The sequence below is a fragment of the Variovorax multivorans genome (genome assembly GCF_051216835.1).
Lineage (GTDB): Bacteria > Pseudomonadota > Gammaproteobacteria > Burkholderiales > Burkholderiaceae_C > Variovorax.
In genome coordinates this window covers 56,049-168,173 of sequence record NZ_JBPJZL010000009.1, presented here as the reverse complement: position 1 = coordinate 168,173, position 112,125 = coordinate 56,049, and the positions used below count along the sequence as shown (strand labels likewise).

At 65.8% G+C, this 112,125-nt stretch carries 101 protein-coding genes and 1 pseudogene (2 of these 102 running past the window's edge); 60 read left to right on the top strand and 42 right to left on the bottom strand.

Annotated features, from left to right (window positions below; genetic code table 11):
- A protein-coding gene (locus tag ACSFCA_RS23995) for an efflux RND transporter permease subunit (RefSeq protein WP_097200106.1) crosses the window boundary here: on the top strand, positions 1–497 show its 3' portion. It extends 2,668 nt beyond the left edge of the window; only the last 497 of its 3,165 coding nucleotides appear in the window; its start codon lies beyond the left edge, outside the window; it ends in the stop codon at positions 495–497.
- Between the two features lie 235 nt (positions 498–732).
- On the opposite strand, the gene ACSFCA_RS23990 is transcribed toward ACSFCA_RS23995, so the two are convergent.
- The 5 genes from ACSFCA_RS23990 to ACSFCA_RS23970 all read right to left on the bottom strand — a co-directional run bounded on the left by ACSFCA_RS23990 (position 733) and on the right by ACSFCA_RS23970 (position 4,724).
- Positions 733–1,425 (bottom strand): Crp/Fnr family transcriptional regulator, encoded by a 693-nt coding sequence (locus tag ACSFCA_RS23990; RefSeq protein ID WP_258351187.1) that lies wholly within the window; start codon positions 1,423–1,425, stop codon positions 733–735.
- Between the two features lie 53 nt (positions 1,426–1,478).
- Positions 1,479–2,123 carry a histidine phosphatase family protein gene (locus ACSFCA_RS23985; RefSeq protein ID WP_097200105.1) on the bottom strand — a complete coding sequence of 215 codons (645 nt, stop codon included), beginning with the start codon at positions 2,121–2,123 and terminating at the stop codon, positions 1,479–1,481.
- A gap of 19 nt (positions 2,124–2,142) precedes the next feature.
- Entirely contained in the window at positions 2,143–2,760 is a 618-nt protein-coding gene (locus tag ACSFCA_RS23980) for a DUF4136 domain-containing protein (RefSeq protein WP_435461024.1), read from the bottom strand.
- Positions 2,761–2,805: 45 nt separating this feature from the next.
- A complete protein-coding gene (gene ttcA / locus ACSFCA_RS23975) occupies positions 2,806–3,738 on the bottom strand; it encodes a tRNA 2-thiocytidine(32) synthetase TtcA (protein WP_435461023.1) in 933 nt (310 codons plus the stop codon).
- Between the two features lie 62 nt (positions 3,739–3,800).
- On the bottom strand, positions 3,801–4,724 hold the full coding sequence (locus ACSFCA_RS23970; protein WP_435461022.1) for a LysR family transcriptional regulator: 924 nt from the start codon (positions 4,722–4,724) through the stop codon (positions 3,801–3,803).
- 100 nt (positions 4,725–4,824) lie between these two features.
- On the opposite strand from ACSFCA_RS23970, the gene ACSFCA_RS23965 reads away from it, so the two are divergent.
- Positions 4,825–6,048: an MFS transporter gene (locus ACSFCA_RS23965; protein WP_435461021.1), complete on the top strand. Its 1,224-nt coding sequence runs from the start codon at positions 4,825–4,827 to the stop codon at positions 6,046–6,048.
- 11 nt (positions 6,049–6,059) lie between these two features.
- Here ACSFCA_RS23965 and ACSFCA_RS23960 read toward each other — a convergent pair whose 3' ends face one another.
- Positions 6,060–6,434: a dihydroneopterin aldolase gene (locus ACSFCA_RS23960; protein WP_093056387.1), complete on the bottom strand. Its 375-nt coding sequence runs from the start codon at positions 6,432–6,434 to the stop codon at positions 6,060–6,062.
- Positions 6,435–6,445: 11 nt separating this feature from the next.
- Positions 6,446–7,225 carry an SDR family oxidoreductase gene (locus ACSFCA_RS23955; RefSeq protein ID WP_435461020.1) on the bottom strand — a complete coding sequence of 260 codons (780 nt, stop codon included), beginning with the start codon at positions 7,223–7,225 and terminating at the stop codon, positions 6,446–6,448.
- Positions 7,226–7,248: 23 nt separating this feature from the next.
- Between ACSFCA_RS23955 and ACSFCA_RS23950 the strand changes: the two genes are divergently transcribed.
- The 5 genes from ACSFCA_RS23950 to ACSFCA_RS23930 all read left to right on the top strand — a co-directional run bounded on the left by ACSFCA_RS23950 (position 7,249) and on the right by ACSFCA_RS23930 (position 12,718).
- Positions 7,249–8,364, top strand: coding sequence for a class I SAM-dependent methyltransferase (locus ACSFCA_RS23950; protein WP_435461019.1), 1,116 nt, complete (start codon positions 7,249–7,251; stop codon positions 8,362–8,364).
- A gap of 643 nt (positions 8,365–9,007) precedes the next feature.
- Positions 9,008–9,901, top strand: a complete 894-nt coding sequence (locus ACSFCA_RS23945) for a TauD/TfdA dioxygenase family protein (protein ID WP_435461018.1) — start codon at positions 9,008–9,010, stop codon at positions 9,899–9,901.
- A 22-nt stretch (positions 9,902–9,923) separates the two neighbouring features.
- The gene (locus ACSFCA_RS23940; protein ID WP_258351178.1) at positions 9,924–10,934 is read left to right on the top strand and encodes an ABC transporter substrate-binding protein; all 1,011 of its coding nucleotides are present in this window, start codon (positions 9,924–9,926) and stop codon (positions 10,932–10,934) included.
- Between the two features lie 3 nt (positions 10,935–10,937).
- Positions 10,938–11,852, top strand: coding sequence for an ABC transporter ATP-binding protein (locus tag ACSFCA_RS23935; protein WP_375338415.1), 915 nt, complete (start codon positions 10,938–10,940; stop codon positions 11,850–11,852).
- A complete protein-coding gene (locus ACSFCA_RS23930; protein WP_093078655.1) occupies positions 11,849–12,718 on the top strand; it encodes an ABC transporter permease in 870 nt (289 codons plus the stop codon). The genes ACSFCA_RS23935 and ACSFCA_RS23930 overlap by 4 nt, the downstream gene beginning before the upstream one ends.
- On the opposite strand, the gene ACSFCA_RS23925 is transcribed toward ACSFCA_RS23930, so the two are convergent.
- Positions 12,719–13,111: a DUF5329 family protein gene (locus ACSFCA_RS23925; RefSeq protein ID WP_435461017.1), complete on the bottom strand. Its 393-nt coding sequence runs from the start codon at positions 13,109–13,111 to the stop codon at positions 12,719–12,721.
- Between the two features lie 114 nt (positions 13,112–13,225).
- On the opposite strand from ACSFCA_RS23925, the gene hisN reads away from it, so the two are divergent.
- Genes hisN through ACSFCA_RS23900 form a run of 5 tightly spaced genes read left to right on the top strand, consistent with a single transcriptional unit; the run spans position 13,226 to position 17,149 of the window.
- The gene (hisN, locus tag ACSFCA_RS23920) at positions 13,226–14,002 is read left to right on the top strand and encodes a histidinol-phosphatase (RefSeq protein WP_435461016.1); all 777 of its coding nucleotides are present in this window, start codon (positions 13,226–13,228) and stop codon (positions 14,000–14,002) included.
- 10 nt (positions 14,003–14,012) lie between these two features.
- Positions 14,013–14,207: a DUF2905 domain-containing protein gene (locus ACSFCA_RS23915; protein ID WP_056509065.1), complete on the top strand. Its 195-nt coding sequence runs from the start codon at positions 14,013–14,015 to the stop codon at positions 14,205–14,207.
- A gap of 17 nt (positions 14,208–14,224) precedes the next feature.
- A complete protein-coding gene (locus ACSFCA_RS23910; RefSeq protein WP_435461015.1) occupies positions 14,225–15,151 on the top strand; it encodes an ROK family protein in 927 nt (308 codons plus the stop codon).
- Positions 15,152–15,179: 28 nt separating this feature from the next.
- Positions 15,180–16,706: a tetratricopeptide repeat protein gene (locus ACSFCA_RS23905; protein WP_435461014.1), complete on the top strand. Its 1,527-nt coding sequence runs from the start codon at positions 15,180–15,182 to the stop codon at positions 16,704–16,706.
- Complete coding sequence (locus ACSFCA_RS23900) at positions 16,703–17,149, top strand: YfbM family protein (protein ID WP_258351173.1); 447 nt, start codon at positions 16,703–16,705, stop codon at positions 17,147–17,149. Before ACSFCA_RS23905 ends, ACSFCA_RS23900 begins: the two co-directional genes overlap by 4 nt.
- A 15-nt stretch (positions 17,150–17,164) precedes the next feature.
- Here the strand turns inward: ACSFCA_RS23900 and ACSFCA_RS23895 are convergent, their stop codons facing one another.
- Positions 17,165–18,610, bottom strand: coding sequence for an aminotransferase-like domain-containing protein (locus ACSFCA_RS23895; RefSeq protein ID WP_435461013.1), 1,446 nt, complete (start codon positions 18,608–18,610; stop codon positions 17,165–17,167).
- A 172-nt stretch (positions 18,611–18,782) separates the two neighbouring features.
- Here ACSFCA_RS23895 and ACSFCA_RS23890 point away from each other — a divergent pair, with 172 nt between their 5' ends.
- On the top strand, positions 18,783–19,112 hold the full coding sequence (locus tag ACSFCA_RS23890; protein ID WP_435461012.1) for a hypothetical protein: 330 nt from the start codon (positions 18,783–18,785) through the stop codon (positions 19,110–19,112).
- A 146-nt stretch (positions 19,113–19,258) separates the two neighbouring features.
- On the opposite strand, the gene otsA is transcribed toward ACSFCA_RS23890, so the two are convergent.
- The 5 genes from otsA to ACSFCA_RS23865 form a co-directional block, all read right to left on the bottom strand.
- Positions 19,259–20,644, bottom strand: a complete 1,386-nt coding sequence (gene otsA, locus ACSFCA_RS23885; RefSeq protein ID WP_093056131.1) for an alpha,alpha-trehalose-phosphate synthase (UDP-forming) — start codon at positions 20,642–20,644, stop codon at positions 19,259–19,261.
- On the bottom strand, positions 20,641–22,563 hold the full coding sequence (locus tag ACSFCA_RS23880) for a glycoside hydrolase family 15 protein (RefSeq protein ID WP_093056129.1): 1,923 nt from the start codon (positions 22,561–22,563) through the stop codon (positions 20,641–20,643). Before ACSFCA_RS23880 ends, otsA begins: the two co-directional genes overlap by 4 nt.
- Positions 22,560–23,354, bottom strand: coding sequence for a trehalose-phosphatase (otsB, locus tag ACSFCA_RS23875; protein ID WP_435461011.1), 795 nt, complete (start codon positions 23,352–23,354; stop codon positions 22,560–22,562). Before otsB ends, ACSFCA_RS23880 begins: the two co-directional genes overlap by 4 nt.
- Before the next feature lie 77 nt (positions 23,355–23,431).
- Entirely contained in the window at positions 23,432–25,258 is a 1,827-nt protein-coding gene (locus tag ACSFCA_RS23870) for an ATP-binding response regulator (RefSeq protein ID WP_435461010.1), read from the bottom strand.
- 45 nt (positions 25,259–25,303) lie between these two features.
- Positions 25,304–26,470 carry a tRNA nucleotidyltransferase/poly(A) polymerase-related protein gene (locus ACSFCA_RS23865; RefSeq protein WP_435461009.1) on the bottom strand — a complete coding sequence of 389 codons (1,167 nt, stop codon included), beginning with the start codon at positions 26,468–26,470 and terminating at the stop codon, positions 25,304–25,306.
- A gap of 166 nt (positions 26,471–26,636) precedes the next feature.
- Between ACSFCA_RS23865 and ACSFCA_RS23860 the strand changes: the two genes are divergently transcribed.
- Positions 26,637–27,362, top strand: coding sequence for an OmpW/AlkL family protein (locus tag ACSFCA_RS23860; protein WP_258351167.1), 726 nt, complete (start codon positions 26,637–26,639; stop codon positions 27,360–27,362).
- A gap of 24 nt (positions 27,363–27,386) precedes the next feature.
- Here the strand turns inward: ACSFCA_RS23860 and ACSFCA_RS23855 are convergent, their stop codons facing one another.
- The 3 genes from ACSFCA_RS23855 to ACSFCA_RS23845 all read right to left on the bottom strand — a co-directional run bounded on the left by ACSFCA_RS23855 (position 27,387) and on the right by ACSFCA_RS23845 (position 30,750).
- Positions 27,387–28,073, bottom strand: coding sequence for a glutathione S-transferase family protein (locus tag ACSFCA_RS23855; RefSeq protein WP_435461008.1), 687 nt, complete (start codon positions 28,071–28,073; stop codon positions 27,387–27,389).
- A gap of 111 nt (positions 28,074–28,184) precedes the next feature.
- Complete coding sequence (locus tag ACSFCA_RS23850) at positions 28,185–28,706, bottom strand: MgtC/SapB family protein (RefSeq protein ID WP_093056116.1); 522 nt, start codon at positions 28,704–28,706, stop codon at positions 28,185–28,187.
- A 1-nt stretch (position 28,707) separates the two neighbouring features.
- The gene (locus ACSFCA_RS23845) at positions 28,708–30,750 is read right to left on the bottom strand and encodes a lytic transglycosylase domain-containing protein (RefSeq protein ID WP_435461007.1); all 2,043 of its coding nucleotides are present in this window, start codon (positions 30,748–30,750) and stop codon (positions 28,708–28,710) included.
- A gap of 9 nt (positions 30,751–30,759) precedes the next feature.
- Between ACSFCA_RS23845 and ACSFCA_RS23840 the strand changes: the two genes are divergently transcribed.
- The gene (locus tag ACSFCA_RS23840) at positions 30,760–31,377 is read left to right on the top strand and encodes a 5-formyltetrahydrofolate cyclo-ligase (RefSeq protein WP_093056112.1); all 618 of its coding nucleotides are present in this window, start codon (positions 30,760–30,762) and stop codon (positions 31,375–31,377) included.
- 10 nt (positions 31,378–31,387) lie between these two features.
- Here ACSFCA_RS23840 and ACSFCA_RS23835 read toward each other — a convergent pair whose 3' ends face one another.
- Positions 31,388–32,371: a LysR substrate-binding domain-containing protein gene (locus ACSFCA_RS23835; protein WP_258351163.1), complete on the bottom strand. Its 984-nt coding sequence runs from the start codon at positions 32,369–32,371 to the stop codon at positions 31,388–31,390.
- A 172-nt stretch (positions 32,372–32,543) separates the two neighbouring features.
- Between ACSFCA_RS23835 and ACSFCA_RS23830 the strand changes: the two genes are divergently transcribed.
- Positions 32,544–32,861 (top strand): DUF2917 domain-containing protein, encoded by a 318-nt coding sequence (locus ACSFCA_RS23830; RefSeq protein WP_093056107.1) that lies wholly within the window; start codon positions 32,544–32,546, stop codon positions 32,859–32,861.
- A gap of 55 nt (positions 32,862–32,916) precedes the next feature.
- Here ACSFCA_RS23830 and ACSFCA_RS23825 read toward each other — a convergent pair whose 3' ends face one another.
- A complete protein-coding gene (locus ACSFCA_RS23825; RefSeq protein ID WP_258351162.1) occupies positions 32,917–33,327 on the bottom strand; it encodes a BLUF domain-containing protein in 411 nt (136 codons plus the stop codon).
- A 91-nt stretch (positions 33,328–33,418) separates the two neighbouring features.
- On the opposite strand from ACSFCA_RS23825, the gene ACSFCA_RS23820 reads away from it, so the two are divergent.
- Positions 33,419–34,189: a Crp/Fnr family transcriptional regulator gene (locus ACSFCA_RS23820; protein WP_435461006.1), complete on the top strand. Its 771-nt coding sequence runs from the start codon at positions 33,419–33,421 to the stop codon at positions 34,187–34,189.
- A 15-nt stretch (positions 34,190–34,204) separates the two neighbouring features.
- Here the strand turns inward: ACSFCA_RS23820 and ACSFCA_RS23815 are convergent, their stop codons facing one another.
- Positions 34,205–35,092 carry a DUF6279 family lipoprotein gene (locus tag ACSFCA_RS23815; RefSeq protein WP_435461005.1) on the bottom strand — a complete coding sequence of 296 codons (888 nt, stop codon included), beginning with the start codon at positions 35,090–35,092 and terminating at the stop codon, positions 34,205–34,207.
- Here ACSFCA_RS23815 and glmU point away from each other — a divergent pair.
- Positions 35,091–36,518 carry a bifunctional UDP-N-acetylglucosamine diphosphorylase/glucosamine-1-phosphate N-acetyltransferase GlmU gene (gene glmU, locus ACSFCA_RS23810; RefSeq protein WP_435461004.1) on the top strand — a complete coding sequence of 476 codons (1,428 nt, stop codon included), beginning with the start codon at positions 35,091–35,093 and terminating at the stop codon, positions 36,516–36,518. The two genes, ACSFCA_RS23815 and glmU, sit on opposite strands and share 2 nt — an antisense overlap.
- Positions 36,519–36,524: 6 nt before the next feature.
- On the opposite strand, the gene ACSFCA_RS23805 is transcribed toward glmU, so the two are convergent.
- Positions 36,525–37,016, bottom strand: a complete 492-nt coding sequence (locus ACSFCA_RS23805) for an Lrp/AsnC family transcriptional regulator (RefSeq protein ID WP_258351158.1) — start codon at positions 37,014–37,016, stop codon at positions 36,525–36,527.
- A 138-nt stretch (positions 37,017–37,154) separates the two neighbouring features.
- Here ACSFCA_RS23805 and glmS point away from each other — a divergent pair, with 138 nt between their 5' ends.
- Positions 37,155–39,035, top strand: a complete 1,881-nt coding sequence (glmS, locus tag ACSFCA_RS23800) for a glutamine--fructose-6-phosphate transaminase (isomerizing) (protein WP_435461003.1) — start codon at positions 37,155–37,157, stop codon at positions 39,033–39,035.
- Between the two features lie 232 nt (positions 39,036–39,267).
- Positions 39,268–39,525 (top strand): annotated as a pseudogene (locus tag ACSFCA_RS23795) (helix-turn-helix domain-containing protein); the annotation flags it as partial.
- A 111-nt stretch (positions 39,526–39,636) separates the two neighbouring features.
- On the opposite strand, the gene ACSFCA_RS23790 reads toward ACSFCA_RS23795, so the two are convergent.
- Positions 39,637–39,855, bottom strand: coding sequence for a hypothetical protein (locus tag ACSFCA_RS23790; RefSeq protein WP_435461002.1), 219 nt, complete (start codon positions 39,853–39,855; stop codon positions 39,637–39,639).
- A 369-nt stretch (positions 39,856–40,224) separates the two neighbouring features.
- Here ACSFCA_RS23790 and ACSFCA_RS23785 point away from each other — a divergent pair, with 369 nt between their 5' ends.
- Positions 40,225–41,997 carry a hypothetical protein gene (locus ACSFCA_RS23785; protein WP_435461001.1) on the top strand — a complete coding sequence of 591 codons (1,773 nt, stop codon included), beginning with the start codon at positions 40,225–40,227 and terminating at the stop codon, positions 41,995–41,997.
- Between the two features lie 34 nt (positions 41,998–42,031).
- On the opposite strand, the gene ACSFCA_RS23780 is transcribed toward ACSFCA_RS23785, so the two are convergent.
- Positions 42,032–42,862 (bottom strand): hypothetical protein, encoded by an 831-nt coding sequence (locus tag ACSFCA_RS23780; protein WP_435461000.1) that lies wholly within the window; start codon positions 42,860–42,862, stop codon positions 42,032–42,034.
- 389 nt (positions 42,863–43,251) lie between these two features.
- Here ACSFCA_RS23780 and ACSFCA_RS23775 point away from each other — a divergent pair, with 389 nt between their 5' ends.
- Together ACSFCA_RS23775 and ACSFCA_RS23770 are read left to right on the top strand one after the other, a co-directional pair.
- The gene (locus ACSFCA_RS23775) at positions 43,252–44,109 is read left to right on the top strand and encodes an AraC family transcriptional regulator (RefSeq protein ID WP_435460999.1); all 858 of its coding nucleotides are present in this window, start codon (positions 43,252–43,254) and stop codon (positions 44,107–44,109) included.
- A gap of 40 nt (positions 44,110–44,149) precedes the next feature.
- Positions 44,150–45,199 carry a threonine aldolase family protein gene (locus ACSFCA_RS23770; RefSeq protein ID WP_435460998.1) on the top strand — a complete coding sequence of 350 codons (1,050 nt, stop codon included), beginning with the start codon at positions 44,150–44,152 and terminating at the stop codon, positions 45,197–45,199.
- 84 nt (positions 45,200–45,283) lie between these two features.
- Here ACSFCA_RS23770 and ACSFCA_RS23765 read toward each other — a convergent pair whose 3' ends face one another.
- Both ACSFCA_RS23765 and ACSFCA_RS23760 read right to left on the bottom strand, forming a co-directional pair.
- Positions 45,284–45,862, bottom strand: a complete 579-nt coding sequence (locus ACSFCA_RS23765) for a dihydrofolate reductase family protein (protein WP_258351153.1) — start codon at positions 45,860–45,862, stop codon at positions 45,284–45,286.
- Positions 45,859–46,443 (bottom strand): DUF308 domain-containing protein, encoded by a 585-nt coding sequence (locus ACSFCA_RS23760; protein ID WP_258351152.1) that lies wholly within the window; start codon positions 46,441–46,443, stop codon positions 45,859–45,861. The genes ACSFCA_RS23765 and ACSFCA_RS23760 overlap by 4 nt, the downstream gene beginning before the upstream one ends.
- A 173-nt stretch (positions 46,444–46,616) precedes the next feature.
- Here ACSFCA_RS23760 and ACSFCA_RS23755 point away from each other — a divergent pair, with 173 nt between their 5' ends.
- Positions 46,617–48,104, top strand: a complete 1,488-nt coding sequence (locus tag ACSFCA_RS23755; protein ID WP_435460997.1) for an HD domain-containing phosphohydrolase — start codon at positions 46,617–46,619, stop codon at positions 48,102–48,104.
- On the opposite strand, the gene ACSFCA_RS23750 is transcribed toward ACSFCA_RS23755, so the two are convergent.
- The gene (locus ACSFCA_RS23750) at positions 48,097–49,497 is read right to left on the bottom strand and encodes an MFS transporter (RefSeq protein ID WP_435460996.1); all 1,401 of its coding nucleotides are present in this window, start codon (positions 49,495–49,497) and stop codon (positions 48,097–48,099) included. The genes ACSFCA_RS23755 and ACSFCA_RS23750 overlap by 8 nt on opposite strands.
- A 207-nt stretch (positions 49,498–49,704) precedes the next feature.
- Between ACSFCA_RS23750 and ACSFCA_RS23745 the strand changes: the two genes are divergently transcribed.
- On the top strand, positions 49,705–50,631 hold the full coding sequence (locus ACSFCA_RS23745) for a LysR family transcriptional regulator (RefSeq protein ID WP_435460995.1): 927 nt from the start codon (positions 49,705–49,707) through the stop codon (positions 50,629–50,631).
- Between the two features lie 6 nt (positions 50,632–50,637).
- Here the strand turns inward: ACSFCA_RS23745 and ACSFCA_RS23740 are convergent, their stop codons facing one another.
- Positions 50,638–50,991 carry a nuclear transport factor 2 family protein gene (locus ACSFCA_RS23740; protein ID WP_258351148.1) on the bottom strand — a complete coding sequence of 118 codons (354 nt, stop codon included), beginning with the start codon at positions 50,989–50,991 and terminating at the stop codon, positions 50,638–50,640.
- A 150-nt stretch (positions 50,992–51,141) separates the two neighbouring features.
- Here ACSFCA_RS23740 and ACSFCA_RS23735 point away from each other — a divergent pair, with 150 nt between their 5' ends.
- From ACSFCA_RS23735 to ACSFCA_RS23660, 16 genes are all read left to right on the top strand, one after another.
- Positions 51,142–51,687 (top strand): DUF2867 domain-containing protein, encoded by a 546-nt coding sequence (locus ACSFCA_RS23735; protein ID WP_258351147.1) that lies wholly within the window; start codon positions 51,142–51,144, stop codon positions 51,685–51,687.
- 194 nt (positions 51,688–51,881) lie between these two features.
- Complete coding sequence (locus ACSFCA_RS23730; protein ID WP_435460994.1) at positions 51,882–52,688, top strand: (R)-mandelonitrile lyase; 807 nt, start codon at positions 51,882–51,884, stop codon at positions 52,686–52,688.
- Between the two features lie 14 nt (positions 52,689–52,702).
- Positions 52,703–53,554: an aldo/keto reductase gene (locus ACSFCA_RS23725; protein ID WP_435461135.1), complete on the top strand. Its 852-nt coding sequence runs from the start codon at positions 52,703–52,705 to the stop codon at positions 53,552–53,554.
- A gap of 1 nt (position 53,555) precedes the next feature.
- Positions 53,556–54,644 (top strand): alpha/beta hydrolase, encoded by a 1,089-nt coding sequence (locus ACSFCA_RS23720; RefSeq protein ID WP_435460993.1) that lies wholly within the window; start codon positions 53,556–53,558, stop codon positions 54,642–54,644.
- 47 nt (positions 54,645–54,691) lie between these two features.
- A complete protein-coding gene (locus tag ACSFCA_RS23715; protein WP_258351144.1) occupies positions 54,692–55,135 on the top strand; it encodes a hypothetical protein in 444 nt (147 codons plus the stop codon).
- Positions 55,136–55,443: 308 nt separating this feature from the next.
- The gene (locus ACSFCA_RS23710) at positions 55,444–57,435 is read left to right on the top strand and encodes a type VI secretion system Vgr family protein (protein WP_435460992.1); all 1,992 of its coding nucleotides are present in this window, start codon (positions 55,444–55,446) and stop codon (positions 57,433–57,435) included.
- A 28-nt stretch (positions 57,436–57,463) separates the two neighbouring features.
- Positions 57,464–59,170 (top strand): DUF4150 domain-containing protein, encoded by a 1,707-nt coding sequence (locus ACSFCA_RS23705; RefSeq protein WP_093172702.1) that lies wholly within the window; start codon positions 57,464–57,466, stop codon positions 59,168–59,170.
- Between the two features lie 18 nt (positions 59,171–59,188).
- Complete coding sequence (locus ACSFCA_RS23700; RefSeq protein WP_435460991.1) at positions 59,189–60,172, top strand: hypothetical protein; 984 nt, start codon at positions 59,189–59,191, stop codon at positions 60,170–60,172.
- A gap of 63 nt (positions 60,173–60,235) precedes the next feature.
- Positions 60,236–61,231, top strand: a complete 996-nt coding sequence (locus tag ACSFCA_RS23695; protein ID WP_435460990.1) for a hypothetical protein — start codon at positions 60,236–60,238, stop codon at positions 61,229–61,231.
- A gap of 31 nt (positions 61,232–61,262) precedes the next feature.
- A complete protein-coding gene (locus ACSFCA_RS23690; RefSeq protein WP_435460989.1) occupies positions 61,263–62,246 on the top strand; it encodes a beta propeller repeat protein in 984 nt (327 codons plus the stop codon).
- A 27-nt stretch (positions 62,247–62,273) separates the two neighbouring features.
- Positions 62,274–62,768 (top strand): hypothetical protein, encoded by a 495-nt coding sequence (locus ACSFCA_RS23685; RefSeq protein ID WP_258351139.1) that lies wholly within the window; start codon positions 62,274–62,276, stop codon positions 62,766–62,768.
- Positions 62,765–63,064 carry a sulfurtransferase TusA family protein gene (locus ACSFCA_RS23680; protein ID WP_435460988.1) on the top strand — a complete coding sequence of 100 codons (300 nt, stop codon included), beginning with the start codon at positions 62,765–62,767 and terminating at the stop codon, positions 63,062–63,064. Before ACSFCA_RS23685 ends, ACSFCA_RS23680 begins: the two co-directional genes overlap by 4 nt.
- Positions 63,065–63,101: 37 nt before the next feature.
- The gene (locus ACSFCA_RS23675; RefSeq protein WP_435460987.1) at positions 63,102–64,235 is read left to right on the top strand and encodes a DUF2169 family type VI secretion system accessory protein; all 1,134 of its coding nucleotides are present in this window, start codon (positions 63,102–63,104) and stop codon (positions 64,233–64,235) included.
- A 123-nt stretch (positions 64,236–64,358) separates the two neighbouring features.
- Positions 64,359–66,560: a catalase/peroxidase HPI gene (gene katG, locus ACSFCA_RS23670; protein ID WP_258351136.1), complete on the top strand. Its 2,202-nt coding sequence runs from the start codon at positions 64,359–64,361 to the stop codon at positions 66,558–66,560.
- A gap of 131 nt (positions 66,561–66,691) precedes the next feature.
- Positions 66,692–67,120 (top strand): hypothetical protein, encoded by a 429-nt coding sequence (locus tag ACSFCA_RS23665; RefSeq protein ID WP_093048129.1) that lies wholly within the window; start codon positions 66,692–66,694, stop codon positions 67,118–67,120.
- A 67-nt stretch (positions 67,121–67,187) separates the two neighbouring features.
- Positions 67,188–67,580, top strand: a complete 393-nt coding sequence (locus tag ACSFCA_RS23660; protein ID WP_258351134.1) for a carboxymuconolactone decarboxylase family protein — start codon at positions 67,188–67,190, stop codon at positions 67,578–67,580.
- A 12-nt stretch (positions 67,581–67,592) separates the two neighbouring features.
- Here ACSFCA_RS23660 and putA read toward each other — a convergent pair whose 3' ends face one another.
- Positions 67,593–71,321 carry a trifunctional transcriptional regulator/proline dehydrogenase/L-glutamate gamma-semialdehyde dehydrogenase gene (gene putA, locus ACSFCA_RS23655; protein WP_435460986.1) on the bottom strand — a complete coding sequence of 1,243 codons (3,729 nt, stop codon included), beginning with the start codon at positions 71,319–71,321 and terminating at the stop codon, positions 67,593–67,595.
- 157 nt (positions 71,322–71,478) lie between these two features.
- On the opposite strand from putA, the gene ACSFCA_RS23650 reads away from it, so the two are divergent.
- From ACSFCA_RS23650 to ACSFCA_RS23635, 4 genes are all read left to right on the top strand, one after another.
- The gene (locus ACSFCA_RS23650) at positions 71,479–72,516 is read left to right on the top strand and encodes a hypothetical protein (RefSeq protein ID WP_435460985.1); all 1,038 of its coding nucleotides are present in this window, start codon (positions 71,479–71,481) and stop codon (positions 72,514–72,516) included.
- A gap of 118 nt (positions 72,517–72,634) precedes the next feature.
- A complete protein-coding gene (locus tag ACSFCA_RS23645) occupies positions 72,635–73,231 on the top strand; it encodes a helix-turn-helix domain-containing protein (RefSeq protein ID WP_093048141.1) in 597 nt (198 codons plus the stop codon).
- Positions 73,232–73,236: 5 nt separating this feature from the next.
- The gene (locus tag ACSFCA_RS23640; protein ID WP_375338412.1) at positions 73,237–73,791 is read left to right on the top strand and encodes a GNAT family N-acetyltransferase; all 555 of its coding nucleotides are present in this window, start codon (positions 73,237–73,239) and stop codon (positions 73,789–73,791) included.
- Positions 73,792–73,889: 98 nt separating this feature from the next.
- On the top strand, positions 73,890–74,423 hold the full coding sequence (locus ACSFCA_RS23635) for a DUF2147 domain-containing protein (RefSeq protein WP_435460984.1): 534 nt from the start codon (positions 73,890–73,892) through the stop codon (positions 74,421–74,423).
- Between the two features lie 31 nt (positions 74,424–74,454).
- On the opposite strand, the gene ACSFCA_RS23630 is transcribed toward ACSFCA_RS23635, so the two are convergent.
- The 7 genes from ACSFCA_RS23630 to ACSFCA_RS23600 form a co-directional block, all read right to left on the bottom strand.
- Positions 74,455–75,903, bottom strand: coding sequence for an N-acyl-D-amino-acid deacylase family protein (locus ACSFCA_RS23630; protein WP_435460983.1), 1,449 nt, complete (start codon positions 75,901–75,903; stop codon positions 74,455–74,457).
- Between the two features lie 11 nt (positions 75,904–75,914).
- On the bottom strand, positions 75,915–76,916 hold the full coding sequence (locus ACSFCA_RS23625; RefSeq protein ID WP_258351128.1) for a Bug family tripartite tricarboxylate transporter substrate binding protein: 1,002 nt from the start codon (positions 76,914–76,916) through the stop codon (positions 75,915–75,917).
- A gap of 112 nt (positions 76,917–77,028) precedes the next feature.
- Positions 77,029–78,063 carry a threonine ammonia-lyase gene (locus ACSFCA_RS23620; protein ID WP_435460982.1) on the bottom strand — a complete coding sequence of 345 codons (1,035 nt, stop codon included), beginning with the start codon at positions 78,061–78,063 and terminating at the stop codon, positions 77,029–77,031.
- 14 nt (positions 78,064–78,077) lie between these two features.
- Positions 78,078–79,064: an N-carbamoyl-D-amino-acid hydrolase gene (locus ACSFCA_RS23615; RefSeq protein WP_435460981.1), complete on the bottom strand. Its 987-nt coding sequence runs from the start codon at positions 79,062–79,064 to the stop codon at positions 78,078–78,080.
- Positions 79,065–79,313: 249 nt separating this feature from the next.
- Positions 79,314–80,312: a LysR substrate-binding domain-containing protein gene (locus tag ACSFCA_RS23610; RefSeq protein WP_435460980.1), complete on the bottom strand. Its 999-nt coding sequence runs from the start codon at positions 80,310–80,312 to the stop codon at positions 79,314–79,316.
- A gap of 50 nt (positions 80,313–80,362) precedes the next feature.
- The gene (locus tag ACSFCA_RS23605; RefSeq protein WP_435460979.1) at positions 80,363–81,490 is read right to left on the bottom strand and encodes an NADH:flavin oxidoreductase/NADH oxidase; all 1,128 of its coding nucleotides are present in this window, start codon (positions 81,488–81,490) and stop codon (positions 80,363–80,365) included.
- The gene (locus ACSFCA_RS23600) at positions 81,487–82,470 is read right to left on the bottom strand and encodes a DMT family transporter (protein WP_435460978.1); all 984 of its coding nucleotides are present in this window, start codon (positions 82,468–82,470) and stop codon (positions 81,487–81,489) included. The genes ACSFCA_RS23605 and ACSFCA_RS23600 overlap by 4 nt, the downstream gene beginning before the upstream one ends.
- A 137-nt stretch (positions 82,471–82,607) precedes the next feature.
- On the opposite strand from ACSFCA_RS23600, the gene ACSFCA_RS23595 reads away from it, so the two are divergent.
- The 5 genes from ACSFCA_RS23595 to ACSFCA_RS23575 all read left to right on the top strand — a co-directional run bounded on the left by ACSFCA_RS23595 (position 82,608) and on the right by ACSFCA_RS23575 (position 91,867).
- Positions 82,608–83,486, top strand: coding sequence for a LysR family transcriptional regulator (locus tag ACSFCA_RS23595; protein WP_435460977.1), 879 nt, complete (start codon positions 82,608–82,610; stop codon positions 83,484–83,486).
- 441 nt (positions 83,487–83,927) lie between these two features.
- Positions 83,928–84,968 carry an OmpA family protein gene (locus tag ACSFCA_RS23590; RefSeq protein ID WP_435460976.1) on the top strand — a complete coding sequence of 347 codons (1,041 nt, stop codon included), beginning with the start codon at positions 83,928–83,930 and terminating at the stop codon, positions 84,966–84,968.
- Between the two features lie 117 nt (positions 84,969–85,085).
- Positions 85,086–89,831 carry a CapA family protein gene (locus tag ACSFCA_RS23585; protein ID WP_435460975.1) on the top strand — a complete coding sequence of 1,582 codons (4,746 nt, stop codon included), beginning with the start codon at positions 85,086–85,088 and terminating at the stop codon, positions 89,829–89,831.
- Positions 89,828–90,772, top strand: a complete 945-nt coding sequence (locus ACSFCA_RS23580) for an alpha/beta hydrolase family protein (protein ID WP_258351119.1) — start codon at positions 89,828–89,830, stop codon at positions 90,770–90,772. Before ACSFCA_RS23585 ends, ACSFCA_RS23580 begins: the two co-directional genes overlap by 4 nt.
- A 24-nt stretch (positions 90,773–90,796) precedes the next feature.
- A complete protein-coding gene (locus tag ACSFCA_RS23575; RefSeq protein ID WP_435460974.1) occupies positions 90,797–91,867 on the top strand; it encodes an aldose epimerase family protein in 1,071 nt (356 codons plus the stop codon).
- 25 nt (positions 91,868–91,892) lie between these two features.
- Here ACSFCA_RS23575 and ACSFCA_RS23570 read toward each other — a convergent pair whose 3' ends face one another.
- The 6 genes from ACSFCA_RS23570 to ACSFCA_RS23545 all read right to left on the bottom strand — a co-directional run bounded on the left by ACSFCA_RS23570 (position 91,893) and on the right by ACSFCA_RS23545 (position 99,882).
- Complete coding sequence (locus ACSFCA_RS23570) at positions 91,893–92,126, bottom strand: hypothetical protein (protein ID WP_143047712.1); 234 nt, start codon at positions 92,124–92,126, stop codon at positions 91,893–91,895.
- Positions 92,127–92,149: 23 nt separating this feature from the next.
- Positions 92,150–93,112: a T6SS immunity protein Tli4 family protein gene (locus ACSFCA_RS23565; protein WP_435460973.1), complete on the bottom strand. Its 963-nt coding sequence runs from the start codon at positions 93,110–93,112 to the stop codon at positions 92,150–92,152.
- A 210-nt stretch (positions 93,113–93,322) separates the two neighbouring features.
- Entirely contained in the window at positions 93,323–94,285 is a 963-nt protein-coding gene (locus ACSFCA_RS23560; RefSeq protein WP_435460972.1) for a T6SS immunity protein Tli4 family protein, read from the bottom strand.
- Positions 94,286–94,322: 37 nt separating this feature from the next.
- Positions 94,323–96,158 (bottom strand): esterase/lipase family protein, encoded by a 1,836-nt coding sequence (locus ACSFCA_RS23555; protein ID WP_435460971.1) that lies wholly within the window; start codon positions 96,156–96,158, stop codon positions 94,323–94,325.
- Positions 96,158–98,743 carry a type VI secretion system Vgr family protein gene (locus ACSFCA_RS23550; protein ID WP_435460970.1) on the bottom strand — a complete coding sequence of 862 codons (2,586 nt, stop codon included), beginning with the start codon at positions 98,741–98,743 and terminating at the stop codon, positions 96,158–96,160. Before ACSFCA_RS23550 ends, ACSFCA_RS23555 begins: the two co-directional genes overlap by 1 nt.
- Before the next feature lie 200 nt (positions 98,744–98,943).
- A complete protein-coding gene (locus ACSFCA_RS23545; protein ID WP_435460969.1) occupies positions 98,944–99,882 on the bottom strand; it encodes an SMP-30/gluconolactonase/LRE family protein in 939 nt (312 codons plus the stop codon).
- 133 nt (positions 99,883–100,015) lie between these two features.
- Here ACSFCA_RS23545 and ACSFCA_RS23540 point away from each other — a divergent pair, with 133 nt between their 5' ends.
- Positions 100,016–100,789: an SDR family NAD(P)-dependent oxidoreductase gene (locus tag ACSFCA_RS23540; protein ID WP_435460968.1), complete on the top strand. Its 774-nt coding sequence runs from the start codon at positions 100,016–100,018 to the stop codon at positions 100,787–100,789.
- Between the two features lie 114 nt (positions 100,790–100,903).
- Here ACSFCA_RS23540 and ACSFCA_RS23535 read toward each other — a convergent pair whose 3' ends face one another.
- Positions 100,904–101,863, bottom strand: a complete 960-nt coding sequence (locus tag ACSFCA_RS23535; RefSeq protein ID WP_258351111.1) for a LysR family transcriptional regulator — start codon at positions 101,861–101,863, stop codon at positions 100,904–100,906.
- Between the two features lie 143 nt (positions 101,864–102,006).
- Here ACSFCA_RS23535 and ACSFCA_RS23530 point away from each other — a divergent pair, with 143 nt between their 5' ends.
- The 9 genes from ACSFCA_RS23530 to ACSFCA_RS23490 form a co-directional block, all read left to right on the top strand.
- Positions 102,007–103,461 carry an aldehyde dehydrogenase family protein gene (locus ACSFCA_RS23530; protein ID WP_354339136.1) on the top strand — a complete coding sequence of 485 codons (1,455 nt, stop codon included), beginning with the start codon at positions 102,007–102,009 and terminating at the stop codon, positions 103,459–103,461.
- 53 nt (positions 103,462–103,514) lie between these two features.
- Positions 103,515–104,480: an ABC transporter substrate-binding protein gene (locus ACSFCA_RS23525; protein ID WP_258351109.1), complete on the top strand. Its 966-nt coding sequence runs from the start codon at positions 103,515–103,517 to the stop codon at positions 104,478–104,480.
- A 12-nt stretch (positions 104,481–104,492) separates the two neighbouring features.
- A complete protein-coding gene (gene chvE / locus ACSFCA_RS23520; RefSeq protein ID WP_093048199.1) occupies positions 104,493–105,563 on the top strand; it encodes a multiple monosaccharide ABC transporter substrate-binding protein in 1,071 nt (356 codons plus the stop codon).
- 41 nt (positions 105,564–105,604) lie between these two features.
- The gene (mmsA, locus tag ACSFCA_RS23515; RefSeq protein WP_258355355.1) at positions 105,605–107,131 is read left to right on the top strand and encodes a multiple monosaccharide ABC transporter ATP-binding protein; all 1,527 of its coding nucleotides are present in this window, start codon (positions 105,605–105,607) and stop codon (positions 107,129–107,131) included.
- Positions 107,118–108,329: a multiple monosaccharide ABC transporter permease gene (gene mmsB, locus ACSFCA_RS23510; protein ID WP_258351108.1), complete on the top strand. Its 1,212-nt coding sequence runs from the start codon at positions 107,118–107,120 to the stop codon at positions 108,327–108,329. The genes mmsA and mmsB overlap by 14 nt, the downstream gene beginning before the upstream one ends.
- Before the next feature lie 9 nt (positions 108,330–108,338).
- Entirely contained in the window at positions 108,339–109,862 is a 1,524-nt protein-coding gene (locus ACSFCA_RS23505) for a sugar ABC transporter ATP-binding protein (protein WP_435460967.1), read from the top strand.
- Between the two features lie 166 nt (positions 109,863–110,028).
- Entirely contained in the window at positions 110,029–111,078 is a 1,050-nt protein-coding gene (locus ACSFCA_RS23500) for an ABC transporter permease (RefSeq protein ID WP_435460966.1), read from the top strand.
- Positions 111,075–112,103: a galactofuranose ABC transporter, permease protein YjfF gene (gene yjfF / locus ACSFCA_RS23495; RefSeq protein ID WP_258351105.1), complete on the top strand. Its 1,029-nt coding sequence runs from the start codon at positions 111,075–111,077 to the stop codon at positions 112,101–112,103. Before ACSFCA_RS23500 ends, yjfF begins: the two co-directional genes overlap by 4 nt.
- A gap of 8 nt (positions 112,104–112,111) precedes the next feature.
- A protein-coding gene (locus tag ACSFCA_RS23490; protein ID WP_258351104.1) for an IlvD/Edd family dehydratase crosses the window boundary here: on the top strand, positions 112,112–112,125 show its 5' portion. The gene runs 1,723 nt beyond the window's last position; the window shows 14 of its 1,737 coding nt (coding positions 1–14); its start codon is at positions 112,112–112,114; the stop codon falls past the right edge of the window.

Here is a 112,125-nt window from a genome sequence, read left to right as displayed (position 1 = left end):
ACATCCACCCGCTGACGATTCTGGCGGGGCTGCCCTCGGCGGCGGTGGGGGCGCTGATCTCGCTGAAGCTCTTCGGCTTCGACCTGACACTGATCGCGACCATCGGCATCCTGCTGCTGATCGGCATCGTGAAGAAGAACGCGATCATGATGATCGACTTCGCGCTCGACGCGCAGCGCACCGAGGGCATGCAGCCGGTGGACGCGATCCGCGAGGCCTGCCGCCTGCGTTTCCGCCCCATTCTGATGACCACGCTGGCCGCGCTGATGGGCGCGCTGCCGCTGGCATTGGGCCTGGGCGCCGGCGCCGAGTTGCGTCAGCCGCTGGGCGTGGCCGTGGTGGGCGGGCTGATCTTCTCGCAGGTGATCACGCTGTACATCACGCCGGCCATCTACCTGGCGCTGGACCGCTACAGTGGCACGGGGCCGATGGTCGATCTGCCGGGAGAGGCCAAGGCCGAAGCTGCAGCGGGCGGTCACGCCGCCTCGCACGCCTGACGGCGATCCAAAAGATGCCGGATGGTCATGAGCGTGAGCCACCCGGCCAGAAAGGACTTTGGCAGTCCTGCGAAACGTCACACCTGGGCCGTTGCCAATTGAAGGCGGGCCTCTTCTTCAACGGCTCTTCCCGTTCCCTCCTCCGCTCTTCCCATCCATGTGTGTGACGGGGTGAATGATGGCGATGGGGGAAGGTCTCGACGGTATCCAGCGATACAGGAAGTGGGCTTTTTTCTTATGGTGACGCATCGCGGAAACGCCGCAAGGCCGGCGCATTCGGGATGCTGACCTGCCGGGCCCGCGTTTCAATGAGCCCGTGTCCCGCCAGCGCATTCAACGTGCGGGTGACGGTGACGCGACTCAATGCCGTCATGGCGCCAATCTGCTCATGCGTCAGATCGACGGTGAGTTGTTTCGATGCCTGCGCCGATGGCAGGCGTGCCACACGCAGCAGTAAATCGATGACCCGCTCCTTGGGCGCCGCCGAGGCCACCCCGGCAAGCTTGGCGACGATCATGTGATTCTTGAAGCCGAGCAGCTGGATCAACGAGGTCGCGAGCTCGGGAAGCTCCGAAAATTGCTCCGCGACATCCGCCGGGCGATAGCGGCTGAGAATGGCCGGCGCGACCGCCCGGGTCGTCGTGGGCCGAGGACTGTCGGCAAACGCCGGGCCTTCGCCAAAAATCGCACCCGGTCCGAAGATCTCGAGCAGGAACTCCGAGCCGTTGCTTCGCTGGATCGTGGAGTGAACGAACCCCGATCGCAAAAGATAGAAGTAGTCGTGCCGTTCGCCTTCGCGCGCAATGGTGTCGCCGGCCTCCAGGGTGACGAAGCTTCCCAGATGCGTGGCGTCGGTCCACGGCGCAGACAGCGTCTGGGATGCATCCCAACTGGCGTACGCCGAGGGGGGCGAATTTGTTCTTTTCATGGGAGCGTCTTGCCCGGGTCGGAGAAAGGCAAGCGGCCCATCGTGCCGTCGCGCTAGGTCGTGGGCTCATCGAGCGGCGTGTCCGCCGCCAGGTGGGCGGTATCGCTCCAGCCCACCAGGCTGAAACCTTCCGGCGTCCACAGCATGCGGTTGATGGCTGCATTGCCCAGCTGCCAGGTGCGCGGCGCCTGCAGTGCCTGCCGGGTGGCGGCGCGGTACAGCACGTCCATCACGCCGCCGTGTGCAACCAGCACGACCAGCTCGCCCGGATGTCGTGCCGCCAGCTCGGAGGCCACGCCTGTCACGCGGTCGCGGAACACCAGCAGGCTCTCGCCGCCGTCGGGTTCGAACTCGGGGTCGCGCTCGCGCCAGAGCTTGGCCTGCACCGGCAGCGTGGCTTCGATCTCGGCGAAGCTCAGGCCCTCGAAATGCCCGAAGGCGCGCTCGCGCAGGCGCGGCTCGGGTTGCACGGCCAGGCCATGGGGCTTGGCGATTTCTTCTGCGGTCTGCCAGGCGCGAGAGAGGTCGCTGGCGTAGACGACACCAATCGGCTCGTCGGCCAGCGCACCGCCGGCGCGCCGTGCCTGCCAGAGCCCGGTCTCGTTGAGCCCGATGTCGAGCTGGCCCTGGATGCGGGTGTCGACGTTCCAGGCGGTTTCGCCGTGGCGAACGGCGATCAGGCGGGTGGCTTCTTCCATTCGCGGGATTCTAGAAGCGCTACTTTTGGGCCGCGGGCAGCTCGATGTTGACCCGGCGCTCGCCCTGCGGCGGGTTCGGAAAGTCCTGCAGCGCTGCCTGGAACATCACCGGCAGGATCGCCGCGCTCGAAGTGTAGGGGCCGTCGTTGCGGGCGCGGGTCTCGTAGACCACGCGGTTGGAGCCCACCTCGCGAAGCACCACGCTCACTTCGCGCTCGTACCAGGGGTTGGCTGGCGGCGCGAACGCCGGGCCGCCATACCAGCCGCCGCCGTACCAGCGCCGGCCGTAGTAGCCATAGCCGCCGTAGCCATAACCCCAGGGGCCGTTGTAGAGCCACGGATCGGCCCAGGGCGAGAGGCCGGCCGTCACGCGTGCGCCGATCTGCGCGGTGTACTGGGGCTTGGCGTCGTCGCGGCGCAGGCCGGCCTTGTCGAGCGCCGCGGCGGCCATGGCTTCGAGCGATTCCTGCCGCGCGCCGTCGGCCTGCTGCGAGGGCAGGCGGTCGAAGCGGTAGGTGGCTCCGGGCGCCACGGTGCCGGGGGAGGCAAAGCTCTTGACGTCGCTGTCGACCACCCAGGAGGTGGCGCAACCCGTCAGGCTTGCTGCAAGAAGAAGAGCAGAGAACGCAAGTTTCATGAGGGTCTCCGGGCGCAAAGCCCAAAATTCCCCTGGGTTGCCCGGTCAGCCCTGGACGATGCGCAGGGCGGCAGGTGCCTGGGAGAGCATATCGAAGGAGGGGGTGTCGAAGGCCTTGTCGCCATCGTCATCCGCCACGCCCGTCGCCTTCAGACCCTTGAAGTCGTGCCGTGTTCCGTCGAGCAGGTGCGAAGGCACCACGTTCTGCAGCGCAGTGAACATGTTCTCCACGCGGCCGGGGTACTTCTTGTCCCACTCGCGCAGCATTTCTCCGACCTGCTTGCGCTGCAGGTTTTCCTGGCTGCCGCACAGCGTGCACGGAATGATCGGGAACTCGCGGTGCTGGGCCCAGCGCACCGTGTCTTTTTCGGCCACGTAGGCCAGCGGGCGGATCACGATGTGCTTGCCATCGTCGCTCACCAGCTTGGGCGGCATGCTCTTGAGCTTGCCGGCGAAGAACATGTTGAGGAAGAAGGTCTGCAGCATGTCGTCGCGGTGGTGGCCCAGCGCGACCTTGGTGGCGCCCAGCTCGTCGGCCACGCGATACAGGATGCCGCGGCGCAGCCGGCTGCACAGGCCGCAGGTGGTCTTGCCTTCGGGAATCACGCGCTTGACGATGCTGTAGGTGTCCTGGTTCTCGATGTGGAAGTCCACGCCCAGGTCGCTCAGGTACTTGGGCAGCACCTCTTCGGGAAAGCCGGGCTGCTTCTGGTCGAGGTTGACTGCGACGATGTCGAAGTGAATCGGCGCGCGCGCCTTCAGCTTGAGCAGGATGTCGAGCAGCGCGTAGCTGTCTTTGCCGCCCGAGACGCACACCATGACCTTGTCGCCCTCTTCGATCATGTTGTAGTCGACGATGGCCTGCCCGACCTGGCGGCACAGGCGCTTTTCGAGCTTGTGCGTTTCGCGCTCGATCTTCAGGGAATTGGCAGTGGCGTCGGCGGCGGCGGGCGCCTCGTCGATCCAGACGGCGTTCATGGGCAGGCTACTTCGGGGAGTCGGGGGAAGGGGGTGATTGTCCCCGATCCCCATTCCGCACGCTACGCGGTGGGAAAGGCGGTGCGCATCGCCTCGACGAAGAGCCGCAGCTTCGCCGGATAGAAGCGCGCGTACGGGTACGCGAGGTACACCGGCGCGGGCGTCCCGCGCCACTGCGGCACCAAGTGCAGCAGCCGGCCCGCGGCGATCTCCTCGGTCAGCATCCATGTCGACGACACGCCCGCGCCCAGGCCCAGTACGGCGGCGCTGCGCAGGGCGTAGAGGCTGTCGGTAGTCATGCGCGGGCGGATCGGCACGCGGTACACCTCGCCGGTGGCCTCATGCGTCAGCACGACCTCGGTGCGGTAGAAGTTGCGCGCGGCCAGCCAGGGCAGGGCTTCCAGTTCGCGGGGGTGGGTGGGCACCGCGGCCGCGCCCTCGAAAAGAGAAGGCGCAGCAATCGCGATGCGTGGCACCTCGGACAGGCGGATCGCCACCACGGCCGGGTCAGTCACTTCGCCGACGCGAATCGCACAGTCAACGCCCTCGGCGATGAAGTCGGGCGTCTGGTCGTGCGGGCTGTCGTGCAGCAGCCATTCGACCGTCACCTGCGGATGGCGCTGCAGGTACCCGGCTAGCGGGCCGACCAGCAACTGCTGCCCGAAGGCATGCGGCGCCACCACGCGCAGCCGGCCCTCGGGCTGGTCGCCGACGCCGCGCAGCTCGGCCTCGAAGGCGCCCCAGCTCTGGATCAGCTCCTTGGCGCGATCGAAGCAGCGCTCTCCGTCCTCCGTGAGCTTCATCGCATGCGTGGAGCGCTGCAGCAGCCGCACGCCCAGCGAGCGCTCGAGCGCCTGCAGGCGGCGGCTCACGGTGGGCTGGGTGGTGCCCATCTGCGTGGCCGCGGCTGACAGGCTGCCGGCCTCGACGATGCGCACGAAGGTCTGCATCAGCTCGATGCGGTCGGCGGGAGCGGGCTTTTCCATACGCCAAGCGTATATCAATTGTTCGACCCGGGAGGCTACCTTTGGCTGCTGCAGCCCTGCAAACTCCAGCCCTTGTTTCCTGGTTATTAGGGTTAATACTATGTCTTCCATTCAATCAACGCATGAGCGACTGCCCGGCTCGCTGATCCTGCTGCTGGCCGCCAGCGCCGGCTTCGGTGTCGCAGCGCTTTATTACAGCCAGCCAATGCTGGGCGTGCTCGGGCCCGACATCGGTGCCTCGGCCCGCTCCGTGGGTTTCGTCCCCACGCTCACGCAGCTGGGCTACGCGCTCGGCATCCTGCTGCTCGCGCCGCTGGGCGACCGCTTCGACCGCCGCCGCATCATCCTCGTCAAGGCCTCGGTGCTGGTGCTGGCGTTGCTCGGCGCGGCTTTTTCGCCCTCGGTCGGCCCGCTGCTGGCGGCCAGCCTCGTCATCGGCCTTGCCGCCACCATGGCGCAGGACGTGGTGCCGGCGGCCGCCACGCTGGCGCCCGAGGCGCACCGCGGCAAGATCGTCGGCACGGTGATGACGGGGCTGCTGCTGGGCATCCTGCTGTCGCGCGTGCTCAGCGGCTTCGTGGCCGAGCACTTCGGCTGGCGCACGATGTTCGTGGTCGCGGCGGCCAGCATCGCGTTCATCGGCGTTGCCGCCGCGCGCGGCCTGCCGCGCCTGCGCCCGACCACGCACCTTGGCTACGGCGCGCTGCTGGGCTCGCTGGCGGATCTGTGGAAACGCCATAGCGCGCTGCGCCGCGCCGCCTTTGCGCAGGCCCTGCTGTCGGTGGGTTTCAGCGCCTTCTGGTCGACGCTGGCCGTGATGCTGCACGGCGCACCCTTCCATCTTGGCAGCGCGGCTGCCGGCGCCTTCGGCCTGGCCGGCGCAGCGGGTGCGCTGGCCGCGCCGCTGGCCGGTCGCCTGGCGGACCGCCGCGGCCCCGAGCTGGTGATCCGCATGGGCGCCGTGCTTGTCGTGGTGTCGTTCGCAGCCATGCTGTTTGCGCCGCTGATGGCGCTTGCCGCTCGGCTGGGGTTGATCGTGGCCAGTGCCATCGGCTTCGACTTCGGGCTGCAGGCCGCGCTGATTGCGCACCAGACCGTGGTCTACGGCATCGACCCCGGTGCGCGCAGCCGGCTCAATGCGGTGTTCTTCACCGGCGTGTTCATCGGCATGGCCACGGGTTCCGCGCTCGGCGCCCTGGTGCTGGCGCAGTGGGGCTGGTCGGCCGTGGCCTTGCTGGGGGCGGTGTCGGGGCTGGGTGCGCTTGCCGTGCGGATGTGGCCCGTGGCCGTCAAGCCCGCCGTGGCCTGTGGTTCAGCGGCCTGAGGAGCCGTTGCTCACCACTCGCCGGCTTCCATGCGGATCGCCACTTCGCAGTCGTCGAAGATTTCGAGCTTGGCGATCTTCACGCGCACGCCCACCACGCCGGGCAGCTGCAGCAGGCGCTGCACCAGCTTGCCGATCAGGCTTTCGAGCAGGTTGACGTGCTCGGCCGTGCACTCTTCGATGATGATGCGGCGCACCTTGCGGTAGTCGAGCACGTGGAAGATGTCGTCGTCCTGCGGCAGCAGCGGCTGCGGGCCGAGGTTGAGTTCGGCATCGACCAGGATCGGCTGCGGCGCTGTCTTCTCCTGTTCGAGGATGCCCAGGTTGGCGTCGAAGCGCAGGCCCTGGAGGGTGAGTGTCTGGTGGCCTTGCGAGGGAGTGGACATGGTGGTGGTGCTCACATGAGCGAGAAATCGCGCTCGAATTTCATCAGGTGCTGGCCGCCGTCCACCAGCAGGGTGGTGCCGGTGATCGAGCGGTTCTCCAGTGCGAACTTCACCGTGGCGACCACGTCGTCTGGCGTGGAGGAGCGGCCCAGCGGCGACAGCTTGTGCAATTGCGCGAACTTGTCGTCGTCCAGCATGTGGCTCGCCAGCGTGAGGCCGGGCGCCACACCCACCACGCGCACGCGCGGCGCGAGGGCCAGGGCCAGCATCGGCGTGGCGGCTTCGAGCGCGGCCTTCGACAGCGTGTAGCTCAGGAAGTCGGGGTTCGGGTTCCAGAGCTTCTGGTCGAGCAGATGGACGACCGCACCTTGCGCGTCGCGCGCCGCCAGGTGTTCGTGCAGCGCCTGCGCCAAGAGGATGGCCGCGCCGGTGTTGCTGCGCGCATGGCGTTCCATGAGCGCGTAGCCGAAGGTGGCGGCTTCGTCGTGCTCGAACAGAGCGGCGCTGTGGACCACGGCATCGACGCTGCGAAAGCGCGCGACCACGCGAGGCAGCAGGGAGCGCGTGGCCTGTTCGTCTTCGAGGTCGGCGGCGAACAGGGCCGAGTCGCCCGAGAGCGCGGCGCAGTCGGCCACTGTCTGCTCGGCTTCCGCCAGCGAAGTCCGGTAGTGCACCGCCACTTGCCAGCCGCCTGCGGCAAGCCCCAGCGCGATCTCGCGGCCCAGCCTGCGGCCTGCGCCCGTGACGAGAACGGTGCGGCGGGAGGCAGGGGCTTGGGAAACGGGGCTCATGCGGGGAGAGGGAGAATGGCGCTGTGACGACAAAGACGACCCCCAGCAGTTTACCCACCGCCCTCGACCACCTCATCGCGCGTTCCGTCGAGCGCGCGGGTGGATGGATCGGGTTTGACCGCTTCATGGCGCTCGCGTTGTATGCGCCCGGCCTGGGCTACTACGCCAACACTTCGGCCAAGTTCGGGCACATGCCTTCTTCGGGCAGCGACTTCGTGACGGCGCCGGAACTCACGCCGATGTTCGGGCAGACCCTGGCAGCGCAGGTGGCCGAGGCGCTGGAGAAGACGGGGACCGACACGGTGTGGGAATTCGGTGCTGGCTCTGGTGCATTGGCGGTTCAGCTGCTGCATGCGCTCGACGAGATGGGGCGCACCGATGTGCGCTATCGCATCGTCGATCTCTCCGGCACGTTGCGGGAGCGGCAGCAGCAGGCGCTGGTGCGGTATGCGGATCGTGTCGAGTGGCTGAACGAGCTGCCTGAGTCGATGGAAGGCGTGGTGGTTGGAAACGAAGTGCTCGATGCGATGCCGGTGCAATTGCTGGCGCGGGTGGGTGGGCAGTGGTTTGAGCGTGGGGTGGTGCGCAATGCGCAGGGCGACGGTTGGACCTGGGCGGACCGCCCTACCGAACTTCGCCCGCCGCTCGATGTGGCTGGCGAGCATGACTATCTGACGGAGGTTCATCCGCAGGCTCGGGCTTTTATCGCGACGCTGGCGGACCGGCTTCGGAAGGGGGCGGCTTTTCTCATCGACTACGGATTTCCCGAGGCCGAGTACTACCACCCGCAGCGGCACATGGGTACGGTGATGTGCCACCGGGCGCATCAGGCTGATGGTGATCCGCTGTCCGACGTGGGCTACAAGGACATCACTGCGCATGTCGACTTCACTGGGATCGCGTTGGCCGGGCAGGACGCGGGGCTCGTGGTGCTGGGCTATACGAGTCAGGCGCGGTTTCTGCTGAATTGCGGGTTGTTGGCTCGGATGGAAGCCGGGTCTGTCGCCGAGCGGGCGATGGCTGCGCGGTTGATCCATGAGCATGAGATGGGGGAACTGTTCAAGGTTGTCGGGTTTGCTGTTGGGGAGCCTTGGGATGCGATGGGGTTTGTTGAGGGGGATCGCAGTCATACGCTTTGAGTGTTGTGGCTGTTTGTTTTCCCGGGGCCGGGACTCGCCCCGGCGGGCGACCTACTTTTCTTTGCTTCGCCAAAGAAAAGTAGGCAAAAGAAAGGCGACCCCACTGTCTGCGACCCCTTCGCTGTGCGAAGGGGCAACCTGCGGTGCTCGCGTTTCGCGGGGTCTCGCCCAAACTCGCTTCGCTCAGACAAGGGCGAGCCCTGATCCGCGAAACGCTGCGCTCCTCGGCGCAGCCAGAGGGGGTTGGAGACAACTCGGGCCTTTGCTTCGCTCGGCTTGGTATTGGCTGTTGGAAGTTCGAAGGCCGAGCGCAGCGATGGCCTGCTGGGCTCCCCAATCCCTTCTGGCTGCGCCGAGGAGCGCAGACGTAGGAGGGATCAGGGCCGCAGCTGTCTGAGCGCAACGCAGTGGAGCGAGTTCTGCGGACCCCCTCCGGAGTCGAGCACCGCAGGTTGCCCGAAGCGAAGCGTAGGGACGCAGACAGTAGGGTCGCCTTTTCTTTGGCTACTTTCTTTTGGCGAAGCAAAAGAAAGTAGCTCGCCCGCCGGGGCGAGACCCGGCCCCGGAACCCAAACATCCAAAGTCATAAGCTATCAACGAAGAGTTCGTTGGAGAAGCCCCCCTCGACCCCTACATTCCCGGCATGACAGCCGTTCTTTCCAGCAGCAGGCCCGAGCCCGCCGCACAGCACTTCGAAGTGCGCCCCTTCGACGCCCCCGTAGGCGCCGAAATCATCGGCCTCGACATCTCGAAGCCAATCAGCGCCGAAGACTTCGCCCGAATCCACAAAGCCCACCTCGACCACCACGTCCTGGTCTTCCGCAACCAGCAGATCACCCCGCAAGAGCACATCGACTTCAGCCGCCGCTTCGGCCCGCTCGAAATCCACGTCTTGCACCAGTTCCAGCTGAAGAACCACCCCGAGATCCTCATCGTCTCCAACATCAAGGAGAACGGCGAGCCCATCGGCCTCGGCGATGCGGGCGTCTACTGGCACTCCGACATTTCGTACAAGCCCAATCCCAGCCTGGGCTCCCTGCTGCATGCACAGGAGCTGCCGAGCGAGGGCGGCGACACGCTGTTCGCCGACCAGCACCTCGCCTGGGAATCGCTGAGCCCCGAGCTGCAGCAGCGCATCCTGCCGCTGAAGGCCGAGCACAGCTACCTCGCCAAATACGAAGAGTTGCGCGCGAAGAACCCGTGGCGCCCCAAGCTCTCGCAAGCGCAGATCGACCAGGTCGCGCCCGCCGTCCAGCCTGTCGTGCGCACGCACCCGGAGACGGGCCGCAAGGCGCTGTTCGTCAGCGAACATTTCACGACGCGCATCGTCGGCCTGCCGCAGGACGAAAGCGATGCACTGCTCGCTGAGCTGTTCGCACACAGCGTGAAGCCCGAGTTCGTGTACCGACACCAGTGGGCACCGCACGACCTTGTGTTCTGGGACAACCGCTCGCTGATGCACCTCGCAGCGGGTACGCCAGACCACCTGCGCCGCCGCCTCAACCGCACCACCATCGTCGGCGACACGCCTTTCTGATCTTTCTTCCGGACCCCCGTCAATGAACCGCTTCACCCGCAAAGCCGCCGCGCTCGTCACCGGCCTCGGCCTTCTCGCTGGCAGCCTCGCTGCACACGCCGAAGGCCAGATCCGCATCGCCGAGCAGTTCGGCATCGTCTATCTGCTGCTCAACGTTGCGCAAGACCAGAAGCTCATCGAGAAGCACGCCAAGGCCGCGGGCGTCGACGCCAAGGTCGAATGGGTCAAGCTCTCGGGCGGCTCGGCCGTCAACGACGCGCTGCTGTCCGGCAACATCGAGATCGCGGGCGCCGGCGTGGGCCCGCTGCTCACGCTGTGGGATCGCACCAAGGGCAAGCAGAACGTAAAGGGAGTGGCCTCGCTGGGCAACTTTCCGTACTACCTGGTGAGCAACAACCCGAACGTGAAGACGATTGCCGACTTCACCGACAAGGACCGCATCGCGTTGCCCGCCGTGGGCGTGTCGGTGCAGTCGCGGGTGCTGCAGTTCGCCTCGGCCAAGCTGTGGGGCGACAAGGAGTTCAACCGGCTCGACAAGATCAGCGTGGCGCTGCCGCACCCCGATGCGGCTGCGGCCATCATCAAGGGCGGCACGGAGATCACGGGGCACTTCGGCAATCCGCCGTTCCAGGAGCAGGAGCTCGCGGGCAATCCGAATGCGCACATCGTGCTCAACTCGTACCAGGTGCTGGGCGGTCCGTCGTCGGCGACGGTGCTCTATGCGACGGAAAAATTCCGCAGCGAGAACCCGAAGACGTACAAGGCCTTTGTCGATGCGCTCGACGAGGCGGCGAAGTTCGTCACGGCCAACCCCGAGAAGGCTGCCGACATCTACCTGAAGGTGAGCAACGCGAAGCTCGACCGCGATCTGCTGCTGAAGATCATCAAGAACCCCGAGGTGCAGTTCAAGACCACGCCGCAGAACACGTACCCGCTGGCGGAGTTCATGCACCGTGTGGGCGCGATCAAGAACAAGCCGGCTTCGGTGAAGGATTACTTCTTCGACGATGCGCAGAATTCGTCGGGGAATTGATCGATGAGCACGGCAGCGGCTTTGCCTTCCCGGGGTGAATCCCTCTCCCATCGGGAGAGGGCGGGGGTGAGGGGGGAGCCTCTGGCATCGCCACCCGCCCTCACCCCAACCCTCTCCCGCGAGCGGGAGAGGGGGCAAGAAAGCGCACCGCTGCTGCAGGTGGACGGTGTCAGCCTCGAATACCGCACCCCCGAGCGAGTCGTCCGCGCCACGCACCGCGTGAGCTTCGACGTCCACGCCGCCGACCGCTTCGTGCTGCTCGGCCCCTCGGGCTGCGGCAAGTCCACGCTGCTGAAGGCCGTGGCGGGCTTCATCCCGCCGGTCGAAGGCGAGATCCGCCTCGAAGGCCGACGCGTGACGCAGCCCGGCCCCGACCGCATCGTCGTGTTCCAGGAGTTCGACCAGTTGCCGCCGTGGAAGACCGTGAAGCAGAACGTGATGTTCCCGCTGCTGGCCTCGCGCACGCTCGGCAAGAAGGAAGCCGCCGAACGCGCGCTGCACTACCTCGACAAGGTCGGCCTTGCAAAGTTTGCCGACGTGCATCCGCACCAGCTCTCGGGCGGCATGAAGCAGCGCGTGGCCATTGCCCGTGCGCTTGCGATGCAGCCGCGCGTGCTGCTGATGGACGAGCCCTTCGCCGCACTCGACGCGCTCACGCGCCGCAAGATGCAGCAGGAACTGCTCGAGCTGTGGGACGAGGTGCGCTTCACGCTGCTGTTCGTCACGCACTCGATCGAAGAAGCGCTGGTGGTGGGCAACCGCATCGCGCTGCTTTCGCCGCACCCGGGGCGCATGCGCGCCGAGATCAACAGCCACGGCTTTTCGCTTGCCAGCTTGGGCGGTGCGGAATTCCAGGGCACGGCGCAGCGTATCCATGACATGCTTTTCGAGGAAGAGCACGAGGAGGCTGCGGCATGAGCGCCATCGTTCCTCCCATCCGCCCCGAGTACGAACGCACGCTCGAGCCCTTCACCGAACTACCGGTCGAACGCACGCTGCCCCTGGGTGCACGCATTTGGTCGCAGGCCTGGCTGCGCAAGGGGCTGATCCTCGCCGTCATCGCTGTGCTGTGGGAGCTCGCGGCCCGCTGGCAGAACAACGACCTGCTGCTGCCCACCTTCACCGCCACGGCGAGCGCGCTGTTCGAAGGGCTTGCCAGCGGCGAGCTGATCGAGAAGGTGCGCATTTCGCTGGCCGTGCTGCTGCAGGGCTACCTCGCGGGCGTGCTGCTGGCCTTTGCGCTCACCACGCTCGCGGTGTCGACACAGATCGGCCGTGACCTGCTGGACACGCTCACGTCCATGTTCAATCCGCTGCCCGCCATCGCACTGCTGCCGCTGGCGCTGCTGTGGTTCGGGCTGGGGCGCGGCAGCCTCGTGTTCGTGCTGATCCATTCGGTGCTGTGGCCGCTGGCGCTCAACACCTATGCGGGCTTCCAGGGTGTACCCGAGACGCTCCGCATGGCGGGGCGCAACTACGGGCTGAAGGGCCTGCGCTACGTGCTGCAGATCCTGGTGCCGGCTGCGCTGCCGTCGATCTTGTCGGGCCTGAAGATCGGCTGGGCCTTTGCGTGGCGCACGCTGATCGCGGCCGAACTGGTGTTCGGTGCCTCGTCGGGCAAGGGCGGCCTGGGCTGGTACATCTTCCAGAACCGCAACGAGCTGTATACCGACCGTGTGTTCGCGGGCCTTGCGATGGTGGTACTGATCGGCCTGCTGGTCGAGAGCCTGGGCTTCAAGACGCTGGAGCGGCTCACGGTGCGCCGCTGGGGCCAGCAGCGCTAGCTAGCCGCTGGTCTTCTTCGAGGCCTGTCGCATGGCGCGCAGCTCGCTGTTGAGGAATTCGTTGGCGTCACGCACCGTGCCGTTGTTGAGCTTCACCTTGTAGGCCTGCCCCGTCATCTCCGAGCGCGATGCGCAGCGCTCGATGAAGTCTTCGGCCGTCACCAGCTCCTTTTTGAAGTAGTCGTACTTGGCTTGCATGTGCTTGGCGGCGTCGGCGGCGGTGTATTCGTTGCCGTTGCGCATGAAGACCATGGCCGACATTTTCGAGATGCGCTGGATCAGCGTGTCGATCAGCTTGTCCTCGGCGTCGGAAGGGGTGGCGTGCGCCAGCAGGGCCGAGGCGCCGAGCAGGAGGGCGAGCAGTGCGGTGCGCAGGAATTTGAGCGAGGCCATTTGTTTTGTCTCCTGGCAATTTCCGGGCCATGCTAGGGCTGGCGCCCCCGCCGTGTCAAACCCGGCCCGGCTCGGGTCTAATCGCAGGTTTTGGCACGTGTTAACCACTCTCCCATGAGCTCCTCGACCCCCGATCTTTCGTCGATTGCCCAGGCGCTGGCCGATGCCGCCGCAGCGCAGTCGATGCACTACTTCCGTACGCCGCTGGACATCATCACCAAGGCCGACGAAAGCCCGGTCACGCTGGCCGACCGCGCTGCGGAGACGGCCATGCGCGAAATTCTTGGTGCGCGCGTGCCGGCCGACGGCATCTACGGCGAGGAGCACGGCCCCGAGCGGCTCGACGCAGAGCGCGTCTGGGTGCTCGACCCCATCGACGGCACGCGCAGCTTCATCACCGGCTCACCGCTTTGGGGCACGCTGATCGGCGTGCTGCAGGGCGGGCGCGTGGTGCTGGGCATGGTCGATATGCCGGTGCTCAAGGAGCGCTGGATTGGCGAGGCCGGCAAGGGCGCCACGCGCGACGGCCAGCCGGTGCGCGTCAGCAGTTGCACCGAGGTAGCCAAGGCCCGCATCGTCACCACCTCGCCCGACATCTTCGCGCCGGCCGACTGGACTGCCTTCGACCGGCTCAGCCGCCAGTGCGCCATGCGCCGCTTCGGCGGCGACTGCTACGGCTACGCCCAGCTGGCGGGCGGCACCATCGACCTCGTGGTCGAGACCGGCTTGCAGCCTTACGACTACCTCGGCCCCGCCGGTCTGATCGAGGCCGCGGGCGGCATCATCACCGACTGGCAGGGCCAGCCGCTGGGGCTCAAGTCGGACGGGCGGGTGATCGCGGCGGCAACACCCGAACTCCACCGGCAAGCCATGGCCATCCTCTCGGCCTAGACTGTCGAACATGTTCCGCTGGCTGATCGTCGTCGTCCTCGCACTGGTGCTCATGAGCGGCCTGACCGCCTGGCTGCGCCGCTTCGGCTTCGGACGGCTGCCCGGCGATTTCGAGTTCCGCGCCTTCGGCCGCGAGTGGCAGCTGCCGATTGCCAGCACCGTGGTGCTCAGCATGATCGCGGCGCTGGTCGCGCGTCTTCTGTAGAGAAAAGACAAACAGCAATGAGAGCTTGCGTAGACATCGGCGGCACCAAGGTGGCCGTAAGCCTTTCCGCTTCGAGCGACGCGCCGCTGATCGGCCGCCGCAGCGAGCCCACGGCCAAGACCGGCGACAACGACGCGGTGGCGGTGCAGATCATGCGGATGATCGACGAGGTCTGCGCGGAGCAAGGCATCGATGCCGCCACCATCGACCGCGTGGGCGTGTCGTCGGCCGGGCCGTTCGAACTGCGCGAGGGCAAGGTCGAGTTGGCCACGCCCAACATCTGCGGCGGCATTGCCGGCCCGGCGCGCGGCCTGCCCAACACATGGATGACCGCACTGGTCGAGGCGCCGCTGGCAAAGCGCTTCGCCCGCGTGCGGGTCGAGAACGATGCGGTGGCCGCGTTGGAGGCCGAGCGCCACTGGGGCGCGCTCAAGGGCCTGGACGATTGCGCCTACGTCACGTGGAGTACCGGCGTCGGCGTCGGCCTGTGCGTGGACGGCCGAGCGCTGCGCGGCAAGAACGGCAACGCCGGCCATGCGGGCCACAGTTTCGTGGTGGACGACGCCAGCGGCGCTCTGTGCGGCTGCGGCAACGTCGGCGACGTCGAAGGGTTGATTGCCGGCAACTCCATCGCCCGGCGCTTCGGCCAGCCCGCGGCCGATCTTTTCAGCTCGGCGGTGGCCGGCGAGCGGCATTCGCTGGAAATCGTCGATGCGCTGTGCCGGGTGATGGGCCGCATGCTCTACAACCTGATCGCCACGCTCGACCTGCAGCGCATCAGCCTGGGCGGCAGCGTGTTCTGGCACCACCGCGACTTTCTGCTGCCCCGGCTGCTGGCGCATGTAGACGGCAAGTTGCCGCCGCTCACGCAAGGCGTGCGCCTCGTGCCCGCCGGCCTGGGCGACAAAGTCGGCGACTACGCTGCGCTGGCGCTGCTCGACTGAACGGCCACCGTACCATCCGGCGAACACCATGACCCTGCCGCCTCGCCGTCGCTCCTATGCCTACTTGTTGTGGCTGGTGGGTGGCTTCATCGGGGCGCATCGCTTCTATCTCGGGAGCTACCTGGGCGGCGCGGCGCAACTGGCGCTGCTGCTGTATGGTGTCGCTGGCCTGCCGGGATCGCGCTTCGGCCTGGCGCTTCTGCTGCCGTGGATGCTGTTCGACGTCTACTGGATCTACCGGCGGATGAAGCAGCAGGACGGGGCCGCTGTCGAAGATGGTGAAGAAGCTCCGATCCGCCAGCGCACTCGCCGCGCCGGGACAAGGGAAGCCAAGGAATACGACCTCGCCGCCCTCGCCGAAGCCAACAAGCTGCAGGAGCGCTTCGTGGCCGCCGCCGAGGCCGAAGACTGGGCCGGAGCCGTCGCCATCGCCGAGCAGATCGTCGCCACCGCGCGCCGCGTGTTCAAGGGCCCGCACCAGAACCTCGCGATGACGCTGTGCATGCTCGGCCAGGCCTGCTACCAGTTCAAGGCCTTCGACAGGGCCCGGGCCAGCCTGGAGGAAAGCCTCTCCATCGGCCGCAAGATCGGCATGCCGGCGGAAGACATGGACATCGCCCGCAAGGCGCTGGACCTGACCCTGACCGGCATCGCCGAACGCAAGGCCCACGGCGCTGCATCCGACGAAGAAGGTGCGCTGCTGAACCTGCTCGAAGACCGCGATGCGCGCTATCGCGATGCGCTGGCCCAGGGCGACTTGCCCCGTGCCGAGAAGTTCTGCGCCGAAGCCGTCGCCGCCAGTCGCCGGCTGTACGGTGGCGCGGACAGGGCCGTGGTGCTCCAGCTGGCCAGCTATGCGGAACTGTGCCGCCGGCTGCAGTGGTACGACAAGGCACAGGCCTCCGCAGATGAAGCCCTGGCCATGATCGGGCTGCTCGGCCTCGACGACAGCTGGCGGCGCGGGCCCACCAACACCCTGGCGCTGCTGCATGCCGCGGCCGGGCGAGCCGAAGAGGCTGAAGCGCTCTACAAGAAAACCATCGCCATGGCGGTGGCCGAAGCCCGGGGCGGCTCCAGCGATGGCGTGGTGCGCGCATTCAACAACCTGGCGTTTCTCTATGCCGAGTCCGGCCAGGACGCCAAAGCCGAGCTTTGCTACGCGCGTGCTCTCGTGCACCTCGACAAGCTCCCGCCGGGCGAGGGCGACGCCGAACTGCATTCCGACATGCTCAACAACTTCGCCAGCCTGTTCATGGCGCGCCGCGAATTCGACAAGGCCAGGCCGCTGTTCGAGCGTTCGCTCGACATCCAGCAGGGCAGCTGCCGAGGCATCTCGCAGGCGGCCGCAACCGCCCACAACGACTTGGGCCTGATCGCGCAGGAAGAGGGCGACTTGCGCCAGGCGCTGATGCACTTCAAGCGCACGCTGCTGCTCAACCAGATCTGCGCGCCCGACCACTTCAGGAACATAGACAACGCGCAGCGCAACATCGACAGCGTGAGCATGGTGCTCGCCACGGTGGCGCGTGCCGCACGCATGGAACCCAGCACATGAGCATCGGCGCGGCTTTCTACGCCCTCGATCGCTACCGGCTGCGCGCGCTGGTGATCGATCCGTCCACCGTGTCGGGCTTCCTGCATTCGCCGGCCGCGCAGGGCGGCCCCCACGACAGCCAGACGGTGGAGCAGGCCTGGGACGTGGTGCGCACGCTGCTGCCCGAGGCGGTTGACGGCGAAGAGCTCGACGGCACCGACGGGCTGGGCTGCATCTACCTCACGGCCGCCCATGTCGAGCGCACGGCGGCCCGACTCGCGCAGCGCGACGTGGCGGAACTGGTGGGTCGCTTCACGGGCGAGCCGGCGAAGTTCGGCGAGCTCTACTGGGCGAAGGTCTGGCAGGACGGCGCGCGGGACCTCGCGGGCTTCATGGAAGGTGTGAAGCGCTTCTTCGCCGGCGCGGCCGCAAGGCGCGACGCCGTCGTGTTCTACATCGTCTGAATCGCCGGCTGGCTGCTAGTGCGGCGGCCGCACGGCCGACACGATCTCGCCCAGCCGCCGCAGCCCCGCATCCACCGCCTTCGAATACGGCCAGCCGCAGTTGATGCGCAGGTAGTTGTCGAAGCGCCCCGAGTTCGAGAACTGCGCGCCCGGCGCCACCAGCATGTGTTCGCGCAGCGCCGCGTCGAACACGTCCACCGACGAGCGCTGCCCGGGCAGCTCGACCCACAGCTGCAGCCCGCCGCGCGGCAGGTTCAGCCGCGTGCCCGCCGGAAAGTACTTGGCGATGGCGTCCGCCGTCTGGTCGCGCTGAACGTGCAGCCGCTCGCGCAGCCGGCGCAGGTGGCGGTCGTAGCCGCCGCTCGCGACGAACTCGCCCGCGGCGATCTGCGCCAGCGCCTCGTTGTTGCGGGTCTGTGCGTACTTGAGCATTTCCACCTGTGCGTGCCAGCGCCCGGCGGTGATCCAGCCCAGCCGCAGCCCCGGCGCCAGCACCTTGTGCAGCGAGGCGCAATAGATCACGTTGCCCGTGCGGTCCCACGACTTCACCGCGCGCAGCGGCGCGTCGCTTTCCACGAGGTCGCTGTAGGTGTCGTCTTCGACGAGCGCGATGCCGTGGCTCTCGCACAGGTGCACCAGCCGCTGCTTGTGGGCGTCGGGCATCACGCTGCCGATGGGGTTCTGCAGGTGCGGCACCACCACCACGGCCTTGATGTCGTCGTAGGTGTGGATGGCGAGGTCGAGCGCTTCCAGGGAGATGCCGGCCTGCGGGCTGGTCGGAATCTCGAGCGCGCGCAGCCCCAGGCTTTCGAGCACCTGCAGCAGGCCGTAGAAGGTGGGCGACTCCACGGCCACCGTGTCGCCGGGCTTGGCGATGGCGCGCAGCGCAAGGTTCAGCGCCTCGATGCAGCCGTTGGTAACGAGCACTTCGTCGGGCGGCACCGTCATGCCCACGCGCAGGCTGCGCTGTGCCAGCGCTTCGCGGAACTGCTCGTGGCCTTTCTGCGACGAGGCGGTGGTCAACAGCTCGGGCCGCTGGCGCAGTGCGCGCGTCATGGAGTTGCGCAGGGCCTCGGCGGGGTACAGCTCGGGGGCCGCGCGGGCGATGGCGAAGTTGAGCTTCACGCCTGCGTGCCGGCCACGCGCCATGAAGTTGGCCATGCGCGTGCGCATGCTGACGAACTGTGCGGGGTCGGGCGGCACGTCGGCAATCGGCTCTTCCATCGGCGCGATGGCCATCCGCTGCGGCCGCCGCACGAAGTACCCCGAACGGTCGCGGGCCTCGACCCAGCCGTCGCTTTCCATGGCGCGGCAGACCTGCAGCGCGGTCGACAGGCTGATGTCGTGCAGCCGCATGAGGCTGCGCAGCGAGGGCAGCTTGTCGCCCTGCTTGAGCGAGCCGGTGTGGATCGCGTCCACGTAGTGCGCGGAGAGCTGGCGGTAGAGCGGTAGCGAGTCCATGGGGTCGATGTTCCCCGTATCGGGCATCCGAAAACAGATGCAGTTGCTAGGGAAAACGACCATAACAGATGCGTTCCCAGCACCGCTGTTACGGTCGCAATAGCCATGGCGTGTGCCTGTTTTTTGGGCGGCGGAATTTCTACGATGAACCCTCATTCACCCGAGGTTCGCCATGATCACCACCCTCTTCCAAGCGCCCGATTCCATTGTTCTGGAACCCGGCCAGTCCCTGCGCACCTCGGTCGATGCCGGGGCCTGGCTTCAGTTGGCCGAGGGGCGTGCCCGTGTGGTGTCGCCGCCCGGATGGTTCGGCGAGACCGTGTTCATGGCGGAGACGCTGCTCGAGGAAGGCGACGTGCATCGGCTGCCGCACGGCGGCTGGATCGAAGTGTCTGCGCTGACGCCGGTGCATTTGCGGGTGCACGTGCCGCTGGTTGCGCAGGTTTCGCCTGTGGAGGCGCGGCCTGTGATGCGCTTTGTGCGTCTGCTTACTGGCTGGTGACCTGCATTCGGGGGGCGTGCGAATGACACCGGGTACTCCCCTCCGCGAATGTCCCCCGGCCTGCGGCCTCCTCCTTTATTTCGCTGCGGGGAGCACCCGATGCCATTCGCACATAGGCACAGTCGGCGTGATCGCCCCCCGAACAATCAACGTTCGCTAGCCGCCTCCCGCAGCGCCTCGAGAAAGCTATTCCGCCACCAGTGAATGTCCTGCTCACGAATGCGAGACAGCAGCTTCTGGTGCCGTTCGCGCCGCTCTTCCAGTGGCATCTGCAGCGCCTGCTGAACAGTCTCCGCCGTACCGTGCGTGTCGTACGGATTCACCAGCAGCGCTTCTTTCAGCTGCTCGGCCGCCCCCGCAAAGCGTGACAGCACCAGCACGCCCGGGTCCGCCGGGTCCTGCGCCGCGATGTATTCCTTGGCGACAAGGTTCATGCCGTCGCGCAGTGGCGTTACCAGGCCCACTGCCGCCGCGCGGCACAGCCCTGGCACCCGCTTGCGCGCCACCATGCGGTGGATGTAGCGCACCGGCATCCAGTCGAGCTCGCCGTAGTCGCCGTTGATCGCGCCGCACAGCGATTCGAGCTCGCGCCGGATGTCGCCATACGCGTCGACCGTCTCTCGCGTGGGCGAGGCGATCTGGATCAGCGTGGCGCTGCGCCGGTTCTCGGGGTAGTTGGCCAGCAGCTCGCGGAACGAACGTACGCGCTGCGGAATGCCCTTGGAATAGTCGAGCCGGTCGATGCCCAGCAGCAGCCGGCGGCTCGAATACTCGCGCTTCATGGTCTCGTACATGTCGCGCGACTCCTTCGCATGCGTGAGCGCCGCGAATTCGTCGACGTCGATGCCGATGGGAAAGGCGCTGCTTCGCACCGTCTGCCCGTAGGCTCGGTACATGTCGTTGCCCAGGTACTCGCCGTGGGCCTCGTTGCGCACGTAGTGCTCGAAGTGCTGCACGTCCTGCTGCGCCTGGAAGCCGATCAGGTCGTACGAGAACAGCGAGCGCATCAGCCATTCGTGCTGCGGAATGGCCGCGGTAATGATCTGCGGCGGCAGCGGAATGTGCAGGAAGAAGCCGATGCGCTGCCTGCAGCCCATGGCGCGCAGCTCGGCTGCCAGCGGGATCAGGTGGTAGTCGTGCACCCAGATGATGTCGTCTTCCTTCAGCAGCGGCAGCAGCTTGCGAGCGAACAACTGGTTCACGCGCCGGTAGCCGCCGATGAAGCCGGCGTCGAAGTGCGCCAGGTCGAGCCGATTGTGGAACACAGGCCAGAGCACGTCGTTGCTGTAGCCCAGGTAGTAGCTGTCGTGGTCTTCGCGGCTCAGGTCGATGGTGGCTAGCGTGACCTTGCCGGCCTGCTGCCGGTGCAGTTCGCCTTCGCCCGTGGGGCCGCCTTCGATGACCTGTCCGCTCCAGCCGAACCACATGCCGCCGCTTTGCTGCAGGCTTTCGCCGAGCGCCACGGCCAAGCCTCCGGCTGCTGGCTTGCGTGGGTCTGCCACGCGGTTGGAAACGACGACTAGACGACTCATATGCACGAATCCCAGGGAGCGGACAGGCGCACGGCCGCGTTGATGATGCCGACCATCGAATAGGTCTGCGGAAAGTTGCCCCACATCTCGCCCGTGACCGGGTGCGTGTCCTCCGACAGCAGGCCCAGCGGGTTGCGCGCGGCGAGCATGGTCTCGAAGATCTGGCGCGCCTCGGCCTTGCGGCCGATCTTGGCGAGCGCGTCGATGCGCCAGAAGGTGCAGATGTTGAAGGCGGTCTCGGGCTTGCCGAAATCGTCAGCCGCTTCGTAGCGGCGCATGTAGGGGCCGTCGCACAGCGACTTTTCCATTGCGTCGACGGTGGAGATGAAGCGCGGGTCGCGCGCGTCGATCAGGCCCACCTCCACCATCAGCAGGATGCTCGCGTCGAGCTCGTGCCCGCCGAAGCTCTCGGCAAAAGCCTGGCGCTCTTCGCACCACGACTTGGCGAGGATCTCCTCCTTCATGCGCGCGGCATGGCCGTGCCAGTAGGCGGCGCGCTCGGGCAGGTGCAGCGCGCGGGCGATCTTGCTGAGCCGGTCGCAGGCGGCCCAGCTCATCAGCGCCGAGCTGGTGTGCACGCGGGCGCGGGTGCGCAGCTCCCACATGCCGGCGTCGGGCGTGCCGTAGACGCGCACCGCCTGCTCGCCCACCGCCTCGAGGTGCGGAAACTCCGCCAGCCCCGCGCGGCTGAGCAGCCGGTGATCGTGAAAGGCCTGCGCCGCGCCGAGCACGATGTTGCCGTACACGTCGTGCTGGAAGTGCTCCTGCGCCTGGTTGCCTACGCGCACCGGGCCCATGCCGCGGTAGCCCGCCAGGTTCTCGACAAAGGACTCGGGCAGCTCACGCTCCAGCCCGATGCCGTACAGCGGCTGGATGTGCTCGCCGTGCGAGCCGATCACCACGTTGCCGAGCCAGCGCAGGTAGTCTTCCATGGTGCCCACTTCGCTCAGCGAATTGAGCGCGCGCACCACGAAGAACGCGTCGCGCAGCCAGCAGTAGCGGTAGTCCCAGTTGCGCTGGCTGCCCGGCGCCTCGGGAATGCTGGTGGTCATGGCGGCGACGATGGCGCCGGTGTCCTCGTACAGCGAGAGCTTCAGCGTGATGGCCGCGCGGATCACCGCTTCCTGGTACTCGAAGGGAATGGCCAGGCGCTTGCTCCAGGTGCGCCAGTAGGAGATGGTTTCCTGCTCGAACTTGCGCGCGGTGTCGGCAATGCCGTCGAGCAGCGTCTCGTCCACGCCGAACATGAAGTTGTATTCGCGCGAGAGCACGAAGGGCTGGCGCGAGAGGATGTGCGAGATCGATGCGTCGGTGTTCAGCCGCAGCGTCACGTCGGGGCCCACGTAGCGAATGTGGTTGCTGCCGCGCGTAACCTCCACCGGTGCCGAGGCGCCCCATTGGAAGCGCGGGTCGAGCGACACGCGGATGCGCGGCGCGCCGGCAATCGGCCGCACGCGGCGCACCATCATCAGCGGGCGGAAGTAGCGCGAGCGGCTGTAGAAGCGCGGCGCGAAGTCGGTGATCTCCACGCCCTGGCCCGCGCTATCGAACAGCTGCGTGCGCAGCACGGCCGTGTTCGGCTCGTACCACTGCTTGGCTTCGGCGAAGTCTTCGATGTCGATGCTCCACGCGCCGGCATCTTCGCCGGGGTGCAGCAGGGCGTTGAACACCGGGTCGCCGTCGAAGCGCGGCAGGCAGCACCACACGGCACGGCCGCGCGCGTCGATGAGCGCGCTGTAGGCGCAGTTGCCGATCACGCCGACGTTGAGCGAAGGCTCGGCCGGCGGGGCAAAGCCGCGCGGGCCGGGGGCTGCGGCTGCCTGCATGTCGGCCGGCGCGCGGTCGTCCGGGCCGGCCGCGCCTGCCAGCGCCTGGCCGGCGCGATCCTCGGGCGCCACCGGCAGTTGTTGTTCGCTCATCGGGGGCTCCTCGGAGATTCTTCAGTTTTCGTCGGGCGTTGTGCGCCCAGCATGTCGCGTGCCTGCACCAGCCATTCGTAGACCGCGCGCGGCGATTCGAGCCGGTGCAGCGCCAGGCTCGGCCCCGAGCCGACCTTGATGGCGATGCCGCCGCGCGGCTGCACCACGGCAAAGCCGCTCTCGTCGGTGGTGTCGTCGCCCAGAAAGACCGGCGTGCGGCCCGCGAACGGCGCCTCGGTCATGAAGGCGTCGATGGCGATGCCCTTGTTGACGCCCGTGGGCTTTACCTCGAACACGAACTTGCCGTGCATGAGTTCAAGCTGCGGATGGTTTTCGATGGCGCGCGACATCGCGTCTCGGCATACGGCTTCGAGCTGCGGTGCGAGCCGGTAGTGCAGGGCGATGGCGGCGTGCTTGCGCTCCACCAGCAGGCCTTCGTGCACGCGCGCGAGTTCGTTGGCAATTTCCAGGATGGGAATGAGGTCGGGCGGGCGCTGCTCCTGCGTGTGGCCGCTGGCGTTGCGGCGCTGCACGCCGTGCTCGCCGGCCGCGGGCAGCCGCAGCGGCGCAAGAAAACGGTCGATGGAGTCGATCTGGCGGCCCGACACCACGGCAAGCGCGCCGCCGAGTTGGTCGCTCAGGTCGCTCAGCAGAGGCACGAGGGCAGGCGGAATCTCGATGGCTTCAGGCGTGGGCGCAAGCCCGACCAGCGTACCGTCGAAGTCGAGGAAGAGGGCTGCATCCCGGCCCAACGGAGGAGGCAACTGCAAGTTGCTGGAGGACTTTGGCATCGGGAAAAACCTTAACACGCGTCGAAGCATGCGCGTGTCGGCCAAAACCGGACGTGCGTCGGGGTCGGGGCCGTGAATCAGGCGGCCTTGGGCACCACATCGGCAAGCGCACGCAGCAGCGCCGCGGCGTTCACCGGCTTGAACAGCACCGGCACCCCGGAGGCGCGCACGTGCTGCAGCCGCTCGGGCGAGGTCTCGCCGGTCACCAGCATCAGCGGCGCCTGCAGCCCGAAGCGGCGCTGCAGCCTCAGGCCGACGTCGAGGCCGTTGTCGCCGTTGGAAAGGCGGTAGTCGCACATCAGCAGTGCGAAGGGCCGCTCCTGCACATCGGGCCGGCCCAGCACCTCGACGGCTTCGGTTTCGTCGGCCACCGCGTCCACGGCCAGGTCGTGGGCGTGGAAGAGGCCGGTCATGGCCTCGCGGATCTCGGCTTCGTCGTCGATCAGCAGGACGCGTGCGCGTGCCGCGTGGATCACCGCCTCGGGCGAAGTAGCGGTGCTGCGGAAAGCGGGTGCGGCCGGCTCGACGTCGGCCACCAGGGGCGCGGCGGCCGGCAGCTGGATGCGGAAGCGCGAGCCACCGCCCAGGCGCGACTTCACCTGCACCGGATGCCGCAGCAGGCGCGAGAGCCGCTGCACGATCGACAGGCCGATGCCCAGGCCCTGCGCGCGGTCGCGGCCCGGGTTCTGCACCTGGTAGTACTCCTCGAACACGCGCTCGTGCTGCTCGGGCGCGATGCCGATGCCGGTGTCGAGCACTTCGATCCACACCATGTTTCCGCGCGAACGGGCCCGCACGGCAACGCCGCCGCGTGCCGTGTACTTCAGCGCGTTGTCGACGAGGTTCGAGAGCATGCGGTACAGCAACTGCGGATCGCTGCGCACCCACAGGCCGCTGGCGCGCACCCGCAGCTGAAGCTGCCGTTGCTCAGCCTGCGCTGCGAACATGTGGTTGAGCGAGCGGAACAGCGCATCCAGTGACACGGGCCCGACGGCCGGCATGACCACGCCAGCGTCGAGGCGCGAAACGTCGAGCATGGTGTCGAGCGAACTGCCCAGCGCGTTCACCGCACGCATCAGCCGCTGCGCGTTGCGCCCGCCGTGGTGCTCGCGCAGCTCGTTTTCGAGCGCGGCGCCGAACAGGGCGATGGCATGCAGCGGCTGGCGCAGGTCATGGCTGGCGGTGGCGAGAAAGCGCGTCTTCTCGGCGCTGGCGCGTTCGGCGACGGCAATCTGCTTGCCGAGCTGCGCGGCCAGCGCCTCGTTCTCGAAGCGCAGCACCAGCGAGTCGGTCAGCAGCTTGTGCTGCTGGTCGCCCACGCGCAGCGTGAACAGCAGGTAGCCCAGGCTGAACACTGCGAGGAAGAAGTGCAGGGCATCGCCCTGCCAGGCCAGCGCGGCGATCAGGCTGAGCATCATCGGCAGGGTGTAGCCGTACAGCGCCGGCTTGAGCGGCCACAGCAACTGCATGGCCCGGGCGCAACTGCCGATGATGACCACCGTTACCACCGAAGTCACGGGCAGGTCGCCGGCCGAGATGAAGAGCAGCGGCGCGGTGGCCATGGCCATGCTCACGGCAGTGACGGTGCGCGAATGCCGGCGCGCCCAGCGCGTGGTGTCCGCGAGCGGCACGCCGTCGTGCCAGCGCGGCATGAAGAAGAGGAGGAGGCCGAACGACAGGTGGGCCGCCATCCAGGCCAGGATCCACAGGCGCGGCTGGTGCACGTACATGGCCGCGCCGAGCGCCGCGCCGAGGCCGAAGTGCACGAACACCGACGCGTTGTAGGCCGCGTACACCGAGGCCACGTGCTCGCGCAGCACGCGCAGCGACAGGTCGTCCGGCCCGGCGGACAGAGGCGGGGAAGCGTCGGATTCGAGTGCGGGCTTCGGCGCGGTGGCATTCACCCGGTCGATGCTATCGGCCGGGTCTGCTCCGGGAAGTGCCAGAAGTCATGCCCTGGCGGGCAGCGATGCGGCGACGGCTTCGACCCGGGCCCGGTGGATCGCGTCGCCGATCTTCGGGCCGGTGGCGCCGGACTGCTGGGCGGCTTTGGCCACCACGTCGGTGGCCACGGCCGCTGCCGTCGCCAGCACGGCGAGCAGGCGCTCGTGCTGCGGGTAGGGCGCATCGCCGGAGCCGGGCCGGCCGCGCGAGTCACATTCGCAGGCCAGCAGCACCTCGGCGAAGCGCGCGGGCTTGCGGAAGGCGTCGCAGCGCTCCAGCAGGCGCACCAGCCCCGTGGCGTCGAGTGCGTCGCTGCCGTCGATGTGGCCGTGCTCGCGCGCCACCACCTCGGCCAGTTCGCGGATGTCCAGCGGCACGCGCCAGCGGTCGCACACCTGCTGCAGTTGCTTGACGCTCTCGTTGCGCATGAGGCAGGCGAAGCGCACCGCCAGCGAGGCCTGCAGGCGGGCGCTGGCATCGATGACAGCCATCGTCGCTTGCGTGCCGCCGTCGAGCTCGGGCAGCAGCACGGCCAGCGCACCGCATTCGCGCAGCACCTCGAACATGCGCGAGGGGCGTGTTTCCATCAGGCCGCGCGACAGCTCCTGCCACACGCGCTCGGCCACCAGTGCATCGACCTCGCCGGCGGCGACCATCTCGCGCATCAGCGCCATGGTTTCGGGGGCGACGCTGAAGTCGTCGAAGCGGGCGGCGAAGCGCGCCACGCGCAGGATGCGCACCGGGTCTTCGCGGAAGGCCTCGGTCACGTGGCGCAGCACCTTGTCGCGCAGGTCGCGCTGGCCATGGAAGGGGTCGGCCAGCGTGGCGGGCGTGGGGTCGAAGTGACCGTCGGCGCTCACCAGTTCGGCTGGCAGCGCAATGGCGTTGACAGTCAGGTCGCGGCGCGCGAGGTCTTGCTCCAACGTGACGTCGGGCGCGGCGTGCACCGTGAAGCCGCGGTAGCCAGGCGCGCTCTTGCGCTCGGTGCGGGCCAGCGCGTATTCCTCGCGCGTCTCGGGGTGCAGGAACACCGGAAAGTCGCGTCCCACGGGCAGGTAGCCGCGGGCCACCATTTCTTCGGGCGTGGCTCCGACCACCAGCCAGTCATGGTCGGACACCGGCCGCTGCAGCAGGCGGTCGCGAAGTGCACCTCCAACGAGAAAAATTTTCATAAGTGCAGTGTAGGGATACTCCCGGTACCAAAAAATAGAACGGTCGTTCGATAATCCTCGGAGCGGACCGGGAAATCGTTCGTTCATCGGACGAAATTCAGCGGCAGTCACAAGTCGACGCCCGCATCCGCAGAGGGATATGTCAACCAAAGGAGCAATTCACATCATGAAGAAAACAATGTTTGCGCTGGCGGCTCTGGGTGCCTTGGCATCCGGAAGCGCGATGGCGCAGCAGGCGGGCGACTGGGTCGTCGGCGCGGGCTGGTTCCATCTGTCACCACAGGATTCCAGCAAGCCGCTGACCGTGACCTCGCCGATCCCGGCCGTTCTGGCCGGTTCGGGCGCCAGCGTGAGCGATTCCGACACCCTGGGCCTCAACGCCACCTATTTCCTCGACAGCCACTGGGCGGTGGAAGGCGTGTTCGGCGTGCCGCCGAAGTTCAAGCTCAACGGCACCGGCACGCTCGGCCGCGTGGGCCAACTCGGCGAGGCGCGCCAGTGGAGCCCGACGATCCTGGGCAAGTACTTCTTCAACGAGGGCACCGACGCCTTCCGTCCGTTCGTGGGCCTGGGCGCCACCTACGTCTGGTACAGCGACGTCAAGCTGACCTCGAACCTGCAGGGTGCGCTGGCCAGCCAGTTCCACCAGTCGCCGCTTGCCGTCAACACCACGGCCAAGCTCGACAGCTCGTTCGCGCCGGTGATCAACGTGGGCGCGGCCTACCAGTTCGACAAGCACTGGGGCGTCTCGTTCTCGGTGTCGTACATCCCGCTGAAGACCAAGGCCAAGCTGACCACGACCTCGATCTACGGCCTGCCGGTGGCCAACAGCGAGGCCAGCCTGAAGCTGAACCCGATCGTCACGTACGTGGCAGCAACCTACAGGTTCTGATCCGCCCCGCCTGCTTCGAAGACCCTAGCGCCCCGTGCGATAGGGCTCTTCGAACTGCAGGAAATCTTTCTCCGCCAGTGCATCGTCGATCCAGGCCTTGACGCCCGGCAGCGCCTGCACGCGCTCGATGTAGGCCGTGATGTGCGCCGGCACCGGCAGGCCATAGGTCTTGATGCGCGTGCCGATGGGGGCGAAGTAGGCGTCGGCGACGCCGAATTCGGCACCGAACAGCATCGGGCCGCCATGCGCGTCGAGCAGGCCGCTCCACATCTGCACGATGCGTGCGAGGTCGCTGGCGACTTCGGGCACTTCCTTCAGCAGCCGAGCGCCCACCTCGGGCAGCGAGGCTTCGATGTTCATGCCGCAATGGTTGCGCAGGCCGCCGAAGCCCGAGTGCATCTCGGCGCAGACGCTGCGGGCGCGTGCACGGTCGGCCGCGGAGCGGGGCCAGAGCTGCTTTTCGGGGAAGGTCTCGGCGAGGTATTCGGCGATGGCCAGCGTGTCCCAGACGACGAGGCCGTCGTCCACCAGCACCGGCACCTTGGCCACCGGATTCAGCGCGGCGATGGTGTGCTTGAACTGCGAATCGGCCTCGAACGAATCGAAGCGCACCACGACTTCCTCGAAATCGATGCCGGCCTGCTTCATCAACACCCAGGGCCGCATGGACCACGACGAGTAGTTCTTGTTGCCGACATAGAGCTTGCGCATGAGAGGGATCTCCGGTCCGTTGCGGGGGTTCAAAAACAGGGTCTTCGATGCTAGCCGGGCGCGGCGCGGCGATTGATGCCGAAGGCAGCGCGAATTGATGCGGGAGCGCGTTCAGCGCTCGCGGGTGTCGTCGTTCTTCTTCGGACCGGCCACGCGCTCGATCACGCTCACGAGGCGCGGCACCAGTGCCAGCACGGCGAGCGCCAGCAGCGCGCTCACCACGGCTGTCACCTCGCGACCGAGCCCGCAGGCCATGCCGATGGCAGCCGTCATCCACAAGCCCGCGGCCGTGGTCAGGCCCTGCACGTGGCTCTCGTCCTTGCCCTGCTTGAGGATGGTGCCGGCGCACAGGAAACCCACGCCCGCCACAAGCCCCTGGATCACGCGGCTCATGTCGGCCGGCACGATGCCGGTCTGCTGCGGGATCAGCACGAACATCGCCGAGCCGATGGCCACCAGCATGTGGGTGCGCACGCCGGCCGCCTTGCCCTGCTGCTCGCGCTCGAAGCCGAGCACGAAACCGAGGGCGCCAGCGAGCGTGAGGCGCAGCACGATGCGGGTGAGCTGCGCGACGTCGCTCACGTCCGAGAACTCGGACGCGAGGGTGTCGAGCACCTCGTCGCGCCAACTCATCTCAGGGGAGGTCCTTGTTGGGCTCCGGCTCGGCCGCATCGCGCGGGCCAATGCGGCCCAGGCGTTCCTTCAGCGATTGCGGCCGGCCGCTGATGATGGCCGCGTAGTTGGTGGTGTTGGCCAGCACCTTCTTCACGTAGTCGCGCGTTTCGTTGAACGGCACGTTCTCCGCCCAGATGGCGGCGTCGATCACCGGGCCGTTGCGCCAGTTGCGCGGACGGCCCGGGCCGGCGTTGTAGGCAGCAGCGGCCAGCGCCATCGAACCGTCGAAGTCGTCGAGTGCGAGCTTCAGGTAGTTGGTGCCGATGGTGATGTTGGTCTCGCGGTCGTTGATCTGGCCGGGCGAGAAGTCGGTCATGCCGATCTTGCGGGCCGTCCAGCGCGCGGTGGCGGGCATGACCTGCATCAGGCCCGAGGCGCCGACGCCCGAGCGCGCATCCATGATGAAGCGGCTTTCCTGGCGGATCAGGCCGTAGACGTATGCCGGGTCTAGGCCGATGTCCTGGCTCTTGCGCAGCACCGTGTCGTGGAAGGGCATGGGAAAGCGCTGCTCCACGTCGACCACGCCCTTGGTGCGCTCGCTGGTGTTGATGCAGCGGTCCCACACCTCGCGCTGGCAGGCGAAGTCGGCTGCGGCCAGCAGCGCGCGGTCGTCCATGCCGCCCTTGTCGTGCAGGTTGGTGGCGTAGTTCCACTCGCGCGTGCCTTCGGGGCGCAGGCCGATGGCGATGGCGTAGAGGCCGCGGGCGAGCGCCGGGTTGTTGCGCGCGGCGGCTTTTTCTTCGGGCGTGAGTGGGTCGGGGCGCGTGGGCACCACGGTGCGCTGGCCGAGCTCCTCGAGCGCCAGCATCTCGTAGAAGCCGCGCGAGCCGGCGATGCTCTGGTAGAGGTCGCGGGCCTGCGCGCGGCGTTCGTCGCCGCCGGCGCTGGCCAGGGCGCGGGCCTTCCAGTAGACCCAGGTCGGCTCGAGCTGGGCGGTTTCGCTCATGGCGTTGATGGCGGGCGCCACCTCCTTCCACTGGCCGGCGCGCAGGGCGGCGCGCACGCGCCAGCCGAGCATGTCGTCGGACAGGTCGCTGTTCTTGGTGACGTTGGCGTAGTAAGTGCCGGCCTGCGGCCAGAGCTTGAGGGCGGCGGCGCGGCCGATGGTGCCCCAGAGCCAGTTGCGCTCTTCGGCGGAGAGCATCGGGCCCCACTTGCTGTCGAGCTGCGAGGCGGCGAGTTCGGGGTCAGCAATGCCGATCTTGATGAGCGCAAGCACCACCAGTTCCTTGCGCGACTTGGCGGCCACGAAGGCGCGGCCTGTCAGGAACTTGGCCGAGCTGGCATTGAGCTCCTCGAACAGCGGCAGCGCATCGGGCGCTGCGATGGTGACGGCGGCGCGCGCGGCCTGCGGGCGGTTGGCCTCGATGGCCAGGCGCGCTTTCTTCCAGGCGTCGTTGGTCGACATCAGGCGGGCGGCGACCATGCGGTCGGCGGCGGTGAGGCAGCCGTCGTCCAGGTCTTTCTGGGCGAACCAGTTGCGGCGCACCTCGTCGGCCTGTGCCTGCGTGGCGGTGCCGGTGCGCAGCGAGTCGACCAGGACCGCGTAGCAGCGCACCTGCGCGTCGTCGCCCATGCGGAAACCGTCGACCGAGGCGGTGAAGTTGTCCCAGTCGCGGCGCTGGCCGAGCAGCAGCAGCCAGTCGTTGCGCAGGCGGTCTTCCTGGTAGGTGCCGGGGTAGCGCGCGAAGAAGTCCTGCACTTCGTTGGCGGGGGCGTCCTGCAGGCGCGCCTTGAGTTCCCAGTAGGCGGCCCAGGGTTCCAGCGCATGGCCTCGGGCCTGCGGCAGCAGGGCGGTCAGGCGGGCCTTGTCGCCGCGCTGGAAGGCCTGCTTCATCTGGATCAGCACGTCGTCGTTGGTGTTGCTCTGGGCGGCTGCAGGTTGCTGCGACAGCAACGCGGCGAGGGCAAGAACAGTGGAAAAAACGAGTGCGGGTGCCGCGTTGCGCGGGTTGACGCGCGGGCGATGGCGCTTGGGTGCCAAAATGCTTGGGAACTGCATCGGGGGATTATGGACAAGTCAAAGGGTGCCGACACTTCGGCAACGGCGAGTTTTCTTAAGGAACAGTTGAGAAAGGCACTCATCGAGCAACGTCTTGCGATGCCCGACCGGCTGACACGCGCAGACCTTTTGCAGCGCGTGATGCGGATCTGGCTGGTCGGCCGGCCCGACACCGTGATTGGCGCCTACTGGCCCATCAAGGGCGAGTTCGATCCGCTGCCCGCCCTGCACCGCTGGAAGGAAGACGGCGAACTCATGGAAGAGACGCAGCGCCGGCGCATCGGACTGCCGGTGATCGACAAAGTCCACAAGACCCTGACCTTCCATGCCTGGTACCCGGGCTGCCAGATGGAAGAAGACGCCTACGGCATCCCCAAGCCCAAGGACACCGAGCTGATCGTGCCAACCCTGCTGTTCGTGCCCTGCGTGGGCTACAGCGCGGGCGGCTACCGGCTGGGCTACGGTGGCGGTTTCTACGACCGCACGCTGGCGGCGCTGGAGCCGAGGCCGTTCACGGTGGGACTGGGCTTCACCCACGGCTTTCTCGAAGACTTCGAGCCCGAGGCGCACGACCTGCCGCTCGACGCCATCCTCAACGACAACGGCGTGGTCTGGCCGACCAGCTGAGCTGTCGGCGTCAATCGATGTTGTCGACGGTGTCCGGGTCGGGCACCTCGCCGATGGTCTCGCGCGTGGTCTCGGACTGGAGCAGCAGCCAGTCGCAGAAGGCCCTGATCTCTGGCCGCAGCGCGCTGCGCGGCCCCGCAATGAGCCAGTAGGACATCGGCGAATCCATACGGTGCTGCGGCAGCACCTCGACCAGGTCGCCGTTGGCCAGACTCTCGGCAATGAGCGAGCTGCGCGCCAGCGTCACGCCCTGCCCGGTGAGGGCCGCCTGCACCATCTGGTAGGCGTAGTTGAAATAGAGCCAGCGCTTGGGCTGCGCGCGTTCCAGCCCGTTCACCTCGAACCAGCGGCGCCAGGTCAGCCATTCCAGGTGCGTGCGGTGCGCATCGCCGGCCTCGATCAGCGTGAACTGGGTGATGTCGGCAGGCGTCCTGATGGGCGGGCTGCTCTTCAGCAGCCAGGGGCTGGCCACCGGCGTCAGCGTTTCGCCGAACAGGCGCACGGCGCCGGCCGTCATGGACTCGCGCGGGCCGTAGCGCAGGGCGATGTCGACGTCGGCCACTTCGAGGTCGACCGCCACGTCGCTGGCGTCGATGCGGATGTCGATCTCGGGGTTGTCGCGCTGGAAGGCCTCCAGCCGCGGGATCAGCCACATCGAGGCGAACGAGGCAAACGTGGTCAGCGACACGCTCTGCCGCCCCGCGCTCTGGCGAATCTGGCGCACGGCCGTGTCGATGCGCGGCAGCGACTGCTGCACCGCCAGCAGCAGCAAAGCCCCCGCGCTCGTGAGCTCCACCGCGCGCGTATGGCGCAGGAACAGGGCGACGCCCACCTCTTCTTCCAGCGACTGGATCTGGCGGCTCACGGCCGACTGGGTCAGCGCCATTTCTTCAGCTGCGGCGCGGAAGTTCAGGTGCCGGGCCACCGCCTCGAAGGCGCGCAGGTGCCCGGCGGAGATCGGACGGGAGCGCAGATGGGTTTGCGAATGTTGCATGGGTATGACTTTTCGGGGTCGCCTGGCGCCAGGATCGATTGATGCTGAACGCGCATCAGTAGGCTACCTCGTTTTCATTGGACCGCCAACGCCGTAGAAACGATCATTCATTCCCGAACTGCGCTATTGCCACTTTCTGACAAGCGCTTCGGCAAAGCCAAGGAGTTACATCATGTCCACCGCCGTCTGCACCACCGAATCGCTCTCGTCCCTGTCCGTTCCCGCCCGCACCGCCGCCGTTCCGCCGGCCGTTCGTCGTGGCGCCTGGCAGATCGCGCCCGGCGAGGCGATGAGCCTGAAGGCGCGGGCGGCCAGCATCCTGCGGGTCAAGCAGGGCCGGGTGTGGATCACACCCGATGCCACGCTCAAGAACCCCAGCGAAGACCTGGTGCTCGCACCCGGCGAATCGCTGACGGTGGCCGCGGGCCAGCGCATCGTCATGGAGGCGTGGGACGGCTACGGCGCGACCTACAGCTGGGACAACGCCTGATCGGCCGTCTATCCTCCATGTGCTCAAAGGGCGGCTCCGGCCGCCTTTTTCTTTTTCAGCCGTTGATGTCGAAGCTGGGCACCAGGGCCAGAAAGTGCCGCAGCGCCGCCTCGCCAATCAGCACATGCACGCCGGCCATCAGGTCGGGGCCTTCGCATTCGGCCAGCCCCATGCCGAAACCGCTGTAGCGCCGGGCCGCCAGCGGGGCTTCGTAGACCACCCTGACATCGACATGGCGCGGGTCTTCCTCGATCTGCTGCATCAGCGCGTTGATGGCTTCGGGCGGGCCTTCCAGGTGCTGGCAGAAACGCTGCCCGTCGAACACCAGCAGGCCGGTGATGTCGCGCTCCGCGTTGCGCATGCGCGCCCGGGAGGTGATCGAGCCCACGGTGCCCGGGGGCAGGTCCTGGGCGAGCGTGCTGCAATAGAGCACTTCGTAGAGCGGGAGCCTTGGTTCTTCTGTCATGCGTATTGGGGAGGAAAGCGGTGCGAAGTGTAGGCAGCCCCGGGACGCCGCGAAATGTCAAAAGACACAGGCGAAGCGCCTATAGTGAAGCGTGAAATTCGAGGACTACCCCGCTGCTGCAGCGCCTCCCCAGGGCGTGAACTCGTGCGACCAGTGCGCATTGCGACGGCTCGATGCCTTCCTGCCGCCTTCCGGCGAAGAGTTGCAGGCCATCCAGTCCTTCCGCGTCGGCACCCGGCGCGTGGAGGCGGGCAGTTCGATCATCGACGAGCACCGGCCGAGCCCGCAGCTCTTCACCCTCTATTCAGGCTGGGCCTTTCGCTACAAGACGCTGAGCGACGGCCGGCGGCAGATACTGAGCTTTTTGCTGCCCGGCGATTTCCTCGGCCTGCAGGATGAGTTCGCCGAGGGCCAGACGCACGGCGTCGAGGCGGTGACCGACGTCACGCTGTGCGCCTTCTCGCGCGACCGGCTGTGGGACCTGTTCCATGCCCAGCCCAAGCTGGGCTACGACATCACCTGGCTTGCCGCGCGCGAGGAAAAGATGGTCGATGACAACCTCGTCACCACCGGCCGGCGCAATGCCGGCGAGCGCGTGGCCATGCTGCTGATGCACCTGTATCGCCGCGCACAGGGCGTGGGCATGGTGCGCGACGGCTGGGTCGAGTTTCCGTTCAACCAGCAGCACATCGCCGACGCGCTGGGGCTGTCGCTGGTGCACACCAACAAGACGCTGCGGCGGCTGCAACGGCTGGGGCTCTACAAGATCGACGCCGGCTGGCTGCGCATCATGGAGCCGCACGCGCTGGAAACGCTGGGCGACTACTTCGAGCGCCCGATGCGGCCGACGCCAATGATCTGATCCGCCACAAGGCCTTCAGCGCGTGGCCACCAGCTGGCGCAGGTCGTTTTCGTAGGCCTGCAGCCGGCGCACCGCCTGCGCGCGCTGGCTGGCAGTGGTGTCGTTGTGCAGCGCCGCCGTGTTGCGGCAGCCCTCCTGCAGCAGGGCCTGCTGCTGGTCGCGCCAGGGTCCGGGCGGCGGTTCGGCGATGCGCTGGATGTAGCCATGCAGCGCGGCGCGCGCTTCGGCCGGCGACGGCTTGCTGGCCACGAAGCCGCGCAGCAGCACCAGCGCCTCCTGTTGGCGCTTGCGGCGCTCGGCGTCCGCCAGCCGTGGGTCGAACACCGACTGCGCGACCTGCTGCCTCAGCAGATCGCGCTGCTCCGTGCTGAGCCGGCCATAGAAGTCTTCGGTGCGGTCGAGGAACTGGTCGTAGCGCTTTTCCTGCACCTGCGCCGGGGTGCGGTCGAGCCAGTCCTTGCGGTACTCGGCGTTGTTCTTCGCATATTTGCGCTCCAGCTGTTGCAGCTGCGCGTCGGTCAGGCTCAGCGCCAGCTCGGTGCCGGCGGGCTCGGCGCGTTCGGTAACCGCCAGCAGGCGCTCGCGGACGCGGTCGGCCATGGCGCAGACCTGCGCCGGCGTCACCTCGCCCGGCGCCAGCGCCTGCGCTTCCTGCAGCAGCGAGGCGATGCGCGGCAGCTCGTTCTGGCGGTGCCAGGCCAGTAGCTGGTCGAGCTCGTCGCGCACCTTCGGGGTCTGCGCGCCGTCGAAGTCCAGGTAGCCGTCGAGCCACCAATAGCTCACTGTGGGCAGGTTGTTGTAGGCCAGCTTGATTGCGCTGCAGGCGCCCAGGGCGGCGGCGATGAGCAGCACGCCGATAATTCGCGCCACTGCAGCGCAACGAAATCGGGAAGAAAAACGCATGAATCAGACTCCGCAACAAGACAGCCGGGGGCCGGTCGACGTCGTCATCATGGCGGCCGGCAAGGGCACGCGCATGAAAAGCAGACTGCCCAAAGTGTTGCATCGATTGGGCGGCCGCGCACTGCTGGCCCACGTGGCAGGCACCGCCGCACGCATTGGCGCGCGCGACGTGGTGGTCATCACTGGCCACGGCGCGGCCGAAGTCGAGGCCTCGCTGAACAGCGGCATCGAGGGCGCCACCCTGCGCTTTGCGCGCCAGGAGCCGCAACTCGGCACCGGCCACGCGGTGCAGCAAGCCGCGCCACTGCTGCCGGACGACGGCACGGTGGTCGTGCTGTCGGGCGACGTGCCGCTGATCGGCGAAGACACGCTGCGCGCGCTCATCGCGGCCAGCGCGGGCAGCAAGCTGGCGCTGCTGACCATCGAATTCGACGACCCGAGCGGCTACGGCCGCGTCATCCGCGCGGCGGGTCAGGGCGAGGTCACAGCAATCGTCGAGCACAAGGACGCTACCGAAGCGCAGCGCGCCGTGCGCGAGATCTACAGCGGCGTGATGGCCGTGCCCGCGCGCCTGCTCAAGGGCTGGCTTGCGCGGCTGGACAACAAGAACGCCCAGGGCGAGTACTACCTGACCGACGTGGTGAAGTTCGCCGCCGCCGACGGCGTGCCCGTGGTTGCACACATCACCACTGATGCGCTGCAGGTGGCCGGCATCAACAGCCCGGCCCAGCTCGCGGCGCTCGAGCGCGCTTGGCAACTGCGGCAGGCGAATGCGCTGATGGAGCAGGGCGTGCGCCTGGCCGACCCGGCGCGCTTCGACCTGCGCGGCACGCTCGAATGCGCGGCCGACGTGGAGATCGACGTCAACTGCGTGTTCGAAGGCGCGGTGTCGCTGGGCGAGGGCGTGCGCATCGGCGCGAACTGCGTCATTGCCAATGCGCGCATCGAGGCGGGCGCGGTGATCCACCCGTTCACGCACATCGAAGGCGAGAAGGCCGGCGTGACGGTGGGTGCGGGCTCGCTCATCGGCCCGTTTGCGCGGCTCCGGCCCGGCGCACAGCTGGGCGCAGAGGTGCACATCGGCAATTTCGTCGAGGTCAAGAACTCGACGCTGGCGGCCGGCGCCAAGGCCAACCACCTTGCCTACCTCGGCGATGCCACCGTGGGCGAGCGCGTGAACTACGGCGCGGGCAGCATCACCGCCAACTACGACGGCGCCAACAAGCACCGCACCGTGATCGGCGACGACGTGCATGTGGGCAGCAACTGCGTGCTGGTGGCGCCCATCACCATCGGTGCGGGCGGCACCATCGGCGGCGGCTCGACCATCAACAAGTCGACCGAGCCGGGCGCACTGACCGTGGCGCGAGGCAAGCAGGTGAGCTTTTCGAACTGGAAGCGCCCGCAAAAGAAGCCGAAGGCCTGACGGTTCTCAGGCAGGGGGTGCCAGCGGCACCCTGGGCTCGAACTTTGCGCGCTTCAGGCTGAAGAAGGCCTTGACGTTGCGCACGTTCGCGTCGGCCGTGAACAGGCGCTGCGTGAGCGCGCCGTAGTCGGGCATGTCGCGTGCGGCCACGATCAGCACGAAGTCCGGGCCGGGCGACACGCGCCAGCATTGCTGCACTGCGTCGTCGGCGATGACGCGGGCCTCGAAGGCGTCGAGCGAGGCGGCGTCCTGCCGGTCGAGCGAGATTTCGATCACCGCCTGCAGGCCGTGGCCCAACGCTGCGGCGAGCCGGTCGGGCGACAGCAGTGCGACCTGGCGTTCGATCAGGCCTTCTTCTCGCAGCCGTTGCACGCGGCGCAGGCAGGTGGGCGGAGAAATGCCGACGTCGGCGGCTAGGCGCTGATTGGTCTGCGAGGCGTCGCGCTGGAGGGCGTCGAGCAGGCGCAGGTCGATTGAATCCAGGGAGATTGATTCCATATTAAGTGAAATTATGGAATAAAAGTCCAAACGCAAGAAGTGGGGAAATAAAAGTCCGAAATATATGAAATTTCGAATGCATATTTCTTTCGCGCCTTCCTACCATCGAGGCTCTTCTTCATTCAAAGGCAGCTCACCATGTGCGGCATCGTCGGGGCAGCGTCCCATCGCAACATCGTTCCGGTCCTGGTCCAGGGCCTTCAGCGGCTCGAATACCGCGGCTATGACTCGTGCGGCGTGGCGGTGCATGCCGGCGGCCTGACGCGGGCGCGCACCACTTCGCGCGTGGCCGACCTCGTGGCGCAGGTGCGCGACGACAAGGTCGAGGGCCTCACCGGCATCGCCCACACGCGCTGGGCCACGCACGGCGCACCGGCCGTGCACAACGCGCACCCGCATTTCAGCCACGGCCCCGGCGCCGATGCGCAGACCGCGCGGCCGGGTCGCATCGCGCTCGTGCACAACGGCATCATCGAAAACCACGAAACGCTGCGCGCCGCGCTCGAAGCCAAGGGCTATGCCTTCGAAAGCCAGACCGACACCGAAGTCATCGCCCACCTCGTCGACAGCCTCTACGACGGCGACCTGTTCGAAGCCGTGAAAGCTGCCGTGCTGCAGCTGCACGGCGCCTACGCCATCGCCGTGATCTGCCGCGACGAGCCGCAGCGCGTGGTCGGTGCGCGTGCGGGCTCGCCGCTGATCCTCGGCGCGGGCAAGGACGGCGCAGAGAACTTCCTCGCCAGCGACGCGATGGCCCTGGCCGGCGTGACCGACCAGATCATCTATCTGGAAGAAGGCGACGTGGTCGACGTGCAGCCGGGCAAGTACTGGATCGTCGACAAGAACCACAAGCCGGTCACGCGCCAGGTGCGCACCGTGCTCGCCCACAGCGGCGCGGCCGAGCTCGGCCCGTACCGCCACTACATGCAGAAGGAAATCTTCGAGCAGCCGCGCGCCATCGGCGACACGCTCGAAGGCGTGGCAGGCATCGTGCCCGAGCTGTTCGACGGCATCGGGCAGGACGGTGCGACCGGCGCCAGTGCCTACCGCGTGTTCCAGGACATCGACAAGATCCTCATCCTCGCCTGCGGCACCAGCTACTACAGCGGCTGCACCGCCAAGTACTGGCTCGAAGGCATCGCGAAGATTTCCACGCAGGTCGAGATCGCCAGCGAATACCGCTACCGCGACTCCGTGCCCGACCCGAAGACGCTGGTCGTCACTATCAGCCAGTCGGGCGAAACCGCCGACACGCTGGCCGCGCTGAAGCATGCGCGCTCGCTCGGCATGGAGCAGACGCTGACCATCTGCAACGTCGCCACCAGCGCGATGGTGCGCGAGTGCAAGCTGGCGTACATCACGCGCGCAGGCGTCGAAATCGGCGTCGCTTCGACCAAGGCCTTCACCACGCAGCTCGCGGGCCTCTTCCTGCTCACGCTCGCCATCGCGCAGGCCAAGGGCCGGCTGAGCGACGCCGACGAGGCGCGCTACCTGAAGGAAATGCGCCACCTGCCCGTCGCGCTGCAGTCGGTGCTGGCGCTGGAGCCGCAGATCATCGGCTGGGCCGAAGACTTCGCGCGCAAGGACAACGCGCTGTTCCTCGGCCGCGGGCTGCACTACCCGATTGCGCTCGAAGGCGCGCTCAAGCTCAAGGAAGTGACCTACATCCACGCCGAGGCCTACGCCGCCGGCGAACTCAAGCACGGCCCGCTCGCGCTGGTGACGAGCGAGATGCCCGTGGTGGCGGTGGCGCCGAACGACGCGCTGCTCGAAAAGCTCAAGAGCAACCTGCAGGAAGTGCGCGCGCGCGGCGGCGTGCTCTACGTGCTGGCCGACGGCGACACGAAGATCAAGAGCAGCGACGGGCTGCACGTGATCCGCATGCCGGAGCACTACGGCGCGTTGTCGCCGATCCTGCATGTGGTGCCGCTGCAGCTGCTGGCGTATCACACGGCATGCGCGCGGGGGACCGATGTCGACAAGCCGCGCAACTTGGCGAAGAGCGTGACTGTGGAGTGATCCGGAGACAGCGCATCGACTGATGTTCTTTGCCATTAATGTCTGAGACAGCGCATTAAAGTCCGAGACAGCGCATTAATGATTGAGACGTGGCCGCCGGTAAGCAACGCCAAGCAGTCAACTCTGTGTTGTTTACCGTCGAAAATTGACCCAGCTAGCGCAGTAATTTCCGTCTAAGACTGACCCACGTAAAACCCTACCCTGCTGTTTTTTAAAGCAGGGGATCCTAGGAGTGATAGACGTGGCGACATTGAGTGTCATCAGACGTTGGGCCCTGCGCGAGCAGATGTCCATCCGCGAGATAGCCAGGCGTACAGGCCTGTCTCGCAACACCGTAAAGAAGTACCTGCGAGGCGGCGAAGAAATGCCGCGCTACGCCAAGCGGACGGGCTCGAGCAAGCTCGATCCCTATGCCGAGAAGCTCGCGACCTGGCTCGCGATCGAGGCCACCAAATCGCGGAAACAGCGGCGCAATCTGCGGCAGATCCACACAGCTTCAGGTTCAAAAACAGTTCTGCAAAGCCTCAACCTAAAAAGGAGAACACCAAGCACTTATCCACACCGTGAAGCCTTCAAGCTCACAAAGCGGGTGGGTCAGTATTCAATGGAAATCTAGGGTCAGAGATCGGCGGAATTCAACAGGCGGATCGTTCGCTTTTTCGCGCCCGAGCTGCACGCGGCTGTAGGTCAGGCTGAGTTCTCGCAGGACGTTGTTCTCGGTGCCGGTGCGATACCCCATCGCCTTGATCAAGGGTGCGATCACTTCCTCGCGAACGTCAGCTTCGTTCATCGCGTCGAAAACAGGTGCTCCAAGTTCCATCGCTAGTCCCTCCAGTTCGCAGCGTAGCGCAACGCCACCCTAGTGGGGATGTGGTGCCGGACTTCAGATGGATCGACCAGCTGTCATGGGTTAGAACCTACCGCGGTCAGACAAATCTGCTACTACTACGATGAGCCTCTCGGAAGCGCATGCCGAACTTGGTGTCTCTGCCGATGACCGGCGCACCGCCATGCACCTGCTTGCGCGTCGGAGGATTCATTGTTCGCCCTTAGATCAGCGTCGCGTAGGTCGTCGCGTCAAGCGTGTGCCATAGTCTGCCTAGTTCCCTTCAGACGCAATGGGTTTTACTTGAACGCAAGAGAAGAGATCAGTCGAGGGTGGGCGCGCTGGACAGCCCGCACTTTCAGGATGCGCTATCCGCAATACGAGACTCGGCTGTACGAGGATTCGACAGGCTTTGTGCTGCACAGCAACATCCCGAACGAAGACCTAGTTGCGGTCCAGGCTGTTGTTGACCACGAGATCCGACCTGTCACCTGCCGCCTGCGACTCGTCAACGCGATTCACGCCGGTGCCACGCCCATCGACGTCACGCAGGACTATGAAAAGGAGCTATGGCTTCATGATTCGCCCTTGTCTGTACCTGCTTTGAACCAGCTTCTTGGTCTTGCTGATCCGGACGTACCAATGGGAGGGCTTGACGCTACTCCCGACGGTGGGTGGCTTTTCAAGAGCTTCGAGGCCTTGGACGAAGTCCAGCGCAACCAATTGCGCTCAGCCATGAAGACGCTGGGGTTCACTGCAGATGTGCAGTTCGAAACGGTGCCCCGGCCCGACCAGAATCCGCCACGACCCTCAGGAGGCGTGGCGGATTTCGATCTTTCACTGGTGTCATCCCGATCCGAACGCCTGGGCCCTGGGGTAAGGCTGCTGCTCGCACAGGATGAGGACGAGTGGCGGGTGTTTCTCAAGCAGCGGGGCATGCGGGAGCCGATGCAGCCAACCATCGACGAGAGCGGAGATTGCCTCTTCGATGCGGCAGACAAAAGTGATGTGCGCCTTTCTGAGTTGCTGACACTGTACGAGCGCGTAAACCTCATTCCGGACCACAGCGATCCCAGTTGGATGCAACGCCACGGCATCGGCATAGTGGACTTGCAGGAACTGATAGGGCTCGGGCGCTGCAAGATCATCCTGCCGTTTTCGGCGGCGCGATATGCGCCTGCGTTGCTTGAGGCGGTCGCCGAGGTCGACCGGGAGGCGCTTGTGTTGTCGCGCTCACTTGCTAGGCGGACGATCATTGCCGGGCAGGCCAAAGATCCGTTGCTCTACGGACCTTTCACCGCATCCCAGAGAGCCGGAATGCTCTCGTTGCTTCACCTCACCACAAGTGGCGCCGCGGGTGCTGAGGGCGTCTTGAGCCAAAGCTACGCGTCGATCCTGCGGGATCAGCACTATGCCTTCATGATGAATGGCGCGACCGCCTGTTTGGGCGGCGGGATCGGCGCCTATCTAGGCGAGTTGATCTTCCGATTGAAAGGTAAGGATGCGCGGCTGGAACTTAGTACCGCGGGCGCGGCGGTGGAGTGGGCACTGGGACTTGGTGCGGCGCTCATCCCCCGCAGTTTTTCGGGGGGCTATGACGAAACCGGCAATTGCCACACAGTGGCTAGCTTCATAAGCCGCTCGCAAGGGAAGCCCGTCGATCCGGTCGCACCGCGTATGCACACGCTTGTCGATGGCCTGTTGGCGCTCGCCGACGTGCCCGCCATGGAGGTCGCGCGCAACTTCAAGGGGGCTCCAGCCCATCGGTTCCGAACTCTCGCCGCACGCCTTATGCGCCAGGCTCCGTCCCTGGAGTCCATGGAAGAGGTGGTCCAACAGATCAACGCCGAGACACAGAAATTTGAGCGCCGCCGAGACCGGCTGAAAAAATGGCAACTCGACACAGTCGCCGTGGGAGTGCTGGCAAAGCCAGTGGCAGATGCTTTCGATGCCCGTTTCGGCTACTACGCTTCGGTGGGCGCATCTGTTCTCTACAACCTCCTTTCTGCGCGGGCTCCTGAGCGGGTAAAGGAGGAGGTAGGCACGGTCACGGCGGTCATGCAAGGACTGATGCTAGGTGCCAGCCTGGATGCAGTAATCGTCAGCCGTTCTCGCGCACGACTTCCGAACGGCTGACTCGGTCAAGCGGATTTCAAAAACAGCTGAATCCTCACGACTCGATGTCCGCCTCGAGGACGCAAGGAGTTCCGTCGGGCAGATGGATGACCAGGCGCCCTCGATGGCCCAGCTTCTTGGCTGCCGTATTAACCGCGATCACCAGATGGCGCATGGTGCTGGAGCCGGTATCGGCCTGGAATTGTGGAATCACGTAGTGAGCGACGAAATCGATGATCTGACCGAAAGCCTGGTGATCGCCATCGGCCGCCGCCACGCTCACGCGGATGGCCAGTGCGTCCAACAGATTGTCTGTAACGTTTGCATGTTTGAAATTTAGAGCCGCTGTCCTCCCGACCGGCATCGCGTTGATCTGGTAGCTCTCGGGGAATTCGAAGGACACCATGCCCCGTACCCGCTTGTCGATGTTGGCCTGGTCAAGTTCGATCCAGAAGCGCAGGATCTGACGCGCGTGGGTGCGCCACCCATCGTCACCAATGTTTGCGACACTGAACGCGAGGATCGGTGGCCCTAATGTCAGCACGACCTCCTCCTCGCTGCCGTGTCGCGCGGAAAACGAAGGGGCGGGACCGCCCGGTTGCAGGGTGACGCGCAGTGCATTGAGATGGGTGATTTGGACCAACTCAGCCGTCTGATAGATCGCAATGTCGCCCGTGCGCTTTTTGACGTGGACGAAGATTAATGGGTAGCGATGCGCGCATAGCCACTTCACGGAGTCTTGGCCTTCGTAGGAGCCAAAGTCATCGGTGCTTTTGACCTGCGCAAGGTAGTAGTTACGAATGGACAAGCGCTGGCCGATACGCTCACCAAGGGCGCACTGCAGATCGATTCCCACATCTTCCTGTCGCGGCAGAAGTGCTGCCATGCCGAGTGCGGAAAGCGCATACTGAGCTATGTACTCAGAGCGGGATCCTTCGTGGAGATTGGCGGCGAGTGAGCCAGTTTGAGGCATGGCAGTTGATCCAAGGTGACGAGTTCGGCGGGTCTCTAGATGGGCGCGCTCGGGTCTTCCGGACACTCCTCTCGGAGGGCTAAGAGTCTTGTCTAGCGGCCCCTAGGCCGATCAGGCCGAGCGATCTAGGCATTGGCGGCTGCACATGTCTCAGACATTTGTGGACGGGTTCGAGACAAAATTCCCGTGTCGCGGACCTCGTCTCGGACTTTAAACTCAGATCGTAGGGTTCGAGATGTGCACTCTCATACACATGTGTGTCTCAGACTTCAACGGCGACGAACAACTGACTGGAGCCGTTCATGCGTGAAGAAGTCCAATACGACCGCGCTGCCGACATCCCCGGCCTCGTCCTGAGCACGGCCCGGTTTGCCGAGTTCCGGTTCGAGCCTCACTACCACCTCGACTGCCACATAGCGCTCGTCACCGATGGCGTGCAGCGCCAGACTTATCAGGGCGAGTCGCTGCTGCTTTCACGCGGTGCAATCCAGCTGATGCCCGCGGGTGAGGTTCATGACGGAACGGCGGGCGCAGATGAGTCGTACACGCTGCATACCTTCCGCATCTCGCCTGCATTGCTGGCGGGCCTGGGTGAAGAAGTTACCGGCAGTCACTACCTTCCCCCACAGCCTGCGATGGTGCTGAGGGACGCTCACCTTGCAAGCGAGCTGCTGAGGGCGCACGCGAGCCTTCGGCACGCACCGGCCGATCCGCTGCTGAACGAAGCCCGAGTGATGGACTTGTTCGAGTCCATCTTTTCCCGCCTGCTGCGCCCCGCGCCCCAGATCGTCGCCGGGACATTGTCGCCGCAGCAGTTCGGACTTGCCCGGGACTTCATGGAGGCGAACATTGCCGACAAGATCGTCCTGGAGGACCTGGCCGTCCTGCTCGGCCTGGAGCGTTTTCGATTCCTGAAGCTCTTCAAGCGCACAGTCGGCATGACACCCCACGCCTGGTTGCTGCGATTGCGGCTCGAGCGCGCAGTGGAACTGATCCGGGTGAACCGCGACATGGCAATCACCGATGTTGCGCACGCCGTCGGGTTCTTCGATCAGAGCCATTTCACCCGCGCGTTCAGTCGGGCTTACGGCGTGACCCCGGCGCGCTTTCAGCGGCCCGGCGTCAATTTTTTACAAGGCGACTTCGTCATCGGTCAGTAGTCTTCCGTGTCTTGGCGTCCATCCAACTGCACGGCACCGAATGACCACCTTCAGTTTTCTCGACGACTACAGCGAGGGCGCGCATCCCGACATCCTGCGCGCGCTCACCGACTCCAACCTGGTGCAGCAGGCGCCCTACGGAGACGACGCCTACTCAGCAAAGGCCAAGGCGCAAATCAGGTCGCGCCTGGGCGAGGGCTTCGATGGCGCGATCCACTTCGTCGCCAGCGGGACCATGGCAAACATCGTCTCGATATCGAGCTGCCTTCGCCCCCATGAAGCCGTGATTGCCGTGGGCTCCGGCCACATCGTCGTGCGCGAGGCCGGTGCCATCGAGGCGACCGGGCACAAGCTCATCGTGGTTCCGGCGGTCGATGGAAAGATCACCCCGCAGGCGATCGAGGAGGCGCTTGCCTCCAACGCGCACTTTCCGCACATGGCCAAGCCGCGGCTCATCTACCTTTCCAACGCGACGGAAACGGGCACCATCTACACGCTCGCGGAGCTGCAGAAAATCTCGGCCCTTGCCAGGCAGCGGGGCCTTCTACTTTTTCTCGACGGTGCGCGCCTTGGTGCCGCACTGGCTTCGCACAAGAACGACGCGAGCCTGGCCGACATTGCCGCGCTGGCCGACATTTTCTGGATTGGCGGGACCAAGGTCGGTGCGCTGCTGGGAGAGGCCATCGTGGTCTGCAACCCTGCGCTGAAGGAAGACTTCGCAATTCATCTCAAGCAGCGCGGCGGCATGCTGGCGAAGGGGCGGTTGCTGGGCATCCAGTTCCAGGAGCTGTTCGGCGCCGCCAATCTGTTCACGTCGATGGCGCGGCACGCCAATGCAATGGCGGCGAAGCTTGCATCCGGCATCACCTTGGCGGGCCACGCACTGGCCGCGGATACCGAGACCAATCAGGTGTTTCCCATCCTGCCGGACCCGGTGATCGCTGCGTTGCAGAAAGACTTCGCGTTCTATGTGTGGGGAAGGGCGAACGACGGCCACTCCGTGATCCGCCTGGTCACCTCATGGGCAACGGACGAAAGCCAGGTCGACTTGTTCCTGTCTCGTCTCGCCATTGCCGGTAGCGGTGCGTGAGCCGCCGCGTTCTTGCAAGCATCAAGATCGTGCTGACGAGCGGCGAAGAGGTCCGCTGATTCGATCGCCCTTCGCAGCGCCTGACTAGCCGGTCTTCAAAGGCCCGGCAAACCTGTAAGCACTGAGGATGATTCCGGACGGCATTGCTTTCGTGCTGACGAGTTCGAAGGAGCGCGGTGGCGTTCCCTCCGCAAAGAGGCGCTTCCCGGTGCCCAGCAGGACCGGATAGACGACCAGCATTGCTTCATCTGCAAGCCCATGCTCGAGCAGCGTCGATGTCAGCGTGGAGCTGCCCCAGAGGACGAGGTCAGGGCCAGCCTGAGACTTGATGCGTTGAATGCTCTCGACGATGTCCGGTCCAAGGCCTTCGAACGGGCCCCACTCCAGGCTTTCCGGACGGTGGGTAACGACATACTTGGTGGCCGCATTCAAGCTATCCGCCATCGGGCTGCTCGGTGCCTTTGGCCAGAAGCCCGACCACATGTCGTAGGTGCGACGACCGAGCAGCAGATCGAAGCGCCCGCCGTGCGCGGCGAAGACTTCATCCCGGCCCGCGGGCGTCCGATAGGGTGCGGTCCAGTCAGCGTAGGGAAAGTCGTCTTCGCCGGAGGACTGGATTACGCCGTCCAGCGAGATGTGCTCCATGATCTTGAGCTTTCTCATTCGGGTCTCCTTGCTTGGGGCCGATAGTACCCATCCGCACGAAACAGGATGACAAGTCCGGAAATCAGAAAGTACACAGCCCCGACAGCCGCATAGCCGCCAAAGGTTTGCACAACGGGCGCCGCACTGCCTTGCTGCGCCACAAAAAATCCCCCGGCCAGCGCAGACTGCGCCCCGCTCAGCATCATCACCCACTGCCCTCGATCGCTCTTGCGGCGACGAATGGCCGTCGCCAGTTGAAGCAGGCCCGCAACGATGGCCCACACCCCGAAGATCACCAAAATGATCTGCAGCTCGAGCACAAGCGAAACCACCACGGCAACCGTGACCAGCCCGCTCATCCAGGCATTCAGAACCTGCGTGGGGTTGGCCTTTGCGCCCCCCGTCATCCTGGCGTCCAGCAGGTTTGCCAGCGCATCCCATGCGGGATAGACGATCAGCAGGCCGCTTGCGAGTGCGGGCGACCCCTTGGCTACGGTGAACGCCAGCGCGACCCACGCGAAGGAAAAGGCGGCGCGAATGAAGTAGAGCTTGCGCAGCCACGCGGCTCGCTGAAGAGGGGACTGGTTGGTGTTGGACATGGCATTGGCGGTGAAGACCGCGAGATCGGGTAGGTAGGAAGGTCGCAGCCCCTTGAGCGGGGTCGGTGCAGGAGATTCTGTTTCGGCGGCACCAGGCGCGGTATCGGTCGAATGACCGACAGGCCCCGAAAAAGAGCGACTGTGCGATGCTGGGCTTTTGCCGCAGCCATTTCATGTCCGACGACACGACCATTGCCGTTTTCGACGCAGTCCGCGCGCTTGCTTTCATCGGCGATCTGAGCATGGGCCAGCCGACCGACCATTCGCTGCGCACCGCGTGGCTTGCCGGAATGATCGCGACGCAGGCCCGCTGCGACCCAGCGCAGGTCGAGGCCGCCCGGCACGTCGCGCTGCTGCGCTGGTCGGGTTGCACTGCCAATGCCCAGGAGTTCGCGGACTTTCTGGAGGACGACGTGCAGGGGCGAAGCGCCCTTCTTGCATCGCAAAAGCCGCGAACGGCGCAGCAGCCGCCCCGCGGCGTGCCCATTCCCAACGCCATGCTCGTCATGGCCAACATCCATTGCGAAATCGCCGGCGACATCGCGAACACGCTGGGCTTGGGCGCCGATACCGAAGCGGCGCTGCGCGCCATCTTCGAGACCTACGACGGCGGCGGCGTGCCCGGCCTTCTGCAAGGCAACGACGTGCCGCTTGCGACGTACGTCGTGGCCCTGGCGAGCGACCTCGAGATTTTCAGCCGCCTGTACGGATTCGACGAAGCGCTCGCGCTAGCCCGCGGACGCGCAAACAGCGTTTACCCCGGCTTCCTTGTCGACGCCAGCGCACCGTGGGTCTCGACGTGGATGAAAGCGCTGGATTCCGCCGCTCCGCCGTGGACCGGCGTTACCGACCCGCCCGCTTCGATGCTTCGGCGCGTCGGGCTGGAGCTCGTGGGCGACGTGATCGATCTCAAGCTTCCCTGGATGACGGGTTACTCGCGTCGCGTGGCCCAACTGGCGCGCGATTGCAGCGCGCGTGCCGGCCTGGACGAGGCCTTGTGCCACCGCACGTACAAGGCTGCGTTGATCCACGGCATCGGGCGGGCGTCGGTGCCCAACGCCATCTGGAATGCGCCCGAACCGCTGCCAGCCTCGTCACTGGAACGCCTGCGGCTCGTGCCGTACTGGACCTCCCGCGCCGCCGGACAAATCGACGGACTTGCGCTCGAAGCAGAAATTGCATCCTTCGCCTTCGAACGGTGCGATGGCTCCGGCTATTTCCGCGGCCGATCGGGTGCGGCGATGCCGCAGGAGGGGCAGATCGTTGCCGCAGCCGAGCAGTGGGTTTCTCTTCGAACCCGCCGTCCGTGGCGAGCGGCGTTCACCGAAGCAGAGGCGCTCGATCGCATGAAGGAAGAGGCCGAGGCGGGCCGCTTCGACCAGGAAGTCATCGCTGCGTTGCTCGCCAGTGTTCTGTCGCATACGTATACGCATATGCCCGCGAAGCCTGTGGCGCCGGCGCGCGGCGAGCAGTCTTTGTCAGAGCGCGAACTGGAGGTTCTGCGCTGCATCAGTCGGGGCGACAGCACCAAGCAGGTTGCTCGTGCGCTGGGCATCAGTCCGCGCACGGTGCGAACGCATGTCGAACGTCTGTTCCTCAAGCTCGAATGTTCGACGCGAGCGGCCGCTACTTTGAAGGCAGCGACCAGGGGGCTTATTTGACGAGACCTCGGGCATGGGTGACCCCAGTCCTTGCGGGACTCCTGAGCAAGCTCGCCACGCTCCCGGCCAATGCAGCCAGGGCCGCCACCGCCAGGCCCCAGTGCACCGCGCTGTGGGACGGCAGCAGCCCGAACATCAAACTCATCAACAGGCTGCCAAGCGTCAACCCTGTGAGCCGGGCGGTGCCTTGCGCGCCACCGGCCGCGCCGCTGCGCTCCTTGGGTGCTGAAAGCAGCATGTTCTGGTTGTTGGGCGTCTGGAAGAAGCCGAAGCCCAGGCCGGCGAGGCTCGTGAACACGGCGATCGGCAAGGCCGGGTTGCTGCCGTGCAGCGGCCACAAGGCACACAGGGCCAGGCCGCTCGCGAAACAAGCGCTTCCAGCTGCGCACAGCCATGCGCTCGGCACGCGCTGGGCCAGGCGCGCCGACAGCGGCGCGGCCAGCATCACCGCCAGAGGCCAGGGGGTCATCAAGAGGCCGGCGGTCACCGCGCTCTGGCCCAGCTCGTGCTGGATGTAGAACGGCAGCGCGACAAGGCCGGCCATCTGGCCGGTGAAGCAGCACACGGAGGCAATGACCGAGACCCGAAAGGAATGCACGCGCAGCAGGTCGAGCGGGATCAACGGCGCCGCCTTCGGCATCTCGCGCCGTACCAGCAGGATCATGCAAACGGCCGACAACACGAGCAACGCGCCGCCGTGCAACGGATGCACCACGAGCCGGTCGCTCCCGAGCACGAAGGCGGCGAACATGACCGCGTTGAGCGCGATGCTCCACACGTCGATGCGGCGCTCCGAGCGCGGCGGGCTCGGCAACCCCGCGCAGGCGGCGAGCACGACGAGGCCGATCGGCAGATTCACCGCAAAGAGCCACGGCCAGCTTGCCGCGGAGAGTATGAAAGCGCCAAGTGTGGGCCCCGACGCGGAAGCGGCCGCGACGGCGAGCGCATTCCAGGCGATCGAGCGCGCCAGCAATCGACGCGGATAGGTAAAGCGCAAGAGCGCCAGCCCAAGAGGCATCACGGCCGCACTGCCCAGGCCCTGGAGGCACCTCGCGGCCACGAGCCATGGCAGCGATGGGGCCAACGCGCACAACACCGACGCCGCGGTGAACAGCGCGACGCCGCCAGCGAACACGCGCCGATACCCGAACCGCTCCCCGACAGCGGAAGCCGGCAACAGGAACATGACCACGGCCAGCTGGTAGGCCGTGATGATCCAGACGGCATCGGCGGGCGTCGCCTGCAGTTGCTGGGCGATGCCCGGCAGCGCGATGTTGGCGATGGCGCCGTCGAGCACCACCAGCACGCCCGCGCCCAGGATCGCGGCGACGGCTGCGAAGCGCCGCGACAGAGGCAAGCCATCGGCGTCATGCACCGCGTTCACGTCGTTCACCTCTTGGGTTTCGACGGTGCGGGCAATGATGGGAGAAGAGTTCGGTCGAAGCGTGGAGGACAACATGATTGGGCAACTGGGAGAGGCACGCTCTATTGCGCCAAGCCAGCTTAGAACCGCACACACGGCTTGCCCAGCGCGTGGCGCGCAGCTTGTTCCTGCATGCGGCGCCTGTCGAAACCATCGCAGCCGTGCTAGGTTTCGGGCATGCCAACAGATGCCGACCTGAACCTGCTGTTTGCGTTGAACGCACTTCTTTCCGAGGGCAGCGTCGCGAAAGCCGCCGAGCGCCTGGGCCTGAGCGAATCGGCCATGAGCCGGGCGCTCGCGCGATTGCGGGAATCGACCGGGGACGAACTGCTCGTGCGCGCGGGTCGCGCCATGGTGCTCACGCCGCATGCGCTGGCACTGCGCGACCGTGTCAGGGAGCTGGTGCAGGAGTCACGCGCGGTGCTTCAGCCCGCCGGCGCGAGCATGGACCCTCGCACGCTTCGGCAACTGTTCACCATACGGGCCAACGATGGTTTCATCGAAGGCTTCGCGCATCGGCTCGTGGCTCGCACGGCGCACGAAGCGCCCGGCGTTCGCCTGCGCTTCGCGCCCAAGCCCGACAAGGACGTTCGTCCTCTTCGCGAGGGATTGATCGATCTGGATGTCGGCGTTCTCGGCGAGGCGGGTCCGGAGGTGCGCGTTCAGGCGCTCTACCGCGACCGCTTCGTCGCCGCGGTGCGCGAGGGCCATCTCCTGCTCGCCGAACCCGGGATCACTGCCGAGCGCTACGCCGCTTGCGACCACGTGGTCACTTCACGCCACGGCCGGACTGTGGGACCGGTGGATGACGCTCTCGCAGCGATGGGCCTGGTGCGCAATACCGCAGTCGTCGTGCCCAGCTTCAGCACCGCCTTGTCGATAGCGGCCGCGACCGACCTGGTGGCGCTGATACCGTCTTCGTACTTCGAGCACCTGAGGGCGCGTGGCACGCTGCGCTCGTTCCCGCTGCCGATGCCCACGGAGCAGATCACCGTGTCGCAGATGTGGCATCCGCGCCTTGATCGGGACCCCGCGCATCGGTGGCTGCGCGGAGTGGTGCTGGAGGTTTGCCGGCCGCTGAATGAGCAAACAGGAGCGGCGTGAGTTGGGTCAGGGCGTGGTGGAAGTCGCCGTGGTGGCTTGAGTCATGACGGTGGCCCATGCACCGTCAATGCGCTTCCAGACTTCCACTACCCATAGCCCGCCGCTGAAAAAGCGAGTGACTACAAGGTCGCCTTGCTGCTCGTGTTGCTCACGTTCGCGCGGGACATAGGGCCGCTGCTTCTGCGTTTGAAGGTTGCCGATCCGTTCGGCCCGAGACATGAACTGGCCGTTCTGCTGGACAGTCGTGAAGTCGCTCGCGGTGTACTTGCCCCACTGCGCCGGATCGACGGCATAGAAGGCTTCGTCTCGTGTACGCATGGCGGCTTGCAAGTCAGGAGGGAGCATGTTTGTGTCGGTCATGAGAGCACTGTAGCTTCCACAGTCGCCGCCGCGAATACCGCGACGGGCAGGAGGCTGAGCTTCTCCACTTGTGCCCACTATGGAGTCCAGTGCGACCTGCAAGGCATAAGATGCCCCTCATGTCATCCGTTAGACCTAGGAGTGCCATTCATGCCAAGTGAACTCACGCCAGTAAAGCCGGTTGCTCTCCCCACGCAGTCTGCCGTCGCTACTATTTATGAATCAACGAATCTCGCAGACGCATTTGCGGTTCAACTTCCTTTTGGCGCCTCTAGCGATCCAGAGGTCCTGTGGCGATTCCTTATTTCGCAGCAGCCATCCTGGATCGGATGGCTCACCAACGCCCGGGATGCAATCGTTGCGTGCTTTGGTCTGAAGACCGCCAAGCACCTCGCGACTCTCTCCAGCGAAGCCAACGCCGACCGCATTGGCATCTTCAAGGTCTACGGCAAAAGCGAAACCGAGATCGTCTTGGGCGAGGACGACAAGCACCTCGATTTCAGACTGTCGGTACTCCACACGCCCGACTTGTCTCCAACGCTCGGTGGTCAACTGACTGTCTCAACCGTTGTCCACTGCCACAACCTCCTGGGCCGAGCCTACATATTGGTTATCGCTCCTTTTCATCGCCAGGTTGTGAAAGCCAGTCTTCGTCGCGCTGCACATATTGGTTGGCCCAAGGCAGCCGCGAGATAGAGGCGTGCTGTGTCCGTTGCACCGAGGCCCAAGGATGTTCTCCGCAACACGTGCTGCGAGTAAGCCGGGCGCGGCAGCGCCGATTGTCCGTTCCGGCTTGTCAATCCAACAAGCGTTTGCCGTCTATTCGGGTGTGGATGCGGCTCCTAGACTGCGTGGATATTGCGTCCGCGCAGCCAACCAAGGAGAACCCGATGAAGCATTTCGCCGCAGCCGCGCTGGCCCTTTCGATGTTGCCGCCCGTGGCGGCCGCCGAGCCCGAGTTGCAGATTTCCCGGGCCGGCACACGCGCGGCGAACAGTGCGCCTGCACAGAATTTCACCGGCAGCGTCCGTGTCGAGATGCTCTACACGCCGGCCGGGCCTGAGCGCACGTCCGCCGGCTCGGTGAGCTTCGCCGCCGGTGCGCGCACTGCGTGGCACACACATCCGCTGGGGCAGACTTTGATCGTCACCGCTGGCGTCGGGCGCGTGCAGCGCCTCGGCGGCCCGATCGAAGAGATCAAGGCAGGCGACGTCGTGCACATTCCGCCGGGCATGAAGCATTGGCATGGGGCCGCTCCCACCAGCGCGATGACGCACATCGCCATCACGGAAGCTCTCGATGGCAAGGCGGTGGATTGGCTTGAGCAGGTCAGCGATGCGCAGTACGGCGCGCCGCAGGCTGCTGCAGCCGCTGGGCCGGCGCAGCCATCGCAGGCCCAGCGCCTGCTTGGCGACGTCGCTCCGAAGCTGGCTCAGCTCACCGACGACGTGCTGTTCGGCGACGTGTGGGCACGGCCGGGTCTCTCGCCGCGCGACCGGAGCCTGGTCACCGTGAGTGCGCTCATCGCAATGAATCGGCCCGACCAGCTGCGCTCGCACATGTCCCGCGCGCTCGACAACGGTTTGTCCAAAGACGAGCTGGTCGAGGCACTGACGCACCTCGCCTTCTATGCCGGCTGGCCCAACGCGGTGACGGCAACCGGCGTTGCTCGCGAAGTGTTCGCGACGCGGCCTTGATGAAAGGACTCGATATGCAGTACGTGACTTTGAACAATGGCGTGCGGATGCCGATCCTCGGCTTCGGCGTCTTCCAGATTGCCGACCCGGCGCAGTGCGAGCAAAGCGTGGTCGATGCCATTGAAACCGGCTATCGCCTGATCGACACGGCAGCTTCGTACATGAACGAAGAGGCTGTCGGCAAGGGACTGCGCCGCAGCGGCGTGGCACGAGACCAGCTGTTCGTCACGACGAAGCTCTGGGTCGAGGACAACGGCTACGAGCGCACCCTGCTGGCCATCGACAAGTCGCTGCGCCGCCTCCAGCTCGACTATCTCGACTTGTACCTGATCCATCAGCCCTTCGGCGACGTGCACGGATCGTGGAGGGCGATGGAAGCAGCCCACAAGGCCGGCAAGCTCCGCGCTATCGGCCTGAGCAACTTCCACCCTGACCGGCTGATGGACATCAAGGTTTTCAACGAAGTGGCGCCCGCGGTGAACCAGGTGGAAGTGAACCCTTTCCATCAGCAGACCGACAGCGCGACGTTCATGCACGACAACGGAGTGCAAGCCGAGGCGTGGGCGCCGTTCGCCGAGGGCCGCAACAACCTGTTCGGTAACGAGGCCCTGCTGGACATCGGCGGAAAGTACGGCAAGTCGGTCGGGCAGGTCGTGCTGCGCTGGCTTGTTCAGCGCGGCATCGTGGCGCTCGCCAAGTCGGTGCGCAAGGAGCGGATGGTCGAGAACCTGGACGTCTTCGATTTCGAGCTGGATGAGTCGGACATGGCTCGCATCGCAGAGCTCGAAACCGGCACGAGCAGCTTCTTCTCGCATCGCGATCCGGCAATCGTCAAGTGGATGAGCGAACGGCGGCTCGGCGTCTGAGATGCACTCCGGGCAGAACAATTCGCCAGTGGCTGGCGTACTCATTGCCGCTGCGCTGGCGCTCGCGACCTGCGTGGTGCCCGCCGTGCCCGCCCATGCGGCCGACGACAGAAACGCGCAGCCGGCTGCGCTGATGATCAAGGAACAGGGCAGCTTCGCCGTCGGCGGCACGGTGATCCGCAGCCCCGGAGCAGAGGGCCAGACTTTGCACGGCGATCATGCGCGTGTCTTTTATCAGGTGCCAGTCGACGCCCGCAAGCTTCCCCTCGTGATGTGGCACGGCTTCGGGCAGTTCGGCAAGACATGGGAGACCACCGCCGATGGCCGGGAGGGCTACCAGACCATCTTCCTGCGACGCCGCTTCCCGGTCTACCTGGTCGACCAGCCCCGGCGCGGCGGTGCGGCGCGAAGCACGGTGGGCACGACCATCAGCGCTGCACCGGACGACCAGCGCTGGTTCAACATGTTCCGCCTGGGCCGCTGGCCCGACTTCTTCGCGGGCGCGCAGTTCTCGCGAGATCCCGAGGCGTTGAACCAGTACTTCAGGCAGATGGTTCCGGACACCGGGCCGTTCGACGCGAAGGTCGCGACCGATGCCGTTTCGGCGCTCTTCGACCGCATCGGTCCAGGGGTGCTCGTCACTCATTCGCAGAGCGGCGGGCTGGGATGGATAGCCGCGATGAAGAACCCCAATGTGCGCGCGGTCGTGTCCTATGAGCCGGGCAGCGGCTTCGTTTTTCCCGAAGGCGAGGTGCCTGCGCCGATGCAGAGCATGACGGGCCCGCTCGAAGGATTCGCGGTGCCGAAGGCGGAGTTTGCGAAGCTGACGCGGATTCCGATCGTCGTCTACTACGGCGACAACATTCCCGAGGAGCCCTCGAAGAACTTCGGCGAGGACAACTGGCGCGTGCGGCTGGCGATGGCCCGGCTGTGGACGGAAGCGATCAACCGCCACGGCGGCGACGCAACGCTGGTGCATCTGCCGGAGCTCGGCATCCGCGGCAATACGCACTTCCCGTTCTCCGATCTCAACAACGTGCAGGTTGCGGACCTGATGTCCGGGTTTCTCGCGCGGAAGGGCCTGGACTGAGTTGGCCTTGCCCCAAGGCCGCCTACAGCTCGAACCACTCCCAGCGCTTGAAAGCCCTTGGCGTCGGCGAACACCTGCATGTACGTTCCGCCGCGCCGCTCGATGACTGCGAACGCAGTCGTCTTGTCTTTCAGCAACGGAATCCAGCGACGGATGTTGGCTTCGTTCGCCGCCTCCGCCACGCCGAAATCAGGGCAATCCAGCATGGGCTGCTGGCGGGCAAAAACCTGCGCCAGCCCGGGAGCCGTCCATGCATTCAATCGCAGGGGTTCGCAAAGACTGCCGGCAAGCTCCACGGCACTGCGTTTGATTGCATCGCTCGCGGCGTGATCCTCGGTGCCTCCATGGAGCAGGTCGATGTACTCGTGAAGTTGCATGAGCCTCGAAGGAGGCGGCTTCGGTTTGCGAGAAAGGAACATGTGGATGCAGCTTCCATCGAGCCGGAATTCTGCGCGACGCGGCTGCAGACATCCGCCGAAACGGCTCGATGAAGTTTCTCTTGCCCTGCTACAGCCAGCAGCGCCCAGTGTCCAAAAAAGAATTAAGAAAAGAAAGGGGCCGCTGGAGAGGAGGCTGTATTTCTTACAGAAGAAGTTCGCAAACGCATGAGAAAAATGACTTGGACGGTTTTCAGGTCATATATGGGTAACGGGTCTTTACTAAAGTAGCGAACGAGTTTCGACGGGACCACGGGCATCACGGTCCCCGTCCTGCCTTGTAAGTTCAAGCATCAGGGAGATCTCACATGCCAACAGGCTCTACGCAAGTTGCGCGCGTTCTGAGCGTTTCTGCGGCTGCCATGCCCACACTCGGCGGAGAGCCGGCCCTGGAGCCGGTGGCCATCGAAGGCAGCGAAGGCCTGAGCACGTTGTTCCGTTACACCCTCACGCTCGCCACGCCCGAGCAGCCTGGCTACAACGAGCGTCAGGCCGCCAACGTGACCATCAAGCAGTTGGTCGGCGAGGCGCTCACCGCGCATGTCGTGCTGGACGGTCGTCCCGGCTCAGGTCCGGACCGGCGCCACATCTCTGGCCTGGTAACGCGTGTGAGGTTCCTGCGCCTGGAGAATCGCCGTGCGTTGTACGAAGCCGCGATCGAGCCTTGGCTGACCCTGGCGACGCGCACCAGCGACTACCGAATTTTCCAGAACCAGACCGTGCTGGACATCGTCAAGGATGTCCTCGGCAAATACGGCCTTCCCTTCGATGTGCGGGCCACCCGCAGCTACCCGCCGCGCGAATTCCAGGTGCAGTACGGTGAGACCGACTACGACTTTGTCGCACGGCTGCTGCACGAATGGGGGCTCTACTACTACTTCGAACACGAAGAGAACAATCACAGGCTGGTCATCGTCGATGACATGGCTTCGCACCAGCCATTCGCCCACGCGGGCTATCAGACCATTCCTTTCCATGCGGCGGATGCCACCGTGCGGGAGGAGCATTGCGACCGCTTCAATGCCTGCGAGGAACTGCAAAGCGGCCGCTGGATCACCGACGACTTCGACTTCAAGCGCCCCAAGGCCGAGCTGCAGCAGGTCAGCGCAATGCCGCGCAAGACCGCGCAGAACTCATGGGAGCGCTACGACTGGCCGGGCGACTACGTCGTGGAGTCCGAAGGCGAGCAGCTGGTGCGTACACGCATGGAAGAGACGGGCAGCCAGGGCGAGCGCGCCAACGGTGCGGGCAACCTGCGGGCCGTGGTGCCGGGGTACCTGATCACGCTGGAGCGGCATCCCCAGAACGAATCGAACCGGCAGTACCTTGTGACGAACACGAGTCTGCGACTGCAGGACGTGGGCGACGCCAGTTCGCAGCAGGAGTTCGAGTGCCGTGTGGAGTTCGAGGTCATTCCAACCAGCAAGGTCTACAGGGCCTCGACGCCAACGGTGCCGCGGCCACGAACCACGGGACCGCAAACCGCGATCGTCACAGGCCCGGCGGGCCGCGAGATATGGACCGACCAGTACGGCCGCGTGAAGCTGAGCTTTCACTGGAATCGCTATTGCACGAAGGATGAAAACAGCTCCTGCTGGGTACGCGTGTCCTCGCCCTGGGCCGGCACCAATTTCGGTGGCATCCAGATTCCGCGCATCGGCCAGGAGGTGATCGTCGACTTCGAGAACGGCGACCCCGACCGCCCCATCGTGACGGGCCGGGTCTACAACGCCGACAACATGCCGCCGTGGACCTTGCCGGACAACGCCACGCAAAGCGGTTTGCTCACGCGCAGTTCCGAAGGCGCAACGGATGCCAACGCCAACGCACTGCGCTTCGAGGACAAGAAGGGCCAGGAACAGGTGTGGCTGCATGCCGAGCGCAATCAGGACATCGAGGTCGAGAACGACGAAACCCACTGGGTAGGCCACGACCGCAGCAAGACCATCGACCACGACGAGACGGTTCACGTCGGGCACGACCGCACCGAAACCGTGGGCCACGACGAGACCATCACGATCGGCAACAACCGCATGGAGACGATCAAGGCCAACGAACTGTTGACCGTGCTGCAGAACATGAATCGCTTCGTGGCGCTCACCTCGTCGGAGGAGGTGGGCATAGCCAAGACCTCGCTGGTCGGCCTTACCCAGACGGTGGCCGTCGGCAAGAGCAAGAACGAAACCATCGGCGAAGACTTTTCGCTCGACGTGGGCGAGAAGCTCGTCATCACGGTTGGCAAGAGCCGGCTCGAGATGACGAAGGACGGACAGGTCACGCTCACCGGTGCCAGGTTCGACTTCCGCGCCACTGGCGCGGTGCGGATCAACGGCAAGGTCATCGATCTCTGCTGATTGAAGACGCCGCGAGGATCGATCATCCATGGCACTGGATCCCAAGGCAGGCGCGTCTGCGTCCAAACCCGGATTGATCCCCGGTCGAATCGCACGTGTCGCGGTGATCCTGGGCAAGCCAGGGCCGAAAACCCCCGGCAGCGATCCAGCTCCTGAAGCAGGCCGGGACGTCGGAGAGGCAATCGTGGTGTGCACAACCCCCGATGTGTGCAAGACGCCCATCGGATCCTCCACACCTCCCATTCCGTATCAGATCACCGGCAAGCTTGGTGACGATGCCAACACATCGCAAAACGTCTTTCTCACCGGCCTCAAGGCGTTCAAGTTCGACAGTGTGGTTACGCATGTCAACGGTGACGAGCCCGGAACGGCGACAGGGATCAAGTCGGGGACGGTCGGCGACATCGCAGAACCCAAGACGGCATCGACCATAGTGCGCGTCAACGGCCAGTGGCTGGTGCGTGACGGCGACAGCTTCTGGATGAACAGGCGCAACACTGTCGGCGAGTTGATCTACAAGAAAGATCGGAGCAAGCACTGGCCACCCAACGATGATCCGGCCATCGACGACAGCGAGGCCGAAGCACTGTTGGCGCGGGCACAGGCTGACGGCGCCGTCATAGAGACCTACGAGACGGAACAGGAAAAAACCGGCAAGGCGCGTCTCATCCCTGCTGCGAGCACGACCGGCTATTCGAGCCTTGTGCGCACAGCGCTGGGCGAAAGACCAATCCTGCTCGCGCAGGCGCAACTGCAGCCGATGCCCAACGCGCCGGTTAGCGACGTGCGCCCCTCGACCATCCCCCAAGTCAGGCCGACGCCAACGTTCCAGCCCGGTCCGGCTGCCAACGACAACGTCTTCCGGCCGCCCCCCGGCATGCCTCGTCCGTCGGGCGGCACGGGATTGGCCGGCAAGGCCGGCGCGGCGAGCCGATTCCTGATCATCCTTTGGCTCATCCAGGGCGCACCTATGCCCGGCGACAGCCTCATCCTGGGCAGGTCTGGCGCAAAACAAGTCCTGGAAGGCATAGATCCGAAGACACCGCAGGAACAGGCGATCTACGACCAGGCCTTTGAGCACCTCGCCCAGTACAAGGCCAGCGCGTACGACTCCTGGTGGCCTGCGAGCGCCAGTGACTACGACGCGGAAGTACGCAAGGCCGTCGAAGCGCAGATCGCCGAAGAGCGCGCGCGAGCGCAGCAGCAGGCCTCGGCCCCACAGTCCCAACAGGAGGTGACGCCTTCATCAAAGCCAAATCCCGAAGAGGGCGCGAAGATCGAGGGCAAGCCTGATCCCTGCAACCCAGGTGCCCACGGCAAGAACGAATGCCCACCCAATCAGCAATCGCACCACATCATCGCGGACTACATCCTGCGGATCGGCACGCGGACTGAACCCGGCGCGCGTTTGCCGGGAGCCCCGTCGCTCAACGAAGGCCCGGCGATCTGCCTCACCGATGCGGAACATGCCCGCGTTCACGAGTTGATGGATGGCGCGATCAAGGCGGCCGGCGGAGCCACCGGGACCGTCTCCTTCGACAAGGTCAAGCAGATTGCCTACGATGCCTTGGCCAAGGCCAAGCCGGACTGCAAGGGGAAGTTCGAAGCTGCTACAGACGAGTACTTCCAGAAGATTTCGCAGGATGCATTGGTTCGAGCCTACAAGACGGCATCGAAGGCCGTGAAAGAAGCTGCCCGCAAAGCTCTGAAGTCCGCGGGATGGCCCATTGAATAGAGTGAAATCAACACATCCATGGAACAGTTCAACACCACTGCGTCAGCCCCCGAACTCAAGATCGAAACCGGTGTCGCTGCGACGCGCAACCGGCTGGTCATCTCGTGCTCGAAGATCGAGGATCGCTTCGCGGGCTTCGCCCGCCTCTGCATATTCAATGCGGACAAGCCGGTCAAATGGAACTATTTCGATCTGCCTCTCACGATACGAGCCGGTGCCCTGCATCATCCTTCTCCATCAGAGGCTGCCTCTTTCGTTTTTGCTTCGGAAAACGGCGATGTCGTCCATCTGCCGATCGGCAAAGCACCAGAGATGGAGCGTGTGGTCGGCTCAGGCCTGTGGGACGACGACTCCGAAGGTTGGGGCTACTTGAACGCATTGCGTCAGATCGGTGGGCATCTATATGCCTGCGGAGGCGGCGGACAAATCTACCAGCGCCTTGGCGAAGACGCGTGGGAGCATGTCGATCACGGCCTGCTGCAAGAACCTGAGGGCGAACACAACCTGTTCCTGAATGTGATTGACGGTACCGATGAGCGCGCGCTCTACGCCGCAGGCTGGAATTCAGACACCAATGGAGGTCTGCTGTTCTTTCGCATGGATGGTGCCTGGAAGCCCATTGCCGTCGATACGGCGGAACTCACTGGGCTGTGCATCGAGAGCAGCGATTCCATCTGGATTTGCGGTCACAACGGCGTATTGCTGCACGGCAATCAGTCAACGGGATTTGCGGACGTCTCTCAACTGGACGATTCGAGGAACTACAGCGATGTCAAGATTTACGGTGGGAGGGTCTACCTTGCCACTCCTGAGGGACTGTTTGCCCATGAGAACGGCATCATCGAGCCCGTCGTCACGGGTCTCGTGCCGGAGTACCGCGATGGTCACGTATTGCAGGTGGTTGACGGCGTCCTGTGGTCCATCGGCTATGCAGACATTGCTCGCTACGACGGGACAGTCTGGGAGCGCATCCCGTTCCCGGGAAATCCTCCGATCCTGTAGCTTCGGTGGCTCTGTGGACGCGAGACATGAACCGGGTGAGCGAGGCGGCGTCAAGGCACGGCGATGAAACCTCTGATCAAACCCGACGCGATCCAGCTTCAATTCGAAGCAGCGGTAGCTGGCACGCGCGACGATCTCTTTCTGACCTGTTCCAACGCAGAGGAGCGCTTTGAAGGCTTTGCTCGTCTGTGTCGATTTCGCGCGGGAGCGAATCCGCCGTGGGGCTACTTCGACCTCTCGGCCACAGTCTCGGACGCGACTTTTTTCTCCCCGACGCGCCATACCGATGACGCGGTAGCGGTGCCCGCCTTTGTCTTTCTGACGGAAGAAGGCAACGTGATGTACATGCCACCCAACGAGCCCGCCGTAACCGAGCGCATCGAGGGATCGGGGCTGTGGAGCGACGACTCCGAGGGATGGGGGACCATGAACGCGATCGCGCAGATCGACAGTCGCCTCCATGCCTGCGGCGGCGGCGGCCAGGTCTATCGGCGATCGGATGCCGGAACCTGGGAGCAGATCGGTACCGGATTGCTGCGGGGCAAGACCGAGACTGGCGGGCTCACCCTCAACGCCATAGCCGGGCCCCACGAACAGGAGGTCTACGTCGGAGGCTGGCGCGCGAACGTGAACGACGGCGTGCTGTTCTGCGGGAACAACCGTGGCTGGAAGCCCATGACGTCCAGTTTCGCGTCGATCAGCAGCATCCATGCCGAGCGCGACGATTCAATATGGGCGTGCGGTCGCCGTGGAACCGTTCTGCACGGAAATCGCATCGATGGATTCAAGGACGTTTCGGAGCTCGACGACACCCGTAGCTACGTCGATATCACGAGCTACGACGGGCAGATCTTCCTGGCGACGGAGAGAGGTCTTTACGTCCATGACAACGGCACGACGCGACGCGTCCAGACGGGGCTCGATCCAGACCATGCGGATGGCCACGTCTTGCAGGTGGTCGATGGGGTGCTGTGGTCCATCGGCTATGCCGACATCGTGCGCTTCGACGGATCGCGTTGGGAGCGTATTGCGTTCCCAGGCAATCCGTCGATCCGGTGAATAGCTGTGACATTGTCGAAGCGCAACATCAATGGAACAGTTCAACACCTCCCCGGAAGAAGTTGAGTTCAGGATCGAAACAGGCGTTGCCGCGTCGCGCGACTTCCTGGTCGTGTCCTGTTCGAAATACGAAGAGCGTTTCGATAGCTTTGCACGTATCTGCATATTCGATGCAGACAAGAATGTGCAATGGCAGTACTTCGATTTGCCTTTGACAATTCGGGCAGGCGCCTTGTATCGCTCGTCGTCCATGGCCGCCGCGTCCATTGTTCTTGCGTCGGAGGACGGCGATATCGTCCACCTGCCGATCGGAAAGGCGCCAGAGTTGGAGCGCGTCGCTGGCGCCGGCCTGTGGGCCGATGACTCGGAAGGCTGGGGATACCTGATCGCTCTTCGCCAGATCGGCGAGCGGCTGTATGCCTGCGGTATCGGCGGGCAAATCTACGCGCGTGACGAAGACGGGACCTGGCAACACGTCGATCGCGGCCTTCTCCAGGAGCGAGAGGGGACGCACAACATCTTTCTCAATGCCGTCGATGGTGAGAATAAGGATGCCATCTATGCGGTGGGGTGGGACTTGCGGACGAACGCCGGCTTGCTCTATTTTCGAAAGGGTGACGTATGGCAAAAGCTCGCGACGGAGAGCGAGGAACTGAGCGGGCTTTGCATCGGAGATTCGGCATCCGTCTGGGTGTGCGGCAAGAACGGGACCTTGCTGCTCGGGAATCAGGCGAACGGGTTTTCGGACCTCTCCTCAATTGCCGGCAGCCGAAGCTATAGCGACGTGAAGGTCTATAAGGGCAGGGTCTATCTTGCGGCGTCCGATGGGTTGTACGTCCGCGAAAAAAGCATGATCGAACCCGTCCGAACAGGTCTGGTCCCGGAGTCTCGCGGCTGTCACGTCTTGCAGGTGGTCGACGACGTCCTGTGGTCCATCGGCTATGCCGACATCGTGCGCTTCGACGGCACGGTCTGGGAACGCATTCCGTTTCCCGGTAATCCCCCGATCCGATAGGCAGTCATGGCACGGTGGAAACGCGATATGGATTGGGTCAGCGAGGCGGCGCAGCGCATCGGTTGCTGCGGCCTCGCCGAGTGGCTGCTGGAATTTGCCTCGTGGGCAGAGCTGACGCCTACCGAGTGCCCACCCTCGGGGCTTGCAAAGAAGGTGGACTACGCAAGCCTTTCGCGCGGTCTGAAGATGACGCTGCTCTACCCCTTCGCCGAACGCGCCGCATCAGCCGATCCGCAAGCGTGGGTGCTCTATGACCTCGAAATCGATGCCTCCAGGCTTCCCCTGCCCTTCGGTCTCAACGTCAGCGCTGAGACGCCTCAGAGCGCCAAACGCAAGTTGAGCGCCGACACGGCTTTCGGCCGCAGTGTCGATTTCCGCGATGGCAACTACCGCGTCGTCCACTACCTTCCAGATGGCCGCGTGGTCGGCGTCGGATTCAGACCCACCCTGGCAGGCATCGAGAGCCTGCATCTGCAGCGCATCGTGACCATGCCCGACTTCCGCACGATGGGCACACCGTGACGAGCCCGTCGCCGGATCCGTCGACCGCTCCCTTCCTGCCCGCACGGCCAGCCCCGGCTGCGCCCGAAACCAGCGACGCCCTTCAGATCGATGCCTGCGGCACGCGCTGCCCGGTGCCCATATTGCGATTGCGCAAGGCGTTGAGCCGCAGTGCACCAGGGCAGGTGCTCATCCTGACCACGGACGATCCCGCGGCGTTCACCGATATTCCGCAGGCCATGGCCTTGCTCCCGGCCCAACTCTTTGCCATTCGCCGCGAAGGTGATTGCGTCATCTTCACCGTGCTGCGTCAGTGACGGCAAGCAAGCTTCGACGGTCTTCAACCCAATAGTCATGGCGCCACACCTCGAGAATCGCACGCCTTTTTCCGCTCTGGCCTTTTCGCAGTTTCACAGCGACGGTACCGACATGGCCGTGCTCGCTGTGCGGGGCAGCTTCCATGTCGTGCCGAACGCTCCGCTGGTGCTCGCGCCCCGACAGGACGAACTCGAACTTGCCGACCGCTACGAAGGCGACGCAGCCAACGGCCTGCTGGTGCGGACCTGCGACATCGTGCCTTTCAAGCCGGCGGCTGACCTCACCATCCTGGGCGCGAGCTGGGCGCCTCAGGGCGTGGAAGCCCGCTCGTGGATCACCGGCGTGCGTCTGGGCAAGCTCGAAAAGGTTCTGAGGGTCCACGGGCCGAGAGTCTGGCGCTGCGCCACCACGCAGGAACAAGAAAAAGACAGATCGACCGGCAAGGATTGGGCGCTCTCGCAGGCCTGTCCCGTCAAGGCCGTCGCACTCGACTGGCGCGGGGCCTTTGGAGGCCCGATACCCGGCTCGGGAGACGATGAGACACCGACGGACGTGCATCGCTTCAACCCGATCGGATGCGGCATCGTCGATGAAGACCACAGCCCTTCGGATGTCGATATTCCCGCACCTTGCATCGAGGATCCCGCTGATCCCGTTCTCGATTGGCGTCGCCGTGACTACGTGCCGCAAGGCTTCGCTCCGCTTCCGCCGGTCTGGCGTTCCCGCCAGCAATACACGGGCACTTTCGACGATGCATGGCTCGCGTCGAAGCATCCTCTGCTGCCGGACGATTTCGACTACCGCTTCTACCAGTACGCGGCGCCGGACCTCATTCATCGGGAGCGCCTGAACGGCGACGAAGAACTGCAGCTTCTTCACATGCATCCGGACCACACCCACATTCAGGTCTGGCTGCCTGGCGTGCAGCTGTCCGCCATGGCGCACTGGAAAGATGGAGGCACTGCCCCTCAGGAAATGATGCTCGACGGCGTCCATGTGGATCTGAACTCCGATCTGGCGACGGTCTATCTGACGTGGCGATGCTGGGTGCCCAAGCGGTCAGGCATTCATCTGATGGAACTGCAGGTCGAGAACCCTTCGAGACTCCTGGAAGCAGGGCGCCAGTACGTCAACCATGACCGGTTGCCGGGTGCGCCGGCCAAGAGTTGAGTGAAGCAGAAATCATAGTCCGCCGCTATGAATTCAATTCACTCAATTGGATTGATTGACGGAAGATCCAAACCTAGACTGGTCTCGGACCCCACGTGCGATCACCAACCAAAGGAGAACCCCTTGTCCGATGAAACAAAGTGCCCCTTCCCGGGCCACAAGCGTACACACAGCTTTGCCGGCGCTCCTGCGAATACAGACTGGTGGCCAAGCCAGCTGAACCTGAAGCTCCTGCACCAGCATTCCGCCGAGTCCGATCCCATGGGCGAAGCGTTCGACTACGCCGAGGAATTCAAGACCCTCGACCTTGATGCCGTGATCAAGGACCTCCATGCCCTGATGACCGATTCGCAGGACTGGTGGCCCGCCGACTACGGTCACTACGGACCCCTGTTCATCCGCATGGCCTGGCACTCCGCCGGCACGTATCGCATTGCGGACGGCCGCGGCGGCGGTGGACGTGGTGCGCAGCGCTTCGCGCCCCTGAACAGCTGGCCCGACAACGGCAACCTCGACAAGGCGCGCCGGCTGCTGTGGCCGATCAAGCAGAAGTACGGCCGCAAGCTTTCGTGGGCCGACCTGATGATCCTGACCGGCAACGTTGCGCTGGAGTCCATGGGCTTCAAGACATTCGGCTTTGCCGGTGGCCGCCCCGACATCTGGGAGCCGGAAGACGACATCTTCTGGGGCCCCGAAGGCAAGTGGCTGGCCGATGAGCGCTACAGCGGCGACCGCGTGCTGGCCGGCCCGCTCGCCGCCGTGCAGATGGGCCTGATCTACGTGAACCCCGAAGGACCGAACGGCAACCCCGATCCGCTCGGCTCGGCCCGCGACGTTCGCGAGACCTTCGCCCGCATGGCCATGAACGACGAGGAAACCGTGGCGCTCACCGCCGGCGGCCACACCTTCGGCAAGGCCCACGGCGCGGGCGACCCGGGCCTTGTCGGCGCCGAACCCGAGGGCAGCGACATCGAGGAACTGGGCCTGGGATGGAAGAACAGCTTCGAAAGCGGCCTGGGTGCGCACGCCACCACCAGCGGCATCGAAGGCGCCTGGACCCCCACGCCCACGAAATGGGACAACAGCTACTTCGAGACGCTGTTCGGCTACGAATGGGAACTCACCAAGAGCCCTGCGGGCGCCAACCAGTGGAAGCCCAAGGGCAGCACGGGCGCGGGCACCGTGCCAGACGCGCACGATTCGGGCAAACGTCATGCCCCGATGATGACCACGGCCGACATGGCCATGCGCATGGACCCGGCTTACGAAAAAATCTCGCGCCGCTACATGGCGAATCCGGCGGAGTTCGCCGATGCATTCGCCCGCGCCTGGTTCAAGCTGACGCACCGCGACATGGGGCCGCGCGCACGCTACCTCGGCGCGCTGGTGCCGAAGGAAGAGCTGATCTGGCAAGACCCGATTCCCGCCGTGAATCATCCGCTGGTCGATGACAAGGACGTCGCGGCCCTGAAGGCCAAGGTGCTCGCCTCGGGCCTGGGCATTGCGCAACTCGTGGGTGCCGCCTGGGCTTCGGCCTCGACCTTCCGCGGCAGCGACAAGCGCGGCGGCGCCAATGGCGCGCGCATCCGCCTCGCCCCGCAGAAGGACTGGGAAGTCAACCAGCCGGCCCAGCTGTCGAAGGTGCTCTCGACGCTCGAAGGTATCCAGAAGGAGTTCAACGGCGCGCAGTCCGGTGGCAAGAAGATCTCGCTCGCCGACCTGATCGTGCTGGCTGGCAACGCGGCGGTCGAGGCCGCCGCGAAGAAGGCCGGACAGGACGTGACGGTGCCTTTCTCGCCGGGGCGCGGGGACGCTTCGCAGGAGCAGACCGACGTCGAATCCTTCGCACCCCTGGAGCCGCAGGCCGACGGGTTCCGCAACTACCTGAAGAAGGGCATCGACTCGGCCGCCGCCGCCGGCCTGCTGCTCGACAAGGCGCAGCTGCTGACCCTGAGCGCGCCCGAGCTGACGGTCCTGGTCGGTGGCTTGCGCGCCCTGAACGCGAACGTCGGGCAGTCGCAGAACGGTGTGTTCACCAAGCGTCCGGAGACTCTCAGCAATGATTTCTTCGTGAACCTGCTCGACATGAACACTGGGTGGAAGAAGTCAACGACGACCGAAGGCGTACTGGAAGGCCGCGACCGGAAGACGGGCGAACTCAAGTGGACCGGCACCGTCGTCGACCTCGTGTTCGGTTCCAACTCGCAGCTGCGCGCGGTCGCAGAAGTCTATGGGGCCAGCGACTCGCAGAAGGCCTTCGTGCAGGACTTCGTGGCCGCCTGGACCAAGGTGATGAACCTCGATCGCTTCGACCTCAAGAAGTAATCGGGCGGTGATTGCAGGCGACCGATTCCGGTCGCCGCCGAGTGAGTGACAGCCGTGCAGCCCCGGCCTGGTTTCGGATGATTCCGGATCAGGCCGGGGCGCATCCAAAAAAATGACAGCAGGAGACAACCATGCTAGTCGTGAAGAAGGCGCCTGCGGAGTCGATGGAGTTCTTCCAGCCCGAGCAGTGGATGCATCTGCTCGAGCAGCTCGACATCATCCTGGCGACGGTGCAAACCGACGACACCAATCCCATACTTCGCCGTTTCGGCGTGCGCCGGCGCTCTGCCATATTCCGTCGCCTGATGCAGGAGCGATGGCGTCTCGTCAAGGAGATAGAAGCATTCGGCCAGGCCGGACTTCTCGCCTTCGCAAAGAACCAGATGCCGGACGCATCGCCGTCGCGCCGCCATCTCGACGTTGAATTCAAGCTCCTGGGCGAAGCGTTCGATCAGTGCTCCAAAGACCTGTCGCCCGATACGCAGGCCGCGCTGAGAAAGTGGCTGCTCGCGCGCTCGCACATGCATCAGGAGCACGCCAGGTTTCTCGAGACCTACTGAGGGGCGCGGCGTGGAGGCTGCTACTGTTGTCGGCAACGGCTATCGGCCTTCAACAACAGGAGCTTCCATGAAACCCCAGCCTATCGAATACGCCAACGCCTCCGACGAAGTCAGGGCCGTCTTCGACGACATCAAGACCTCGCGCAACGTGCCTGACGTCAACAACTTCTGGAAGTACCTGGCCAACGACCCCGTCGCGCTCAAGCGCACCTGGAGCAGCCTGAAGGAAGTGATGGCACCGGGTGCGCTCGACCCGGTGGTGAAGGAGATGGTCTACCTCGCCGTGAGCGTCACCAACAACTGCGGCTACTGCATTGCGAGCCACCACGCCGGCGCAGAGAAGGCCGGCATGACGCCCGCGATGTTCGCCGAGCTGATGAGCGTGGTCGGCATGGCCAACGAAACCAACCGGCTCGTCAACGGCTACCGCGTGCCGATTGATCCGGCCTTCGACAAATAACTGCGGCGGCGCTCAGCCGATCGTCATCAGGCTCGCGTTGCCGCCGGCCGCCGCCGTGTTGATGCTGAGCGCACGCTCCACCACCAGGCTTTCGAGCGGAATGTCCGTATCGCCGGGCGTAAAGGCGCGCACGCCGACGATCGGCCCCGGCCGCGCCGCGATGCGCTGCATCACGCCCGACAGGCTCTGCATGCTGCCGTGGTGCAGTGCGGCGTCGAACACCACCGTGTCCGAGGCCCAGTCGTTCGCGATGGCCACGCACTGCTGCACCTCGGCCGGCAGCGATGCGCGAAGGCTTTGCGCAGCGGCATCCGCAGGCCAGATCGCGGTGCTGCCAACCGACAGCACCGCCGCCAGTTGCACCAGCCGGTCCGCCTCCGAGTCGGCCAGGCACAGCACCGCTTCGCGCGGCTCCAGCGTGTAGACGTTGCGCTCGCCGGTCGGGCCGGCCAGCGTGCGCGAACTGCCTGAGCGCGACTGCTCGGCAAAGCGCACACATTGCGCTGCCAGCGTGGGGTGGTCGGTTGCTTCTGCCCAGCGCGACAGCGCCGACAGCCCGGCCCGTGAAGCCGAAGCACCACCCGCCACCGCGCGCACCATCGCATCGTCCGGCCGCGCCGACAGCATGCGCAGCATGTACAGCGGCCCACCGGCCTTCGGCCCCGTGCCCGACAGCCCCTCGCCGCCGAACGGCTGCACGCCCACCACCGCGCCGACGATGTTGCGGTTCACATAGACGTTGCCCGCCTTGGCGTTCTCCACGATCTGCGCAATGGTCTCGTCGATGCGCGTGTGCACGCCCAGCGTCAGCCCGTAGCCCGTGCCGTTGATCTGCCCGATCAGCGCACCGAGGTCGCGGCGGCGGTAGCGCACGATGTGCAGCACCGGCCCGAACACTTCGCGCTGCAGCTCCGCGATGCTGTCGAGCTCGATCAGCGTCGGCATCACGTAGGTGCCGTTGCGCGTGTCGTGCGCGTACTCGCGGCCCTGGCGATAGACCTTGCGGCCCTTCGAGCGCATGGTCGCGATGTGGCGCTCGATGCCGTCGCGCGCTTCGGCATCGATCACCGGCCCGATGTCGACCGCCAGCCGCGCGGGGTTGCCGATGCAGGCTTCGGCCATCGCGCCCTTGAGCATCTCCAGCAGCCGGTCGGCCGCTTCTTCCTGCACGCACAACACGCGCAGTGCCGAGCAGCGCTGGCCCGCGCTGTCGAAGGCCGAGGCCATCACGTCGGTGACGACCTGTTCCACGAGCGCGGACGAGTCGACGATCATCGCGTTCTGCCCGCCTGTTTCCGCGATGAGCGGCACCGGTGCACCATGCGCGCCGAGCCGCTGCGAGAGCGTTTTCTGCAGGATGCGCGCAACCTCCGTCGAGCCGGTGAACATCACGCCCTGCACGCGCACGTCGGCTACCAGCGCGGCGCCGATGGTTTCGCCGCGGCCGGGCAGCAACTGCACAGCGGCATGAGGCACGCCGGCTTCCCACAGCACGCGCACCGCTTCGGCCGCCACCAGCGGCGTCTGTTCGGCGGGCTTGGCCAGCACCGGATTGCCCGCCGCGAGCGCGGCCGCCACCTGGCCGGTGAAGATCGCCAGCGGAAAGTTCCACGGGCTGATGCAGACCATCGGGCCGAGAGCGCGGTGCGTGTCGTTCGAAAAATCGCTGCGTGCCTGCGCCGCGTAGTAGCGCAGGAAGTCGACCGCTTCGCGTACTTCGGCGATGGCGTTGGCATAGGTCTTTCCGGCCTCGCGCGTCAGCAGGCCGAGCAGGCGGGGCATGCCTTCTTCGAGCTTGCCGGCCGCGCGGTCGAGCAGGGCGGCGCGCTCGGCGGGTGGTGTGGCGGCCCATGCCGGAGCGACGTCATGGGCATGGGCGATGGCTGATTCGACATCGGCCAGCGTGGCCTCCTGCACCCGTCCGACGACGTCGCGGTGGTCGGCGGGGTTCAGCACGCTGACTGCTTCGCCAGTTGGCGCGGCTGCGGCGAGCATCGGCGCTGCATGCCAGCTTTCATCGGCGCTGCCTGCGAGCGTGTGGCCCAGCGCACGCAGGCTGTCGTCGTTCGCAAGGTCGAGCCCCTGCGAGTTGGCGCGCTGCGTTCCATACAGCGCCGCGGGCAGCGCAATGGCCGGGTGCGGCAGGCCCATCGAGCCTTCCTGCTGCGCCATGCGTTCAACGGTGACGACCGGGTCTTCCACCAGCGCATCGAGCGAGATCGTCGGGTCCGCGATGCGGTTCACGAAGGAGGTGTTCGCGCCGTTCTCCAGCAGGCGTCGCACAAGGTAGGCGAGCAGCGTCTCATGCGTGCCCACCGGCGCATAGATGCGGCAAGGCCGCCCGAGCGGGCCGACCACCTGCTCGTACAGCGGCTCGCCCATGCCGTGCAGGCACTGGAACTCGTACTGCCCCGGCTTGTAGCGCGACGGGTCCGCCGCCGTGTAGATGGCGGCCAGCGTTTGCGCGTTGTGCGTGGCGAACTGCGGGTACACGGCCTGCGGCGCATCGAGCAGCTTGCGCGCGCAGGCGAGGTACGACACGTCGGTGTAGGCCTTGCGCGTGTAGACCGGGTAGCCGTCGAGTCCGTCGATCTGCGCGCGCTTGATCTCGCTGTCCCAGTACGCGCCCTTTACCAGCCGCACCATCAGCCGGTGCCGGCTGCGGCGGGCGAGATCGATCACGAAATCGATCACGAAGGGGCAGCGCTTTTGATAAGCCTGGATCACGAAGCCGATGCCGTTCCAGCCCGCGAGCGCCGGCTCGAAGCAAAGGCGCTCCAGCAGGTCGAGCGAGAGCTCGAGCCGGTCGGCTTCTTCGGCGTCGATGTTCAGGCCGATGTCGTACTGCTGCGCCAGCAGCGCCAACTCGCGCAGCACCGGATACAGCTCGGCCATCACGCGCGAATGCTGCGCGCGGCTGTAGCGCGGGTGCAATGCAGACAGCTTGATCGAGATGCCCGGGCCTTCGTACACACCGCGATGGTTCGATGCCTTGCCGATCGCGTGGATAGCTTCTTCATACGCGACGCGGTAGCGCTTTGCATCGTCCATGGTGAGCGCAGCCTCGCCGAGCATGTCGTACGAATAGCGAAAGCCCTCGGCCTCCAGTTCGCGCGCGTTGCCCAGCGCCTGCGCGATGGTTTCGCCGGTGACGAACTGCTCGCCCATCATCCGCATCGCCATGTCCACGCCCTTGCGGATCAGCGGCTCGCCGCCCTTGCCGATCAGGCGCGTGAGCACGGCCGACAGGCTGGTTTCGCTGTGCGTGGCCACGAGCTTGCCCGTCAGCAGCAGGCCCCAGGTGGCGGCGTTGACGAACACCGACGGGCTGCGGCCCGCATGCGACTGCCACTGGCCGTGCGCGATCTTGTCGCGGATCAGCGCGTTGCGCGTTTCAGAGTCGGGGATGCGCAGCAGCGCCTCGGCCAGACACATCAGCGCCACGCCTTCCTGCGACGACAGCGCGTATTCCTGCAGCAGGCCCTGCACGAGGCCGGCGCGGCCCCCTGCGTTCTTGCGCTCGCGCAGTTGCCGGGCGATGCGGTAGGCGAGTTCCTGGGCTTCTTCGGCCTGGCCGCTTGGCAGGCGCGCCTGTGCGAGGAGCGGCGGCAGCGCCTGCGGTTCGGCGCGGCGCCAGGCTGCGGTGATCTGCTCGCGCAGCGCCGAGGAGGGCTCGGACAAGCCATCGGCAAACGCCGCGAAGGAAGAGGGCAGGGGGTCGGCGTTGGTGGTGGTGCTCATGGGCGGCTCGTGCTGGTGATAAGTTGGATGATCCGCGCCCTGATGCCGAATTTGTGTTCGAAGAGCGGCGCTTTGGTAGAGCAAATCGCTAGGTCAGTCAGGTTCACAGCTTGTGGCGGGCAGAGAATCCGCGTTCCGTCCCTGGAGTCTCGCGAACATGCACAGCTACAGATGGTCCCTTCCTTTCCTGATGGCCGTATGCCTGCCGGCATCCTGGCCGGCATCCTGGCCGGCGCACGCGGCGGCAGCCGACCCCTCCGCCTGCACGTCTTCGGCGGCCACGGACTGCTTGCGCAGCTTCACGCCGGCCGGTGCCGGAGGCGCGCTGCACTACTACTCGTCGCTCGCTCCGGATGCTCCGACGGCAACCACCGGGCCGACGAAGGCGCTCATCGCCATGCATGGCCATTCGCGCGACGCCAACAAGACATTCGAGGCAACGCTGCGCACCGTCCGCAACGCCGGTGCGCTGGACGACACGCTGGTGGTCGCGCCGCTCTTCCAGGTGCCTGCCGACAAGGCTGCCAGCCGGTGCAACTCGCCGGGCCTGCCCGCGCCGCAGCCCGGCGACCTGCTGTGGACCTGCGGCTCATGGCTCGAAGGCGGCCGCTCGGCGTCGGGCAGCCGCACCGGCTCGTTCGCGGTCATGGACGCGCTCGTGGCCGAGCTGGTGCAGCGCTGGCCGAGCCTGCGCACCGTCACCATCGCCGGCTTCTCGGCCGGCGGGCAGTTCGTGCAGCGCTATGCCGCCTTCGCGCAGAACGGCGGCACGGCGGGCAAGGTGGCCATGCGTTACGTGGTCGCCGATCCGAGCACGTGGCTCTATTTCGATCCGGTGCGCCCGCAGCTGTCGTCCGACGGTGCGTTAGTCTCGGGCTTCGCGGTGCCCGATGCCGCGGCGTGCCCTGAGATGAACCGCTGGAAATACGGCACCGACGACCTGCCCGCGCACCTCGGGCGCAGCGCCGAGCAGGCGCGCCGGCAGTATGCGGAGGCCGACATCAGCTACCTCGAAGGCGTTGGACAGCAACGACGCCAAGGGCACGGCCTACCGCGTCCTGGACAAGTCCTGTGCGGCCATGGCGCAAGGCTCGTTCCGCCTGCAGCGCGGCCTGGCCTATGCGCAGTACGACCGCACGCTGCTCGCGCCGGCCAAGCGTCGCGAAGTCGTGGTGGTGCCGGGCTGCGCGCATGACGTGGCGTGCGTCTTTCCGTCAGAAGCGGCGCGCGCCGCGTTGATCGGCCCTCCGCGCTGAAGGCAACTCGCGGGGAGGCTTGACGCAATTTCCTTCATATTGGATATTTAATCCAATATGAAGGAAATAGAAGAAACACCGTCCGGCCTGAACGACCGCATCGCGCAGCGTGTGCGCGACCTGCGCGCGCAACGCGGCCTCTCGCTCGATGCACTGGCCACGCACTGCGGCGTCAGCCGTTCCATGATCTCGCTGATCGAGCGCGGCGAAAGCAGCCCCACCGCCGTGCTGCTCGAAAAACTCGCAACCGGCCTCGGCGTGTCGCTGGCCTCGCTGTTCGAGGCGCCCGCGCCCGCCGCCGATCCGGTGTCGCGCCTGGCCAGCCAGCTGCAGTGGCGCGACCCGCACTCCGGCTATGTGCGGCGCAATGTGTCGCCAGGCAGCTTTGCGTCGCCCATCCAGATCGTCGAGGTGCTGTTTCCGCCCAAGGCCCGTGTGGCTTATGAAACCGCGGCGCGCGAACCGGTCATCCACCAGCAGGTGTGGGTGCTCGACGGCGTCATCGAACTCACGCTGGGCGACGACCAGCACCGGCTCGCCACCGGCGACTGCCTGGCAATGGTGCTCGACCGTCCCATGAGCTACTACAACCCCTCGCGCACTACCACCCGCTACGCCGTCGTGATCGCGACCGTGCCCTCTTCGTGGAGATGAACAACATGACGAATTTCGAAGCGCCCCGCATCCATGTACTTTCTACGGTGAGCGATGCCCAGGTGCAGGCGTTGGCCGACCTGCTGATCGATTGCGTCGAGGGCGGCGCGTCTGTCAGCTTCATGCTCCCGCTGGCCCGCGAGCGCGCCCTCGCGTTCTGGCGGAAGGTGGCCGACGGCGTGGCGCGCGGCGAACGTGCATTGCTCGTGGCCGAAGACGCCGAGGGCCTCCTCGGAACAGTGCAGCTCGTGCTCGACCAGCCCGAGAACCAGCCCCACCGCGCGGAGGTCTCGAAGATGCTGGTGTACCGCAGGGCGCGGCGCCGGGGCATCGGCGCGCTGCTGATGCAGGCGGCCGAGGACCAGGCGCATGCGCACGGCAAGACCTTGCTGGTGCTCGACACGTCGAGCGCCGAAGCCGAGCGGCTCTATGCCCGCATGGGCTGGCAGCGCGTGGGTGTGATCCCCGGATTCGCACTGCTGCCGGAGGGCGAACCGTGCAGCACCACCTTCTTCTATCGCGCGCTGGAGGCCCGCGCACAGGCACCGGCGGCAGGCTGAGCGGCACAGATTTGTATCGCACCTTGTCTGGCACGCGGCCAGATACGGAGCGCGACCATTCAGTGCGTCCCTGACACACTGCGAAGGCAGGTGCTGCGATGCAATGGGTGCTTCATCCACTCGACACGAAGCCCGCCATGACCATGCACTCGTTCCATCGTCCATCAGGCCGCGCGCTGGCAGCCGTCCTGATGCTGACGGCAGCCTTCGCCGCGCAGGCACAGTCGTCTTCCGCGGCGACCGATCCGCGCGGCCGCTGGATCACCGCGAACGGCAACCTCGAAGTTGAACTCGCACCGTGCGGCGCCGCGCTGTGCGGCACCGTCACCAAGGTCCTCGGCAATCGATCGATGGCACCCGGCGGCGGCGACATGCAACCCGCCGACAGCCGGCCGGCCCTCGGCATGACGCTGCTGAAAGACTTCACGCCCGTCGACGCGACCGATCCGTCCCAGCCGCCCACCGAATGGGCCGGTCAGATCTACAACCGCGAGAACGGCAAGACCTACAGCTGCAACATGTCTGTCAGCACCGACGGCAACGCGGCGGGCGAGCTGTTGCTACGTGCGTACGTCGGGCTGCCGCTGTTCGGCAAGACGCAACGCTGGGTGCGCGCCGCGTCGGACAACTGAGTGCCGCCAGCTGCCATGCGCAGCCGGTCAGTCAGTCGGTCAGTCGCACCACGCGCCCGCTGCGCACGCCGAGCGATTCGCCATCGCGCCACGCCGGCCGCCCGTTGACGATGACGGCATCGATGCCCTCCGCACGCAGCGTGGGGGTCTCCCACGTCGCGCGGTCGGCAATCCGGCCGGCATCGAACACGGTGATGTCGGCAAAGGCGCCTTCGCACAGCACGCCGCGGCCGGGCAGGCGGAAATGCCGGGCCGTCAGCCCCGTCATCTTGTGCACCGCCTGTTCGAGCGAGAACAGACCAACGTCGCGGCAGTAGTGGCCCAGCACGCGCGGAAAGGTGCCCCACAGGCGCGGATGCGGTGAGGTGTCGTGGGGCATGCCATCGGAGCCGATCATGGTCTGGGGAAAGGCCAGCACGCGCCGCACGTCGGCCTCGTCCATCAGGAAGTAGATGGCGCCGGCCGGCTGCAGCAGGTCGACTGCGTCTTCCACCGACACGCCGAGGCGCTGCGCGATCGCGTCGAGGTCCATGCCCGAGAACTCGGGGTGCGGTTGAGACTGCGTGACGATGATCCGGCTCGACACCGCAATGCGGTCCTTGCGCAGGATGGTGGAGCCCGCGCAGTAGGGATAGCAGTCGAGCGCGATGGGCTGGTGCGCCATCGCCTCGCGCACGTGCGCCAGCGTCTGCACCGAACGGCCATGGTTGCGCGGGCCGATGAGCTTGTGGTGCGACACCACCACAGGCGCCTGCGCCGCGCGGCCGATCGCGAAGGCTTCGTCCAGCGCGGCGAACACATGGTCGCCCTCGTCGCGGATGTGGCTCGCGTACACGCCGCCGTAGGGCCCGATCACTTCGGCGACTTGCGCCATCTCTTCGGTCGTGGCCGGCATGGCCGTGGGGTAGGCCGCGCCGGTGGACAGCCCGATGGCGCCGCTGGCCATGGCCTCGTCGAGCAGGGTTCGCATGCGTGCGATTTCTTCCGGCGTAGCGGCCCGGTCGAGGCGCTCCATCGTCGCCGCGCGCAAGGTGGTGTGGCCCACCAGGCAGGCTGCGTTCACCGCAGCGGGCGCAGCCTCCAGGCGCGCGAGGTAGGCCGCGAAGGTGGCATCGCCGAACAGGGCCGGGTCGTGGCCCAGCAGGTTCAGCGGCGGCGGCACGGTGGCGCCTGCCGGCGCGCCCCAGGGCGCGAGGCTGATGCCGCAGTTGCCGGTGACGACCGTCGTCACGCCCTGGCTCAGCTTGGCCGGCATGTCCGGGTCGAGCAGGAGGTAGCGGTCGTCGTGCGTGTGCGAGTCGATGAAGCCCGGCGCCACGATGCGGCCGGTGGCATCGATCTCGGCCGCGCCACGCAGCGCCGACAGATCACCGATGGCGGCTACGCGCGCGCCACGGATGCCGACATCGGCCTGGCGCCGTGCGCTGCCCGTGCCGTCGATCAGCGTGCCGTGGCGCACCACGAGGTCGAAGTCGGCCATGTGCGTGCGCTTCAGTCGAGCTTGGCGCCCGAGTGCTTGACCACGTCGGCCCACACGGGGCGCTCCTTCTTCGCGAGATCGAACAGATCCTGGCGCGGACCGGTGTGGACCTCATAGGCCTGGGCGGCCAGCTGCTGTTTCACGGCAGGCGAATTCAGTGCCTTGTTGAAAGCCGCGTTGAGGGCATCGAGGATCTTCGGATCGACGCCGGCCGGCGCCACGTAGCCGGTCCACGCCACGGCCTGGTATTTCTTCAGGCCGGTCTCGGCGATGGTGGGCAGCTCGGGCAGGCGACTGTCGCGCGCGGCGCCGGTCACGGCCAGCGGCGTGATCTTGCCGCCCTTGAGGTGCGGAGCGATGGAGGTGATGTTCTCGAACACAAGGTCCACCTCGCCGCGCATCAGCGCCATGTCGGCCTCAAGCCCGCCCTTGTACGGGATGTGCACGATGGACACACCGGCCATCGACTTGAACATCTCCGCGCTCAGGTGGCCGGTGGTGCCGTTGCCGCCGGAGGCCACGGTGAGCTTGCCGGGCTGCTTCTTGGCCATGTCGATGAGGCCGGCCACGTCCTTCACGCCGAGGTCGCTGCGCACGGCCAGCACGTTCTGCACGAATCCGGTCAGCGCCACCGGGGCGAGTTGCGTGTCGGCGTCGTAGGGCAGCTTCTTGTAGAGCGACTGGTTGATCGCCAGCGTTGCCACGTTGGCATAGGCGATGGTGTAGCCGTCCGCGGGGGCGGCGATGGTGGCCTGCGTGCCGATGATGCCGGAGGCGCCGACGCGGTTCATCACCACCACCGATTGGCCGAGGTCGCGGCCCACTGCATCGGCGAGCAGCCGCGAGACGATGTCGGGCGTGGTGCCGGCGTTGAAGGGCACGATCAGGGTGATCGGCTTGTCGGGGTACGCGGCCTGCGCGTAGCCGCACAGGGCGAGCGCGGCCAGCGGCGCGGCCAGCACATTCAAGAGCCAGCGGCGGGAGGCAAAGGAACGGACGTTGAAGAACGACATGGTCAAGGCTTTCTGAAGAAGATCGATGGAGGGGCTTGCGGTCTCCTGGGCGACGCTGCGCCGGGGCATGGCGGCGTCGGCCTCGTTGCTATGGGAATGGATGAAATGGGCGCTACGCCATCACGGACTGCAGGACCGGCAGGTCGACGTTGCCGCCCGAGAGCACGAGCACGGCGCTCTGCCCGCGCAGCGAGACATGGCCGGCCAGCATGGCTGCGAGCGCCACGCTGCCGCCAGGCTCGACGACGAGGTGCAGTTCCTCCAGCGCGAATCGCATCGCGCGGGCCACCTCCGCATCCGTCACGGCGACGGCCTCGTGCAGCAGCGGCTGGTTGATGGCGAATGGCAGCTCGGCAGGCGTGACGGCTTGCAGGGCATCGCACAGCGTGCGGGCGCCGGGAGCGTTGGTCTCTCGCCGGCCGCTGCGCAGCGAGCGCACGGTGTCGTCGAAGCCCGCGGGCTCGACGGCCACGCGCCGCGGGCCGGGGCTCAGCGCATCGAGCACCAGGCAGCAGCCTGCCATGAGGCCGCCGCCGCCGCAGGGCGCTGCGAACAGGCCCAGGGTTTCGCGCGCACCGGCCGGCAGGTCTTCGAGCGCCTCCAGTGCCACGGTGCCCTGCGCGGCCAGCACCTCGGGGTGGTCGCCCGGCGGAATCAGCGTGCCGCCGGTCTCGGTCAGCAGGCGCATGCCGATGTCCTCGCGGCTTTCCCTCTCGCGGTCGTAGTGGACGACCTTCGCGCCCTGCGCGAGCGCGCGCGCCACCTTGGTCTTCGGGGCATCGACCGGCATCACGATGGTGGCCGACACGCCCAGTTGCCGCGCCGCCCAGGCAATCGCCTGGCCGTGGTTGCCCGTCGAATAGGCCACCACGCCGCGCTCCCGCTGCTGCGGCGTGAGCGCCAGCATGGCATTGAAGGCGCCGCGGGCCTTGAAGGAGCCGGTGACCTGCAGGCTCTCGGGTTTGATCCACACGGTGCCGCCCACCAGCGCGTCCAGCGCGGGCGAGCGCAGCAGCGGCGTGCGTTGCACGTATGGCGCAATGGCTTGTGCGGCGCGCAGCACGTCTTCGAAGCGGGGCACGCGCATCGTGCCGAGCATCGCGTGCTCGATGTGGTCCGGCAGCGCCGTGGAGGAGGTGCTCGTCATCGCGCGGGCCTCCTTCACGCCGGTTGCCACACCGGGGGCTCGGTGCTGCCGGTCTGGCTGGTGAGCCGGGTGTAGGCCTCCAGGCGGCGGTGCTGGGCGAAGTTGAAGATGGTGTTGCGGCCCAGCTGGCACATGTCCAGGTTGCAGTCGGCCACCACCAGCTCGTCGTCCCAGCTGGTGGCCATGGCCATGATCTCGCCCTGGGGGTTCACGATGACGGAATGGCCCATCAACTCGAAGCCGTCTTCGTTGCCGGCCTTGGCCACGCCCACGCCGAAGGTGGCGTTCTGGTAGCACCCGGCCTGGATGGAAAGCTGGGAGTGAAAGTTGCGCAGGTGGTGCGCCTCGAAGCCGCGGTTTTCCTGGTTCACCGCCGGCGTGTTGTAGCCCAGCATGACCAGCTCGACCTGCTGCAGCCCGAGCTCGCGCCACGCTTCGGGCCAGCGGCGGTCGTTGCAGATCAGCATGCCCAGGTTCACGCCGTCCACGTCGCTCACCGGGGCGCGTACGACCGGAAAGCCCAGGTTGCCCACCTCGAAGTAGCGCTTTTCCAGGTGCTGCACCTTGCGGATGGTGGAGAACTCCTTGTGCCCGGGCAGGTGCACCTTGCGGTACTTGAGCACGATCTCGCCCGAAGGCGCGATCACCACCGAGGTGTTGAAGCGCCGCTTGCGCACCACGCCGGTCTCGTCGGGCTCGTGGGCGATCTCGGCGTAGCCCAGGTAGCAGGTGAGCCCGTAGCGGCGGACGGCTTCGAAGAGCGGCTGCGTGGCGGGCGAGGGCAGCGCCTCTTCGTACCACGGGTCGGCCTCGTCGAGGTTTTCAACGTACCAGCGCGGAAAGAAAGTGGTCAGCGCCAGTTCGGGAAACACCACGACATTGGCACCGCGCTGATGCGCGCGCTCCAGCAGGCGCACCATGCGAGCCACGATGACATCGCGGCCTTCGGCTTTCTGGATGGGCCCGAGCTGGGCGGCGGCGACGGTGATCAAGCGGTTCATGGCGGCAGAAGAGTGGGTCTGAGCCGGATGATCTGGCCCGCCGCCTCCGCGGCCAACTGCGCCTGAATCGCCCCGGCAGGCCGCGAGGGCATGCTCCGGATCTACCGCAAGTGATTGATTTCAAAGACAAAACCCGCGGTGCCCAAGGCGCCCCGGCCAGCCCGTCGATAACCGCGCGTTATGGCTTTGGGACAAAAGGTGATGGGCACCCGGGCCGCGCTGTCAATGGCGCGCAACGAACGGCACGGCTCAGGGGCGGGGCGCGCGCACGGGCGCATCCTCGCCCGGGTGCTCCGGCAGCGTGGGGGCGAGCGCACTGTCGCGCCCCTCCTGCTTCAACAGCCGCTTGAAGACGGCCAGGAACTCCTTGGCCATGGCCGACAGCGGGCTCACGTTGGTGTGGATCAGGTAGATGCGGTGCGCGAGTGCGGGCACGAGCGGCTTGAGCACCACGCCGTCCGTCATTACCGAGCGCCGCGCACCGAAGGCTTCGATCAGCGCCACGCCAACGCCTTCACGCACCAGCGCCATCGCCTCGGGCGTGGAGCGGATCTCGATGTCGGCACGCAAAGGCAGGCCCGACGCGGCAAGGAAATCGGCCGTAAGCCGGCCAAAGGGCGTGTCGCGCCCGAAGCCGATGAAGGTCTGGCCCACCAGGTCGCTCGCGCTGATCGCCTCGGCCTGCGCCAGCGGATGGCGCTCGGGCACCGCGCATTCGATGAAGCTGTGCCCGATCGCCCGCGCCGCCGCGTTGGCACTGGGCGGCGGCGGCATCGAGGAAATCGCCAGGTCCGCGTGTCCCAGCAGCACGTGCGGCAGCAACTGGTCGAACGGCAATGGCCTGTACTTGATGCGCACATCGGGATAGCGGGCCCGAAAACGCTTGATCGCCACCGGTATCAGCCACTCGCTGAAGCTGGGGCTTGAGACCAAAGACAGCTCGCCATGGGAGCCGCCGACCAGGTCGGCCGCCAGTGCATTGAAGCGGCGCACGCCTTCCAGGATGCTTTCCACCTCCGAGAACAGGCGGCGCGCCTCGGGCGTGGGCTGCAGGCGCCCGCGCACGCGCTCGAACATCAGCATGCGCAGCCGGCTTTCTGTCGTGGCCAGCACGCGGCTGACGGCCGGCTGGGAAACGCACAGCATGCGCGCCGCCCCACTGAGGGTGCCGGCAATCATGATGGCGTGGAAGACTTCGATCTGCCGCAGATTCAGCGGCACCGGCGGGGTCAGGAGCGTGGCAGGCATGGCGCAGCACACCATGCAAGTAGCACGCCACCGTGCACGTAGGCTGTGGCCTAGCGCGCCCCGAACGCCGCGTTCTCGAACAGGTCCTTGAACTCTCGCGGCTGCGAGCGCCAGTACTGGTGCGGCGCTTTTACCTGCGCGCTCAGTTCGGCGGCGGCATGCCACGGCCAGCGCGGGTCGTAGAGGATCGCGCGCGCCAGCGACACCGCATCGGCCTGCCCCTTGGCAATGATTTCCTCCGCCTGCCGCGGCTCGGTGATGAGGCCCACGGCAATGACCGGCATGCCGACCTCCGACTTCACGCGTTCGGCAAACGGCACCTGGTAGCCCGCGCCAAGCGCGATGGCCTGCTTCGGCGACACGCCGCCGCTCGATACGTGGATGGCCGCGCAGCCGCGCGCTTCGAGCGCCTTGGCAAAGGCGACGGTGCCCTCGAGGTCCCAGCCGCCCGGCACCCAGTCGATGGCCGAGACACGCACCCACACCGGCTTGTCGGTGGGGAAGACTTCGCGCACTGCATCGAACACTTCGAGCGGAAAGCGCATGCGGTTCTCGAGGCTGCCGCCGTATTCGTCTTCCCGGTGGTTGGCCAGCGGCGAGAGGAACTGGTGCAGCAGATAGCCATGCGCCGCGTGGATCTCCAGGCCATCGAGGCCCAGCCGCGCAGCGCGCCGTGCGGCTTCGACGAAGGCGGTGCGGATGCGGGCGAGCCCTGCGGCATCGAGCGCGATGGGCGGGTCTTCGGTGGGCGCATGCGGCACGGCGGAGGGCGCGTATGCCTTCCAGCCGCCCGGCTCTTCCGGCCGTATCTGCTTGCCGCCTTCCCATGGCGCGCGGCTCGATGCCTTGCGCCCCGCGTGGCCCAGTTGCATCGCGATCTTGATGGGCGAGTGCGCACGCATCGCATGCAGCACGCGCGCCAGGCCTTCTTCGTTGGCATCGGAATACAGCCCGAGATCGCCGGGCGAGATGCGCCCCTCGGCCTCCACTGCCGTCGCTTCAAGGATCAGCAGCCCCGCTCCCGAGAGCGCGAGATGGCCCAGGTGAATCAGGTGCCAGTCGCCCGGCGTGCCATCGACGGCGGAGTACTGGCACATCGGCGCGATGACGATGCGGTTGTCGATTTGAAGAGGGCCGAGCCGCAGGGGCTCGAAGAGACGGGGCGTGCTGGTGCTCATGACGATGCGGCTCCACAGGTGCTGTAGTTGCGCGAATTCTGCGGGGTCTGCGCGATCGGTGCCGGGGCCGGCGCGGAAGCCTTGCGGCTCAGGGCGGTATGGATCAGCAGCGCGCCGACCACCATCGCCATGCCCACCGCCTCGTTCACCGTGGGCAGCCTGCCCAGCGCCGCGCTCATCAGCAGCGCCGACACCGGCACGAAGTTGATGAAGGCCGTGCCCGTCACCGCGCCCAGCGTGCGCACGCCGTAGTTGAAAGCCAGCACAGCGATGGCCGAAGACACCAGGCCGACGTACAGCAATGCCTGCCACGACAGGCGCAGTCCTTCCACGCTGGGCGCATGCGTCCAGCCCAGCAGCGTGCCCGCCAGGGCCGTGGCCAGCAGCAGCGGCCAAGAGGCCAGCACCGTGAGCGCGGTGTACTCGATCACGTCGAGTTCCGGAAAGCGCGCAGCGCCGCGCGTGTACCAGACCCAGCCCAGCGTACCGACGAAGGCCACAGCGTCGCCATAGAGCGTCGACTCGCCCGATGCCCCAGCGCCGAACAGCAGCCCCGACACGATGGCCACGCCCAGCAGAGACAGCGCCGTGGTCAGCAGCGTGGAACGGCTAGGCCGCACGCCGTCGAGCGCCCAGCGCAGCAGCTGCGTGGTCATGGGCGTGGTCGCCATGATCACCGCACCGTGCGAGGGCACCGAGTGCGCCAGGCCCGCCAGCAGCATCACGCTGAAGATGCCGAAGCCCGCGAACCCGCGCACCGCCAGCGGCCCGGCATGCTGGCGCAGCTTGCGCCACGGCGCCGTGCCGCGAGGAACAATCAGCAGTACGAACAGCAGCGCGGACATGCTGTAGCGGATGAGCGTGAACCACGCCGGCTCGACGTGGTGCAGTACGCCCTTGCTGACGAGGAACATGCCGCCCCACCCGGAGGTGGCGAGCAGCAGCGCGGCGATGCCGAGCAGGCGTTGGCGATGGGACATGGGGAAGCCTTTTCTTGCAATGAATCAATGTCCCGAGAATCGGTGCTGGGGCCCGCAAATGCCATTCGCTTCTTTGGACAGGGGTCTCCAAAAAAGCGAACAGACTGCGGCGGCCACCAAGCTCACAATCCGCTCTCATGGAGCTCTACCAACTCAAGACCTTCGTCGCCATCGCCAAGGAAGGCAGCCTGACCCGCGCCGCCGAGCGCGTGTTCACCAGCGCGCCGGCAGTAAGCGCCCAGCTCAAGGCGCTGGAAGACGAGCTCGGCGTGAAGCTGTTCGAGCGCACGCCGAAGGGCATGTCGCCCACCGAGGCCGGCCTCAGCCTGCTGGAAGAGGCCGAACGAACGCTGGCCTCCGCGTCGCGCATGCGCTCGGCGGCCGACCAGCTGCGTGGTGCGGCGCAGGGTGTGGTTCGCTTCGGCACCGTGGTCGACCCGGTGGCGCTGCGGCTCGGCGAGGTGCTGGTGAAGCTGGCGGAGCGCCATCCGCAGGTCGCGCTGCAGCTGAAGCAGGGCCTGTCGTACGAAACGCTGTCGGCAGTGCAGCGCGGCGATCTCGACTGCGCTTACGTTCTCAGCGACGGTGAGCAGATCGATGGGCTGGAGCTGCATCGCCTTGGCGTGATCGATCTCGTCGTGACCCTGCCGCTGCCGGTGGCCGAAGCGCACCCCGACCTCTCGCTAGATCAGCTCACGAACCTGCCGTGGGTGGGCACGCCGCCTTCGTGCATCCTGCGCGTGCATCTCGAGAAACTGTTCGCTGGCGCGGGCCGTGAATACCGCCAGGGCCGCACTGCCGATGGCGAGAGTGCCATCCGCAGCATGGTCGCGAGCGGCATGGGCGCGGGCCTGATGCGGCTCGACCAGGGGGAGCAGGGCGAGCGCAATGGCGAACTCGCGATCTGGAACGGATGGCGTTCGCACACGTGGTTGTGCTGGGTTGCGCCTGCTGAGGGCAAGCGGCCTGTTGCGGTCGATGCTGTGCGCAGTGCTGTGATGGAGGCTTGGGCCTGAGTCTTGGTGTTGTTCGTTCGGGGGCGCGCTCACGCCGACGGTGTGCTCTGCTCCGCGAATGTCCCCCGGCCTGCGGCCTCCTCCTTTATTTCGCTGCGCAGAGCACACCATCGACGTGATCGTTCAGAGCACTGGTTGATCGGCCAGCACAACAGCCGCGCCCATGTGCGAATGGCACCGGGTGCTCCCCGCAGCGAAATAAAGGAGGAGGCCGCAGGCCGGGGGACATTCGCGGAGGGGAGTACCCGGTGTCATTCGCACGCACCCTGAATGAACTGAACACACCCGAAGTCGGCGCTATTTGCACCCCCAGTGCCCATTCTTAAAAGCTTCTTCTTAACAGACATGCCAAACGGCTTATTGCCCGCGCAACGAGCCGCCGATACCTTCGAATCGCGCCTCATCCGAGGCGCGATTCGCATGGAAAACGGACAACCACACATGGCTCATTCACCCTCCGCGTTCCGGCCCAACTTCGGCCGGCGCCTGCAACAACTACTGGCGTGTGCCGCACTGCTCGCGACCGCCACCCTCGCATCGGCCGCCGAGCCCGCCAAAGACCACCCGCTGGTCGGTCGCTACGAAGGCTCGGTGATGGACGCCTTCCAGAGCAAGGACTACGACGAAGTCGGCCTGCTGCGCGAACCGATCCAGAACTGGGGCGACCCCGTGCCCAAGCCACGGCTGCTGCAAGTCGCGGGCAAGGTCTCGCTCTACTACTACCGCCTGCCCGACGGCCGCTCGCTGCTTGAAGTGCAACGCAACTACGAGGCCGCCCTCAAAGCCAAGGGCTTCCAGACACTGTTCGCGTGCGCCACCACCGACAGCAGCTGCTACAAGAAAGACCCCGACCGCGAAACGCCGTTCACCGACGTCTCGGTGCTGGCCAACACCATCGACACGCCCGAGTGGCCGATGATCGGCCGCGGCCGCCAGTTCGTGAGCAACTATTTCGACAACAGCGGCCGCTACCTGCTCGCGCAATATGACGGCCCCAACGGAAGGGTCTACGCCAGCATCGCGCTTGCCGAAGGCAACAGCCGCGGCAACTTTGCTTTCGTGCGCGTGGTCGAGAGCAAGGCGATGGAGTCCGACAAGATCGTCTTCGTCGATGCCACGGCCATGCAGAAGGGGCTGGCGGAGAACGGCCGCATCAGCCTCTACGGCATTCACTTCGACCTCGACAAGGACAGCATCAAGCCCGACTCGCAGCCCACGCTCGACGAGATCGCCAAGCTCATGCGCAGCAACCCGCAACTGCGCGTGCAGGTGGTGGGCCATACTGACGCGCAAGGCGAAGAGCCGCATAACGCCGACCTCTCGCGCCGGCGCAGCGTGTCGGTCATTGCTGCGCTTGCGAGGACGGGGCTCGATGCGCGGCGCTTCACTTCGCGCGGCGCCGGTTCCAAGGAGCCGGTGGCGCCGAACACCAACGAAGAAGGTCGCGCGAAGAACCGTCGCGTCGAGCTGCTGCGGCTGTAGCCGCGCGGTCAGTCGGCGGTCAGCTGACGGTCGTCAGATCGGGGCCGGCTTGCAGTCGGTTTCCATGGATTGCCGGGATGGCAGGCCACGCTTGGGCCTGTCATCATTCGCGGCTGCATGAATAACGACTCGAAGAATTTTCTTGCCGATCTGTTGAATCGCGCCAGACAAGCCCTGGCGGACCCGGCGGGTGTGCTGCCCGCGGCAACGCCCGCCACCGGCGAAGCAGGGTGCGTGGTGTTCCTTGCCACTGGTGAAGACGACAGCCGGGCTCGCGTGGTCTCGGGGCGCGGCGCAGACATCGATGCCGCATGGCGCGCCGCCACCGAGAAAGCCAGACGCACCGGCCAGACACCACTGCACCTGCGCGCCGAAGTGGTCGATAAGGTCACGCCCATGAGCTGGGCCGCGCTGAAGGCGAAGCTGGCCAAAACCAAGCGCAACTACTTCAACGAAGGCATCGCCTTCGATGCGCGCTTCGAGTTCGCGCTGCTCGCGCAGGAAATGCACGGCAGCGCGATCCTCTACAACGGCGACGTGGAGCATGCCGAGCCCAACACCGGCAACCTGCGCCTGCACTGCAAGCGTCGCTTCGGCCGCGAGATCGACTTTCCCGCGGACGACGCAGCGCCCGTCTGGTGCTTCACCACGCGGGCCGTGTACGTGGACGCGAAGGGCGCATGGCCCATCACCGCAGAAGGCCAGGCGGCCGGCTTTCGCGAGCTGCGCGAGTGGAACGCACAGCAGATCCACGCGCTGGTCGACAACGCCGGAAACTACCTCGCCGAACAGGTTCAGCCCACGGGCGAGTTCCACTACGGCTGGTTTCCCTGCTTCGACCGCGCCATCCCCACCTACAACACGCTGCGCCACGCCAGCTCCACCTACGCGATGCTGGAAGCATGGGAGTTCACGCGCAACAACACGCTCAAGGCAGCCATCGACCGCTCGCTGGCCTTCCTCACCGGCACGCTGATCCGCCCGGCCCATCTGCCGGACGGCACACGCGCTGCCTATCTGCTGGATATCGGCAGCGAGATCAAGCTCGGCGGCAACGCTGTGTGCCTGCTCGCACTGGTCAAGTACACCGAGCTCACCGGCGACAGGAAATACCTGCCGCTGCTGGAGCAGCTCGCGCTCGGCATCCGCCACATGCAGGACGCGGAGACGGGCAGCTTCGTGCACGTGCTGAATGCGCCCGCGCTCGACGTGAAGGACAGGTTCCGCGTCATCTACTACGACGGCGAAGCGGCCTTCGGTCTGATGCGGTTGTATGGCCTCACGCGCGACGAGCGCTGGCTCGCTGTCGTCGAGAAGGCCTTCGATCATTTCATTGCCGCCGAACACTGGCGCGCGCACGACCACTGGCTGAGCTACTGCGTCAACGAACTCACGCGCTACCGGCCCGAGACGCGCTACTACCAGTTCGGCCTGCAGAACGTGGCGGGCTATCTCGACTTCGTGCTGGAGCGCATCACCACCTTTCCCACGCTGCTCGAACTGATGATGGCCGCGCGCGACATGGTGCTGCGGCTCGAAGCCGACCCCGCATTGCGCCCGTTGCTGGCCGGGCTCGACCGCGACAAGTTCGATCGCGCGCTGGCGTACCGCGCGCGCTACCTCGCCAATGGCCACTTCTGGCCCGAGCTGGCGATGTTCTTCCGCAACCCGGCGCGCATTGCCGGCTCGTTCTTCATCAAGCACCACAGCTTTCGCGTGCGCATCGACGACGTGGAGCATTACCTCTCGGGGTATGTGGCGTACCACCGGATGCTGAAGGAGCGCGAGGCACAGCAAGACACGCAAGCAACAACAGCTACCGGCATCGTTGCCTGCGGCGGTGACGTGAATCTCTCGCGCCGCCAGCACTACCGATTGCACGAACTCGGCGGCGCGAAAAAGATGCTCGGCGGCATCGCCGCGCTGCGCGAGGCCGACCTGCGCATCGCGAACCTCGAATGCGTGGTCGCCACCGTCGGCGAGCAGGGCGTCGACAAGGACGAGACCGCGCCCTACTACTACCGCGCCCGCCCCGAAATGCTCGCGGTGCTGACCGAGGCCGGCATCGGCATGGTCACCACCGCCAACAACCACAGCGGCGACTACGGCCCCGATGCGCTCATGGAGCAGCAGGGCCTGCTGGACGCCGCGGGCATCGCTCATGCCGGCACCGGCCGCACGCTGGAGGCCGCGCTGCGGCCGGCGTTCCGGCGCGCGGGCGGCTTGCGCGTGGCGCTGTTTTCGCTCGACGCCACGCAGCCGGAATTTGCCGCCACCGCCGAGCGTGCGGGCGCCGCGTGGCTGCCACTGGACGACCCGGCCGCGTGGACCGCCACGCTCGTGCCGCGCATCGAGGCCGCGCGCCGCGAAGCCGACGTGGTGCTGGTGGCGGTGCATTGGGGCGCCAACCTCGAGACCGAACCCACGCAAGCCGAGATCGCCGTCGGCCACGCCATCGTCGATGCCGGCGCGGACGCGATCCTCGGTACTTCGGCGCATGTGCTGCAGGGCATCGAGATCTATCGCGGCCGGCCGATCCTGCATGACGCCGGTGACCTGCTGTTCGACTCGGTGCGCAACGACTTCGGGGACTCGGGCGTGTTCTCGCTGACGCTGGGCCCGCGCGGCGTCGAGGAGGTGATGTTCACGCCCATTGGCATCGGCTTCGGCTTCTCGCGCCAGCTCGAAGGAGACAAGGCCCAGGCTTTGAGCGAACGCTTTGCTGCGCAATGCCGCGCGCTTGGCACGGAGATGCTGCCGGTGTCTGGCGGCCGTTGCATGGTGCGACTGTCGCCGCCCGAGCGGCCTGCCTTCCAGCCCGACCTGGCCTCCGCAGCCGCTCCGGTCTTCAGCCCGGCGCCTGTCGTTGAGCGAGTGCATGTGCCACGGCCCGAATGGCTGGTCGACGTGGTGCCCGACGACGCGCGCATCACGCCGCTGCAGATCGGCCCGCTGCGCCTCGTGGGCCTGCGCTGCACGCCGCGGCAGATCGTCGGGCGCCGCATACTGTGGGTCGAATCTTTCTGGACCGCTGATGAGGCCGTCGCGGCCGACCTGCGCTTGTACTTCCGCGCGATGCCGATGCGCAGCACCCGCATGCCGCCCTGGGGCGAGAGCATGGATCACGACCCCTGCGACTGGATGTGGCCCACCAGCCGCTGGGAGCCCGGCCGCATCTACCGCGACCGCTACGGCCTGCGCCCGCCGCGCGGCAGCTTGCTCGAAAGTGACGTGCTGCAGCTCGAAGTGAGCGTGCGCGGCGACTTGCCCGACCTGCCGCCCGCACGTCGTCTCGCGCTGTGGTGCGGCCTGCGCGTGCCGGACGCTCCCACGCCGCTGCCGGAACGCGCCGCGCCCGTGCTCATGGCCGACCGCCCCGGTGCGGGCCCCGACCCCGCGCCTGTGTGGACTGCCGAGCAACTGAAAAAAGCCACGCGTGGCCGCTGGCTCGTCGAGCCGCCGCCGGGCTGGTTCGCCAACTCGGTGGTGCGCGGGCCGGTCCACATGGAACTGCTGCCGAAGCCCTCGCTCTTCATCGCCTCCGACTACCGCACACTGGCCGCGCACGAGAACTACAGCAAGCCGCGCACCGACAACTGGGACCGCCACCTCGAATTGCCCCGCCTGCACTCCGAGCTGGCAGGCGCCGTGGTCGCGCACGCGGTGGACGGGCTCGATCCGGCCTTCCCGCTGCTGCAGGTGGACGACCCCATTGCCGCGATGCTCGCCATGGGCGCTGCCGCGCGGTCGCGCTACAAGGGCTTGATGGTGGGCGTGACCGGCACGGTAGGCAAGTCGTCCACCATCGCGATGCTGCGCGACCTGCTGCCCGAGCGCGCGCGCGTGCACACCACCATCGACAACTACAACTCGCGCGTCGGCGTGCCCGCCATGCTGGCCAACCTCGGGTCCGACGTGGATGTGTGCATCCTCGAAATGGCGCAGAGCGGGCTGTGGATGGACCGCGGCCCGATCTCGCTGGTGGCGCGGCCGCACGTGGCACTCATCACAGAGATCGGCCTGTCGCAGACGCGCCAGGCCTCGACGCTGGAGCTCACGGCCGAATACAAATCGCGCATCTTCCTGGGGCTGGAGCCCGGCGGCGTGGCGATCGTGCCCGATCACATTGCCTGCCTGCAGCAGGTGGTGGCAGCGGCCGCGCGCACGGCGGGCGCCATCTGGGTGGTGGGCACCGGGCCCGACGCCAACGTGCGCATTGTCGACACCCGGCCCGAGCCCGGTGGCGGCTGCCGCGTGCGCATTGCCGTGCCGGGGCGCACGCTGGAGTACCTGTTCCCGGTCGAGAGTGCGGGGCTGGTGCGCAACTCGGCGCTCGCGTTCGCGGCTTTGCTGGCCATGGGCTTCGATGGCGAAGCCGCCTGCGCGCGCATGCCGCATGTGCGCCTGCCGGCCTCGGTGATGCAGGTGCGCGCGCTGCGCACGCAGGCCGGCGTGCAGGCCACGCTGATCGACGACAGCTGGAACGCCGAAGTCATGTCGATGCACAACGCAATGGAGTTCGTGCGCACCTGGAAGCGCGCGGAGAGCAACGGCCCCGTGGTGCGCAAGATCGGCGTGCTCGGGCGCATCGTCAACCTCGACAACGACGCCGAGGCCATGCACCGCAGCCTGGCCGCGCCGCTGCTGGCATCAGGCATCCAGCACCTCGTGACGCACGGCGAAGAGATGCGCTGGCTGCGCGAGGAAGTGCCCACCGAACTGCTCGGCCCGCACTTCGACAACGCCGTGCAGCTCGCGAACTACCTCGAAGGCTTCTTGCGCGACGGCGACCTGGTGCTGGTGAAGGGCGACCGCGACCGATCCGACTTCGGTAGCATCCCCGCACTGCTGCAACGGCTATGACCAAACCGGGCCTCTTCTTTTTGCGGTGCGCGCGTGGCGCCCTCGTGCTGCTCGCGCTGGCGCAGGCCGCCTGCGCGCAGCGCACCGGCCCCGACGTGCCTCGGCCCTTTGCCGCGGCCAACGACGAAGTGCTGCACTGGAACCAGCCCGCCGACCGCGCCAGTTGCCCCGACCGCAACAGCTACCTGTGGGTGCAGACCGCAGAGGGCCCCGCCTGCATCCGCTACTTCGCGAGCGACGACATCGAGGGCGCGCGCATCGCCATCGTGCAGTTCTCGGGCGACCGCGACAGCGTGATGGACCAGGCGCCCACGCGCATTCCCGATAACACCGAAGACCTGCGCACGCTCGATGCGCAGCGCAGCCGCGATCGAGCGGGCGTGCCGTGGATCTTCGTGGCGCGGCCCGGCACGTACGGATCGTCGGGCGACCACCGCAAGCGCCGGCAGCTGGTGGAGTTTCACGCACTCGATGCGGCACTCGACGCGCTCATGCAGCGCCACAGGCTGCAGCGCATCGTCATCGTCGGCCACAGCGGCGGCGCCACCGCAGGCGCTGCGCTGCTCACGCTAGGCCGCACGCGCGTGGCCTGCGCGGTGCTGACTTCGGGCGCCTACGGCCTGCTGGAGCGCGCGCGCATGCTGGGCCGCTCGAGAGACGGTCGCACCGACACCACGGGCAGCACGCAGTTCTACGACCCGATGGACCATGTCGTCGGCATCGTGCGCGACCCGGCGCGACGCATCGTGCTGATCGGCAATCGCGAAGACAGGAACACGCCCTTCGCGCTGCAGGAGCGCTTTGCCGACGCCGTGTCCAAGGCCGGCCATCGCATCGAACTGCGCACGCACGCCGCCGAGCCGCCCGACTACCATGACCTCAAGGACCGCATCGCGCTGCGCACCGCTTCGCAGTGCGCGCGCGAGGCGTTGTTCCCCTAAACAATTCCGGCAGGCAGGAGACACATGAGCAACAGCATCACATCGCGCGAGTTCGGCCGCATGCCCGACGGCCGCGCCGTCACCGAATACACCCTGGACAACGGCCGCGGCCTGAGCCTGAGTGCCATCAACCACGGAGGCATCGTCACCGCATTGCGCGTGCCCGACCGCGATGGGCACAGCGCGAACATCGTGCTGGGCTTGCCGACACTCGCCGACTACCGCAAGCCGCATCCGCACTTCGGCACCATCGTCGGACGCTTCGCGAACCGCATCGCGGCGGGGCGCTTCACGCTCGACGGCACGGTGCATCAGCTGGGGCTGAACGATGGCGTCAACTCGCTGCACGGCGGCGCCAAGGGCTTCGGCACGCGCTTCTGGGAGATCGTGCCGCTGTCGGCGCAAGAGGCCGGCGACGACATCGCCATCGAGCTGCGCTACACCAGCGCCGACGGCGAAGAAGGCTACCCCGGCGAGGTACAGCTGACGGTGCGCTACACGCTGAGCGCGAACGCCAACACATGGCGCATCGACTACAGCGCCCTGACCGACAAGCCCACCGTGCTGAACCTGAGCCACCACGACTACTTCAACCTCGCGGGCAGCGGCTCGGTGATGGACCACCGGCTGACGATTCCCGCGAGCCGTTATTGCCCAGTGGATGCGACGCTGATTCCGACAGGCATCGCCGACCTGGCTTCGACGCCGTTCGACTTTCGTACTGCAACGCACATCGGAGAGCGCATCCGCGAAGACCACGAACAGTTGCTGCTTGCGCATGGCTACGACCACAACTGGGTGCTGGACCGTGCTCAGGTCGATCGCGGCCTTGCTCTGGCGGCACGGCTGGAGCACGAGGCCACAGGCCGCGTGATGGAAGTGCATACCAGCGAGCCCGGCGTGCAGTTCTATTCGGGCAATTTTCTCGACGGAAGCCTCATGGGCAGCGCGGGTGCAAGTCTGCGGCAGGGGGACGGGTTGTGCCTGGAGACGCAGCACTATCCGGATTCACCGAATCAGCCTGGGTTTCCGTCTACGGTGCTGCGGCCGGGGGAGGTGTTTCGCAGTGCGACGGAGCACCGCTTCTTCGCGTGAAGCCATCGCCGCAATCTGAATCACTTCACAGAGCCTCGAGCGGTCCGCGACGGCTGGAAATCGGATGTGCTGTTGGTTGCCACAGCCTGTTGGCCACGAACTGCGCCGCATGCGCTGGCTCGGCATAGGCCAGCACCACAGGGCAAAAGGGCAATGCAGCCATGGTCCCTACGGCCTGCAAGGCACGCCGGCGCGAAAGAGTCGAGGCCGCCTTCGGGTCAGACGGAGCGTCACCCGTATTCATGATGTTTTTCGTCATTGATTGATTCCTCCCTGATCTGCTCACTTGATTGCCACCGCATCGGCAGGTGCACCTGGCACCGCCACGCGGAACTTCAGGCCGTCGAGCAGCTTGTCCCACAGCGCGATGGCCTCTTCGTCGTTGAGCGAAGAGGCTTTGGCTGCACCGATGCGGTCTGCCTGGACCTTGGTGCGCATCGTCACGCTCAGATTGCCGGGGCGCGCGACGCTGCCGCCGTTCTCGCCGATGAACATCCACTCGAAGTCCTGCGTGCCATCGGGACGGCGCACCAGAGACTCTTCGCCGTCCCAGCCGTGGACCTTCTTCTTGCCCTCGCGCAAGGTTGTGAGCTTGGGGTACCTGCTGCCCGTCTCGCGCTTCTGGTCGGCGATGAGTTTGAGCAGGCCGTCGGTGTTGCCAGAAAACTTGGCGTTGATGGTCTGGTTGCTCTCGACGCTGAAGACGACGTCGGGCAATGCAGCCATGTGGAGGCCGACTTGCGTCAGTACGTTGCCTTTGGAGCCATCCAGTCGACGGAATCCGAACTCGTGGCATAGCCCTTGTTCGGTAGGTACTTCGTCGGGTTCACGAGCGCGCAAGTTTTTTGCGACATCAACGGTTCGTTGAAGGATCGAATCCGCGGTTGTGTTTGAGCTCTTTGCCGTCGCACCTCCTCCGACAAAGATGTGCGATCCTACGATGTAGTAAACAACAAAGCCCTCCAGTTCACGTTTCTTCGCAAACTTGTCTTCGTACGATCGAATCAGCCATGTGTTCGGCGCTGGTCCCTTGCCGAAGTAGGTGATTTCGGCCGTCTTGTATGCCGCCAGAATCTTCGCCCGTTCGGCATCCATCACCTTCTCGATGTCCTTGGCTTGGTTGGGTAGGGTCGGGAAGTCGCGCCCAAAGGCCAAGCGCGAGTCCACAGGGGCTGTCAGTACATAGCGTCCGAAGCACAGCAGCTTGGTGTGCTCGAACAGCCGTTCAATGCGAGGGTTCGTCATTGACATGTCGATCAGAGGGGCGCGTCCCAATGCGCGGGGCATCGTCCATGGGACTCCACAGCACATTGCTCGATGGTCCAGTTAGTCCGGCAATGGTCTTAAGTCGCGCGAGCGCTGGAATAGGCAGCGCCCCCATCGCCACGGCGCCCGTCGCTAGTTGCAGCGCCTTGCGTCGTGTCGGGTGTTGCTTCGATGTCATCGTGGACGTCCTCATCTGATCGCTACCGCATCGGCAGGCGCACCCGGCACCGCCACGCGGAACTTCAGGCCGTCGAGCAGCTTGTCCCACAGCGCGATGGCCTCTTCGTCGTTGAGCGAAGAGGCCGCGGCCGCGCCGACGCGGTCTGCCTGGACCTTGGTGCGCATCGCCACGCTCAGATTGCCGGGGCGCGCGACGCTGCCGCCGTTCTCGCCGATGAACATCCACTCGAAGTCCTGCGTGCCGTCGGGGCGGCGCACCAGCGACTCTTCGCCGTCCCAGCCGTGAATCTTCTTCTTGCCCTCGCGCAAGGTTGTGAGCTTGGGGTATCTGCTGCCAGCCTCGCGCTTGCGGTCGGCGATGAGTTTGAGCAGGCCGTCGTTGTTGCCGGGGAAGTTGGCGTTGATGGTCTGGTTGCTTTGGACGCTGAAGACCACGTCAGGTAGTGCCGCCATGTGGAGGCCAACTTGCGTGAGCACGTTGCCTTTGGAGCCATCCAGTCGACGGAAGCCGAACTCGTGGCAAAGACCTTGTTCGGTAGGCACTTCGTCGGGTTCACGGGAGCGGAGGTTCTTCGCAGTCTCCACTGCATCCTTGAGCAAATAGTCGACGCTTATGTTTTGGCTCTTGGCTGTTGCATCACCATCCAGAAAAATATGTGGCCCAACGACATAGTAAAAATGGAACTCTTCCAATTCCAGCTCTTTTGCTGACACGTTCTCGAACGAGCGAATTAACCACGTGGTCGGAGTCGGCCCCTTGCCAAAATAGGTGATCTCAGCTGTTTTGTCCGCCTTCAAGATCTTCTTCCTCTCGGACTCCATCACCTTCTCTATGTCGTTGGCTTGATTAGGCAAGGTTGGGAAGTCTCTGCCGAAGGCCAGGCGCGACTCCACAGGTGCCGTCAATACATAGCGCCCGAAGCACAGCAGTTTGGTGTGCTCGAACAGTCGCTCGATGCGAGGGTTTGTCATCAGGTTGTTTCCTTGTTCATGATTGGAGTGGGGCACTTCAGTCCTTCTTGTCCCACCACGGTGGATCGAACTCGTTGGCGATGCGCACGATGCCGTAGAGCGTCGAGGCACCGGCATCCAGGTTCTTGTAGCTGTCTTGATGGTCGTATCCGCGCTGGGTGAACTTGACCTTGGCCTTCACTTTGCTCGCACTGCGCTCCACCGGGACCGTGCCATCGGCCGCGGCAATGGGCGGCTGAAGTTTCAATATGAGTTCCACGCCGTAGTTACCACGCACCTTCAGCAGGCCTGTCTTGTTGTCACCCTTCTCACCGGGCACGATCGTCCAGTTCGCCGGGTCACCCGCCTTCGCCGCATCCCCATCAACAACGCGCCATGACACCTCGTTCCAGGCCAAGTGCTTTGGATCGTTGCCGTAGTGGGCATAGGTACGCTCATGGAACGTGTTCTCGATGGCGTTGGCGAATCTCATCGCCTCCCTGACGCGCTTCATCGTTGCTTCTGGGCCTATCTGGTTCTTGGTCTTGCCTCCTTCTTTCGGAGGCTTTCTGAGTTGCCCAGCCGGATCAATCCACTCCGGATTGATCAATCGCCACCACTTCTGCGGCCCCTGCGTATAGATTTCGTCCACCGCATTGCCCTGGGGGAGCTTGGCCAGAAAGTTGCCGTTCTGATCCTGTACGTGCAGCCACTGTGTTCCGTAGGCGGCCGCAGGCAGTAGTTCCAGTCCGCCCTGCGCATTGGCCAGCACGGCAGTCACCTTTGCGCCATCGTCCCCGAGCACGCCTTGGATGATGTTGTCCTCGAAGCCGCCGCCCTCGAAGCCCGCGCGCATGCGCTTGTAGGCCGCCGCTGCGCCGGTCGTGGGCATCACGCCGTGGACGATGCCCAGCACCTTGCTTTTGATGTTGCCGTAGTCGGGATGAATCAGCGCGCGTGCCAGGATGCCGCCCATGCTGTGGGTCACGAGGATCACACCCGGGCAGTCGAAGCCGTTCTCGTTGTACGTCTGTATGAGTTTTTCGATCCTGGGTGCCAGTGACCTGGCCTCGTCGCCGTTGCTCTTGAGCCAGTTGTAGCCAAAGGCGTGCACTGGGTACCAGCAGTTGCCGATCTTCTTGATATCGGCCTCGGTCAGCGCTGCCGCCCCCGTGGCGCCGAAGGCCGAGGGGTCGCGCATGACCGCGCGTTCGGACCGTACCGGCCCGGGGTGGTTGCCTGCGGAAGTCCAGATCGGAGAGAGCTTTGCGTTTGCGCCGTGGCCTCGCAGCATGTCGTTGAGCTGGTACTCCATGCGCTTAATGATGTCGCCGTAGGCCTTGAACATCACCTCGCTCCAGCCGCGCGCGCGGGCCTTCTGCGCGGCCGTGAAGCTCAGCCTGTTGTTCGCCAGCGGATGGTTCGGGTCGGCCTTGGGGTCGTCGATCAGCAGCTTTCCGACGCGACCCAGATCGTCGGGCACGTTGTCGTGGCGCTTGTCGGAGCTGACGGTAGCGTCGCCCGTGGCATCGAAGCGACCGGTGCCGTCGTCGGTGACTTCATAGCGGTCAACTTCCACTTCGTCGGGGTCCAGGCGCATCTGGCGGTCGGCCGGTTCGGCGTTGCGTCGGTTCCAGCCGTCCGCAATATCGTCGGGTCGCCAGGCGATGTTGTCGCTGCGCTTGAGCAATGCCTGTCGCGCCTTGGATAGCCGCAGGTTGCTGCCCATGATGCCGGGCAGTAACACGATGGGGATGAGCTTGCCCGGCGGAACGCGCACGCGCACCTTGCGTTTGTCGGCCACGGGTGTCGTGACAACGGCCACATCCGCGAAGCCACCTATACCGAGGCTGAGATCCAGCCAGATGTCTTCTTCTTTGCCTTGAACAGCCATTATTTCTTCCTCCCCATCCAGAGCACTCTGTAGACCTCGGGACTATCAGAGCGCTGCAATTGCGTGGTGCCGTCGGCGCCGGTGATTGCACCGGAGGCGTTCGTGTGTGCGCGGGGAAGCCCGGCGGCATCGGATGAGGCCATGGGCTCCGGCGTCGGCGATTCGTCGCCGCGTGTGAGCCTGAAAACCTGCTTGGCTGCAGCCGTGTTCTCCTCGTCGAGTTGATGGAAGATGAGCTCCCGATCGAAAGCCGCCTTCACATCCCGGTTCACAACGTCAGGTGTGCGCCTGGCCGGCCCCATCAGGCTGTGGGTCGCCGCATGCTCGCGCCACAGCCCACTGGTGCCGTGCACGATGCCCTGCGCGTTCCAACGGCTGAAGCTGGAGCCGCCAGTGATCAGCACTTCTTCCTTGGCCGTGATCGTGATGCGCTCAGCCTCGAGCTTGATGTTGAGTCTGCCCAGGAGGTTGATGCTGTTGCGCAGGGCCTGGACGTCGATATCCGCATTGCCGGCAATCAGGCGGATGCCGGCCTTGAAGGCGAACAGGCGCACCGCATCCCTCGCGCTTGCAAGAAAGCTCTTGCCTGCGCTGATGCTGGTGTGCCCGCCGCTGGTGAGCGCGTTGTGCCCCATGCTGGCAATGTGCGTCGAGCCGTGCGCCGTGGCCTGGATGCCTGCCGGGCTGGCCAGCGTCAGGTGCGGTTGCCGGAATTCGGGGAACTGGCCTTGCTCCGGGTCGATGCCGCTTCCCCTGATGGCATCGTTCTGTTCCTTCAGTTTCCGGGCCACTTCGTCCTGATCGCCCGAGTCGTGCGCCTTGGCCTCCTGCGCCATCTGGCTCAGGCCTTCGTGCAGGTCGCGCCCCTGCGTGAGCCGCGCCACTGTCTCGCGCATGTCGGTGATGTGCGCCTGCGCGTTCGGGCGCGATTCGGTGGTGACGAGCAGGCCGGCCGTGGCGCGAATGGCGCCGTGCCCATCGGTGCGCAGCTCGAAGCCCTGGCCCCGGTCGTCTTCGCGCCCAGCCGTACCCTCGATGCGGCCGATGTGCCCCAGGCTGATGCTGCTGCTCAGGTGGTCGCTCTTGAGCTGGGCCTGTACCTTGCCGCTTGTGTCGTCGAGCGCCAGATGGTTGCCGCGCTCACCGCCGCCGAGTTCGCGGCTGCGGTAGCCGGCCAGATGCTTCTGGTGGGGCAGGGCCCATGCCGGCATCCGGTCGGCGTTGTGCACGCGGCCGATGACGACGGGGTAGTCCGGGTCGCCGTTGAGAAAGTCGACGATTACCTCCTGCCCGATGCGCGGCAGCGCCACCTCGCCGAAGTTCGCGCCTGCCCAGCTTGAGGACACGCGCATCCAGCAACTGGAGTTCTCGTTGTTCTGGCCGATGCGGTCCCAGTGGAACTGCACTTTGATGCGGCCGTACTGGTCGGTCCAGATCTCCTCGCCGGACGGGCCGACCACGACGGCGGTCTGTGGGCCGTGGGTGCGGGGCTTGGTCGTTGTGCGACGGGGCCGCCACGGATTGCTCGTGGGCTGCACGTCGAAGGCGAAACGCTGGACGGAGCCTTCGGAGGTCTGCGTGCCTTCGGTGGCCCTGAGGTTTTCCTGAAGGTCGTAGCTCACGCCGAGCAGCAGGTATTGCCGGTTCTGATCGGTGCGGGGATGCTCTGCCAGGCGCATGGTGAAACCCGGCGCAAGGTCGCGCCTGTTGGAGCGGCCACTTGCGCGGCTGCGCTCGCTCAGCTGTTCTTCGTTGCGGATGGCCGCATAGGCTTCACCGTCTGCGAGCCGGGTGTAGCCGCCGGGCCACTCGTACAGCTCGTAGCGGTCGTGGTCGTGGCCGCCTGGCTTGTGCTGCGACTGGCTCAGGTCTGCCTTGGGGTGCAGGTCGTCGTAGTCGTCGTGCAGGAAACGGCCGGACCGGACTTCTTCGCAAGCTGCCCATTCGTAGATGCGCTCGCCTGCATCGAGGCCGCCGGTCATGCCGGCTTGTTCGTCGATATGGAAACGGAGCTCTTCGCCGCCGGGCAGCGGCCCGTGCGAACTGGCGATGTCGTCGGCGAAGACCAGCACGTGCTGCCCTTCTTCGTGGCGGAAGAAGTAGTACAGGCCCTCGTGTTCGCAGAGCCGGGAGATGAAGTCGAAGTCGCTCTCTCCGTACTGCACGCAGTAGTCCCAGCGCCGGTAGTCGCGGCTGAGCTTCTGCTCGAGCGGGTAGTCGTAGCGCTCCAGCACGGCTGTGATGATCTCGGGAACGCTCTGGTCCTGGAAGATCCTGAAATCACTGCGGCGCGTGGCCAGCCACAGCCATGGGCGCAGCTGCATCCTGTAGAAGCAGTGTCGGTCGTCTTCGCGCGCAAGACCGAATCTGGTGACGATGCCGTCGAGGTATCGCACTCCGCCGCGTTCGGTCTTGATGGCAACGCTGGCGGACTTGCCCAGCATCGCATTCGGATCAATTGCGTTGTCGCTGCCCAGCAGGTCGAGGTCGAAGCTGTAGAGCTGGCTCAGTGCCTCGCGGCCCGCAAGGCGGTGGAATTGAATTGCATCGCCCGCAGGCGTGCGGATGCTTACCCGCCGCTTCATGGCAGCAGGGCGCGCACGTGCGCGCCGTCGAAGTTGGACATTGGGCTCCCTGGATAGTGATCGCCTCTCGTGCCGAGGGCGAAGAACTTGTTTGGGCGGGATTCTGGGAGCCCATGTGCCAACGGCAATGACACCGCATCAGGTGTCTGCGCTTTGCGTGAACTAGTGCGCGATCATTCTTTCGTGCATAGAGAGGTGCTCTAGCCTGCGAACAGCGCCGCTGGCACGCCGGGGCTGTCGATGCGCACCTTGAACAACCCACCCGCCAGCGGCTCGGCCGCCTGCTGCTCTGCAGTGAGCCCGTTGCGTGCAGTCGTGATGTAGAGCGTGCGCAGATCGGCGTCGCCGAAAGCGCAGTCGGTGACGTGGCTCGCGGGCAGCGCGATGCGGCACAGCTCGGCTGCGCTCACCGGGTCATGGCACGTTACGCAGGAGCCGCCCCAGTGCGCGATCCATAAGCGGCCGGCCGCGTCGGTGGTCATGCCGTCGGGCAGGCCATCGGGTTTCGGAAAGCGGTGCCACACGCGCCGGTTCGACACGGTGCCGGCTTCCATGTCGAAGTCGTAGGCGTAGAGATTGTTCAGCACCGTGTTGTTGAAGTACATGGTGCGGCCGTCGGCCGACCACGTCGGGCCGTTGGTCACTTCGAAGCCGTCGTCGTGCTTTGTGCAGCGGCCGTCGGCGTTGTAGCGGTAGAGCGCGCCGGTGGGGGCCTTGCAGTCGAAGTCCATGCTGCCGGCCCAGAAGCGGCCACGAGCGTCGCACTTACCGTCGTTGAAGCGGTTGCCGGTGCGCTCGGGTTCGGGCTGGTGCAGGTAGTGCGGCTTGGCGCCGGCACCAGGCAGCTGTGTCGTGTCGAAAAGCGCGAAGCCGCGGCGCAGCGTGAGGATCAGGCCCGGCGCCGTTGCGCGCTCGGAAATCGCGGTGATCTCTTCGTCGAAGGTCCAGGCCCGTCGTGCACCGTCGGCGGGGCGAAACCAGAACAGGCGCGGCGTGAGGATGTCGATCCAGTAGAGCGCCTGTTCGCGCTGCGACCAGAGCGTGCCCTCGCCGAGCTCGGCGCCGGCGGGCCAGATGCATTCGGGCTCGCCTGCGACCGAAGGCGCGGGCAACGGGAGGGAGGGGCTTGTCTCTTTCATTTGTTCTTTCCTTGTGATGTCTTCTTGACGCGGCGGATCGTATCAAGGCATATTGATAACGGAAATTGAAAATACTGGCATCAACTGATATTCATATTGCAATGTCGTGTGATGCGTACCTCGGAGACTTTTCTTGAATTCCCCCCAGCTTTCCATTCATCCCAGCCTGAAGGACCGCACGGTGTTCGTCACCGGTGGCGGCAGCGGCATCGGTGCGGCCATCGTCGCCGCATTCGCGGCGCAGGGCGCGCGCGTGGCCTTCGTCGACATTGCCGAGGGCGCCAGCGCGGCGCTCGCGCAGCAGATCAAGGAGGCCGGCCACGCGGCGCCATGGTGGCGCGCCTGCGACGTGCGCGACATCGCCTCACTGCAGAAGGCCATTGCCGACGCAGCAGCCGAACTCGGCGACTTCGCGGTGCTGGTCAACAACGTGGCAAGCGACGACCGCCACACGCTCGAATCGGTCACGCCCGACTACTACGACAACCGCATGGCCATCAACGAGCGGCCCGCGCTGTTCGCGATCCAGTCGGTGGTGCCGGGCATGAAGCGGTTGGGCTTCGGCTCGGTGGTCAACCTGGGCTCGACGGGCTGGCAGACCAAGGGCTCGGGCTACCCCTGCTATGCAATCGCCAAGTCGTCGGTGAACGGCCTCACGCGCGGGCTCGCGGTGGATCTGGGGCGTGACCGTATTCGCATCAACACCGTGTCGCCCGGCTGGGTGATGACCGAGCGGCAGGTGAAGCTGTGGCTCGATGAAGAGGGCGAGAAGGCCTTGCAGCGCAACCAGTGCCTGCCCGACAAGCTGATGCCGGAAGACATCGCGCGCATGGTGCTGTTCCTCGCGTCTGACGACGCGAAGATGTGCACCGCTCAAGAGTTCACCGTCGACGCAGGCTGGACGTAATCAGGCACTCCCCCAGGCTTCGCGCACTTCGTGTCGCTTCGCCAACCCCCTCGCCGGGGGCAATGCCAGCGGCCCGGCAAAGCCGGTTCCGCGGCATTCCGCGAATGAATCCGGTCAATCGATTTCGAGTTTGCGTCCGTAGACGCTCATGCTGGCTGTCTTCAGCGCCTTCATCATCACCTTCGCCGCCGGCGACAGCAGCCGGTCGGTGCGCGTGATGATGCCGAAGGCGTCCATGTGGCAGGGCATGTCCAGCGGCAGCAGCGACACGATGCCGTGCGCGGCGTAGTAGCGCGCCACGTCGGTCGCCAGCACGGCCACCATGTCGCTCTGCTGCAGCATGCGCGTGATGAAGAGCAGGGCAGGGCTCTCGATGGTGTTGGTCGGCGGCGCCAGGCCTTCTTCCTGGAACATCAGCTCGAAGCGGTGGCGCAGCACGCTGCCCGCGGGCGGCACGATCCAGCCGGCGCTCACCACGTCGCGCAGCGTGAGCCCGCTCACGCCCAGCAGCGGATGGCCCGGCCGCACCAGGGCGCACACCGGCTCTTCGCTTAGCGCCTCGTAGCGCAGCTGCGACTTGTCGTGCTCGGCGAAGAGGCGCGCCACCAGGATGTCGAGCTTGCCCTGCTCGAGCCGCTCGATCAGCACCGGGCTGGTCTCGATCTCCAGCGACACGCGCAGATCGGGCTGTTCGCGCTTCACCATCGCCACGGCGGGCGGCATCAGCGTGAGGCCCGGAGCGGTGATGGCGCCCACGCTCACCTGGCCGAAGCGGCCGGCCTTGAGCGCGGTGAGTTCGTCGTGCGCCTGGTTCAGGCTCGCGAGCGCGACGCGGGCGTGGCGGATCATGGTCTCGCCGTACCAGGTCGGGCGCATGCCGCGCGGCAGGCGGTCGAACAGCGGCACCTCCAGCACGTCTTCCAGGTCTTTCAGCAGCTTGGAGGCGGCGGGCTGCGTCATGTTGAGCACCTGCGCCGCGCGGTGGATGTTGCCTTCCTCGGCCAGGGCCACGAGCAGCAGCAGTTGCCGGGTCTTGAGCCGGGCGCGGATGAACCAGTGGTTGTAGTTGGTCATGTCTCTTGAAACGAAGGACTGATCGGGTTTTCCAGAATCCGATGATCGATATCCATTTTGCTTAAAAAACGATTGGATTGATATCAAATCTATTCATAGACTCGCAGCACTCCAAAAACAACAGAGACAAGGTCTGCGCCCCGGTGATTCACGGCGAGCTCCATCAGAACGTGCGGCAGTACATCAATGGCCGCTGGGAAACCAGCGCGACCACGGGTGTGAGCGCCAATCCCTCGGACACCAGCGAAGTGGTGGCCGAGTACGCACGTGCCGATCGCCGCCAGGCCGAAGCCGCCATCCGCGCGGCCACCGAGGCCTTTCCCCACTGGAGCCACAGCACGCCGCAGCGGCGCGCCGACGTGCTCGACCGCATCGGCGCCGAACTGCTCGCACGCAAGGACGACCTGGGCCTGCTGCTGGCGCGCGAGGAGGGCAAGACCCTGCCCGAAGCCGTTGCAGAGGTGGCGCGCGCGGGCCAGATCTTCAAGTTCTTCGCGGGCGAAGCCCTGCGCGGCGGCGGCGGCGAGAACGTGGCCTCGGTGCGCGCGGGCGTGCAGGTCGACGTCACGCGCGAACCGGTCGGCGTGGTGGGGCTCATCACGCCGTGGAACTCGCCCTTTGTCATCCCGGCGTGGAAGATCGCGCCCGCGCTGGCCCATGGCAACAGCGTGGTGTTCAAGCCCGCCGAACTGGTGCCGGCCTGCGGCTGGGCGCTGACCGAGATCATCAGCCGCGCCGCCTTGCCGGCCGGTGCCTTCAATCTCGTGATGGGCAGCGGCCGCGAAGTGGGGCAGGCGCTGGTCGACAGCGCGCTGGTCGATGCGCTGAGCTTCACGGGCTCCATGGCCAATGGCGAGCGCATCCTGCAGGCCGCTGCCGCAAGGCGCGCCAAGGTGCAGCTGGAGACGGGCGGCAAGAACGCGCTGGTGGTGCTGGCCGATGCCGACCTCGACCGCGCCGTCGATTGCGCGGTGCAGGGCGCGTACTTCTCGGCAGGCCAGCGCTGCACCGCGTCGAGCCGGCTCATCGTCGAAGCGGCAGTGCACGACGCCTTCGTCGCAAAGCTGCGCCAGCGGCTCAAGACACTGAAGATCGGCCACGCGCTGGAGCGCGGCGTCGACATCGGCCCGGTGGCCGACGAAGAACGCCTGGCGCAGAACCTCGCCTGGGTCGACGTGGCGCGCGAAGAAGGCGCCGAGCATGTGTGGGGCGGCGAAGCGCTGGAGCGCGCCACCGTCGGCCACTACATGAGCCCCGCGCTGTTCCTGGCCAAGCCCTCGCACCGCATCGCGCGCGAGGAGATCTTCGGCCCGCTGGCCTGCGTGCTGCGCGCCGACGACTACGACGAAGCGCTCGCGCTGTGCAACGACACGCCCTTCGGCCTGTGCGCGGGCATCTGCACCAATTCGCTGAAGCACGCGATGCATTTCAGACGCCATGCCGTGGTCGGCATGACGATGGTCAATCTGCCGACCGCGGGGGTGGACTTCCACGTGCCCTTCGGCGGCCGCAAGGGGTCGGGCTACGGGCCGCGCGAACAAGGGCGCCACGCCGCGGAGTTCTACACGACGGTGAAGACCGGCTACATGCTGGCCTGAGCCGCGACGAAAAAACGGTTCTCAACAAGCAAGTCAACAGAAGGAGACATCCCATGACCATGAATCGCCGCACCCTCAACACCGCGCTCGCCGCTGCTGCCCTCAGTGGCATGCTGCCCATCTCTGCGCTCGCGCAGAAAAAACTGGTGCTCGGCTTCGCACAGGTGGGGGCCGAGAGCGAATGGCGCACCGCCAACACCGAGTCGATCAAGTCGTCGGCCAAGGAGGCCGGCATCGATCTCAAGTTCTCCGATGCGCAGCAGAAGCAGGAAAACCAGATCAAGGCCATCCGCTCGTACATCGCACAGAAGGTGGACGTGATCGCGTTCTCGCCGGTGGTGGAGTCGGGCTGGGAAACCGTGCTGCGCGAGGCCAAGGCCGCCAAGATCCCGGTGGTGCTGACCGACCGCTCCGTCAACACCAAGGACGACTCGCTCTACGTGACCTTCATGGGCTCCGACTTCACCGAGGAAGGCCGCAAAGCGGGCCGCTGGCTGGTCGAGAAGATGAAGGACCAGAAGGGCGATGTGAACATCGTCGAGCTGCAGGGCACCGTGGGCTCGGCTCCGGCCATCGATCGCAAGAAGGGCTTCGAGGAAATCATCAAGGCCGACCCGAAGTTCAAGATCATCCGCTCGCAGACCGGCGACTTCACGCGCGCCAAGGGCAAGGAAGTGATGGAAGCCTTCCTGAAGGCCGAGGGCAAGAAGATCAATGTGCTGTTCGCGCACAACGACGACATGGCCATCGGTGCGATCCAGGCCATAGAGGAAGCCGGCCTGAAGCCGGCGAAGGACATCACCATCATCTCCATCGACGGGGTGAAGGGCGCCTTCGAAGCCATGATCGCCGGCAAGCTCAACGTGTCGGTCGAATGCAGCCCGCTGCTCGGGCCGCAGCTGATGCAGGCCGTGAAAGACATCAAGGACGGCAAGACGCTGCCCAAGCGCATCGTGACGGTCGAGGGCATCTTCCCGATGGAAGTTGCCGCGAAAGAGTTTCCCAATCGCAAGTACTGAGAGCCCACACCCATGAAACGCAAATTCCTCAAAGCCTCTCTCGCGGGCATCGCGTTCGCCATCGTCGGCTTCACGCCACTGGCCAACGCGCAGGACAAGGGCCTGATCGCGATCTCGATGCCCACCAAGTCGTCGGCCCGCTGGATTGCCGACGGCGCCAACATGGTCAAGTACTTCAAGGACAAGGGCTACAAGACCGACCTGCAGTACGCCGACGATGACATTCCCAACCAGCTCGCGCAGATCGAGAACATGGTGACCAAGGGCTCCAAGGTGCTGGTGATTGCGGCCATCGACGGCACCACGCTGTCCGACGTGCTGCAGAAGGCGGCCGACAAGGGCGTGAAGGTCATCGCGTACGACCGGCTCATCAAGGGCTCGAAGAACGTCGACTACTACGCCACCTTCGACAACTTCCAGGTCGGCGTGCTGCAGGCGCAGTCGATCGAGGCCGCGCTGGGGCTCAAGAGCGGCAAGGGTCCGTTCAACATCGAGCTGTTCGGCGGTTCGCCCGACGACAACAATGCCTTCTTCTTCTACAACGGCGCGCTCTCGGTGCTCAAGCCCTACATCGACAGCGGCAAGCTGGTGGTGCGCAGCAAGCAGATGGGCATGGACAAGGTCGGTACGCTGCGCTGGGACGGCGCGGTGGCACAGGCGCGCATGGACAACCTGCTGTCGGCCTACTACACCAAGGACCGTGTCGACGCGGTGCTGTCGCCGTACGACGGCCTGTCCATCGGCATCCTGTCGTCGCTCAAGGGCGTGGGCTACGGCTCGGGCTCGCAGCCGATGCCTATCGTGTCGGGTCAGGACGCCGAGGTGCCTTCGGTCAAGTCGATCCTGCGCAAGGAGCAGACCTCCACCGTGTTCAAGGACACGCGCGAGCTGGCCAAGGTGACGGTGGCCATGGTCGACGCCATGCTCTCGGGCAAGACGCCCGAGGTGAACGACACCAAGACCTACAACAACGGGATCAAGGTCGTGCCCTCGTACCTGCTGAAGCCAGTGAGCGTGGATGCGTCGAACTGGAAGACGGTGCTGGTCGACAGCGGCTACTACAAGGAAAGCCAGATCAAGTGAGCATCGAAAGCAGCATCGCCGATGCTGGTGCAATCCTCGAGATGCGTGGCATCACCAAGACGTTCCCCGGCGTGAAGGCGCTGAGCAACGTCAACCTCAGCGTGCGCGCCGGGGAGATCCACGCGGTAGTGGGTGAGAACGGCGCGGGCAAGTCGACGCTCATGAAGGTGCTCAGCGGCGTCTACCCGTGCGACTCGTACACCGGCGAGATCCATTTCGAGGGCGAGCTGCGCCGCTTCCGGGGCATTGCCGACAGCGAGAAGCTCGGCATCATCATCATCCACCAGGAGCTGGCGCTGGTGCCGCTGCTGTCCATTGCCGAGAACATCTTCCTGGGCAACGAGATTGCCAGCGGCGGCGTGATCGACTGGTTTGCCGCGTACGCGAAGACGCGCGAGCTGCTTTCCAAGGTGGGCCTGAAGGAGCCGCCGACCACGCTGGTAACCGACCTGGGCGTGGGCAAGCAGCAGCTGGTGGAAATCGCCAAGGCGCTGGCCAAGGAGGTGAAGCTGCTGATACTCGACGAGCCCACCGCCAGCCTGAACGAGAACGACAGCGATGCGCTGCTGATGCTCCTGCTGGAGCTCAAGCGCCAGGGCATCGCGTCGATCCTCATCTCGCACAAGCTCAACGAGATTGCCAAGGTGGCCGATTCGATCACCGTGCTGCGCGATGGCGCCACGGTCGAGACGATGAACTGCGCAAGGCAGGCGATCAGCGAAGACCGCATCATCCGCGGCATGGTGGGGCGCGACATGGCGCACCGCTACCCGCAGCGCGACCCGAAGATCGGCGAGACCGTGTTCGAGGTGCGCGACTGGCGCGTGCACCATGCGCTGCATGCCGACCGCGAGCAGATCAAGGGCGTGAGCCTGAACGTGCGCAAGGGCGAGATCGTCGGCATTGCGGGCCTCATGGGCGCGGGACGCACCGAGCTGGCCATGAGCGTTTTCGGCAAGTCCTACGGGCAGCGCATCAGCGGCTCGGTGTTCATGCACGGCAAGCAGGTGGACGTGAGCACGGTGCGCAAGGCCATCGACCACGGCATCGCCTACGTCACCGAAGACCGCAAGGGCCTGGGGCTGGTGCTGGAGGAAGACATCCGCAAGAACATCAGCCTGGCGAATCTCGATGCGATTTCCGAATCTTCGGTGATCGACAACGGGCGCGAGTTCAAGGTGGCCAACGAGTACCGCAAGGCGCTCAACATCCGCTGCTCGGGCGTCGAGCAGTTGGTGGTCAACCTGTCTGGCGGCAACCAGCAGAAGGTGGTGCTGAGCAAGTGGCTCTTCACCAAGCCCGAACTGCTGATTCTCGACGAGCCCACGCGCGGCATCGACGTGGGCGCCAAGTACGAGATCTACACCATCATCGACCAGCTCGCGAGCGAGGGCAAAGGCATTCTCATGATTTCTTCGGAACTGCCGGAGCTGCTCGGCATGTGCGACCGCATCTATGTGATGAACGAGGGGCGCTTCGTCGCCGAGTTTCCGGCGGCCGAGGCCTCGCAGGAACGCATCATGCACGCCATCGTGAGTGCGGGGAGCTCTGTTCATGTCGCAGCCTGAAGTGAACGCGGTGAAGGCCGCCATTCCCGCTTCCGAAGCGCCGAAGCTGCATGTCGGATTTCTGAAGAACAACCTGCGCGAATACGGCATGCTGATCTCGCTGGTCGCGATCATGGTGCTGTTCCAGGTGCTGACCGACGGCACGCTGCTGCGGCCGCTGAACCTCACCAACCTGCTGCTGCAGAACAGCTACGTGGTCATCATGGCGCTGGGCATGCTGCTGGTGATCGTGGCGGGACACATCGACCTGTCGGTGGGCTCGGTGTGCGGCTTCATCGGGGCGCTGGCTGCGGTGCTGATGGTGGAGTACGAGTGGCACTTCGTGCCCACGGCCATCGTGAGCATTCTTGCGGGCGCGGTCATCGGCGCGGCGCAGGGCTGGTTCGTGGCGTTCCGCAAGATCCCTTCGTTCATCGTCACGCTCGCGGGCATGCTGGTGTTCAAGGGGCTCACGCTGGCGCTGCTGGCGGGGCAGTCGGTGGGGCCGTTCCCGGTGGAGTTTCAGCGGCTCAGCTCGGGCTTCATTCCCGATCCGCTGGGTGGCGATGCATTGCGCACCACCTCGCTGATCGTGGGTGCGCTGGCCGCCGCGGCGCTGGTGTTCTTCAAGCTGCGCGGGCGCGCCAAGCTGGCGGCGCACGGCATGGAGCAGGAGCCGTATGCATTCTTCCTCGTGAAGAACCTGTTCTTCGCGGCCATCATCCTGTTCTTCAGCTACCTGCTCTCGACCTACAAGGGCCTGCCCAACGTGCTGATCGTGATGGCGGTGCTGATCGTGGTGTACGACTTCGTCACCAACCGCACGACCATCGGCCGGCGCATCTATGCGCTGGGCGGCAACGAGAAGGCGGCGCGGTTGTCGGGCGTGAAGACGCAGCGGCTCGCATTTCTCACTTTCGTGAACATGGGCGCGCTGGCGGCGCTGGCGGGCCTCGTGTTCGCGGCGCGTCTCAACACGGCCACGCCCAAGGCGGGCCTGGGCTTCGAGCTCGACGTGATCGCGGCCTGCTTCATCGGCGGCGCATCGGCCTCGGGTGGCGTGGGCCGGGTGATGGGCGCGGTGATCGGCGCCTTCATCATGGGTGTGATGAACAACGGCATGTCGATCCTGGGCATCGGCATCGACTACCAGCAAGTCATCAAGGGGCTGGTGCTGCTGGCGGCGGTGTTCATCGACGTCTACAACAAGAACAAGTGACGGCTGTACATGGCTGACGACGACACTCTCTCGCCCGTCTTGGAGCTCAAGGGTATCCATAAGCAGTTCGGCGGCATTCCGGTGCTGCGCGACGTGCAGTTGCGGTTGTACCCGGGCGAGATCCACGCACTGATGGGACAGAACGGCGCGGGCAAGTCGACGCTGATCAAGGTGCTGACGGGCGTGCTGCCGTCCAGCGGTGGCGAGATATTCCTCGACGGCCAGCCGATTCACCCGCACTCGCCGCTGGAGGCCCAGAAGCTGGGTATCAGCACGGTCTACCAGGAGGTGAACCTGTGCCCGAACCTGTCGGTGGCGGAGAACGTGTTCGCGGGGCGCTATCCGCGCTGCGGCGTGGCGCAGGGCTTTCGCATCGACTGGGCTTGCGTGAACCGGCGCGCCGAAGAACTGCTGGCGCGCATCGGGCTCGACATCGACGTGACGCGGCTTTTGTCGAGCTACTCGGTGGCAGTGCAGCAGATGGTGGCGATTGCGCGGGCGCTGGGCGTGTCGTCGAAGGTGCTGATCCTCGACGAGCCGACGTCGAGCCTTGACGACGACGAGGTTGAGAAGTTGTTCGAGGTGCTGCGCAGGCTGCGCGGCGAGGGACTGGCGATCGTTTTCGTGACGCACTTCCTCAACCAGATGTATGCGGTGTCGGACCGAATCACGGTGCTGCGCAACGGCAGCTGGATCGGCGAATGGCGCGTGGCCGACTTGGGGCCGCAGGCGTTGATTGCCGCGATGCTCGGGCGCGAGCTGGCGGCGCAATCGGCGCGGCCTGCTGCGTTGCCTGCGTTCGACGAGGCCGCACCGGCTTTGCTGCAGGCCGAAGGGCTGGGCCAGGCTGGGCAACTGCAGGCAACTGACTTGCGCGTGCGCGCGGGCGAGGTCGTCGGCATCGCGGGCCTGCTGGGCGCGGGACGTACGGAACTCGCTCGGCTGCTGTTCGGGCTGGAGTCGCCCGACCGTGGCGTGCTCAAGGTTGATGGCCGCGCTGTCAGTTTTTCGAATCCGGCCGATGCAATCCGTGAAGGCCTTGCGCTGTGCCCCGAGGAACGCAAGACCGATGGCATCGTTGCCGAACTTTCGGTACGCGAGAACATTGCGCTTGCCTTGCAGGCACGCTTGGGCACGCGGCGATTCCTGTCGCATGCTGAGCAGACCGAGATGGCAGAGCGCTTCGTCAAGTCGCTGGGCATCAAGACCGCGAGTGTTGAAACCCCCATCGGCCTGCTCTCCGGCGGCAACCAGCAGAAGGCAATGATCGCGCGCTGGCTCGCGACCGAGCCGCGTTTACTGATCCTCGACGAGCCCACGCGCGGCATCGACGTGGCGGCCAAGCAGGAAATCATGGAAGAAATTTTGCGGCTCGCGAAGGCGGGCATGGCGGTGATCTTCATCTCGTCGGAGATGAGCGAGGTGGTGCGCGTGGCGCATCGCATCGTGGTGCTGAGGGACCGGAAGAAGGTGGGCGAGTTGCCGGGTGGCTCGACCGAGGACGAGGTGTACGAAATGATTGCGGCGACGTGATGCGAACTCCCTCTTCGTGTTGTCCCCTCTCCCGCTTGCGGGAGAGGGTTAGGGTGAGGGCAGGGGCCCTCGACAAGCAGCGGGCCTCGGTACAGGCCGCACCCTCACCCCAGCCCTCTCCCGCAAGCGGGAGAGGGGGCAAGGCCGCCCCGGTGGAGCAACTGACATGACCAACGCCAACAACAATCGCCTGACGAACGCGATGCGTCATCGCCTCGCCTGGCCCATCATCACGCTCGCGCTCCTGCTCGCAGTCAACACCGCCTTCAACTCCAGCTTCCTGCACCTCGAATGGCGCGAGGGCCATCTCTACGGCAGCCTGATCGACATCCTGAACCGCGCGGCACCGCTGGTGCTGGTGTCGCTGGGCATGACGCTGGTGATCGCCACGCGCGGCATCGACATTTCGGTAGGCGCGGTGGTGGCCATTGCGGCGGCGCTCGCGGCCTGGATGATTGGCGGCTCGGTAGCCAATGACGTGAGCCGATTCCCGATGTCGCTTGCCATCATCGCGGCCATCGGCATTGCGTTGCTGTGCGGGCTGTGGAACGGGCTGTTGGTGGCCAAGGTCGGCATGCAGCCGATCATTGCGACGCTGATCCTGATGGTGGCGGGGCGCGGCATTGCACAGCTGATTGCCGATGGGCAGATCATCACGATCTACTACAAGCCCTTCTTCTTCCTCGGCAGTGGTTATCTGCTGGGGCTGCCGTTTTCGCTGTTCATAGTGGCGGCGGTGTTCGTGCTGCTGTATCTGGCGATCACGCGCACGGCGCTGGGGTTGTTCATTCAGGCTGTGGGCATCAACCCGACAGCAGCGCGTGTGGCGGGTGTGCAGGCGCGGCGGCTGATTGTTGGTGCGTATGCCTTCTGTGGTGCTTGCGCGGGCGTGGCGGGGCTCCTGATCAGCTCCAACGTGAAGAGTGCGGATGGCAACAACGCAGGGCAACTGATCGAGCTCGATGCGATCCTGGCGGTGACGCTGGGCGGCACTGCGCTGACCGGCGGGCGCTTCAGTCTCGTTGGCAGCGTGATCGGCGCGCTGATCATCCAGACGCTGACCTATGCGATCTATTCGCTGGGGGTGCCGCCGGAGATCAATCTTGTCGTGAAGGCGGGTGTGGTGTTTGCGGTGATGCTGTTGCAGTCGCCTGAATTCAGGGCGGAAGTGCGGTCGCTGGTGCAGCGGCCGGCGCATGAAGGAGCGCATTCATGAGTGCGGTGATCGACGCGGCACCCTCACCCCAGCCCTCTCCCGCGCGCGAGAGAGGGAGTAAGAAGGGGCTCAATCCCAAGTACCTGCCATTGGCGGCGACCATCTCGCTGTTTGTGCTTGTGGCCACGCTGGGGTCTGTCTTCTACGACGGCTTCTTCTCTGCGCAGGTGTTCCTCAACCTGCTGATCGACAACGCCTTCCTGATCGTCGTGGCCGTGGGCATGACCTTCGTGATTCTCTCGGGCGGTATCGACCTGTCGGTGGGCTCGGTGATCGCGCTGACCACCATGGTGTCGGCCTCGCTGGTCGAGAAGCACGGCTGGAGCCCAGGCATCGTGATTCCGCTGGTGCTGGTGATGGGCACGGCCTTCGGCGCGTTCATGGGGCTGCTCATCGAGCGCTTCCGGCTGCAGCCTTTCATCGTCACGCTGGCAGGCATGTTCCTGGCGCGGGGGCTGTGCTACCTCATCAGCATCGACTCGATCAGCATCACCAACGAGTTTTACTCGGAGGTCTCGCAGATCCGCATTCCCATCTGGGGAGAGGCCTCGGTGTCGATCAGCGCGGTGATCGCCATCGTGGTGCTGCTGGCGGCGATTTTCATTGCGCACTGCACGCCTTTCGGCCGCGCGGTGTACGCCATTGGTGGCAGCGAGCATTCGGCGATGCTGATGGGCCTGCCGGTGCGCCGCACGCTCATTGGCGTGTACACGCTCTCGGGTTTCTGCTCGGCGCTGGCGGGCGTGATCTTCACCTTCTACATGCTCTCGGGCTACGGCCTGCACGCGATAGGGCTCGAGCTCGACGCCATCGCGGCGGTGGTGATCGGCGGCACGCTGCTCACGGGCGGTGTGGGCTATGTGGCGGGCACGCTGTTCGGCGTGCTGATGCTCGGGATCATCCAGACGCTCATTTCATTCGACGGCACGCTGAGCTCGTGGTGGACGCGCATCGTGGTTGGTGCACTGCTGTTCGTCTTCTGTTTGCTGCAACGCTTCTTTACCTCGCGCTCTCCACGGCGCTGATTCAACCCATGACAAAGAAACT

What these genes read in the sequence shown, in the direction of transcription:
- ACSFCA_RS23990 (WP_258351187.1), bottom strand. Translation starts at nt 1,425, where the DNA reads ATGAAAAGAACAAATTCGCCCCCCTCGGCGTACGCCAGTTGGGATGCA.
- ACSFCA_RS23985 (WP_097200105.1), bottom strand. Translation starts at nt 2,123, where the DNA reads ATGGAAGAAGCCACCCGCCTGATCGCCGTTCGCCACGGCGAAACCGCC.
- ACSFCA_RS23980 (WP_435461024.1), bottom strand. Translation starts at nt 2,760, where the DNA reads ATGAAACTTGCGTTCTCTGCTCTTCTTCTTGCAGCAAGCCTGACGGGT.
- ttcA (WP_435461023.1), bottom strand. Translation starts at nt 3,738, where the DNA reads ATGAACGCCGTCTGGATCGACGAGGCGCCCGCCGCCGCCGACGCCACT.
- ACSFCA_RS23970 (WP_435461022.1), bottom strand. Translation starts at nt 4,724, where the DNA reads ATGGAAAAGCCCGCTCCCGCCGACCGCATCGAGCTGATGCAGACCTTC.
- ACSFCA_RS23965 (WP_435461021.1), top strand. Translation starts at nt 4,825, where the DNA reads ATGTCTTCCATTCAATCAACGCATGAGCGACTGCCCGGCTCGCTGATC.
- ACSFCA_RS23960 (WP_093056387.1), bottom strand. Translation starts at nt 6,434, where the DNA reads ATGTCCACTCCCTCGCAAGGCCACCAGACACTCACCCTCCAGGGCCTG.
- ACSFCA_RS23955 (WP_435461020.1), bottom strand. Translation starts at nt 7,225, where the DNA reads ATGAGCCCCGTTTCCCAAGCCCCTGCCTCCCGCCGCACCGTTCTCGTC.
- ACSFCA_RS23945 (WP_435461018.1), top strand. Translation starts at nt 9,008, where the DNA reads ATGACAGCCGTTCTTTCCAGCAGCAGGCCCGAGCCCGCCGCACAGCAC.
- ACSFCA_RS23940 (WP_258351178.1), top strand. Translation starts at nt 9,924, where the DNA reads ATGAACCGCTTCACCCGCAAAGCCGCCGCGCTCGTCACCGGCCTCGGC.
- ACSFCA_RS23935 (WP_375338415.1), top strand. Translation starts at nt 10,938, where the DNA reads ATGAGCACGGCAGCGGCTTTGCCTTCCCGGGGTGAATCCCTCTCCCAT.
- ACSFCA_RS23930 (WP_093078655.1), top strand. Translation starts at nt 11,849, where the DNA reads ATGAGCGCCATCGTTCCTCCCATCCGCCCCGAGTACGAACGCACGCTC.
- ACSFCA_RS23925 (WP_435461017.1), bottom strand. Translation starts at nt 13,111, where the DNA reads ATGGCCTCGCTCAAATTCCTGCGCACCGCACTGCTCGCCCTCCTGCTC.
- hisN (WP_435461016.1), top strand. Translation starts at nt 13,226, where the DNA reads ATGAGCTCCTCGACCCCCGATCTTTCGTCGATTGCCCAGGCGCTGGCC.
- ACSFCA_RS23915 (WP_056509065.1), top strand. Translation starts at nt 14,013, where the DNA reads ATGTTCCGCTGGCTGATCGTCGTCGTCCTCGCACTGGTGCTCATGAGC.
- ACSFCA_RS23910 (WP_435461015.1), top strand. Translation starts at nt 14,225, where the DNA reads ATGAGAGCTTGCGTAGACATCGGCGGCACCAAGGTGGCCGTAAGCCTT.
- ACSFCA_RS23905 (WP_435461014.1), top strand. Translation starts at nt 15,180, where the DNA reads ATGACCCTGCCGCCTCGCCGTCGCTCCTATGCCTACTTGTTGTGGCTG.
- ACSFCA_RS23900 (WP_258351173.1), top strand. Translation starts at nt 16,703, where the DNA reads ATGAGCATCGGCGCGGCTTTCTACGCCCTCGATCGCTACCGGCTGCGC.
- ACSFCA_RS23895 (WP_435461013.1), bottom strand. Translation starts at nt 18,610, where the DNA reads ATGGACTCGCTACCGCTCTACCGCCAGCTCTCCGCGCACTACGTGGAC.
- ACSFCA_RS23890 (WP_435461012.1), top strand. Translation starts at nt 18,783, where the DNA reads ATGATCACCACCCTCTTCCAAGCGCCCGATTCCATTGTTCTGGAACCC.
- otsA (WP_093056131.1), bottom strand. Translation starts at nt 20,644, where the DNA reads ATGAGTCGTCTAGTCGTCGTTTCCAACCGCGTGGCAGACCCACGCAAG.
- ACSFCA_RS23880 (WP_093056129.1), bottom strand. Translation starts at nt 22,563, where the DNA reads ATGAGCGAACAACAACTGCCGGTGGCGCCCGAGGATCGCGCCGGCCAG.
- otsB (WP_435461011.1), bottom strand. Translation starts at nt 23,354, where the DNA reads ATGCCAAAGTCCTCCAGCAACTTGCAGTTGCCTCCTCCGTTGGGCCGG.
- ACSFCA_RS23865 (WP_435461009.1), bottom strand. Translation starts at nt 26,470, where the DNA reads ATGAAAATTTTTCTCGTTGGAGGTGCACTTCGCGACCGCCTGCTGCAG.
- ACSFCA_RS23860 (WP_258351167.1), top strand. Translation starts at nt 26,637, where the DNA reads ATGAAGAAAACAATGTTTGCGCTGGCGGCTCTGGGTGCCTTGGCATCC.
- ACSFCA_RS23855 (WP_435461008.1), bottom strand. Translation starts at nt 28,073, where the DNA reads ATGCGCAAGCTCTATGTCGGCAACAAGAACTACTCGTCGTGGTCCATG.
- ACSFCA_RS23850 (WP_093056116.1), bottom strand. Translation starts at nt 28,706, where the DNA reads ATGAGTTGGCGCGACGAGGTGCTCGACACCCTCGCGTCCGAGTTCTCG.
- ACSFCA_RS23845 (WP_435461007.1), bottom strand. Translation starts at nt 30,750, where the DNA reads ATGCAGTTCCCAAGCATTTTGGCACCCAAGCGCCATCGCCCGCGCGTC.
- ACSFCA_RS23840 (WP_093056112.1), top strand. Translation starts at nt 30,760, where the DNA reads ATGGACAAGTCAAAGGGTGCCGACACTTCGGCAACGGCGAGTTTTCTT.
- ACSFCA_RS23835 (WP_258351163.1), bottom strand. Translation starts at nt 32,371, where the DNA reads ATGCAACATTCGCAAACCCATCTGCGCTCCCGTCCGATCTCCGCCGGG.
- ACSFCA_RS23830 (WP_093056107.1), top strand. Translation starts at nt 32,544, where the DNA reads ATGTCCACCGCCGTCTGCACCACCGAATCGCTCTCGTCCCTGTCCGTT.
- ACSFCA_RS23825 (WP_258351162.1), bottom strand. Translation starts at nt 33,327, where the DNA reads ATGACAGAAGAACCAAGGCTCCCGCTCTACGAAGTGCTCTATTGCAGC.
- glmU (WP_435461004.1), top strand. Translation starts at nt 35,091, where the DNA reads ATGAATCAGACTCCGCAACAAGACAGCCGGGGGCCGGTCGACGTCGTC.
- ACSFCA_RS23815 (WP_435461005.1), bottom strand. Translation starts at nt 35,092, where the DNA reads ATGCGTTTTTCTTCCCGATTTCGTTGCGCTGCAGTGGCGCGAATTATC.
- ACSFCA_RS23805 (WP_258351158.1), bottom strand. Translation starts at nt 37,016, where the DNA reads ATGGAATCAATCTCCCTGGATTCAATCGACCTGCGCCTGCTCGACGCC.
- glmS (WP_435461003.1), top strand. Translation starts at nt 37,155, where the DNA reads ATGTGCGGCATCGTCGGGGCAGCGTCCCATCGCAACATCGTTCCGGTC.
- ACSFCA_RS23790 (WP_435461002.1), bottom strand. Translation starts at nt 39,855, where the DNA reads ATGGAACTTGGAGCACCTGTTTTCGACGCGATGAACGAAGCTGACGTT.
- ACSFCA_RS23785 (WP_435461001.1), top strand. Translation starts at nt 40,225, where the DNA reads ATGCGCTATCCGCAATACGAGACTCGGCTGTACGAGGATTCGACAGGC.
- ACSFCA_RS23780 (WP_435461000.1), bottom strand. Translation starts at nt 42,862, where the DNA reads ATGGCAGCACTTCTGCCGCGACAGGAAGATGTGGGAATCGATCTGCAG.
- ACSFCA_RS23775 (WP_435460999.1), top strand. Translation starts at nt 43,252, where the DNA reads ATGCGTGAAGAAGTCCAATACGACCGCGCTGCCGACATCCCCGGCCTC.
- ACSFCA_RS23770 (WP_435460998.1), top strand. Translation starts at nt 44,150, where the DNA reads ATGACCACCTTCAGTTTTCTCGACGACTACAGCGAGGGCGCGCATCCC.
- ACSFCA_RS23765 (WP_258351153.1), bottom strand. Translation starts at nt 45,862, where the DNA reads ATGAGAAAGCTCAAGATCATGGAGCACATCTCGCTGGACGGCGTAATC.
- ACSFCA_RS23760 (WP_258351152.1), bottom strand. Translation starts at nt 46,443, where the DNA reads ATGTCCAACACCAACCAGTCCCCTCTTCAGCGAGCCGCGTGGCTGCGC.
- ACSFCA_RS23755 (WP_435460997.1), top strand. Translation starts at nt 46,617, where the DNA reads ATGTCCGACGACACGACCATTGCCGTTTTCGACGCAGTCCGCGCGCTT.
- ACSFCA_RS23745 (WP_435460995.1), top strand. Translation starts at nt 49,705, where the DNA reads ATGCCAACAGATGCCGACCTGAACCTGCTGTTTGCGTTGAACGCACTT.
- ACSFCA_RS23740 (WP_258351148.1), bottom strand. Translation starts at nt 50,991, where the DNA reads ATGACCGACACAAACATGCTCCCTCCTGACTTGCAAGCCGCCATGCGT.
- ACSFCA_RS23735 (WP_258351147.1), top strand. Translation starts at nt 51,142, where the DNA reads ATGCCAAGTGAACTCACGCCAGTAAAGCCGGTTGCTCTCCCCACGCAG.
- ACSFCA_RS23730 (WP_435460994.1), top strand. Translation starts at nt 51,882, where the DNA reads ATGAAGCATTTCGCCGCAGCCGCGCTGGCCCTTTCGATGTTGCCGCCC.
- ACSFCA_RS23725 (WP_435461135.1), top strand. Translation starts at nt 52,703, where the DNA reads ATGCAGTACGTGACTTTGAACAATGGCGTGCGGATGCCGATCCTCGGC.
- ACSFCA_RS23720 (WP_435460993.1), top strand. Translation starts at nt 53,556, where the DNA reads ATGCACTCCGGGCAGAACAATTCGCCAGTGGCTGGCGTACTCATTGCC.
- ACSFCA_RS23710 (WP_435460992.1), top strand. Translation starts at nt 55,444, where the DNA reads ATGCCCACACTCGGCGGAGAGCCGGCCCTGGAGCCGGTGGCCATCGAA.
- ACSFCA_RS23705 (WP_093172702.1), top strand. Translation starts at nt 57,464, where the DNA reads ATGGCACTGGATCCCAAGGCAGGCGCGTCTGCGTCCAAACCCGGATTG.
- ACSFCA_RS23700 (WP_435460991.1), top strand. Translation starts at nt 59,189, where the DNA reads ATGGAACAGTTCAACACCACTGCGTCAGCCCCCGAACTCAAGATCGAA.
- ACSFCA_RS23695 (WP_435460990.1), top strand. Translation starts at nt 60,236, where the DNA reads ATGAAACCTCTGATCAAACCCGACGCGATCCAGCTTCAATTCGAAGCA.
- ACSFCA_RS23690 (WP_435460989.1), top strand. Translation starts at nt 61,263, where the DNA reads ATGGAACAGTTCAACACCTCCCCGGAAGAAGTTGAGTTCAGGATCGAA.
- ACSFCA_RS23685 (WP_258351139.1), top strand. Translation starts at nt 62,274, where the DNA reads ATGGATTGGGTCAGCGAGGCGGCGCAGCGCATCGGTTGCTGCGGCCTC.
- ACSFCA_RS23675 (WP_435460987.1), top strand. Translation starts at nt 63,102, where the DNA reads ATGGCGCCACACCTCGAGAATCGCACGCCTTTTTCCGCTCTGGCCTTT.
- ACSFCA_RS23665 (WP_093048129.1), top strand. Translation starts at nt 66,692, where the DNA reads ATGCTAGTCGTGAAGAAGGCGCCTGCGGAGTCGATGGAGTTCTTCCAG.
- ACSFCA_RS23660 (WP_258351134.1), top strand. Translation starts at nt 67,188, where the DNA reads ATGAAACCCCAGCCTATCGAATACGCCAACGCCTCCGACGAAGTCAGG.
- putA (WP_435460986.1), bottom strand. Translation starts at nt 71,321, where the DNA reads ATGAGCACCACCACCAACGCCGACCCCCTGCCCTCTTCCTTCGCGGCG.
- ACSFCA_RS23650 (WP_435460985.1), top strand. Translation starts at nt 71,479, where the DNA reads ATGCACAGCTACAGATGGTCCCTTCCTTTCCTGATGGCCGTATGCCTG.
- ACSFCA_RS23645 (WP_093048141.1), top strand. Translation starts at nt 72,635, where the DNA reads ATGAAGGAAATAGAAGAAACACCGTCCGGCCTGAACGACCGCATCGCG.
- ACSFCA_RS23640 (WP_375338412.1), top strand. Translation starts at nt 73,237, where the DNA reads ATGACGAATTTCGAAGCGCCCCGCATCCATGTACTTTCTACGGTGAGC.
- ACSFCA_RS23635 (WP_435460984.1), top strand. Translation starts at nt 73,890, where the DNA reads ATGCAATGGGTGCTTCATCCACTCGACACGAAGCCCGCCATGACCATG.
- ACSFCA_RS23630 (WP_435460983.1), bottom strand. Translation starts at nt 75,903, where the DNA reads ATGGCCGACTTCGACCTCGTGGTGCGCCACGGCACGCTGATCGACGGC.
- ACSFCA_RS23625 (WP_258351128.1), bottom strand. Translation starts at nt 76,916, where the DNA reads ATGTCGTTCTTCAACGTCCGTTCCTTTGCCTCCCGCCGCTGGCTCTTG.
- ACSFCA_RS23620 (WP_435460982.1), bottom strand. Translation starts at nt 78,063, where the DNA reads ATGACGAGCACCTCCTCCACGGCGCTGCCGGACCACATCGAGCACGCG.
- ACSFCA_RS23615 (WP_435460981.1), bottom strand. Translation starts at nt 79,064, where the DNA reads ATGAACCGCTTGATCACCGTCGCCGCCGCCCAGCTCGGGCCCATCCAG.
- ACSFCA_RS23610 (WP_435460980.1), bottom strand. Translation starts at nt 80,312, where the DNA reads ATGCCTGCCACGCTCCTGACCCCGCCGGTGCCGCTGAATCTGCGGCAG.
- ACSFCA_RS23605 (WP_435460979.1), bottom strand. Translation starts at nt 81,490, where the DNA reads ATGAGCACCAGCACGCCCCGTCTCTTCGAGCCCCTGCGGCTCGGCCCT.
- ACSFCA_RS23600 (WP_435460978.1), bottom strand. Translation starts at nt 82,470, where the DNA reads ATGTCCCATCGCCAACGCCTGCTCGGCATCGCCGCGCTGCTGCTCGCC.
- ACSFCA_RS23595 (WP_435460977.1), top strand. Translation starts at nt 82,608, where the DNA reads ATGGAGCTCTACCAACTCAAGACCTTCGTCGCCATCGCCAAGGAAGGC.
- ACSFCA_RS23590 (WP_435460976.1), top strand. Translation starts at nt 83,928, where the DNA reads ATGGCTCATTCACCCTCCGCGTTCCGGCCCAACTTCGGCCGGCGCCTG.
- ACSFCA_RS23585 (WP_435460975.1), top strand. Translation starts at nt 85,086, where the DNA reads ATGAATAACGACTCGAAGAATTTTCTTGCCGATCTGTTGAATCGCGCC.
- ACSFCA_RS23580 (WP_258351119.1), top strand. Translation starts at nt 89,828, where the DNA reads ATGACCAAACCGGGCCTCTTCTTTTTGCGGTGCGCGCGTGGCGCCCTC.
- ACSFCA_RS23575 (WP_435460974.1), top strand. Translation starts at nt 90,797, where the DNA reads ATGAGCAACAGCATCACATCGCGCGAGTTCGGCCGCATGCCCGACGGC.
- ACSFCA_RS23570 (WP_143047712.1), bottom strand. Translation starts at nt 92,126, where the DNA reads ATGACGAAAAACATCATGAATACGGGTGACGCTCCGTCTGACCCGAAG.
- ACSFCA_RS23565 (WP_435460973.1), bottom strand. Translation starts at nt 93,112, where the DNA reads ATGACGAACCCTCGCATTGAACGGCTGTTCGAGCACACCAAGCTGCTG.
- ACSFCA_RS23560 (WP_435460972.1), bottom strand. Translation starts at nt 94,285, where the DNA reads ATGACAAACCCTCGCATCGAGCGACTGTTCGAGCACACCAAACTGCTG.
- ACSFCA_RS23555 (WP_435460971.1), bottom strand. Translation starts at nt 96,158, where the DNA reads ATGGCTGTTCAAGGCAAAGAAGAAGACATCTGGCTGGATCTCAGCCTC.
- ACSFCA_RS23550 (WP_435460970.1), bottom strand. Translation starts at nt 98,743, where the DNA reads ATGAAGCGGCGGGTAAGCATCCGCACGCCTGCGGGCGATGCAATTCAA.
- ACSFCA_RS23545 (WP_435460969.1), bottom strand. Translation starts at nt 99,882, where the DNA reads ATGAAAGAGACAAGCCCCTCCCTCCCGTTGCCCGCGCCTTCGGTCGCA.
- ACSFCA_RS23535 (WP_258351111.1), bottom strand. Translation starts at nt 101,863, where the DNA reads ATGACCAACTACAACCACTGGTTCATCCGCGCCCGGCTCAAGACCCGG.
- ACSFCA_RS23525 (WP_258351109.1), top strand. Translation starts at nt 103,515, where the DNA reads ATGACCATGAATCGCCGCACCCTCAACACCGCGCTCGCCGCTGCTGCC.
- chvE (WP_093048199.1), top strand. Translation starts at nt 104,493, where the DNA reads ATGAAACGCAAATTCCTCAAAGCCTCTCTCGCGGGCATCGCGTTCGCC.
- mmsA (WP_258355355.1), top strand. Translation starts at nt 105,605, where the DNA reads ATGCGTGGCATCACCAAGACGTTCCCCGGCGTGAAGGCGCTGAGCAAC.
- mmsB (WP_258351108.1), top strand. Translation starts at nt 107,118, where the DNA reads ATGTCGCAGCCTGAAGTGAACGCGGTGAAGGCCGCCATTCCCGCTTCC.
- ACSFCA_RS23505 (WP_435460967.1), top strand. Translation starts at nt 108,339, where the DNA reads ATGGCTGACGACGACACTCTCTCGCCCGTCTTGGAGCTCAAGGGTATC.
- ACSFCA_RS23500 (WP_435460966.1), top strand. Translation starts at nt 110,029, where the DNA reads ATGACCAACGCCAACAACAATCGCCTGACGAACGCGATGCGTCATCGC.
- yjfF (WP_258351105.1), top strand. Translation starts at nt 111,075, where the DNA reads ATGAGTGCGGTGATCGACGCGGCACCCTCACCCCAGCCCTCTCCCGCG.